This is a genomic window from Pseudoalteromonas sp. Angola-4 (assembly GCF_028599265.1).
GTDB classification, from domain to species: Bacteria; Pseudomonadota; Gammaproteobacteria; order Enterobacterales; family Alteromonadaceae; genus Pseudoalteromonas; species Pseudoalteromonas atlantica.
The window spans coordinates 57,672-173,014 of sequence record NZ_JAQREK010000007.1; the positions used below are offsets into that span (position 1 = coordinate 57,672).

Genomic DNA, 115,343 nt, shown 5'->3' on the forward strand with positions numbered 1-115,343 from the left:
TCGGTGGTACCGCGGTTAATAACCACTTGATGACTATAAGGGTTTGAATGTACAGAAAGTACTTGGGCTATTTTTTTACGATTAGATTGCTTAGCCGATGAGCCAAGTAAAGCGCGTAGCTTTTGGTTTTCGCGGGCTAAAAATTGGTATTGCTGCAATTGCTCGCTTTGTAGCATTTGCTTTTTTTTCAGCGCTTCGTTTTCACTCAGTAACTGATCGCGGGTATGCAGGCTTTTAGCACCTAAGCTAAATATTTCGTAAGGTAGGTTGGCAACGTAAATTAATGGGCTGACAAGTGTATTAAGGCTCGTACGTACAACCGTGCCGCCTTGTGTAAACTTATCGCCCGCAATGAGCACTATGCTCAAAAGCACTGCGACAAAAAGTCGCAGTTGCAAAGAGATGGTTTGTCCAAACAGTAATTTCATTAATCGTAACTAAAAACGTCACCACCATGAACATCAATCATTTCAAGTGCTTTACCGCCGCCACGTGCTACACACGTAAGTGGATCATCGGCAACAACCACAGGAATGCCTGTTTCTTCCATTAATAAACGATCTAAATCTTTTAATAGTGCACCACCGCCAGTCAGAACCATACCGTGAGCTGAAATATCTGATGCAAGCTCAGGTGGAGACTGTTCAAGTGCAACCATTACGGCACTTACAATGCCCATTAGCGGCTCTTGGAGTGCTTCTAAAATTTCGTGCGAGTTAAGTGTAAATGAGCGAGGAACACCTTCGGCTAAGTTACGACCGCGTACTTCAATTTCAATTGGTTCGTCAGTTTTAAAAGCAGAGCCAATTTGATGTTTAATATTTTCAGCCGTTGCTTCACCAATTAGGCTACCAAAGTTACGGCGTACATAATTAATAATGGCTTCATCAAATTTATCGCCACCGATACGCACAGACGATGAGTAAACAACACCGTTTAGTGAAATAATAGCAACTTCGGTAGTACCACCCCCAATATCAACAACCATAGAACCAGTTGCTTCTGATACTGGTAGCCCAGCACCAATTGCTGCGGCCATTGGCTCTTCAATTAGGTACACTTCGCGCGCGCCGGCACCCATTGCTGATTCGCGGATAGCACGCTTTTCTACTTGGGTTGCACCACACGGTACACAAATAAGTACACGCGGGCTTGGGCGCATAAAGTTATTGTTGTGCACTTGTTTTATAAAGTGTTGTAACATTTTTTCGGTTACATAAAAGTCGGCTATTACGCCATCTTTCATTGGGCGAATCGCTTTAATATTACCCGGTGTACGCCCTAGCATTTGTTTTGCTTCTGTACCCACAGAAGCAACACTTTTAGGTCCACCAGCGCGTTCTTGACGAATAGCTACAACTGAAGGTTCGTTAAGTACAATACCTTCTTCTTTTACATAGATAAGGGTATTGGCTGTACCCAAGTCGATCGATAGATCGTTTGAAAAAATACCACGGAGTTTTTTAAACATGAGGCTGGATGACCTTTGAAATACGTTCTTATGTTAGCTGCACTCACTTTAACATGCCTAATTAGATGAGCAATATAAAGCGCAACTACCTTTGTTAATTTGTGAAAAAAGGAAGCTAGGCTTCCTTGGTTAAATGCTATCGTTCGCGGACTAAGCGAAAGCCAATGTAGTTAGATCTAAAATCTGGCGCTAAAATTAATCGTGTTGAAGCACGTGCAAGGCTTGGTGCAAAGTTCCACGCCCCGCCTCTTACTGCAACATCAGATTCGCCCGACTCTTTAGCTGTCCATTCCCACACATTGCCTACGGTGTCGTATAATCCAAATGCGTTAGGAGAAAAAGAACCCACCGGTGCTGCACGTTTGTTTGACCATTCGCTACCACACCAACCACAGTTAGCTAAATTTTTACCTATTTCGTTACCCCAAGGGTATTCTGTTTCTGTACCTGCGCGAGCGGCGTATTCCCATTCAACTTCATTAGGTAAACGGTACTGCTGGCCGGTTTCGCCAGAGAGCCATTCGGCATACGCTTTCGCGTCGTTAAATGTTAAACACACAGCAGGAAAATCGCTGCTTTGCTCAAAACCTGGGTTACGCCAGTTTAAATTAGCTTCCCATACGGGTTCGCCATTTAAATAATAAGCACACCCTTTGCTTTGCTCTGCTTGTGTTTTATACCCAGTACTTGCTACAAACGCTTCATAGGCACCTACGGTAACCTCTTTGGTTTGCATAGCAAATGAGCTGGCTATCACTTTTTCAATAACCGGGCGTTCATTTGCTAAACCATTGCCGTTAATATCGCCCATCTTAAATTTACCGGCGGGCACAACTACAACATTATTTTGTACATCAGCAGAGCGATTAGTGCTTGCTGTACGACTTACAGGTTTTGGTTGCTCGCGAGTGTAAGCCGGTGCAGCAATCGACTCAGACTTTTTTACTAAGTTAGCATGAATAGTCTGTGCTTTAGTTAAATCAACTCTTACTTTGTAAGGCTTATAACCTAATTTACGTATTTCTACGTTATGCACACCACGCGGTAAACGCGTAACTAAACGCGTAGAGCCAAAGCTCACCCCATCAATAAACACTTCATCATCGTAAACATTTGAACGTAAAGTCAGCTCAACTTGCTGATTTTTCTCTTTATTTATAATTGATGGATAGTTTTTTTTTGTAGGTGCAGCTTTCACTGAATAATCGCGCACTGGCTGATTGTTCATTCGCGATACAGACACAGTGTCGGTATTATCCGCGGCGTTGCTGAATGTTAACTGACTATCAGAGTAGGTTGTACCGTAACCAGGCTGATACGCTGTCGCGAGTGGCGAGCCATATTCAGAACAATAACGGTTATCTACGTTTAATAAGTTACATAGGCGGCTGCTGTTTACTTCGCCGCGCATGGTTACGCTTAAGTTAACGTTGTAATTGCCTTGTCCGCTAAATGCACTGTTAACTACATGGCTACTTAAAATTTGTACTTGTGCGCCTGCCATGTTGCGTTTTGGTTCAACAATTCGCTCTTCTGTTAAATTAGCAAATATTTGATCAACAAAGCGCTTAGTGGCTTTTTGTAAACCCATTTGCTGGCCGCGTTGCTCACAAGCTGCGAGCGTTTCGGTACGCTTACAGTTAATTGTGTGGTTTACTTCAAGTGTACCTTCGCGGGTAAACTCATTACGTAAACGCTCTACTCGGGCTGTAGTTAATTGCTCTTTTAAGCTTTCTAAGGTGTTTAAAAGCGTATGTTTTGCAACACGAATTTGCTCTATATCTTTACGATGAGATGCAATTGCCGCCAACTGCATTGAGATGTCGTCTTTATTTTGCTTATGATCAACCACGGCTTTTTGATAGCGCGATTGGGCAGCACTAATATCAAGCGTAGGATCGTCAATTAAGCGGCGATACATTTCGTTCATCGCATCAAGTGCTTGGTTTTTCTCTTTATCAAGCTCTGTAGAGCGAGAACGAAGTAGTTCAAGTTGGTTTTGTAACTGACTTTCTTCTTTTAAGTGTTTTTCAAGTATTTGTGTCGAGTTATCGTATTCTGTTTGTTTAATACTAATCTCTGATTCAATTCCGGTTACTGTTGCTGTGTCTTGTGCAAATGCACTACTAGCTAACAAACTAGCGGAAATTAACAGAGATAAAGGAGCAATTCGCATATATTCCAGTCCCAAAAAGCGGCAATTATTTGGTCGTTATTATTGTTTATTAGAGTGTACTCACTTTTGAAAGCTGAACATTTTTCAACCATCAAAAATCAATACACCCAATGCCTTATGCTATGTACTTGAAGCACAAAACACAAGCTTTGTTCAATTATTATCTTAGTTTACAACTATTCTCTTGTTTCACGCCAGTAAATAACCCGATCATTTCCTCTAAAGCGACCAAATTGCAAAATAGCATGGGGATCTTGCTGTGAATTATCACCAAGCCAATCCCACTTTAACCAATTTTCTGTTTCGTATTCTAATGTAAATGTACCACTGCCATTTGGTATTGCATAAATAGCATTGTTTGTAGGGTAGCTGCCTGCCTCTAATGAACCCGCTGCACCTGCACCATACTCATAGCTTAATATTGGCGTTGAAGGCGATATTTGGGATAACTGCGGATACTCAAATACACTGCAGTTATCTTCGGTATTTAATACAAAGCCTGTTCCATTAAAGTACTGAGCCTGCATTGGCACACGTAATGAGTCTAAATCTGAGCCGGCATTGTTGCCTAGCACTAAGCGTCCAAAGCGAAAGTCTATTGGCACATCATTTAAACGCACGCTATTGCAATCAGTGCTGCAGCTTACTTGCGTACTCGGCTCATCGTTAGCATCAATTAACATAGCGCCTTCTGTGTTAGTGACGGTGGCCATAAGGTTAACCATAGTAAATGGGCCGTCGGGGTTATTTATAGCCAAGCGCGTTAACATGGCTGTGCTGTCACTCATTTGCCACTGTCCATCGGCTAGAGTGTTCCAACTGTTGCTGCTTATATTGGCTAACCTGCTGGTTAGCGTTGTTGCTGGTACATAATTACCAGCTTGATTGTTTTCGGCATTTATTTGTACTTGGGCTTTTTCAAAGCCTTGTTTGTAATTAGCCATTAGCTGATTGTTATGATTAAGTGCTTGTACCGTAAAACCAAGCTCAAAGGGCTGATCTAAATAGGTTAAATTACTGCCTAACTGTGTACATTGCGCAGCAGCTTGAACACCTAATACTTGATAGTGCGATGGAGCAAACCGCCCTACGTTGTTTAGCTGCCCTTTTACATCGCCCACACCAAAATAATCGCCATCTTGTAAACCCGCAAATACGTTTATAATACCCACTTGGTCATAAGCGTACTGCGATATGGATTCACTTAAGCTTCCCGTATCTGTAAAGGCAAGGGTATTTAGCGCTTCAATTTGCCCCTCATTACCAGAGCTGGGTAATACTAAGCTATGTGTTACTAAAGGAGACTCGCTAATGAAGTGTTTGGCAATGGGATTACTATGAATAGCGCTATAGTTATCAGGTATCCCATCGTTGTTATTGTCTTGCCCTGCGCGCCACTGTACTGCATTCATTTTTAAATCAAATGACTCACCCGTTAATCTAAATAAACTATCGCTTGCTGTTTGGGCATAGCCGTCACTTGCAACTTGCATCGCTAATCCAAAGGGCTTAACTACATATTCGTTAGAGCTGCCGGTTAAGCTTACTGATAAATTAGTTACTGGGTCTAATACAATTGTTGCCCGTGCATTTAAACTTAATTTAGCGGCATTAGGGTAGTTAATAGCAATAGGGGCTTTTGAGTCTTGATCAAAGGTGAGCGAAAAAGTTTGATATGCTTGCTGCACGCTATACGTATTCGCATTATTACTAAGTTGTATTGGATCTGAACACGTAGCGCCGGCACTGCAGGTATAAGCTAAATCTAAATCAACTTGACCACCTGCAGGGAATGCGGCTTCGCATACGCCTGTTGTAGTATTTGTTTTAACCGCTTGAATGGATAGCTTGGCGGCATTAAAACCCTCGCTAGAGGGTTTACCAGATAATTGAGTGGGGATACTCGCTGTATTGGCTGTGTCGTTATTAAAAATAAACCCTGCATCAGAAAAAACCACTTTGCACCCGCCCAGCCCTACGTTACTACCATTAATATAACAACGCAGCGGTGCAGATGGGTCGGCGGTATTATAGCCAAGCGTGACGGTCCCTGTGGTACGCTTTGCAAGCGCTACTGTGGCAGAGCCTGTAAAGGTAATATTTTCACCGCTTACCCAGCTTTGCTGGCCACTGTTATCTGGAGACAGATCAAGTGCGGAAGGCTCATCGTACAGTAAATCACATGCATCGTTTGCACAGGCGGTTAATGTCATTTCTTTTGCTTGGCAGGTTAAACCTTGGTTATCACTTAATGATATGCGGTAGTGATCAAGCAAAACCGGCGTAAAAATACCGCAAAACCCAGGAATACTCTCTGGCACTGTTAACGCATCAAACGTAGAGCTGCCCTCGGTTATTACTTGTGTTGCAGCGGTTATAGAGCCCTGGTATGTGACATTTTGGGCAATTCTTACCTCCCCCGTTGCGACAATGTATGCAGCAATATTTGCATCAGCCGCAATGGCTACATCGCCATCGACATATATAGCTAAATACGCTCCTTCCTCAACCACAATATTCGTTTTGCCTATGTTCAAAAATGCGCTAGAAATTAGCGACGATGTATCTTTTAAAAAGATACGGGTGGGCGCTGTTACCTTGTACTCATCTTCCAATAAGTTAAGTGCTAGTTCGTCATAAAAATAATCGCCAGCTAACGATACAGGCACATCACCGGTAGAGCTTCCATCGTTTGTGACCGTGGGTACTTGCGCAGCTTGATTTGGCTCAAGGGAGTTATACCCAGTGGCTACACAGCCTTGGCCATTACACAAAGGTGGGTTGGTGAGTGCAGTTGATATTAAATTAGTGGTGGTGATAAATTGTGCATTGCTATCGGTTATTTCCACACCTTGAACAAGCTGCACTTGTCCATCATTGTAGGTAGAAATAGCGCCAGGAAATAAAGTATCGCAATCTAAAATATCACCATTAAATACAAACGTACTGGTCATGGCCAATATAGAGGCTTCTTCTTTTACGTGGTTACGCTCTCTGTCGCCATCACGGTCTTCATCAACCACCAGCCCTAACCGATCCGCTCTTAAATTACAGCTGCGCAGCCACCCACCGTCTTCTTCAAGTCGGGAATTTTTACTTGCCACCACCAGCGGTGCTTCACTAAAGTTATTGTTAAAATTAAAGTAGTTACATCCATCATTCCAACCATCAACTTCGAACCCTGTAAAAAAGGTCTCCCAGGACACTTCTACCCCATTGTCATCGGTAAAGGTGCGATTACTGCCAGGCTCTACAGCCATGTAGGCCACCGTTTCAGTTTGAATAACACCTAATGCGGTTTCTGAGGCCTCTAACGCTATATTTACCCCGCTTGTAGATAAAGAACCACTTTGCACTGCAATGGTTAAAAAAGGCACAAGCGCTTGAGACGGCGGGTTACTATCTAAACTATTTAGTGTTTGTAACGAATGAAAAAAGTTAGGCCTTACCGCAAACGGTTTATTAAAAGTCAGTGATTTGTAACCTTTAGGTGTGATAGGTGCAAACCCCGACTTATCACCGTATTGTAGCTCAAGGCGTAAGTCGGTGTTCCCCACTTCCATAATGGTCCCATCAGGAAATTCATGCACACCATATTCTACCGCTAAATAGTGCGCGCCCATGGTTATATGCTCGCCATCTTCTCCTGATGGCTCAAGTGGCAATGCTTCAAACCCTGTGGTTGTTACATTGCGTATTCTCACTATAGCGGGGTTACCGCCTTGATTAGTGGACAACATAAATACCGCAGGAGGGGTTATGTATTGCTGCTGAAAATTTATTTTTGTCCATATGGGTGAAGTGTACGTGTCTTGTAGCTCTATAAATCGCCCTTCAATTTTAGGCGGTACAGCCATAGCGCATCGGCTTAGTAGCAAACTTATTAAACATAAAATACAGAGGGTATATTTGCTCATGGTAATGTTTTAGCCTCCACACTTAGAGTACGTTGGGTTTGCCAATATTCCTTTTGACAGGCTGCACCGGCAGCACAATCATTGGCGGCGCACGTTGCAGAGCTTTGTAAGTAGTAAATATTAACAGTGCCAGAGCGGGTGCTGCTATCGGGTAAGGCTATGTATTCACTACAGCTCAGTTCAACCTCACAATTGGCTAGATAGAGGCTGCTAAAATTCCTACTGGTGGTTACTGCACTGCATGTTTGCGCAGTGCTATTTAGTGCAAAAATTTCGCTTAAGCCGGTTTCTAATCCGCTTTGGGCTGCCATGTAAGCGCGCGCGCCGTAATACTCAATGGTATTTTGCTGCGCCGCACCCGATAACACTTTAGAAAGCGCCAGCCCTAGTGCCAGCAAAGTGACAATGATCACCAACGTAATTATGAGCAAATTACCTTGCTGCTTTTTAGCAAACGTGATGTTTTTTATATTAGGGGACATTAGGCACATGCACCTCATGGCTAATACTTATTTGTTCAGTGTCGTTAAACCCCATTTGCGCAAACACATTAACAACCGCGCTGCGCTGTAGCGAAATCTCACTTAACGTAAAAAAGGCTCTGCTCGTTAAGTTATTGGCAATATAATTACTCATTAAATCGCGTTTAACGCCCGAGCTAACCTGTAAGCTGGCGGCGTTTAATTGGTTTGTAGTAAAGCCGTAGTTGCTATAGCGATACAGTGAATTACCTTCTACACAAAAGCTAACGGGCTGCTCTAATAAATAAAGACGCTTACTCGGTGACTCTTGAGCAAATGCTTTGCTAAATTGCCATGTATCTAGCTCACTTGTAACGGCGCTGTAGCCGCTAACTTGTAAACGCTTGTTTTGACTTTCATCGTATATATCGCTGCTATTTAATGGATAAATACTTGCCCAATCGTTTATTTGTGGCTCAGTTAAATTATTAAGCGCAAAATTCACGGCGGTAATCTCAAAAGGGGCACTAGTGGGTAAGTAATCGGTATAATGAGTGGCAGATAAAAACGGCGTAAATTCTAAACATTGCTGCGTGCTACACGCTCCATTGCTGGCGTTATCACAATTTAAGCGCAGTGAGTTAGGGGTTGCGTGGCGAAGCTCTTTACTTAATCGGTTTAAAACAAAGCGACTTTGCGCCACCGCTTCTTGGCGTTTCACACCTTGGCTGTAAATATTAAATCCAGCGCTAATAAACGAAAATGACGCTACGGCTAAAATGCCAATAATTACCATAACAAGTAATAGCTCAACTAAGGTAAAGCCACGCTTTTGCTTTGCTCTATTCATTAGTAATTACCTTTATATGCACTAAAGCCGTACACTTGCCCCAAGGGTGAGGTTACTTCAATGGTAATTCGTTTAAAGGCAACGCCATCGTTATTGGTTGCCTCGTTTAGGTCGCTGTCGTATTGCACGTTCACAACCAGTGAAAAGTCGCTGTATTGCGCTAATGTATTCCCTAAACTATCACTAATAGGCTGCCCTGTGAGCGCAATATAATCATCAACATCGTTAAAATCAGCCCGTGCTTCACTGCTATCAGCACCAAGCTCAGAATGAGTACTACAAGGCTGGGCCCCTAAGCTTGTTTCGGAACAGCGCCTAAATGGTGGCGTGCGCTCGCTATGTTCATCAAATGATTTAGCTAATATTTCGTTCATTAATGCTTGCCCAAGCTCTGAGGCCCTTAGTGCGACAATAGGCTTGGCACTTTGTTTTGCTTGAGGTGCTATAAGCGCTGTAATAATACTTAGCGCAATAGCAAACATTACAATGCCAATAATCAGCTCAATTAAGGTAAAACCTGATTGTATTTTAGGGGCAGGCATAAATAAGCCCTTCACCGCTAATGCACACCGCAGCTAGACCCAGGTCAATTTTACATTGTACTGTGCAATTTTGATCTGCTCGCCCAAGTGGGTCAAAGTTAATTTGCGTAAACACATTAGCATTGCTATCTAAGGCATTAAATCGTACGTCGCTGCGCTCGGTATTGATAGCAACAACTAAATACTCGCTATTATTGGTACTTGGGCCGCCAGTACAGGTTTCTGGCTCTGGCCCCGCAACCAAGGTAGGTGAAATATACAGTTTATGGCAGCTGCTTGTTGCAGTATTTTGCATCGCGCGTAATTGTACTGTGCGTAGGGCGTTTAATACCCTATCTCTGTATGAGTATGCTTGCTCTGTTGAACTTCCTAGCAACTTGGGCACTGCCGTTACCGACAGTATGCCCAAAATAACTAAAGTAATAATTAATTCAACCAGTGTGAAGCCACGCAATCGTTGATTACTACTGCTATTCATTTATGTAAATTAACACCCACTCGTAATAAGCGTAACAGTAGGAGGCGTAACAGAAACTGGCGCCGTACCGCCGTTTGCATCTGCTGCTTGTGTATACTCAATACGACAGTCATCAGTTTGCACATAACTATTAGGATAAATAACAGCGGTACCCGCTGTGGTGGTTGCATCTATATTAAAGTCTTTTGAGTCAACAGTGTCAGCAGTGCCATCAGCATCAGCGCTACCATCCGCAAAGTCGACATCTAAAAAAGCTTCAAAAGCTGCTTCTGTCGCTGCAGGGTAGCCATACACTGTAGCTACTGCATCGCCGGTATCAACAGTAACCGTTGCACTCGCTTTTTTGTGGTCACTTGCGATAATAGATTTGCCATTAACGATGTTCATACCACTGCGAATTGAGCCTTGTAAACCTTCGAGTGTAGAAGCGTTAGCATCACCTTGAAGGTTTAAAAAACGAGGGGCAGCGGTCACCGCTAAAATACCTAAAATTACAATTACAATTATTAGTTCAACAAGCGTAAAACCTGCTTGCTTATTCATTGGTTGTTTTAATGACTGCGTTTTCATAAGTAAGCCTCTTTATAATTACTTAGTTTTTAAAAATTTGCACTTTGCCTGTTGTTGGAAAGTACGAAAACCCTACTTTTTTAGCCATAACGGCGCCATCAGTAGGTAGGTTATTGGTGTTTAAATTATGAGTTAAATAATAAATACACTGGTTGTTTTTAGTGTTATAACGCACTAAATAACTCACCTTGGTTATTATAGAAACCTCAGTACTTAATGTGCTTGTTGGCGCATCTTGTAAAATTACACTTAATACTTTTTGGCATTGCAGTGCAGTCATTGCGCTGGCCCGCGTATCAGTATTAGTCGTTTTATCACCCGTTGGTGTGCCTCTCTCTCCATCAACACCAACAATCACACCTCCGTAATTAATATGTGTTGTATTATTGACGCCCTTTGGACGCCCCGATAATTCCCACTGACCTTTGACCATCAACACCGCAGAGGCAAATCCACCAGCCACCACATCCACACTCGCATTGTGTGCCTTATTTTTAATGCCTATGTATTGAGGTATAGCAAAAGCCATAATAACTGCCAGTAAAACAACTACTAAAACGAGCTCAAATAACGAAAAACCTGTTGCACGAACATGACAGTTAGTCACAATGGCTACCCTTTAATAGCCGACATCATGTTCCACATAGGCATAAAAATACCGAGAGCTAAAATAAGCACCATAATGGCAACAAACACCGTCAAAATGGGCTCTATTTTTGCGGTTAAACTGCGTAAATCGTAATCGACTTCTCGTTCGTAAAAATCAGCCGCTTCTTGTAATAACTCATCTACGCGACCAGTTTCTTCACCCACTGCCACCATTTGCAGTACCAACTGTGAAAATAGCTCGCTACTTCGTGAAGCCCGCAACAAACTGTCGCCTTTTTCGATATCTTGACGCATGGTGATAATGGCTTTTTCCATGTAGCTGTTATCAACTGCATGGGCCGTTAACGACAGCCCTGTCGTCATAGGGACGCCCGAGCGCAGCACCATGGCTAAACTTTGGCTATAACGGCCAAGTAAGGTGCGTTTTAAAATATCGCCTACAAATGGAATTTTGAGTTTGTGGTGATCCCACTTAAAGCGCCCAGCCGACGTATTTAAATACCGACGCCATGCAACGACTCCACCCACTAACATTAGCGCTAGCAGCCACCAATAATTGACAAAAAAGTTACTGGTGCCAATGAGGATCTGGGTCATTAAAGGCAGCTCTGCATCAAACTTTTCGAACATGCTGGCAAAGGTTGGGATCACAAAAATATTTAATATGATCATCGCAACTAAAAGCGCCAAAATAACAAAAGTGGGGTAACGCATAGCGGCTTTTATGCGCTTACGAGTCTCTTGCTCTTTTTCAAAATAAATAGCCAGTTGATAAAACGCATCTTCTAATCGTCCCGAGCCTTCTCCGACTTTAACCATAGAGATAGTTAAGCGGCTAAACACCTTGTTGTGTATAGCTAACGCACTAGATAGTTCACGGCCTTGTTCGAGCTGGCGTGTTACTTCAAGCAACACACTTTTAAACTCTTTATTTTGCGTGGTATCAGCAAGCCCTATCATTGCCCTAATAATGGGGATCCCGGCTTTAAGTAAAGAATACATTTGCCGTGAAAACATGATCATGTCATCAAGGGTTATTTTTTCGCTAAATAAGTTATCGAATAACTTTATATTGTTTTTTGTTTCAACTAACGAAATTGAAATAGGTATGTACTGGCGCTTTAATAAGCTATCGGCAACACCGGCCTCATTATTTGCCTCAACACGCCCTTTAACCAGCGCACCTTTTGCGTCTTTGGCTTTGTAACTATAAAGCTGCATCGTCATCACCTACCACTTCAGGTACATATTCAGCCACTTTAAATACCTCATCTAACGAGGTAATGCCTTGCTTTGCATACGTTAAAGCCATATAAGAAAGCGGTGCAAAATTAGCGCTATTTTTAGCCGCTTCGGCAAAGCGCTGTGTGTCGTTAATACGCAGGGCATCCATCATAGCGTCGTTCATTTCTAACAGCTCAAAAATCCCCACCCTGCCTTTGTAGCCGCTATGGCTACATGCTGTGCAGCCTTGGCCTCGCCAAAACTGTGTGCTGCTAATATCTTCGCCTAAATAGGTAAGCCAGCTTTGTTCTTGTTTATCTGGGTGATACGGTGTTTTACATTCATTGCAAATACGCCTAACTAAGCGCTGAGCAATAATAGCGCGTAGTGAGCTTGCAACTAGATAAGCGGGTGCTCCCATATCAATTAAGCGCATTGCGCTTGATATGGCATCGTTGGTATGTAACGTAGAAAGTACTAAATGGCCTGTTAATGCAGCCCTTAGGCCTATATCAACGGTTTCTTGGTCACGCATTTCGCCAACCATAATAATATCGGGATCTTGGCGTAACGTGGTTCTTAATACACTGGCAAAATTTAAGCCTATTTTGTTGTTTATTTGCACCTGATTTACCCGCCCAATGCGGTATTCAACCGGATCTTCTACGGTAATAATTTTACTTTCTTGTTGGTTAAGTTCACTTAAAGCGCCGTACAAGGTGGTCGTTTTTCCTGAGCCGGTAGGCCCTGTCACTAACACCATGCCATGAGGGCGTTTTATAATGCTGCGCAGGCGTTTTAAAATATGCACCGGCATGCCCGTTTCATCTAACGATAAAAGCCCTGCAGATTGGTCGAGCAACCGCATCACAACTGACTCGCCATATTGCACTGGCATTGTCGATAAACGTACATCAATGCTGTGCGCGTGCACTTTTATATTAAAACGGCCATCTTGCGGTAACCGCTTCTCCGATATATCTAACCCCGACATAAGCTTTAGCCTAAGTACTAAAGCAGAGGCTATTTTTACTTGGTTTAATGTGTGCTCTTGCAATACACCATCAACTCGTTGGCGAATGCGTAATAGCCTTTCATCGGGTTCTATGTGGATATCTGAGGCACGTACTTGTACTGCATCTTCAAATATAGATTGCAGTAGTTTTACTACGGTGGCGTCAGAGGTTTCATCTGCTAAGGAATTAAGATCAAACTCTTCTACGTCTTCGTATTCTTCGTGTAGCTTTTCAGCAAAGTTAGTAATATCTTCTGTTCGGCGGTACACATTATCAAACGCTGCCATAAGCTGGCTTTCTTGCACAACAGCAAGCTCAATTCGCTTAGGGGCTAGCATTGGCGCTAACTGATCCAATGCTCTCAAATCAGCGGGGTCACTCATTCCGACTAACACAGAATCACCGTTATCTTCTATTACTAATGCTCGGTAGCGCCTGGCATAAACTTCTGAAAGTAATTTAGATACATCTGAAGATATTTTGCGCTGCGAAATATCTAAAAACGGTATTTGTAATTGTTGAGCTAAAAAGCGCAATAATTGCGGCTCACTTATAAACTCAAGCGCAATTAATGTAGCCCCTAACTTTCGCCCTGACGCAGCTTGCACATTGAGTGCTTCGCTTAGCTGTGCTTCGGTGATCATTTGCTCATGAACGAGTAAGTCCCCTAAGCGCATTTTTAAACTGGGTCTCATACAGCCTCCTTCAATGCGACTAAGCGCTGTAGTGCATGTTGCGTCATTGCGGCATTTAAACCGCCTAAATCTAGGGCAACTTTATAAAGGTGCTTTGCATCAGCAAATTCCCCCAACGCATCTTTTGAAGTAGCTAACGCCAGCCACCACTTAGCCTGCTGAGGCTGAAGCTGTGTAAGCTGTGTAAAACTCGCAAGCGCTATTTGATGTTGCTGCGCATTTTGTGCTGCAGTACCTTTTAATACCCAAAACTCCAAGTTTGCTTGCGGCTCAAGTTCGGCTATAAGCAGTTTAAGCACGCCTTCGTACTCTTGTTGCATAATTAAAATTTTACTGAGCATTACACGCCACTGCACAACCTCAGGGTTTATTTTTATGCCAGCAACTAATAACTGCTGAGCCATAAGTACATCTTGTTGCTGAAAATACGTTGCCGCGAGTAAATTACGCGCTTCTATATGCTCAGGTTGTGTTTGTAAAATAGCGGTTAAATCGTTAATCGCATCATCATATAAAGCAAATTCCAACGCTTGTTTAGCACGCTTTAATTGCTGTGCTATGCGCTGGGCTTTGCTTTGTTTAACACCAGCAGTTTTTACTAATTTATTTTCAGTGGGCGGCTGATCAGCCTGTGTAATGCTTTGTACTGGTGCACTGCTTTTTGCTTCAACTGGGGCATTTATTTCTGTGCTAGTGGCTACTTTAGCGCTTGCTTCTGTGGGGCTTGCTTTTTTGCTCAGTAGCGCGGCTTTGTCTGTAGCTTGTTGCTGTATTACTTCGTCTTTTGCCTGATTAGGCAATGTGTTATTGCTTTGTACTTGCGCCAGCTCTTTTTGCGTATCTGCATTAATATGAGCTGCTTTAGCGCCAGTGTTTTCTTCGCTTAATTGTTTTAAGGGCTTAATTACGGGGGTAATTTTAGCTTGGGCAATTTCAATCGGCTGGCTGTTATTATTAACCGCATATGCTTTTTCAGCCGCGTCCTTACTCACTTGTGGTACCTGTGCAAAAGGTAAATAAAGGTAGGCTGTAAAAATTAGTACAATCGCTAATAAAACACTCAGCACTTTAAATAATACATCGTGGTAGTCGCGTACAGGGGGAATAGCGACCCCGCCACTTTGCTGATTACGCTGTGCAGTTTGGCGCTGGTCGATATTTTTTAGCATGTTATTAATAACACTCATAACCATTGCCTCCATACCCACATAATTGCAATAACAAAAACACTAATAGCTAATAAGCTGTAAGCCCAGTAATGGTTAGCATGGTGCTTTTTGCAATCTTCGGTGTCTGCAATGGCAAGATGTATATGGCGCGGCGTTACTCTTTTAAGGCCTTCACCGTATGCCTGCAGTAAAACTTTATGGCATAAAATATTGACCAAACGGGGAATTCCTCGACTCGCACGCGCTATTTTTAACCCTAAACGATTAGTAAATAGTGGTGACTGATTAAAGCCTGCCACCTGTAAACGGTGATTAATATAATAAATAACTTCACTGGCGGTCATTGCACGCAATGAATAGGAAAAACTGATCCGCTGGCGTAGTTGCCTCACTTTACTATTAGCAAGTTTTTCATCTAATTCAGGTTGGCCAAATAGCACCACCTGAATAAGCTTTTCGGTTTCGGTTTCTAGGTTTGTAAATAATCGAAGCGCTTCAAGTGTATCCCAACTCAGGCACTGCGCTTCATCTATCAGTAATACAACCCGTTCGTTATCTTCTTGCAGCTCTAATAAGTAATGGTTTATTTGCTGACTTAACGATTGCTGATCTAGGCTTTTATCTACCTCCATGCCAAGTTCTACAGCAATAGCCCAACGTAATTCTTCAGGGCTTAAATAAGAATTAGGTAAATAAGCCACAAAGTAGTCTTCTTCAATTTGATTTAAAAGTTTTCTGCATAGTAAGGTTTTGCCTGTCCCTACTTCTCCTGTTACTTTTATAAATCCCTCCCCCATTTCTAGCGCTGTGGTAAGTACTTGCATCGCTTCGTGGTGCGGCTCAAGTGCACAAAAGAACTCGGTGTTTGGGGTTAAGGTGAAAGGCATTTCACTTAAATTAAAAAAGCTCAAATACATAGTTAGTTCTCATACCATGTATTTAAAAGCGCGCGGCTGTGAGCTTGTTGCTTTTTCCACGTGTCGGGCATCACCACCGTTGGCTTGATTAAAATAACGAGCTCTTTTTTCTCTTGGCGCTTACTAATACTTTTAAACAAGTTACCTAATATTGGCACATCGCCCAAAATAGGTGTTTTCGACTCTTCATCTTCTGTGGTGGTTTGCATTAACCCACCAATTACGACTATTTCACCACTTTGAGCGCGGATCACCGTATCAGATTCGCGAATATTACTTTGTGCAAGCGGCAACTCAAAACGCTGATCATCTAATGTAATCACCTTGAGCTGCTCTTCTGTTTCGGTTACCGATGGGTGAACGTGCAAAATAACTGAGCCATATTTATCAATTTGTGGTGTCACATCTAAGGCAATTCCCGAAAAAAACGGAGTTAAATCTATTTCTGGTGACGTAGTCGTTGAAGTGCCCGTTACTGTTGTGCTCGAAACGTTAGTAACAAAGTACTCATCTTGCCCCACTTTAATCACGGCTTTTTGATTGTTTGTTGCAGTTACACGCGGGTTAGAAAGCATTTGCAGGTCGCCCTGCGTTTCAAGCAAGCTAATTACGCCGCTAAAGTCGCCTTTTTCAATCGTTAACGAGGAGACCCCTCCTAAAGTAGCTGAAATAGAATTACCTATGCTGCCTGCTGTTGTTGCAAACGACACCCCACCTTCTAACCCTCTAGAAATCCGCTCCCAGTTAACCCCTTGTTGGTATTCATCTTTTAAGGTTATTTCGACAATTTTAGCCTCAAGAATAACTTGTCGCTGAAGGTTTTCTTGGCTTTGACGTAAAAAGTCTTTTAACTGGTTTATTTCACTTGGTAATGCATTAACCGTAACCAAGCTTGCCTGTGGACTGGCAACCACATAACGACCATCGTTTGAACCAATAAGTGATTTAAGAGCAAGCTCAAGCTCCTTCCAAAAGTCGTTTTGGTTAATTGTTTGGATGCGAGAGCCATTTAGCTCGGTATTTTGATTATCGCTGCCAAACTGATTATTTTGGCTCGAATTATTACTACTGTTTGAGCTTGAATTTGAACTTGAGTTGTTTTGTGAAAACTGGCTCACTCCACCAGCAACAACACTTACCGTTGATTGCCCATGGCGCTGCATCATTAAATAATTAACCGGTATAGTTTCTGTGCGCATGACCGCTGGTAACACCTGCACAATACGACCTTCTTGGACAATATCTAACGGGTACATGCGTTTAATAACAGCTATAACTTCTTCAAACGTTACGTTTTTTAAATTTAAAGAAATAACTCCGCTCACTTGTGGGTGTACTGCCACGCTGTATGGAGTATCAGCAGTTAATCCATTAAAAAATGAGCTTATTTCTACCTCTTTTGCGGCTACATCAAAACGCTTTACAGCTAACTCATTTGTTAAACTTTGCTCGCTATTAAGTGACGAAAGTAAGCTTTGTGTAAGCGCGCTACTCACCTCTACCGGGGCAACACTTTTAGCATTGTTGCTTATAGGAGCAAGCTCTTGTGCTATGTGTGGCTGAATCTCTTTTCCGGGCTTAAAACTATGGCACGCCGTTAAAAAAGGCGGTATTAAAATAAGCGCAAGCCATGGCTTTGTTATATTATTTTTTAATTTCATAGTCGTATAATTCTAATTTTATTTGCTTATCATCATTCGCTAACAACACTGAATTGGCGTTTATTGTTAGCACCCGAAATTCACCTATTACATCTCCTGGCTTATACACCTGCTTAGAAATAATCGCTTTGTATTGCTTTTCGGTTTTAATAATTGACTGTAACGACAGCGCTGCATTGCTAACTGCAGCGCCTTTTAGTATTGGTGCATTGCTTGGCTGAGTAGGATCGCGCAGTATTTCAGCTGAACTGACAGAAAAAAAGCACACGCAACACACACTCAAACTATAAAGCGATAAATTTTTCATTGGCACTCACCGTTGCGATTTGTAATGTTAACTCTGCATTAGGGTATGTTTGCACCTGATAGTTAAACTGCTGTATTAACAACTTTTGTTGGCTAGCTTTAAGGCCTTCTAAATACTGCTGTAAGCTAAAATAACGCCCCTGCAAAGTAACCACCATTTGGTGTTCGAAAAACAAGGTTTGCGTATCGTGCTCACCAAGTTTTTCTACATCAATTGCTTTTGCTGGGTTTACTCTAAAGCCAACCACTTGCACATCGGGGGTATTTACTAATAAATCCTTTAATACAGCAGGTACTTTGTTTGCTGAAATAAAGCCTTGGCTAAACGTGCTTAACTTATTATTTATATCTTCTAGCTCGCGCTGGGTTTGCCCTACCTGATTTCTAAGTACTTTTGTGTAGTCATGCTCTAATGCCTGGGTAAGCATAGAGAGCTGTGCTTCATTTTGATTGAGTTTTTGCCACAATGTATTTTGTTCAACGCGTAAACTATTTACTGCATCTTGCTGTGGAAACACCACAAACCATAAACCTAAATAAACAATAAGAAATAAGCCAACAAACAGTACAGAATACTTTTCCCGCTGCTGTAATGCCGCAAATTGTGCTTGGTATTTAACAAATAATGGCCAGCCTTTATTTTCATTTTGCTCATTCATTGTGTTACCTCACTTGAACTAAGTTCTGTAGCCACATTAAACTCGCTCACGCCATCACTGCTCGACAGCTCCAGCACTGAAAACTCCTTCCCTTTGAAAAAGCTCGAATGCTTGAGATTAGCAAGCCAAATAGGTAAAAATTTGGCTTGCTGAGTACGCCCTTTGAGCATTACTTTTTGGCCTTCAAATTTTATCTGATCAAGCCAAATTTGCGGCTCGTGGTACGCTGCCAAATCGCGCATTACATCGGCATAATCCGTTTTCGTGTGCATGGATGTATTTTCTAAATAATCAAACACCTGCTGTTTATGCAAAATTTCTTGTTGCAGTACTTTTAGCTCATCTATCAAATGCGATTTATTTTGTTTATCAGCTAATCGCTGCTTTACCACGTTTAATTGCTGCTGCGTTTGCTTTAGATAAGCTTGGCTTTGCGTAAGTAATTGCTGGCTATTGTGCTCTTCGTATAAATAAAACAACCAAGTTAATGCAACCACTAACAATGTACCTAGCCACAGCAACAGCATTCCTTTAAAGGGCACGGGGTCGCGCCTAACCCTAATGGCTTTTTGGTAAAAATTAATCCGTGTTTTCATAGCACTGAATCCGGATCAGTTAATTGGTACGCTGCGCCTAATGCGTAATAAAAGCTGGGTTCGAGATCCTGTGCTAAATCTATATTAGGTTTAAAATCAACAACCTTTACTTGCAAAAATTCTGCAAGGCCCGCCCTTAACGTTAAAGACGATAAATCATCGCAATGCAGCTGAATGCTTCTGATAGGAGGCTGTTTTAGTTGGCTTTCAAAAAAATCCATTGATCGTTGGATCTCAAGCCCTAAGGCTTCAACCAAACCGTGTGTGCGCTCTTTATCTGAAATGCCTAAAAACCCGTTTAAACGCCTAGCTAATAAAAGCTGACCATCACGAATAATTAAAATACGCGGCTCATGCCCTGCATGTTGCACTATAAGCATGTGAGCGCTTTTATCTTCACCAAACAAGGTTACTAAGATCATTTCTTCTGAGGCCATTGCTCTGAGCACAGGCTTTATTTTTGAAAAGCTATCAATAAAAGGCATTAACTGTAGTTTATTAGTAATAAACACATTCATTTTACTGCTTTGCATAGGCAGAACGATTGGGTAATCGATAAAGTCGGCAACAATGTTCTCTGGTGGAATATCAACTAAGTCTTTTGTTGTCCAAGGTAAGGATTGAATGATCTCTTCGTCACTCAGCATGGGCTTATCCATTTGCACTATTTGATAAAAATAATGAGGAACCACTAAATTTACTGGGCACACCTCAGCGCAAACTTCATTTGTGCAAGTTGCAATAGCGACTGTATAATCCGTTTGGTCCTCTACATTCACACTGTGTGAGTTATGTACGTACCACTGCCCTTGATTTTTTTTTAAACACACCGCGTTTACTGTATCTGCATAAGTAGCAATACCAATCGCTGTGCTTGAGTCTAAACTGCGATTTAACCAAGATAACAACGAAAACAGCTTTTTTTTCATATAGCTACTATTGTTAATAAGAGATTAACTAAGTGTCGTACAAGTTTTTTAGTTTGCAAGTTTAAACACGAGAAATAATGCTTAATTTATTCAATATTGAAAAAGAAAGTCCAATACAACAAATAGATAGCGACTGTCTTAAAAAGAGAAACTTACGGTTAAGTATAAAAAGAGATGACTTACTTCACCCACTAATAAGTGGTAACAAATGGCGTAAGCTAAAATATAATTTACAGCAAATGCAAGCCCTTAATAAAACACAACTCCTCACCTTTGGGGGGGCTTTTTCTAATCATGTTCACGCCTGTGCTGGTGCGGGTAAACTATTTAATATAAAAACCCACGCCATAATTAGAGGGCCACACTTAGATTCTCAAAACCCCACCCTGCAATTTGCTAAACAGTGTGCAATGGATTTACATGCGGTTACTCGTATTGAATATAAGCAGCGCCATGACCCAGATTATTTAGCTCAGTTGCAAGAACGCTTTACACAAGCCTATATAATCCCAGAAGGTGGAAGTAATACATACGCCCTGCCTGGGTGTGCTGAGCTTGCTAAAAGCTTACCAAAACATGATTACTTAGTATGTCCCACAGGAAGTGGAGGAACTCTTGCAGGCTTAATTGAAGGTAGCTATGAGGCCACACAGCTGTTAGGAATTGCGGTATTAAAACAAGCCGAGTACTTGAATAATGAAATTACAGCACTCAGTAAAAAAGCAGGTCAGCAATCCAATTGGCAGCTACTTACTGAGTTTCATGATGGCGGTTATGGCAAATTTAGTAATGACTTATGGCAGTTTTGCCAACGCATGCAGCAGCAACATAACTTACCTCTTGAGCCTATATACAGCGGTAAAATGATGTATGCACTATGGCAACTTATCGAGCAAGATTACTTTGCTGCTGGTAGTCATATAATGGCGATTCATACAGGCGGTTTACAGGGGCTCAATGGGCTAAAATATCGTGGCCTGATCTAGGGCTATCAACCTCAGGGCATTAAAACATGCTTACTTAGGGCCAGTTTAACCACGGTACAGTGTTAACCTAGTGAGCTCTACAACCACTGCTAGAGTGGCCCTTTTGGCTGCGCTTAGCTTAAAAGGATTAACTGGCCTTAGTAAAACGTGGCATGTGTGTATTCTTGCAAGGGCTCAGAAAAGTAAAAACCTTGTGCGGCAACTACCCCTAGTTTAGCCAACATAAGTAGCTCTTTTTGGGTTTCTACACCCACCGCGTACACAGGTATATTGAGCAACTTGCTTTGCGCCACAATGTTTTTAACTTGTTTTTGCTGTTGTGTTTTTTCATCCACATTATGAACAAGCGGATACCCTAGTTTAATACCGCTAACTAATTTTTGAGAAGCAATTTGGTTAATGTGCTCCACATTCTGTACATTATCAATCACCAGCAAACTTTGTAGGGCTGTCAGTTTTTCAAAGGCGCCTGCTAGTTGCGCTTGGTACTTAATAAAGTCTGCTTCGCTAATTTCAAACTGTAACTTTCGCTTTGTCGTAAAATCTTTCATATTGGTGACAAACCAGCTCCAAAACTGCTCGTTAAACCAATTACTTATATGCAAATTAACGCTCACCGTTAGAGCACTAGGCTCAGCTAAAATAAGCTTTTTAACTTGAAGTAGCACCGCTTTATCTAACTCAAATGCTTGGTGATTGTTAAAGTCTTGATTAATAAAGTAACGCGCAGCTAATAAACCGTGCGGTTGCTGCCTAATTCTTATTAGCACTTCATGTTGTACAATATCGCCGCTGGTGATCATAAATAACGGTTGAAAGAATAAGATAAATTTATTCTTTTTAATATTTTCAATAACCTGCTTACTTGAAATTAAGTTCCCTTGCTCGTGCTGTAACGCGAGCCTATGCCAGTGCTGAATTAAGCTTTTTTCTGAAAATACTAAGGCCGACTTAGCGAGTTTAAAAATAACGGGTTGCTCAGTCGCATATCGATAATCGCACAGTCCAACCTTTATGTTTTTACGCGTTACTGTGCTTCGATAACGCTTACAAATTTGATAAACGCATTCGTGTAGGCTTTCACTGTATGTATCTAGCTTTGCTACGGGGATATTATTTAAAGTAATAGCAAGGTTGTTAGCATCAAATACATTAACTGATACTGCAGGAAGCTCTTTAAAATATTTTGCTATCAATACCTTAAAGCTTGCTTGGGTATCGGTATTTTCATCAAACACACAATCACATTTCACTATGGCAAATAAGCTATGACGCGCTGCACTAACACCGTACATAGACTTTACTTCGCAGTTTAATGTGGTGATTTGCGTAGAAAGTTTTTTTGCAGCTTTAGTTTTGCTGTAAGGCAATGGCGGGTTCGCTGCCGGTTTTGTTACTAATACTTTCCACCATCTAACCCACCAGCTAGTGGCACCTAATATAATGATATTTAACAGTAAAAATAAGTAAGCTTGCTCCACCCAGGCAGGCCAGTGGTATAAACTTATGCTGAGCGTTTTATAGCTAAATACATCGTGCTGTATATCAACTAAGTATTTGAAGTGTTCGGCATTTGAGTGTGCAGCCAGCATAAAGCCCTTACTTTGCACCAATGCCTGCACTATTTCTTTATCGGCATTGGCATTAATTTGCAGCTCAAAAATTTGCTGCGTTAACTGCTGACCATTTTTATGAATTTTTTTATGGAGCGTATCATTTAAAAGCACATTAAAAATAATTACCACCAGCGTGAAACTGGTTAAGTAAATTATTTTTTTTTGCTCAGCAATTTTTATTAAGGCTTTATGCATAGTGCTCTCTGTGGCAACGCGACTATTTAAAGTGTTGTTCAAAATAGTCATTAGCACAAGCAGGCAAAGCAAGTTTAAATGTTTATAATTTTGCTAAACAAAAAAACCCCGTGTAAACGGGGTTTTGGCAAATAGTTTATTACTTTTAGGGTTGCTCGCCCTGCGCGTTTAATATCATTTCGCCGTCTTCTTTGTATAGCTCGCCTTTAGGCCATTGCGCTAATAGCGTTAAAACTTGCTCACTAGGGCGACATAGCTTAACCCCTTTTTCGGTGCACACTATAGGTCTATTAACCAATATAGGGTGCTCAAGCATGGCCTCTAAAATAGCTTCATCTGTTACATTTTCATTTAACAAGCCTAGCTCTTCAGCAGGCGATTTACTCACTCTCAACGCTGTTTTTGGTGTTAAGTTTGCTGCGGCAAATAACGCTAACAATTGAGGTTTTGTCCAGCCCTCTTTAAGGTATTCAATAACCGTGGGGTTATAGCCAGCGGCTTTAATAATCTGCAATACATTGCGCGATGTACCACAATCAGGGTTATGATGAATAACGACCATGACACTCTCCTAGTTAAACCAATGACGCGTTTTATTAGCAAAATAAACTAAGCTAAGCATAACAGGTACTTCAACAAGAACGCCCACAACGGTGGCAAGCGCAGCACCAGAGTGTAAACCAAATAATGAAATGGCTACGGCAACAGCGAGTTCAAAAAAGTTAGAAGTTGCAATCATGCAAGCTGGAGCTGCAATATTATGAGCTAGGCCCATTTTTTTTGCGGCTATATAGGCTATTGCAAAAATACCGTACGTTTGAATAAGCAGCGGAATAGCAATCAATACAATGGCTTCTGGGTTATCTATTAATGTTTGAGACTGAAAACCAAATAAAAGTGCCACCGTTGCCAGTAAGCCAATTATAGAATACGGTTTCATTACCTTTAAAAAGTGATTTAACCGTGTGTGATCTTCACCCTTATCTAACTTTTTGCGGGTAATAGCGCCTGCTATTAATGGAATAAGTACATACAAAACCACCGAGAGTAATAACGTGTCCCACGGTACCGTTATGTCTGTTACCCCTAGTAATAAACCTGCGATGGGCGCAAAGGCAAAAATCATAATAATATCGTTGATAGATACCTGCACTAACGTGTAATTAGCATCGCCTTTTGTTAATTGACTCCACACAAACACCATTGCAGTACATGGTGCTACTCCTAATAAAATCATACCGGCTATGTATTCTGTTGCCGTTTGTGGGTCAACAAAGTCTGCAAAAATGCCTTTAAAAAATAACCACCCTAGTAAGGCCATGGTAAAGGGTTTTATGAGCCAGTTGATAACGACTGTCAGTACTAAGCCTTTAGGCTTTTTGCCTACATCTTTAATAGAGGAGAAGTCAATTTGCACCATCATTGGGTAAATCATAAACCAAATGAGTACAGCGATAACAATATTTACATGTGCATATTCTAAGCTTGCAACAACACTAAATACATCGGGTACGGTGTAACCGGCGACAATCCCTACCGCGATTGCCAGCGCAACCCACACCGATAAAAAGCGTTCAAATAACCCCACAGTAACCTCCTAAATGTCTTTTTGATTTACGCGTTTACTGAGCTGCTCTGCTGTTTCTACTCGCTCAGAGTATCTATCAACAAAGTAATCTTTTTGGTCGCGCATTAATAAGGTAAATTTTACGAGCTCTTCCATTACATCCACAATTCGATTGTAAAAAGCGGAAGGCTTCATTCGGCCATTCTCTTCAAATTCTAAAAACGCTTTAGGCACCGATGACTGATTAGGTATTGTTACCATGCGCATCCAGCGCCCTAATACGCGTAACTGATTAACCACATTAAATGACTGTGAACCACCACAAACCTGCAGCACAGCCAGCGTTTTACCTTGTGTAGGCCTTACCCCACCCAGGTTTAATGGAACCCAATCAATTTGGTTTTTAAATACACTCGTCATAGCACCGTGTCGCTCCGGCGAGCACCATACTTGCCCTTCAGACCAGAGCATTAAATCACGTAGCTCTTGCACCTTAGGGTGCGTCTCATCTTCACTATCTGTTATGGGTAAACCTTCAGGGTTAAATATTTTAACCTCAGCACCAAAGTGGGTTAGCAAGCGTGCACTTTCTTCTATAACTAACTTGCTATATGAGCGAGCTCTTAGCGATCCGTATAACAATAAAATTTTAGGTTTATGAGATGAAAACGTTAGCGTGAAATCCTTAACGGTAGGAGGAGTGCTTTGTGAAAGTTCTAAATTAGGTAGCTCGTGTTCAATTGATTTACTCATAATCCTTAACCTTGTAGTTCTATAGCGAACTAAATATATATGAAAAAACGAATATATGAAATTTCACATATTAAAAGGTGTGAGTCAAACCCTATTTATATAAAATTTTGCGTTTGGTTTTTTAACGTTGCAGGCGTTAAAGCCTGCTATTAAAGGTAGGTAATTGATAAGTTTATTTATTTAAGCAGCTAATTATTGTATCGCGTAATGTTTTAGCTTTTATTGGTTTAGCAACATGTGCATTCATACCAATAGATAGGTAGTGAGTAATATCATCTTTCATTACGTTTGCAGTTAACGCAATGATAGGCATAGAGGCAAGCGCAGTATTACTGTCACTGCGTATTACTTTAGTCGCTTCTACACCGTCCATAATGGGCATATGAATATCCATTAAAATAATATCAAACGTTTCTAATTTTACGGTTTGTATGCATTCTAAGCCATTTTCTACTACGTGCACTTGCGCCCCACTGGTGGCTAATATATCGGATACAATTAACCTGTTTATGGCGTTATCTTCCACAACGAGTATTTTTACCCCTTGCAGTGGCTTTTCGGTGGCAGGTTTATGGGTATTACTTGTAGAAGGGCTAACCACTTTGCTTTTCATCGCTTCAAATAACACGCTGGTAAGCACAGGCTTATGCAAAATAGTTTTAATGTTTATCTTTTTAGCTATGTCGTAAATTGCGTCGTTTTTGCTTGCTGTAAGTACAATAATATTGTTGCAAAGTTGTGGATTTACTTTGTAAATGCGGGTAAAAAACGTTTCACTGCTCATGGTCGGCATTTCACAATCAACAATAATAATTTTATAAGTGTTTATATTTTCTTTAATTATCTCTATTGCATCACTTGCCTGCGTGCAAGGCGTACAACGCAGTCCCATTGCACTAAGCTGACTTTTAATTAAGCTTAAATCATCTTCGTTATCATCTATTAGCAATACATCAAATGGTTCAGCAAATGATAACTGTGGGCTGTCTTCTATTAATGCCTGGGTGTTTACCTCAACGTTTATGGTAGCAATAAACTCACTGCCTTCACCCTGCGTACTGCTTACAGAAATATCGCCACCCATTGCTTGGCATAAACGTTTACTAATGGCTAAGCCTAACCCAGTTCCCCCGTATTTTCGGGTTGTAGAGCTGTCGGCCTGAGTAAATGACTCAAACAAGTTAGGTAAGCTTTTTTCATCAATACCAATGCCGGTGTCTTTAACACTAAAGCGTAAAACAGTACTTTTGGTGTCATGGGGGGCCTCTTCTGCGTCTATTTGTACCGAAACAGCTCCTTTAGAGGTAAACTTAATCGCGTTAGAGCACAAGTTAATTAATACTTGGTTTATACGCACCACATCGCCAACTAAGTTATGTTTCACGTTATCACTAATATTAATCTCAAACGCTATACCTTTACTCCGCGCCCTATTTTCAAATGTGGTCGTTATATAATCGACAACCGCGTTTAACGAAAATGCAAAGGCCTCGAGTTTGATATTTCCTGACTCGATTTTTGAAAAATCTAAAATGTCATTAATAACCACAAGCAATTGATCTGACGAGTACTTTATTTTTTCTAAATACTGTTTATCTTCTTCAGGTAAGTTTTTGCCCAATAAAATATTTGTCAGCCCTATAATGCCACTCATTGGGGTTCTGATCTCGTGACTCATATTGGCTAAAAATTCAGATTTTGACGAGGTAAGTTGCTCTGCTTCTTCTTTAGCTTGTAATAGCTCTTTGGTGCGTTGCTCTACACGCGATTCAAGTCGTAGCTTTTCTTCATCAAGCGCGTGTACAAGCTGAATGCGGCGGCGGTTTAATCGTAATACAAACACTAAAAAAGCGCTCAATACAAAAATAGTAATGGCGGCGCTGTAAATTAACACTTTATTTTGTTCAAAGTAACTCGGCTTGTAGTAAGCAATAATCGATTTTTCTGGCAGGCTTTGCGGGGCAACATTATATTTTTTTAGCTGTCGCCAATCGTATTTATGAACACTTAAATTTTCATCGCTTATAGTAGGTAACACGTTATTTTCACTGTAAGAAATAATAGCTTCACCCACGCGTTTACCTATTTTCTCACCTGATAAAACATAACCACCCACTACACCTGAGCCCAATAAAACTTCCCAGTAGCTAAAAATGGGGGCGTTACTATGCTGAGCGAGTAAGCTGACGAGCTGATACGGGCTAATCGACTTATTTTCGTAATTTCTAAATATAGGGGTAAACAAAATAATGGCGTCTGAAGGCACATTTTTTACTTTTTTCATCAGTTCAGCAGTCGGAAGATCAAACCATTGCTCAATCTCTAAATACGAAAAATCTTGGCTGATAATATTGAACAGCCCTGTATAAAAGTTTATACCTATTTCATTTTTAGTATCCAAGATGACAATGAGCTTTTTAGGTTTCATTAAATTAACCGCGCTGGCGGTTGCTTGCTTGTAGTCTAACTTAGCCTGCATTAATGCATTGTTAGTGTTTACCGGTAGCCTAAACTGCTCGCCAGGCTCAATATAAATTTTTGGCGTGCTAGTAAAAAAATCATTCAATTGTGATATTAACGTGGCTGCTGAGGGTGATAGCGTGACAACAATATCTATGTGCTTATTTTTATATTTTTGCTTAAGGTAGTCGCTCATTAATTGCTTTTGAGTGGCCTCATCAAAGCGCCCTACATCAATGTTTTCAACAAAAAGCTCATAGTCAAAAGTCCGTGTTGATAGCTCGCTACTCAAGCCCTCTTCAACACTTTTATGCCAAGGCATATATTGGTTGGTAGAATTGATAAATAAGACATTGGTAATTTTAGAACCCGGTTGAGCGCTTACCGGCAAACTGGCAAATTGAAAAACAAGAAATAAGAATAAAATAAGGGCTTTCATGTTTCTCATAGTTGCTTGAAGTAATTAGTACCTCTAGAGTAGGTGTTAACTATTTATAAATCAATTAAATGAGATGTAAATTACGAAGGCACTGTTGTGTGTTACGCATTTACGCCTCGCTAATTATTGCGGCGCATAAGTTAGCTAAAAGCGCTTTTATAAAGCCAACTCAATTACGCATGCTAAGCTGAATTTCTGCTTGGGCATTAAGTGCCATTTCTACAAACGCTTGCGTGGTAGCGCTGTTGTTAATTTGCTTGTATTGCAGCTGCAAATAAATTTGTGTGTCGACCTTTTCTAACTCTATAAAATGGCAACCCTCGCTATATAATTTACTTACACAATAAGGCGCTATAGCTAACCCTAAACCAGCGGCAACCTCTGTTACTAAGGTTTGCATATGCCTTGGTTGACTAATAATGTTAGGTGAAAAGCCAGCGCGCTTGCAACGAGTAATAATTTCATCAAACAACCCTAAGGCTTCGTCGCGATTAAAAAGAATAAATGGCTCATTTTTAAGGGTTTTCAAATTAATAGTTTGCGTTGATGCAAAGGGATGATTTTTGTTGACCACCGCTACGAGGCGGTCGACGTACATAGTTTCACTTATAAACTCATCGGCTATGGTGCTTGGTAACGGCCGAGAAAACGCAACATCTACCCGTTCGTTTTTAAGGGCCTCTATTTGCTCGGTCGCGGTCATTTCTAGCAAGGTAACGTGAACATTAGGAAACTGCGACTTATACGTTCGGATTAATTTGGCCAAAAATGTTAAACATGCAGAGCTTAAATACGCAATACTCAGCGAGCCTAACTGCCCGCTATCGACCAGTTTAACCTTATTTTTAGCCCGCTCTGTAAGCGCTAAAATTGCCGTGGCATCTTTAACTAACTGCTCTCCCGCTTGCGTGATCGACACCTCCCGAGAGTTACGGGTAAACAAGCTAACACCTAGCTGCTCTTCTAACGAAGAAATATGGCGACTTATAGCGGGTTGAACTGTATGTAGCTCTTGAGCCGCTTCTGAAAAGCTCAAGTGCTTAGCCACTGCAATAAAACTTTTTAATATTTTTATATCCATGTGCGACTCAAATTTGCTCTGTGTGAGAGGTATAGCAACAACTATACGTTATTTGTATAGATTCCATCAAATTTAAACATTTCTAATATCGATAATCTCTCTCTATCATTCGCCTACCTTTTAATGTTGGAGAGCAAAATGTCCCAGGTAACGCAGAGTGCCTCGTTAAGTCGCTTTATTTTATTGTTGATGACAACCGCCATTGCAGCAACCGCTGCAAACCTATATTACAGCCAGCCAATTTTACCCCTGATTGGTAACGAGTTTAATTTAACGGATTCACAACTTGGTAGCATTCCCGCATTTACTCAATTTGGTTACGCTTTTGCCCTATTGTTTATTTCGCCGCTGGGGGATTCTATTGCGCGTCGTCGCTTAATAAGCATTTTATCGGGCTTACTGGTTATTGCATGTAGCTTTGCCGTATTTACACCTAACTTACCGCTGTTATTAATGTCGGTATTTTTAATAGGGGTAAGTGCCAACATTACCCAGCAATTAATCCCTTTTGCGGCATCACTTGTATCTGCTGAAAATAAAGGGACTACATTGGGCACCTTAATGATGGGCCTAACCATTGGTATTTTACTTTCACGCACGTTAAGCGGCTTTGTAGGAGAGCACTTTGGTTGGCGTGGCGTATTTGTTATGTCCGCAATATTAGCTGCGCTATTTGGTGTACTACTTAGGCTCTTTTTACCCCTAAATAAACCACAAACTAGCTTACGTTACTGGCCGCTACTTAAAAGTACAGTGGCGTTATTTAAACAGCACAAACCACTACAAGTGTTTACTTTAACTGGCGCGCTTTGGTTTGCTGCTTTTAATGTACTTTGGGCTACTTTAGCTATTTATGTCAGTGATGCACCTTTTAACTACAGTGCCCAAGAGGCCGGATTATTTGGCATCATTGCATTAGCTGGCGTAATAGGGGCTAAGTCTTCGGGTAAGTGGGTCAATGCGCTGGGCTCTAAAAAATTAGTCATGATAGTACTCACACTTGCCGCAATTGGTTTTGCTATTACAGGCGTTTTTTTAGGAAACCTAATAGCCCTAATTATCGGTATTATTTTAATCGACTTCGCTATTTTTAGCGCACAAGTAGCCAATCAAGTCCGCGTATTTAGCATAGACCCAAGCGCACAAAGCCGTATTAATGGTGTTTACATGCTTGGCTACTACTTAGGCGGCGCCTTTGGCTCAATTATTGGTGTGAAAGCCTTTGCTTTGTACCAGTGGCCTGGCGTAGTCGTCCTTAGTGTAGTGTTAATTACCATCAGCGCTGCTTTTAACTCTCTCGCAAAAAAATAACCGCCATTAACTCCTTGCAACTAAGCGTAAGTCCCCCTTAGTTGCCTCATTTAAAAACAGAGAATACTTATGAATAAACTCAATAACGCAGGAAGCTTCACTTTGCTGTGTATAGCCTGCTTAACAATCATGGTGGGTGCATTGGTTGCACCTGGTTTAATCAGTATATCAACAGCCCTAAATGTTGCTGACAGTGCGGTATTTTTAGTGACCTTACCGGCTTTAGGGGCTGTTATATTTGCGCCTATTGCAGGTAAATTAATTGATAAATATGGCGCTTACCGTTCATTAATTATTGGCTTATTTTTATACGGCTTTTTAGGTGCAAGCGTGTATTGGTTGCAAGGGCCGTTGTTGGTTTTTGCTAACCGTATTTTGCTTGGCGGTGTTACCTCAATTGTTATGGCCGGTTGTACCGTTTTAATATCACAGTGGTACTTTGGTAAAGCGCGCCTAGGCATGCTTGCTAAGCAAGGTATGGCAATAGAGCTAGGTGGCGTTATATTTCTATTTATAGGTGGCTTACTTGCTGTGCAGCATTGGGCTTTACCATTATCGTTGTACCTTATTTCTTGGGTATTTTTAGCCATGTTGCTACTTTTTGTGCCGCGTAATCACCCTCAAGCACAAGAGGCACAAGCAACACAAGAGCACGTAATATCAAATAAAGGCTTATCTCTTAAGCATGTGTATTCGCTGGCTGTGCTTGCAATGGTCACGTTTTTTAGCGCAATTGTTTTACTACCCAGCACAATGCATGCGCAAAATTATAATGAAGAACAAGTAGGTTTTTTACTCTCTTTCATCTCGTTAGTGGCTGTTGTTGGGGCACATTTTATGCCTCAGTTAACTAAAAAAATGGGCGAGCAAAAAGTACTTGCGCTGGCATTTATAGGCTATGGGGCATCATTTGCTTTCTTTTTACAAACGGGTACAGCGTTATTGGTAATAGGCGCTGTGTTTAGCGGTATTGGCTTTGGTTTTAGCATCCCACTATTAAACCATATGACCGTAGAGCGTAGCGCAGCCTCTGTTCGCGGTCGTAACCTCTCTTATTTCACAATGGCTGTTTTTTCTGGGCAATTTCTAACATCGTTTGTTGAATATATCCCCGGAGGCACACGCAATATTTTTATTAGCTGTATCGGCTTATGTGCTCTCACTGCGCTGTACTTATTTGTTAAAAAAAATCATTCACAATCAGTATAAAAGAGGTTTTTATGTCAGAGTCATTTAAATTAATAGCCGGTAATTCATTTCCAACAGTTACCGCACACTTGCTCGATGGTACAACCGCAGATCTAAGTAAGCCGCACGGTGGCGCCGAGTGGCAAATGCTCGTGGTATACAGAGGCAAGCATTGCCCGCTTTGTATGCGTTACTTAAATTTACTAGAAGCGCAATTACCCGCATTAAAGGCACTTGGGGTGAGCGTTTGTGCCGTTTCTGCAGATACCCGCGCACAGCTAACACAAAGCATGGACACGCTCGCGATTAGCTTTCCTATTGCGTATGGTTTAACACAGCAGCAAATGAAACAACTTGGGCTGTATATTTCCTCACCTCGCTCTGAGCAAGAAACAGATCACAACTTTGCAGAGCCCGCTATATTTGTCGTAAATAAGCAAGGGATATTGCAAGCTGTAAATATTTCTAATGCCCCGTATTTACGCCCTGAATTAGACGTGGTTGTAAGAGGCTTAAAGTTTATTAAAGAGCAAAATAACTACCCTATTCGCGGCACTGTTGTGTAACCATTTAAATTGCAGCCGTGGCGTTTATTACCTGACGGCTGCTTTATTAAGGCATAAGCTTTCATGAAGAATTTATTTAGTAATCTTTTAAATTTAGCCAGCGCGCTTTTTATGTTTAAGTTTGCCCTGCCAAAATTATTAGCAGCGCAAGTAAGCGTTAATACCTTTAGCTACTTTGCACAGGTACTGCCCGTTAACGCTAAAATTTATATGTATAGCGTGGGTTTACTGGAGTTGGTAGTGGGTTTAATGATGCTTGCTCTTTTGTTTATTAAAAATGAAAAGCAAAAAGCACTGTTTATCTATGTTGCGTATGTTTTATTGGCGGGTACGTTAATTGGGGCGCTGTTACATGAATATTTTGTTCGCTCCGAGCCAGTTGCTCAGTTAGTGACTTACTCAGGCTGCTTTTTAGTTATATGTGCCATACAATTTTTAGCCTATAAAAAGGCGCTAATAGCACGTTTTGAGTGACTTTAAAGTGTTAAATGCTAGATAGAAACAGCACCTTTTGTACTAAAACGTGTAGTTACAAAAAAGCCGCTAAATAGCGGCTTTTAATATTATTTTTCAACATTTCTGCTTTTATCAAAAATTAGAACGGAATGTCGTCATCAAAATCTATTGTTGGTTCCATAGGATTTGATGCACCGCCCTGAGGGGCGTTTTGCGGCTTAGGTGCAAAACCACCTTGCTGCTGTGGCGCATTACTTTGCCCAGGAGCAAAGCCACTGTTGTTTGATTGTTGGTATTGGTTATTCTGCTGTGGAGCAGGTGCTGCAGCTGGGCGTTGTGCTGGTGCAGCTTGTTGCTGTGGCGCATAACCACTTTGCTGGCTGTTTTGAGCTTGGTTGTTTTGACCATAGCCGCCGCCTTGTTGATTATTTTGGTAACCGCCACCTTGTTGGCCGCCTTGATTACCTTGATAACCACCACCTTGCTGATCGCCACCGCGAGCGCCTAGCATTTGCATTTGACCCGTAAAGCCATCAACAACGATTTCTGTTGTGTATTTTTCTTGGCCTTGTTGGTCGGTCCATTTACGTGTTTGAAGTTTACCTTCAACGTAAATTTGCGAGCCTTTACGGCAGTACTCACCAACAATTTCAGCTAGCTTGCCAAAAAATACTACACGGTGCCATTCAGTTTTATCAACCATTTGGCCAGTGTTTTTGTCTTTATAGCTGTCTGACGTTGCTAAGGTAATATTTGCTACACCATTGCCATTAGGCATGTAACGAACTTCAGGATCTTGTCCTAAATTACCAACCAAAATTACTTTGTTCACACCGCGTGCCATGGAACCATCTCCTATAAACGTTAGATTAAACCAGCTACTTTACGTGCTTGGTCTAGGTCAAATTCTTTATCATTAATCTTTAAATAGCTGCGGCTTTCGTCGCGTACTACTGTTGCTTCTATTACGCCAGGTAAAGCAACTAGCTGAGAAGCAAGTGCTTGAGCTTGCTCTTCAGAACTTAAATTGGTCATTAAACTAATAACTTTACTTTTCGGTGGGACTTGCATTTTCCACGCAATAATAAGCCATATTAACCCAACAAGTGCTGCTGCCGCAAACACAGCTTGCGTACTTGTAGTTTGGGCAACATAACCCCCTAAAATACCACCTAAAAAAGCTCCCAAAAACTGGCTAGACGAATACCCTCCCATAGCAGAACCTTTTTGGCTAGCGGGCGCAATACGCGATACAAGCGCAGGCATAGTGGCTTCTAAAAAATTAAATGCTACAAAATAAAGCAACATACAAATGGCAATGCCAACCACGCTATTCACCCAAATAGACATAGCAAACATACTAATAGAAAGCAGTGCTACTGAGCCAATAAACGCTTGTTTTTCTTTTTCTTTTTTAATGGCAATAATCATAATAGGGACCATTAAAATAAACGCTAACAGCAATACCGGAATATATAAATACCAATGGTGGTTTGCCACTAAGCCATCTTTTATTAGTTGGCTGGGTAGCACCACAAAAATAGTGGTTAGCGTTAAATGTAGCAGTAATACGCCTGCATTTAAGCGCGATAATTGCGGATGCTTAATAAGCTTTTTAATATCACTAAAGCTTGCCAAGGTATCGCCTTTGGGCGCTTTGTTTACTGCGTTTGGCACTAGAAATAAAATAATACTAATACCGAACACGGCAAGTATTGCTGTTAACCAGAATACGCCTGCTACACCCCACGACGCGGCAACAATAGGCCCAAGTAACATAGCAAAAGCAAAGCTCATGCCTATGCTCATACCAATTACGGCCATTACTTTAGGGCGTTGTTCGTCGCGGCTTAGGTCGCTGGCAAAAGCAAGCAACGCACTGGCTATAGCGCCCATACCTTGCAATGCACGGCCCACTGTAACCATTTGAATAGATTCAGCAAGGGCTGCAATAACAGAGCCCAACGCAAACACAACTAAGCCACCAACAATGACTTTTTTACGGCCTATTTTATCTGACAAACGCCCCATAGGAATTTGCAGTACCGCTTGCGTTAAGCCATACGCGCCAATAGCAAATCCTATCCACATAGGCGAAAAACCATCAAGCGATTGGCCATAAATAGCCAATACAGGCATTAGCATAAACAAGCCGAGCATTCTAAATGCAAACACACTCGCCAGCGATACAGCGGCGCGCTTTTCTCGTGAATTAAGTGAAGATGCGGTCATTATCTGCGTATTCTTACGATATGAAAAATTTAGGCTGGGATTCTACCACAAGCTTGGCAATAATTAATCGCCTATAAGTAAGGATTTTTTCGTTGATCATTGATTAATAATGTTTCGTATTATGCGATACTGGACAAATAATTTTGGTAATAAACGAGATAGCATGGAAAACATTGAAGTCCGAGGCGCCCGTACGCACAATTTAAAAGACATCAGCCTAACCATCCCACGTGATAAATTAATTGTTATCACAGGCCTATCTGGTTCGGGAAAGTCATCACTGGCATTTGATACTTTATATGCAGAAGGACAGCGTCGTTATGTTGAGTCACTTTCTGCCTACGCAAGGCAATTTTTATCGTTAATGGAAAAGCCTGACGTTGATCATATTGAAGGCCTCTCTCCCGCCATTTCTATTGAGCAAAAATCTACATCGCATAATCCTCGCTCAACAGTGGGTACCATTACCGAAATATACGATTACTTGCGTTTAATGTTTGCCCGCGTGGGCGAACCACGATGCCCAACCCACGACTTACCGCTCGCAGCTCAAACAATTAGCCAAATGGTTGATACCGTTTTAGCACTGCCAGAGGGCACTAAGCTGATGCTTTTAGCGCCAGTGGTTAAAGATCGTAAAGGTGAGCACGTTAAATTACTTGAGCAACTTGCAAGCCAAGGCTACATTCGCGCTCGTATAGACGGCGAAGTATGCGACTTATCAGATCCACCAACGCTTGAGCTTCATAAAAAACACACTATTGAAGTGGTTGTTGACCGCTTTAAAGTAAAAGATGGCCAACAGCAGCGTTTAGCAGAGTCGTTCGAAACCGCACTAGAGATGTCAGGCGGTGTGGCAAATGTAGCCTACATGGACGACAGTACGATAGAAGAAATGCTGTTCTCGGCAAATTTTGCCTGCCCTACCTGTGGCTACGCAATGACCGAATTAGAGCCGCGTTTATTTTCGTTTAATAACCCTGCCGGCGCGTGTCAAAGCTGTGATGGTTTAGGCGTACGCCAATACTTTGATCCTAACCGTGTGGTACATAACCCAGAGCTCAGCCTTGCCGGTGGTGCTATTAAAGGATGGGATAAACGCAGCTTTTATTATTTTCAAATGCTACAGGCGGTCGCCGAGCACTATAACTTTGATTTAGATGTGCCATTTGAAAAGCTGGCTAAAGAATCGCAAAAAATTATTTTAGAGGGCTCAGGGCAAACAAAAATAGCCTTTAACTACCGTAACGATAGGGGCGATTTAATAACACGCAACCACGAGTTTGAAGGCGTGTTAAACAACATGAACCGTCGCTATCGCGAAACTGAGTCAAACTCGGTGCGTGAAGAGCTCGCTAAATATCAAACTAGCCAAGCGTGCCCTAGTTGTCATGGCTCGCGTTTGCGCCAAGAAGCACGCCACGTATTTATAGGTCAAACAAACCTACCTGCTATTACGACTATGAGTATTGGCGAAGCGATGGACTTTTTTGAAGGGTTATCGCTAACAGGTCAAAAAGCTCAAATAGCTGAAAAAATCCTGAAAGAAATTCGCGACCGCTTATCGTTTTTAATTAATGTTGGCCTTAATTACTTATCACTTGAGCGCAGTGCCGATACACTCTCCGGTGGTGAAGCGCAGCGTATTCGTTTAGCCAGCCAGATTGGTGCAGGCCTTGTAGGCGTAATGTACGTACTGGATGAACCATCAATTGGTTTACACCAGCGCGATAACGACCGTTTATTACAAACATTGGTGCATTTACGCGACTTAGGTAATACCGTTATTGTTGTTGAGCACGACGAAGACGCGATTCGCGCAGCCGATCACATTATTGATATTGGCCCAGGCGCGGGAGTGCACGGCGGACACATTATTGCACAAGGTACACGTGACGATATTTTAGCCACTAAAGACTCGGTAACGGGCCAGTTTTTATCAGGCGTACGCAAAATAGAAGTGCCACAAGAGCGTAACCCAACCAGCGACAAATGGCTTGAGCTATTTGGTGCCACAGGTAATAACCTAAAAAATGTAGACTTAAAAATTCCATTTGGCTTATTAACCTGTATTACAGGGGTATCGGGCTCAGGTAAATCAACGCTCATTAACGATACACTCTTTAAGCTTGCGCATACTGAGCTTAACGGCGCGTCCACAGCAGAAGCCGCGCCTTACAAGTCAATTAGTGGCCTTGATCACTTTGACAAAGTGATTGATATTGACCAAAGCCCAATTGGTCGTACACCGCGCTCAAACCCTGCAACCTACACAGGTATTTTTACCGGTATTCGTGAGTTATTTGCAGGGACACAAGAAGCCCGCTCTCGCGGCTATAAAGTAGGTCGCTTTAGCTTTAACGTGAAAGGCGGGCGCTGTGAAGCCTGCCAAGGGGATGGCGTAATTAAAGTAGAAATGCACTTTTTACCTGATGTATATGTACCGTGTGATGTATGTAAGGGCGCGCGCTATAACCGCGAAACCTTAGAAGTGCAATACAAAGGTAAAAACATTCACCAAGTGCTCGAAATGACCGTTGAAGACGCGCACGACTACTTTGATAAAATACCTGCAATAGCGCGTAAACTTAAAACGCTTATGGACGTTGGTTTATCGTATATTCGCCTAGGGCAAGCTGCTACCACGCTCTCTGGTGGTGAAGCACAACGTGTAAAACTGGCTCGTGAGCTTTCTAAACGCGATACAGGTAAAACACTGTATATACTTGATGAGCCAACAACCGGCCTTCACTTTGCCGATATTGAACAGCTACTTGTGGTATTACATCGCCTGCGCGATCATGGTAATACCATTGTGGTAATTGAGCATAACTTAGATGTGGTTAAAACCGCAGACTGGGTGGTTGATTTAGGCCCTGAAGGAGGCGCTGGCGGCGGTGAAATACTCATTGCAGGCACGCCTGAAGAAGTAGCCGAATGTGAGCGCTCGCATACTGGGCATTACCTAAAGCCATTGCTTTAAGATAGGTAATAAAAAGTATTCATTAAAAGTTACAAAAATGCCGCTAAATTTAGCGGCATTTTTATTTGCTTATACTAGGGCGTGTTGATCTTTGATGGTTGAATTTGCAGCAGTATGTTTGGTTTTTAGGCAAGGCAGAGCCTATGAAGTGTGGTTACTCCCCATAAATAGGCGATAACGCAGCATAAATGCCAAACATGCGCTGCCCTTCGGGTTCTGCCTAGGGGCGATAAACTCTTTGTTGCCTACATGGATGTAGGTAAGGGGCGTGAGCAGGACGCGGAAGCTTTGCTTGGTTTTTACTTAGCCCACTAGGTTACAAACCTCGCGCCGCAATTTAATCGCCCCTAGATTGAACAAATTTCAATCCGCAAAGATCAACACGCCCTAATAAAACAATTTATGTACGAGGAATAAACCCTAGTGCATCGTAAACCGATTTAAGAGTTTTTTCTGCACGTACACTGGCTTTTTCTGCGCCTGATTTCATGATGCTATCAAGTAGGTTTTGATCTTCTCTGATCTCTTTAAAACGTGCTTGGATTGGCTCAATCATGCTAACAACTGCATCGGCTGTGTCTTTTTTCAGGTGACCATACATTTTATCTTCATACTCTGGCACTAAGTCTTCAATTGAGCGCTTAGTGGCTACGCTTAATAAAGTAAGTAAATTAGAAACGCCTGGCTTTTCAGTACGGTCAAAGTAAATACGCGCTTGCTCGTCTGAATCGGTTACTGCTTTTTTAAGCTTTTTCTCAATCTTTTTAGGCTCATCTAATAGCATGATGTAGCCATTAGGGTTTTCATCAGACTTAGACATTTTTTTGAGCGGATCTTGAAGGCTCATTACGCGTGCGCCAAATTCGGGAATGTATGGCTCAGGTAACTTAAATACGTCACCGTATAAATTATTAAAGCGTGTCGCTATATCACGCGTTAACTCTAAGTGCTGCTTTTGGTCATCCCCTACCGGTACTTGGTCAGCTTGATATAATAAAATATCCGCAGCTTGCAATACTGGGTACGAGAATAAACCTACGTTTACATTGTTAGCATGCTTAGATGACTTGTCTTTAAACTGAGTCATGCGGTTAAGCTCGCCCATTTGTGCGTAACAATTTAGCACCCATGCTAACTGCGCGTGTTCTGGCACTTGCGACTGTACAAATAAGGCCGATTTTTCAGGGTCTATGCCACATGCCGCGTATAACGCTATACCATCTAATACACGAGAGCGAAGAAGTTCAGGCTCTTGGCGCACGGTAATCGCGTGTAAATCAACAAGCATAAAGAAACTTTCGTGGTCTTCCTGTAGCTTTAGCCACTGGTTAATAGCGCCAACATAGTTGCCTATTGTCATACCACCGGTTGGCTGAATGCCACTTAAAACTACTGGTTTACTCATGATTTTCCTTTAGTGTTTAGTTAATTAAAAATTTTAACGCTGTGTTAGTGTTGGTATTATATCTAAGAAGTTATCGCATAGGTACTGTGGATTATAATCCTCAAGATTTTCACCTTGGTTATAACCATAATCCACCGCTATTACATCAATTTTAGCGGCATGTGCTGCCAATATATCGCTTTTTGAATCGCCAATCATAATAGCCTTACTCGGCTCAACATTCAGCTTTTTACATGCATACAGTAAAGGCGCTGGTGAAGGCTTTTTAGCCATATCGTCTCCACACACTATCACTTCAAAGTGACTGGTAAGGGAAAGCTTATCAAGTAGTAGCTCGGTAAATAGACGCGCCTTATTAGTAACAAGTGCTTTTGGCATGCCCCGCAAAGCACTGAGCCCTGTTTCTACATGCTGATACAACACACTATACTTGCCCACTAGCTGCTCATAATGTTGGTAAAATAAGGCAATGGCTTTTGCACTAAGCGCTTCATCTAAATGTTCGCTAATTTGCATATCGCCGCTGAGTGCACGTTTGACTAGGGTTTCAATACCGTTGCCTATCCAGCTTTCAACCAAGCTTTGGCTAACAATAGGAAACGCTAAATCACTCAGTGTTAAGTTTACTGCTAGGTATAAATCGTAAACGCTATCAACAAGTGTGCCGTCAAGGTCGAACAAAGCTACATCATATTTCATTACTTTACGTTTCCTAACTGCTCACGCATTTGATCAATAACCACTTTGTAATCAGGCTCATTAAAAATAGCAGACCCTGCTACAAACATATCGGCACCTGCTTGCGCCGCTGCGGCTATGTTATCAACCTTAATACCACCATCTACTTCTAGGCGAATATCACGACCCGACGCAACTATACGCTGCTTAGCTTGAGCTAGTTTTTCAAGGGTGTGGGGAATAAAGCTTTGGCCGCCAAAGCCTGGGTTTACCGACATTAATAAAATAGTATCTAGCTTATCAATAACGTGATCGAGGTAGCTAAGGCTAGTGGCAGGGTTAAATACTAAGCCTGCTTTACAACCATGGTCTTTAATGAGCTGTATGGTGCGGTCTATATGCTCGCTGGCCTCAGGGTGAAAAGTAATTATTGATGCGCCGGCCTCTGCAAACAAAGGGATTATACTATCGACTGGTTTTACCATTAGGTGCACATCTATAGGCGCTGTTACACCGTGATCTCTAAGCGCTTTACACACCATAGGCCCAATAGTGAGATTAGGCACGTAGTGATTGTCCATGACATCAAAATGTACTACATCAGCGCCTGCAGCGAGTACTTTATCCACATCTTCGCCTAATTTTGCAAAATCGGCTGACAAAATAGAAGGCGCAATTAAGTATTTTTGTTCAGGGTTTAACATAGTAATCCGTCAATCAGTAAAATATGCCTTAATGTACCGTAAATGCTGAGGTTTCCCAAGTAATACACTGTAAATTAGGCATAACTAAAAATATCGATTTAAATATATAAGTATTTATTTATGAAAAGCTTTAGTGGTTGAGTTTTGGGCAGCATGTTTAATTTTTGGTAAGGCCGTGAGTAGACGCACAAGCTTTGCTTACATGATGTAAGCTATTAGATTAACGTAAGAGCAGTTATTGTGCCCACTCGATTACAAACTTCGGGGCGCGATTTAAAAACTCTTAGCTTGAGAACACACTTTAACTCGCAAGTTTCAACAGGCCTTAGCTATTACAGATAAATATTAGTTTGTTATTTATACAGCTTTTGTTATTATTAAAGGAGTAACTTAATTTTAGGCTAATATTATGCGTGCATTTAAAACAGGGATCTTAATTGCGTCGGCATTGTTATTTATTGGGGCATTTAGTTTTGCGCCAAGTTCTGAGCAAGATTTAAGCTTAGTTAGCAATTGTCAGCATCAGGCAAGTAGTAAAAGCGCTTCAAACACCTTAACGTGTGCGAAAGTAGAAGAAGGTTCATCGTGGTTTTCGTGGCTAACAGGCGATAGTCGCAGTGCGCAGTTCCATTATTTAGATTTATTAGAGCTATTAACTAGCTCAGAAGACGCTAAGAATACGCCTTCAATAAAACCTCTATTTTAAATAATGCTGCACTTTATTAGCGCGTTGCAAAGTGTGCTAGCAGCATTTTTTGGTGTGCAATCAGAGCACAAACGCCAAGCCGACTTCCAGCAACACTCCCCTCTTTTTATTATTGCTTTAGCTGTGCTGTTTTTTGTTATTTTTGTAGTGACAATTTACGCAGTGGTTGCTTGGGTGCTAAATACATAGCCATTAACTCGTCGACCTTGTTGCGTGATCCACCTTTAGGGCTGATAGTACGTTTTACCTGAATTTTACCAAGTGTAGCTTGGCTATAAATTTTTCGCGTCCACACGGTATCGTGGTTAGATATAAGCACTGGGGTATTGTTTTCGAACGCGGCTTGCTCGGCTAAGTTTGCCAAGTTTGCTTGATCGTCTAAATTAAACCCGCCTTTAGCATAAGAGGTAAACGACGCTGTTTTACTTAGCGGCACATAAGGAGGATCGCAATAAATAACCGCATTGTTTGGCACAAGCTTAAACACATCATCATAGCTTAGGCAGGTAAATGTGGCTTTTTGTGCTTTTTCGGCAAAAAAGTACATTTCTTTTTCTGGAAAATAAGGCTTTTTATATTTACCAAATGGCACGTTAAAAATGCCTTTGAGATTATACCTACACAGCCCATTGTAACCATGGCGATTCATGTATAAAAAGAGCATTGCGCGCTCATATACATCATTGCTTTTATTAAACTGTACACGGTATTCGTAGTAAGCGTCTGGGTGGTTATTTAAATCAACAAATAGTTTTTTAGAGTCACTTATAAACTCATCAGGCGAGCGCTTGAGCTCTTTGTATAAGTTAATTAAATCAGCATTGATGTCGTTGAGTAAATAGTGTTTAAAATTACTATTTAAAAATACCGAGCCTGCACCTACAAAAGGTTCTACCAAGGTTTCAGCGTGTTTGCTGGCTTGAGATAAACGTGCATTAATATCTTCAACTAGGCTGTATTTACCGCCAGCCCATTTAAGGAAGGCTCTACTCTTTTGTTGCATTGGTTCTTAACTTCAATCTGCTGTAGCGCGATTTTACACTAAAGTGAGTCAGTTTACTGATCAAGTCGTGCAATTTCTTGTTTTATTTTGCTGATTTTTTTATAAAAAGGCTTGTTCTTTCTAAGCGCACTCGACAAGGCAGACAACGCACTTTTAGCATCAGCGAGTGATGCATAACTGCCAATAGTAACCACCCACCACACTTTATTATTTCGCTTAGTTTGATATACCTTAGCGCGCTGGCTTAAATTATGTTGAATAATAAACTCACGGGTGATTTTTTCCTGTGTAACGGCTAGCAGCTGCACAGTTGTATTATTATCTGGCTGTGCTAAATACCAAGCGTTATTTGAGGTTTTAGGCTGTGGGCTTTCTTTATCGTCACTTTCGATTGGCTCAATAGTCTCAGGAGTGTTTAAGCTTTGTGGTAACGCCTCACTTTGTTCACTTTGTTCACTTTGCTCACTTTGAGCGCTTTGTTGAGCTTGGTGCGTTAGGCTTTGCATTATCGCCGGCACATCGTTTTTATGGGGCGCTACATTAGCTTGTGATTTATCGCTGACCGGCTCTAAAAGCGAATCCGCTTTTGATATATCAGAATTGTCATTACTGACTTCTTTATCCGCGCTTGGGATAGCGGTAATTTTAGAAGCAGGAATAGCGGTATCTATGTCCTGGCTTTGTTGATTTTGATAGTACGTTTGCCACCACTGGGTCATGTCATTTTTATACAGCAACCCAATGATAAGTAGCATAATTATAATTAACAATGAGATTAAGTGTACTCGCCACGACACTTTATCTTTTTTTACAATATCAGCCACATGCTCCGTTGGTTGCCATGCTAATAATAAGCTGGGGTTGCCATTCGCTTCTTTTAAAAATGCGCTAAATACGGGGTCTTCATCGTACGGTAAATTAGGAAAATACCAGCTCATTAGCTGTTTAGATTCATGTGCAGATAAAGGCTCTAAGTAAATTTCAACGGCATTATTAATAGCTAGCTTTGATTGCGAAGCTAGCATGATATAAAGCGTTACAGGGCTGTTTTTGGCAAGTAACTCTAACTCTTGTAATAGCTCTTCAGATAGGTGCCTGGCATTATCGAGCACCCACAAACAGGCCTCACACGGTTGCTGCTGCAACAGGTGGTAAAAGTTTTCACTTAACGATAAATCGTGGTCAATCAGCGGAGAGTTAAAGCTTTGCTCTAATATATCACTCATCAGTGATACATCATTTACACTGGCACTTACTTGTACAAATGCTTTATTAAAACTGTTGTATTTGTCGGTGATGAAGGTTTCGAGCATATAACTTTTGCCTAGGCCAGAGGTGCCTAGTAATACAATTAAGTTTTGCCCGTATTCAAATTGCAGAGCGATTCTATCCACCAACGCCGCACGGCTTGGTAAAATTTGCGCCTGCATTATTGCTCGATTAACGCTCTAACTTGGTCGTCTGATACGTCATCTACCAATGCGCATTGACCAAATTGAGTAGGTAAAATAAAGCGGATAGTGCCTTTTTTATTTTTTTTGTCTTTACGCATATGCATTAAAAACTGCTCTGCAGTCATTTCACTTGGGATCTCAGTCGGTAAATTATAAAGCTTGAGTAGCGTTACAATTCTATCTACCTCAGTTTGCGATAAATCACCGCGTGTATGCGCTAATTTAGCAGCAAGTACCATTCCGGTAGCAACAGCCTCGCCATGTAGCCATACACCGTATCCCATTTGCGCTTCAATTGCATGCGCAAAGGTATGCCCTAAGTTGAGTAATGCACGAAGGCCATTTTCTTTTTCATCTTGCGCCACGATAAGCGCTTTAATTTCACAACATCTATAAATAATATGCTGCAAACTTGCTTCATCTAGTTGCTGTAGCTTTTCTACATTTTGCTCAATAAAAGCAAATAGCTCGGTATCGTAAATTAAACCATACTTAATAACTTCGGCCATACCCGCAGCAAATTCGCGCGCCGGTAAAGTGTGAAGTGAATTAGTATCAATAAAAACCGCTTGCGGCTGATAAAACGCCCCAATCATGTTTTTACCCAGTGGGTGATTAACCGCTGTTTTGCCCCCTACAGAGGAGTCAACTTGTGATAGTACCGTGGTCGGAATTTGAATAAACGGTACACCGCGCTGATAACATGCAGCAACAAAACCTGTTAAATCGCCAATAACGCCGCCACCTAGTGCAATTAAGCATGTGTCTCGGCCGCAATTATTTTGCAATAAAAAAGCAGATATTTTCTCAAACCATTCAAGCGACTTGTATTGCTCACCATCTGGAATGACAAAAGAAAGAGGGTCTAGATCAGCTAACGAATCAAGCAGTCCTTGTAAATATAAAGGCGCAACTGTGTCGTTAGTGATAATGATAGGCCGACAATCACCAATGTGGTGAACAAGGCGGCCATTATCTTGAAGTGCAGATTGACCAATAAAAATAGGATAACTTCGCTCGTCCAAATTAACAGTTAATTCAAGCATGCTTTGTTATTTCCTTTATTATTGGTTTTTAAAAATCTAATTTCTCGATGATTTGGTTAGCAACAACTTTAGCGCTTTGCTCATCGGTGCGTACAACAAAATCGGCAACTTCTTTGTATAGTGGCTCGCGTTCTTCTGCTAAGCGCTCTAGTACATTACGAGGTGCTTCTTCAGTTTGCAGTAATGGGCGACGCTTGTCGCGTTGCGTGCGTGCAACTTGCTTTTCTATAGGTGTCTCTAGGTATACAACGATACCACGAGCCGAAAGCTTGTTTCGAACTTCTTTACTCATTACTGAACCACCACCGGTTGCAAGTACAATACCTTGCATTTCGGTTAAGTCGCCAATAACAGATTCTTCACGAAGTCTAAAGCCTTCTTCACCCTCAAGATCAAACACCCAGGCAATATCTGCACCGGTACGGCGTTCGATTTCTTGATCAGAATCGACAAATTCAAGGTGTAATTGGTCAGCGATGTGACGACCAATCGTGCTTTTGCCAGCCCCCATGGGGCCAACTAGAAATATATTACGTTTCTCAGCCATATCTTTTAGTACAAACGAACTCTAAAATTTGAAATAAAACCCCGCCTAACGACCTGGCCCCAAAATTAAGGAGGGGATTATCTCAGTAATTGGCCGGGTATTTCAAGTCTATTACAATAAAAAGCCATATAACGAGCAATTATTATCAATAAACACTCGTTGACGAACATAAAACCACTAAATTTTAGTCTATTTGTATTTTCGGTGTCACGAAAATAAGTAATTCACGTTTCTCATTAAACTCGCTGGTGCTCTTAAATAAGCGTCCAACATATGGAATATCACCAAGTACAGGTACTTTATTTGTGGTATTAATTATTTGCTGCTGAAAAATACCACCCAGCACAACGGTTTGGCCGTTATCAACCAGCACTTGTGTTTCAATTTGTTGAGTGTCTATCGAAACCGCTTCACCTGTTCCGGTTTGAACCGTTTCGCCACGAGTATCTTGTGTAATAACTAAGTCTAAAATAACTTTGTTATCAGGCGTTATATGCGGTGTAACCTCAAGGCTCAATACCGCTTTTTTAAAGCTTACAGTAGTAGCACCACTTGAGGCTGATTCGGTATAGGGGATTTCAGTACCTTGCTCAATACGTGCTTTTTGCTGATTAGCTGCAGTAATGCGCGGGCTCGCAATAATCTCACCTTTATTTTCTTCTTCTAAAGCACTTAGCTCTAAATCAATTAAAGTGCCATTAGCCAACTTAGCTATGTGTAAACCAATACTTGCCGCAGGGTTAGTAATAGGTAGGTTTACATTAAGACGGTCTGATAAATCAGGAATAGTGCCATTTGAGATAGACTCAGCTCCTTCAAGCGAGCCAGAGATACCATCGCTATCTTGTTGATCACTAAATCCCCAACGCACGCCTAAATCTTCTGTGACGTTATCGCGCACTGTTACCATACGTGATTCAATAACAACCTGTTGCACTGGAATATCCAGTGTTTCAATCATACGGCGAATACTCTCAATGCTCTTAGCTGTATCTTTAATAAGTAATGTATTGGTACGCTGGTCAACCGATACACTGCCTCGGGCAGAAATGATGCTGTTAGTATCGGTTTTCAGTAAATCCGCAAAATCTTCAGCCTTAGCGTAGTTTAAACGAATATACTCACTGTAAAGCGGCTCTAAATCCTCGACCTTTTGTTTTGCTAATAAATCTTTAGCTTCACGTGCAGCGAGTTCTTCAGCTGGCGCAACCATCAATATAGAGCCATCCATACGCTTATCAAGGCCTTTAATACGTAGTACAACGTCTAAAGCCTGATCCCATGGAACGCCATCTAAACGAAGCGTAATATTGCCGGTTACGGAGTCACTCGTTACTAAGTTAAACTCGTTATAACCCGCTATGATTTGCAGTACAGCTCTAACCGAAATATCTTGGAAGTTTAAGGTCATTGGACGACCTTGATATTCCTTGCCGCCATCTAAATAGGCATTTTGCGTTTCATCTTTTTCAATGGTTAACGTTAAAATGTTATCTATTTGCTGGTAGGTAAAGGTAAAAGCAGCATTAGGCTCAATAACTACACGGCTTAAGCTATCTTCTTTAAAGGTCTCAATGGTACTTACTACAGTACCAAAATCTAGCACATCTAATTCATACAGTAAGTCGTCTAAAATATCTGTGTGATGAAACTCTGCAATTATTTTTCCACCACTTTCATGTACTTCTATTGCAGCTTGCGTGTCTTGTAAAAATACTAAAACTTTTGCTTCGCCTTTTTCACCACGGCGAAAATCAATAGATTGAATCCGATTAATATAAGCGCTTGAGGCATCATAACCATTGCTGCTTTCATCAGAAGCTTGTTCAGTAAGCGGGTTATCAGATACGCGCAACGACACTAAGTTATTATTAACTTGTGTTTCGTATATTTTTAAACGCTCTAAATTTACCGTAACTTTTAAGCCTTGCTCTGTCAGTACGCTGCTTACACTGTTTATACCTGCGTGATCGACCGGCACATTTTCAAGGCCCTGTTCTAGTTCTGCACCATCAAATAGCATTTCTATGCGCGCTGGTGTGTTGTGTACTTGAATTTTAGGTTGTTGTGTTAGCTCTTCGTCAAATACAAGTTGTAACTCTGTCTCGCCTTTTAGCAAGGGGTTATAACGTACATCATAAAGTAGCGGCGCTGCACTGGCTGTTTTTGCAACAAAAAGAGCCAATATGACAAATAACACCGTTTGAAAACGATGATGCCAAAGTACATCCTTATGCATGTGTGTTTTACCTTTTTTATTATTAATTTGCGCCATTATTTGCCGCCTCTAACATTTCCAATTTAGTCAGCCGCTCTTTCCAACAACCCGACCCATCAGGGATTAATTCAACTAGTTCTACATAATCACTACTTACAGACTTAACTTTACCGTCATACGTCCCTAAGTAATTATTTACCGTTACCCTATGCAGCGTTTCATCCGCTGCGGTGATCAGTGCCCACATTTGCCCGTTAGAGCCTAATGTACCTTTCATTGATAGGTTATCGAGCGGGTACTTTTCTAGTGGCTCTCTCACTCTATCAGGGTCAGGGTGTAAACAATTTTTAATTTGCGTTAGCTTATTTTGAATAATTTCAGGCTGTGGAGCCACAAAAGGACTACGTAACTGCGATGCATTATATTCAAAATGTTCAAACTGCGTTAATTCAGGTATTTCCTCAACTTTAGGCGTGGTGCTGGCCTTAACTTGGTCAATAAATTCTTTTTGCTCCGACGTATCGTCGTTACAACCTGCCAACAATAAAACTGACAATGATAATAAAGGGACTAATCTCACTTTTTAACCCCTTCTTCATAACGATATGTTTTTGCTACCACACTGAATGTTAGTTGCTTTTCGCCAGATGATACAATCGAAAAGTCATGTAAACTTACAATTCGTGGTAATTGGGCTACTTTTCCTACAAATTCACCAAATTCATGGTAAGTGCCTATTACTTCAATTTTAATTGGCAGCTCAGTATAAAACTCTTTTTCGACTTCAGGTAACCAGCCAATTTTCAAAAATGTTAAACCGCTAGTAGTACCTACATAAGATAAATCGTCTAACAGGCCTGGGGTTTCATTTGAGGTAGGTAATCGCTTTAGTAGTTGTGAAAACTTATCTTCCATTTCAACCATTTGCTGGCGGTATATATCAAGCTTACTGGCTACGGCATACTTTGTTCTGTAGGTACTGCGCAGCTCTACTTCTTTAGCTACCGCGCTGTGATAGCTGTCTATTTCATCAGATACCAATAGGCTGTAACTAAAAAACAACACTAAACCGGCTATAAATAAGCAACAAATTGCTTTTACTGCAACGGGCCACTCGCCAATGTTGTCGAGCTCAATTTCATTCCAATCTATTTCATTTAAGGCTTTTAAATCAAGGTTCATCACTTACCTCACCAATTTCATCAAATGGTTTTACGTAAAACTCCATATTAAAATCACTGAGTAACCGTGATGTTTGATCGCCTGCCACAATGCCTTGCATGGTAGGTCTTTCTAATAAATATGAGCCTTGCACCTGACGCAGCATAGTAGATAAACGATTGTTTGATTCACTGCGCCCTAGCACATGTATTTGACTACCGCGGCGCTCAAGCTTAGTTAAATACACGCCTTGAGGTACAATTTTAGCTACTTCATCCATAATTTGAGTACCTAAATTACGGCTGCTTTGTAGCTCTTCAATTAATCGCATACGTTGTTGTAAATTTTCTTTTCGCTTATCAAGATTTCTAATTTCACTGATTTTTTTATCAAGCATGCTTATTTCTGAGCTTAAATAATTATTTTTTAAATTTTGGCCATCTTTTAAACCCGCGTAAAAAGAGCTAAGTAAGTACATACTTGCAAAACAGCCAATAACAACCGCAACTAAAATTGTTATAAATTTCTTTTTTGATTCTTCACGCTGTAGCTCTCGCCACGGCAATAGATTTATATGTGGCATGATGAAAAGCTCCTTAATGCCAAACCAGTAGCAATTGCAAACTGCGTTCTATTTCGCTGCATTACATTTCTGTCTACTTTTGGCGAAACTTCCATATTTGCAAATGGTTCAGCAACCACAGCATGAATACCTAGCTCTTCAATTAACAACCTATCTAAACCGTCAATCATCGATGTACCGCCGGTTAGCACAATATAATCTACTTGATCTTTACCTGTAGTTGTTAAAAACATTTGTACTGCACGGCGCACTTGTTGCAATAATGATGTTTGAAACGGTGCCAGCACTTCAAAAGTATAATTAGGGGGTAAGTCACCCGTTGTTTTGCCTATTTCAGCCTCATCAAAGCCTTTATTATAGTAAGACACAATGCTGTTAGTGTATTGGTCGCCGCCAAACACTTGGTCACGGGTATAAATTGTTTCTCCCGCTTGAACAACACTCACCAACATTAAAACAGCGCCAATATCTACCACAGCAACACACTTATTAAAGGCGTCACTTGGTAATTGCTGATAATACACATCCATTGCTCTACTTAACGCATAGCTTTCAACATCAACCACTTTAGCGGTTAAGTTTGCCGCCTCAAGTGCGCCCACACGGGCTTCAACACTTTCTGTACGCGCAGCAGATAACAACACATTCATTTTACTCGGGTCGGCTTCGTTGGTAGAGAGCTTTTCAAAATCTAAACTCACTTCATCAAGGGGGTAAGGAATTAAGCTGTCAGCTTCTATTTCAATTTGCGACTCTAATTCAGCGTCACTTAATGAAACATCCATAAAAATAACTTTAGTGATAACGGTTTGCCCTGATACAGCCACTGCCGCTGATTTTAAAGATTTTGGTAGTTTTCTTTTTAATTTTGTAATTATGTTACCAATTGCTTCAATATCCTGAATAGAGCGCTCGCTCATTGCGCCTTTTGGCATAGGTTCAATTGCAAGTGCTTCTAGTCGAAATCCCGTTTCAATTTCACTTAAAAGCACTGCTTTGATAGAGTGCGATCCGATATCAATTCCGACCATCGCAGTGGATGGCTTTTGAAATAGTTGACTTAGCATGTTTGCAACTTGACCTTTGTTTTAATAATAAACAAGTTATAATTTTTTTAGTAAAAAATATTATTCATTTTTTAATCAATATATACTAGCAGTCTAAACTCGCAATTGGGAGTCCATTTAGGGAAATATAAGTGATTTTATTAAAACGAACATTACAATTTTTTATCATTTGCACGTTATTTGGTCTGTTCACTTTAATCAGCCTTTATTATTACGTTAAACCTGATATCCCCAGTGTGCAAGTTTTAAAAGACGTGCAATTACAAACCCCTATGCAAGTCTTTACAAAAGATGGACTCTTAATTAATCAATTTGGTGAAAAACGCCGCATCCCCGTCACTATAGACGAAATCCCCCAGCCTTTAATTGATGCTTTTTTAGCAACAGAAGACAACCGTTTTTATGACCATATTGGTATAGACCCTATTGGTATTGTCCGCTCTGCTATTGTGTTAATTTCAACAGGTGAGAAAAAACAGGGCGCGAGTACCATTACTATGCAGCTTGCTCGTAACTTCTTTTTAACACGAGAAAAAGCGTATATTCGTAAAGTTAAAGAGATTTTTATAGCTCTACATATTGAAAGTGTATTAACAAAAGACGAAATTCTTGAGCTGTATCTTAATAAAATAGAACTAGGTAATCGTGCATTTGGTATTGGGGCTGCTGCTCAAGTTTACTATGGTAAAGAGCTAAAAGACCTCACTCTTGCACAAATGGCAATGATTGCCGGTTTACCTAAAGCCCCTTCGGCGCTTAACCCGATTCGTAACCCAATTAGAGCTAAAGCACGTCGTAATGTAGTGCTTGGTCGCTTACTTACTGAAAACTATATTACGCAACAGCAATACAACGATGCGGCTAACCAGCCTATCACAGCTTATTTTCACGGTGCTGAGATAGACCTTTACGCCCCTTATATCTCTGAGATGGTTCGTGCTGAGATGGTTGAGCGCTACGGTGTAGAAAAAGCATATAACTCTGGCTTTAAAATATTTACCTCTGTGGAGTCTAAAGTTCAAAAGGCTGCGCAAACAGCTTTAGTTAATAATTTACATAACTACGATATGCGTCATGGCTTTCGTGGGCCTGTAGACGTGTTGTGGGATCCAGAAACACAGCCTGCCTTAAGTGAGCAGCAAATTATAGAAAAGCTAAAACCTGTTAAAGAAATAGCTGATTTGCATGCTGGCGTGGTGTTAAATGTGGCAGAGAAAACCGCTGACGTTATTTTAAAAAATGGCCAGCGCACCACACTTGATTGGGATAATTTAAAATGGGCGCGCAAATACATTACTCGCTACCGCCAAAGTTTTGCCCCTAAAGCCGCTACTGACATTCTTACCCCTGGCATGCAAATATGGCTGCGTAAAAATAACGACAACAGTTACCTACTAAGCCAAATACCAGAAGCTGCCAGTGCACTTGTTTCACTCGACCCACAAGATGGTCGTATTAAAGCTATAGTAGGTGGTTACAGTTTTGAGCAAAGCCAATACAACCGAGCGGTACAAGCTAAACGCCAAGTTGGCTCTAATATTAAACCCTTTATATATTCTGCTGCGCTCGAAAATGGCTATACATTGGCCTCTATTTTAAACGACGCGCCAATAAACCAGTGGGATAAAAGTTTAGGTGTAGCGTGGCGACCAAAAAACAGCCCAGCCGTTTATAATGGCCCTATACGTATTCGCCGTGCACTTGCACAATCTAAAAACGTTATTTCTGTGCGCTTACTTCGCGGTGTAGGGTTACAACGCACCGCCGATCACTTGCTTAAGTTTGGTTTTAAAGATGCTGATATTAACCGCAGTGAATCGTTAGCATTAGGCAGTGCATCAATCACGCCATTAGAGCTTGCTCGCGGCATGAGCGCATTTGCTAATGGCGGTCACTTAATTGAACCTTACTTTATATCTGAAATTCAAGATGCCTATGGCAATGTACTATTTAAAGCAAACCCGGCTCTTGCTTGCGATGAAGACGAGCTATTACCCGTCTCTAAAGCAGTGGATAGCTTTGCCAACAATAACCTAGATACCGACATAACAGATGATACAGCCACGCAACCACGTTGTGCACCACGTGTTATTTCAAAGCAAAATGCTTTTTTAATTGCTGAAGCAATGCACAGCGCAGTATGGGGTGGCGGTAGCTGGACCCATAAAACAGGCTGGAGCGGGACAGGTTGGCGTGCGCAAGCATTAGATAGACGCGATCTATCGGGTAAAACAGGCACAACCAATGACTCTGTTGATACTTGGTTTAGCGGCTTTAACCGCAATGTAGTAACGTCTGTATGGGTTGGTTTTGACAACCCAGGTAACTCGTTAGGACGCTCAACCTATAATAACAACCTAGATAGCAGTCAAATCTCTGGTGCTGAATCGGGCGCCAAAACGGCACAGCCTGCTTGGGTTGATTTTATGAAAGTGGCGCTTGAGGGCACACCAGAGGCGCCAATAGAGCCTCCTGAAGGACTAGTTTCAATTCGTATCGATTTAAAAACAGGTTTGTTAAGTCATAAAAACGACTACACCAGTCGCTTTGAGTATTTTGAAAAAGGCACTGCGCCTACAAAATATGTGCTGTCTCAGCCAACTGATATTTTTGAAGAAGATACAAAAACAGAAGAAGAGTTATTCTAAAAACAAAAACGGCAGCTTACACAAGCTGCCGTTTTACTATTAATATTTGCCTGCGCTATTTTAGGTTTTTAACTAACCAATATAAATCAGAGTGCACGCCCGCGGCGGTCACTTCTTTGCCTGCCCCAGGGCCTTGTATTACTAAGGCGTTTTCGTTGTACCACTGGCTATTAATAACAAAGATATTATCGCCTGGTGTTAAGTTAGCTAAGGCGTCCCCTTTAGGCGCGTAAGTTATACCTACCTTCGCCGATACTTTACCCTGCTCTAATGCCAATAAACCGGTATACCTAAGTACAGCATCTTGCGCATTTGCCGCATCGGCATGGTGTTTAATAAACGCATTTAGCTTATCTTTATTCACTAAAAAGTCATCCCATGAACCTTGGGCTAACTCATCAGGCATTAATGCTTGTAAGCTTATATCATTTAAATCTAATTCAATGCCAAGCTCGCGTGCAAGTATCAGCAATTTACGTTGCATATCGCGGCCCGATAAATCCTCGCGAGGATCAGGCTCTGTAAAGCCCATTTTTTGCGCTTCTAGAACAAGATCAGAAAATGCCACACTGCCATCGTACTTACTGCATAGCCACGAGAGTGTGCCCGAGAAAACACCTTCAATACGCGTAATTTTATCGCCACTATTTTGTAAATCGGCCAACGCAAAGTTAATCGGCAACCCTGCCCCAACACTGGTGTTGTAGCGCCAATGCAAGTTACGCTCGCTAATACTTTGGCGCAGCGCGTTATACCAATTAGATGCAGCAGTGCCTGCGTACTTGTTAGCACTTATTAAATGGCAGTCTCGCTCAACAAAGTCAGTGTATAATTGGCTAAATTGCTCGCTTGCCGTTATATCAACAACAACTTTGTGCTCGTAATCAAGTTCGTTTAATGCACTTAATAAATCCGCCTGCTCATAAGCAACGGCATTATGCTGCCATTGTTTTTTCCACTGTCCGAGTGTAATACCCGAGGCATTAAATAGCATATGTTGCGAGCGAATTAAGCCAACTAGCTTAATACTATAATCGCCCGACAATCGTTTAAATTGAGCATCTAGCTGGCTTAAAAATTCATCGCCTACATTACCTAAGCCAGCCACAACCAAGGCAACTTCTTGGCCTTTATTAATTAATTTTTCGTGCAATAAACTAAGTACATCGCTTTCTATTAACTGATCCGTTAACAGCAATGTATAGCCTGTATCTTGATGAATAAAACGAGGGTGAATACTTTGCTGATTTAAAACCTCAGCCGCTAATGTACTTAGTGTGTAAACATCTTGCGTAGGTGCAACCACCGCGCAGCCATTTAAATTAGACTCGCTGATATTTGCTCGCCCAGCAAAATAACTCACTACTTGATGCGTTGCACCCGCGGGCACAACTAAGTATGTATCGCCGTTATGTATAAAGTGATGAAGGCTGTGTTGAATAAGTTGGCTAACATGCGCCACTTCACCCGCGTTAAGGCCTTCAACGAGCAGTAAATCAACATTTTGTAATGTAGTAATAAACCGTTTTTGCTTAGCTTTACCTTGTTTTACAATATCCGTAGGGGCAGTTTGCACATCAAAACTACTACGTACAGCCAGTTTAATATTACTGTTTTTTAAAGGCGAAAGCGTTTTAGCATGTAACACAGGGTTACCCAATCGAGCTAATAAGTTAGCTTGTTCACGGCACACCTTGTTGTACTTAATCGCCTTTTCAACTTTACGTGGGTCAGCACTAAATACCCCTGGCGTATCAGTCCAAATACATACATTTTGTGCGTCGCAATAATTGGCCAATAAGGTGGCGCTGTAATCACTGCCATTGCGCCCAAGCGTAACTGTTTTACCATCAGCACTTGCTGCGATAAACCCTGTTACTACGTTAATTTTATTTGCATCAATAACTTGGCTACATTGCTGCTTGTTTTGCGCATGCAAAAGCTCCCCGCTTGTTACACTAAACAGCGCTCTAGCATCATGAGCACACGCTTGAATGTTTAATTGCGTTAAATAGGCTGCTAATAATCGCGCAGACCACAGCTCACCATGCGCCAGTAAGGCCGCCTCTTGCAACTGCTGCTTGCTGGCTTGCTCCGCTACATCACTTAGCTCTTGCGCTAACACAGCTAAAGCCGTGTGTTTAGTATCAGCTTTTAATAACTCTTCAATTAATGCTGTTTGGTGATTACTCAATTGCAGCAAAATATCAGCCACAGCTTGCTTATCTTGTTGTTGATAACTTTGCCACAGCGAAACCAATGTATCGGTGGTTTTACCCGCAGCAGATACAACCACGCAATCGCCAGGCTGTGTGTGGCCAATAATTATTTTTGCCACACTTTGATAGCGCTCGCCCGAGCTTAAGCTCGAGCCGCCAAATTTATGTACACTGTTTACCATACTCAATCACCACAAAGCTGGATGAGCAGCCTGCTGCTTTACATCACCATTGGCATTGCCTGCAGCTTTACCAACACGCCCTACATTTTTATTTTGACCAGGTTTAACTAAGTTAAATACACGTTCAAAATCAGCCAGTAGGTCTTCTACATCTTCAATACCGACCGAAATACGAATTAGCGTATCGCCCACACCCGCCTCTAAACGTGCTTGAGCTTCCATACCTGCGTGAGTCATGGTCGCAGGATGACAAATTAAACTCTCAACCCCACCTAACGATTCTGCTAAGCTAAATTCTTTAAGGCTTGTTAAAAACGCCGCAGCATCATTCACATCGCCTTTAATATCAAAACTAACCATACCACCAAACCCAAGCTGTTGGGCTTTAGCAAGCGCATGTTGAGGATGCGATTCAAGGCCTGGGTAGTAAACTTGGCTAACATACTCAGAGCTTTCTAGGTATTTAGCAATTGCCAGGGCATTTTCTTGGTGCTGTTTTAAACGCACATTTAAAGTACGTAAACCACGTAACGTTAAATAGCTATCAAATGGTGCGCCGGTAATACCAATGTTATTGGCCCACCAAGCAAGCTCATCACCAAGCTCTTGTGTTGCAGCAACAACTGCACCGCCTACAACATCAGAATGGCCGTTTATATATTTAGTGGTTGAGTGCACAACAATATCTACGCCAAACTTAATTGGGTTTTGTAATGCCGGTGATAAAAAGGTGTTATCGGCGGCCACTAATGCACCGCACTGTTTTGCTATATCCGTCACGGCTTTAATATCCGTTAGGCGCAGCACAGGGTTACTTGGTGTTTCTATCCAAATTAATTTAGGTTTAATGGTTAAAATTTGTTCTAGGCTTTCTGGTTTAGTTAAATCAAGCACTTTAAGTTTAAGCAAGCCGCGCTTTTCTAACGACGTAAATAAACGGTAGCTGCCGCCATAACAATCGTGAGGAATAACCAATGTATCATCGTTATTTAATAACTGTGTGGCTAAGTGCACTGCTGCCATGCCCGTAGCAGTAATAATTCCGCGTGCGCCACCTTCAAGTTCTGCTAGAGTGTCAGCTAAAATATCGCGATTAGGATTACCACTGCGTCCATAGTCGTATGCGCGCTTAGTATCAAAATCGGCAAACGAATAAGTCGTCGATAAATAAATTGGCGGTACAACGGCGCCATGATGTTTATCGGCATCAACCCCATTTCGAACAGCAATGGTTGCTTTGTTTTTTTCGCTCATATTCGTCACCTGATTAATTTGGATGTTTAGACGTCTAAAAGAGTAAGTTATCCATTATAATAAGTCAAAGCTTTTAAAGCTCTAGATGGCTAAAAATAACAGACGCGTAAAACTTCAAGAAAGCTGTATTTACTATTACAGCCAGCTTATTAAGATAGATTGCTATCTATTATTTGACTATCTTTTTTAAAACGATAGAATTTCACGCATATTTACACGCTTTTTACGCCGTGTGAGAAATTAATAATCTGAGGCATCGATACATCTTATGGCTAAATGGAATGGTGAGTATATTCACCCATACGCAGAACACGGGAAAAAATCAGAGCAAGTTAAAAAGATCACCGTTTCGATCCCGCTAAATGTATTAAAAGTATTAACTGATGAGCGTACACGTCGTCAAATAAACAACCTGCGTCATGCAACAAATAGCGAGTTACTATGCGAAGCGTTTTTGCATGCCTTTACAGGCCAGCCATTACCTAATGATGATGACCTACGTAAAGATAACGCAGAAAAAGTACCTGAAGAAGTTAAAAAAATAATGCAAGAAATGGGTTTAGAAGTGCCTATTTTAGACGAAGAATAAAACGTCTTTTTAAACAAAAAAACCTCAGCATGCTGAGGTTTTTTTGTTTAAGCGCTATATATTACGCCATATAATTTTCCGGTAAGTCAATTTGTGCTACGCCCGATTCAACAGCAGCAATAGCAACCGCCTTGGCTATACGTGGTAATAAACGCGGGTCCATCGGTTTAGGAATAATGTAATCTGCACCAAATTCGAGCTTTTCTACACCCGCTGCTTTTAATACTTGCTCAGGCACTGGCTCTTTAGCAATACTACGAATAGCTTCAACAGCGGCTATTTTCATTTCATCGTTAATTGCGCTTGCACGTACATCAAGTGCACCACGGAAAATAAACGGGAAACATAAAACATTATTAACTTGGTTAGGGAAATCAGAACGCCCCGTTGCCATAATTAAGTCTTTACGAGCACTGTGCGCAAGCTCAGGTGCAATTTCAGGATCTGGGTTTGAACATGCAAACACCACTGGCTTATCGGCCATTAGTTTTAGATCTTCAGGTGCAAGTAAGTTAGGACCCGATACACCTACAAACACATCAGCATCAGCAATTACATCTTGTAGAGTACGTTTATCTGTATTGTTAGCAAAAAGCTGTTTGTATTCGTTTAAGTCATCGCGGCGAGTATGAATAACCCCTTTGCGGTCTAGCATATAAATATGTTCGCGCAGTGCACCACACTTAATTAACAGCTCCATACAAGCAACCGCTGCAGCGCCAGCACCTAAACATACAATAATGGCATCTTCTATTGATTTGCCCTGCACTTCTAAGGCGTTAAGCATACCTGCTGCAGTTACAATAGCGGTACCGTGTTGGTCATCATGAAAAACCGGAATACTGCAACGCTCAATAAGTGCTTTTTCAATTTCAAAACACTCTGGCGCTTTAATATCTTCTAAGTTAATGCCACCAAACGTATCGGCAATATTAGCCACTGTATTTATAAAGTCTTCGGTGGTGCGATGCTTAACTTCAATATCAATAGAATCTAGGCCAGCAAAACGTTTAAATAAAAGCGCTTTACCTTCCATAACAGGTTTAGAGGCTAATGGCCCTAAATTACCCAAACCTAAAATTGCCGTACCATTACTGATCACCGCAACCATATTACCTTTACCGGTATATTTATATGCATTGGCTGGGTCTGCTGCAATTTCGCGCACAGGCTCTGCAACACCAGGGCTGTATGCTAATGCTAAATCTTGCACCGTTTCGGCTGGTTTTGTTAGCTCAATGCTGATTTTGCCTGGAACGGGGTGAGAGTGGTAGTGTAATGCTTGTTCACGAAAATCTGACATAACGCGATGGTATCCTGCAATTTAAGTTAAGTGAGAGGGAGTATGGGGCTAAGATACTCTTATTATTTTTAAATTCCAAGCAATATCAGGTCTATCCTGTTATATGCTATATCCGTTAATTTTAAGTGATTTATCAGCAACTTCGCTAAAAGTTATCAATATTAAACAAATAAAAATTCATTCAAAAAGTGCTTTTTGAGGTTCATTTTGCCCTGCCAGTATTTTTGTAAAATAGCAGAATATTAAAATAGTAAAATGCACCAATATGGCGCGTTTATCACCGTTAAAAACAAATATCGCCACGATAAGCACTTTTAGCAGCTTGGTTAAAAATTAACGTATAAAAAATATAGAGAAGAATTGTGAGTTTGTCTGCAAAGGTTTATGCATATTCAGAATAAGAACAGGAAATAGTTATGCACACGTAGTACGGCAACAATCGGTAATTTTTTAGTAAAAATGATGAATTTTAGGCACAAAAAAAGCACCCGAAGGTGCTTTTTTTACTAAACAGCAATAATTACTTCTTGCTGCTAAGTGCACCGAAGCGCTTGTTGAAGCGATCAACACGGCCGCCAGTGTCTAAAATCTTTTGCTTACCAGTGTAAAACGGGTGACACGCAGAACATACGTCTAGGTGAATGTCTTTACAAAGAGTAGAACGAGTTTCGAATTTGTTTCCGCATGAACATGTTGCAGAAATTGCTTCGTACTTAGGGTGAATACCTTCTTTCATAGGAACCTCTAGTTAAGGCCGCATCGCTCTCCAAACCCGAAGTCTGGCACCATACGTCGTTAAAACAAATTTATAGGCCGCGGATTTTATCCAACTAGCTTGCCCCGCACAAGCTTTAATTACGCTTTTTGCCAAAAAAGTAACCAACCAGCGCTACCGCATCCATTTGTATGTAGGTTTTTAGCCTTATTTTTAGTACATTAAGCTATTACCCTTTATCACATGAGTTGTTATGCGTTTTGTTGAAGTTGCTATTAAAGTTCCGTTACCACGCACCTTTGATTATAAAATAGATGAACAACTCATCTCGCCCTCGGCGCCTATTATGCCTGGGATGCGTGTTTTAGTGCCTTTTAGCAATCAAAAGAAAGTAGCGGTTGTTCTTGCACTTAAAACGCATACCGACGTGCCAGAGAACAAAATTAAAGCGGTTACTGAGGTTATTGACCAAACCCCTATTTTATCATCACAGCATTTAGAACTGCTTAGCTTTACTGCACGCTATTATTGCTACCCGCTCGGCGAAACCATACACATTGCACTGCCCGGTGCGCTTCGCCAAGGTGAAAACCCAGATAAAACCAGTATTAACATGATTAGCCTTACCGAAAAAGGCGCAAAGGTTCCGTCGTTAAAAGCGAAAACTCAGTTAAATTTATTAAAGCAACTCGCACAATCGGGTAAGTCGTCGGTAACCGAGCTAAAAGCGCTCGGCTTTAGTAAAAAAACAATAGATGCCTTAATAGATAAAGAGCTTATAACCCAAAGCATTGAGCATGATAATCAATGGCAAAGCGTTGCGCCCACAGTCGGCACAAAGCCAGTACTAAATAAAGAGCAAGCCGTAGCATGCACTACAATAAATCAAAGTGTTGGCTTTAAGAGCTTTTTATTAGAAGGTGTAACAGGCAGTGGTAAAACCGAAGTGTATTTACAATGCCTAGAAGAAGTCCTTAAACGTGGCGAGCAAGCCTTGGTTTTGGTGCCTGAAATAGGCTTAACACCACAAACTGTTAACCGATTTCGTCGTCGCTTTCCCGATACGCCAATTATGCTATGGCACTCTGCCCTAACCGATAACGAACGCTTGCAAACATGGCGTTTTTGCGAAAAAGGCAGCTGCGCAATTGTAATAGGTACCCGTTCGAGTATTTTTCTACCTTTTTTAAAGTTAGGAATGATAGTGGTTGATGAAGAGCATGACTCTTCATTTAAACAGCAGGATACCTTACGCTACCACGCACGCGATTTAGCAGCTTATCGGGCATTTCAGCACAAAATACCGCTTATTTTAGGCAGTGCCACCCCTGCGCTCGAAACACTGCACAAAGCTATAAACAACAAATACCAACTTTTAAGCCTTACAGAGCGCGCACAAACTGCGACCGATAATCAGTTTATGTTGCTCGATATGAAAGGCCAGCCCGACCAAGCGGGTATTGCACACGCAAGTCTTGCCACTATGCGCCAACATTTAAACCGTGGTAAGCAAGTTATGGTGTTTTTAAATCGTCGTGGCTTTTCTCCTACGCTAATTTGTCACGAATGCGGTTGGCTGAGTGAGTGTAATCGCTGCAGCACTAGCGCAACCTTTCATAAAGCCATTGGCCAAATGATTTGCCACCACTGTGGTGAGCAACACCCAGTACCTCACCAATGCCCTGATTGCGGTAGCACACAAATTTTTCCTAACGGTAAAGGCACCGAACAAATTGAAGAATTTTTATCGAGTGAATTCCCCGATACACCCGTAACCCGCATCGACCGCGATTCAACCCGCCGTAAAGGGAGCTTAGAAAAAGCCTTAGAGGAGATAAACCAAGGCGGGGCGCGTATTTTAGTGGGCACACAAATGTTGGCTAAAGGTCATCATTTTGCCGATGTTAGCTTAGTGCTTATATTAGATGTAGATAGCGGCTTGTACTCGTGCGATTTTAGAGCCACAGAGCATTTAGCCCAGCTGGTAACTCAAGTTGCTGGGCGCGCGGGTCGCTCTGGTGAGCCAGGCCAAGTATTACTGCAAACCCACTTTCCTGAACACCCTTTATTGCAGGACTTAGTAAATAATGGCTACCAAGATTTTGCCCGTTTTGCTTTAAGTGAGCGTGATGATGCCGACCTTCCACCCATTACCAATATGGCTATAGTTAGAGCACAAGGGCACAGTATTAAGCTCGTTGTCGATTTTTTGACGGATTTGGTTCCTGTTAACGGTGTATCTGGTATACAATTGCTCGGTCCAATTCCTGCCCCACTAGAAAGAGTGGCGGGTATGTACCGGTTTCAATTGCATATTCAAGCGCAAGACCGCAAAGTATTGCATCAGTATCTTGCGCAAATGGTCGACTATTTAAGCACCAGTAAACTTGCACAAAAAGTGCGCTGGAGCCTTGATGTTGACCCTATAGACATGATTTAGGTTAAAGCCAAATGGCACAGCACGATTATATTAATAAAAAACCAGCGGGTAGAAAAAACACCAAGCAAGCCCCTGCTAAAAAACCATTTCCTATACTTTTAGTTGTTATTACTGTTTTGCTTGTAGGCGGCTTTGCTTACGGCTTATGGTTTATTAAAAATAACGCCGACCCTGAGCTTGTTGAGCAGCAGGCGCACCCTAAAACAGCTGAAAAAGTAGAAATAGCTAAACCTCGCGCTCCTAAGTTCATTGAAGAAATTAAAGAGCACGAGATCCAAGTTGAAGTAAGAGAAATTGAGCAAAAAGGCCCCTATGTTATGCAGTGTGGGTCGTTTAGAACACACGCACAAGCCGAAACCCTCAAAGCTAAAATTGCCTTTGCGGGCTTAATTTCTGAAATTAAAAAGACCACAGGTACTAATGGTGTTTGGTATAAAGTGCGTTTAGGTCCTTATAAAACAAAGCGCCAAGCCGAAAGCGACAAAAACAAACTCAAACGAGTGCATGTTGTTAGCTGCGGAATTTGGGGCTGGACTTGAAATTAGTCCATTCACCCATATAACCTCATCATAATCGTTTTTTACAAGCTGCCCCCGCAGCTTGATGATGAGGAATAACATGACCACTATCGTAAGTGTACGCCGCGACAATAAAGTAGTAATTGGTGGCGACGGCCAAGTTTCACTTGGTAATACCGTAATGAAGGGCAACGCCCGTAAAGTTCGACGCCTTTATAATGGCAAAGTAATTGCTGGTTTTGCCGGCGGTACTGCTGATGCCTTTACCCTTTTCGAACGCTTTGAAAGCAAACTAGAAATGCACCAAGGTAACCTCACTAAAGCCGCTGTAGAAATGGCCAAAGACTGGCGTAGCGACAGAGCCTTACGCAAGCTTGAGGCACTCCTTGCGGTTGCAGATGAAACTGCTTCACTAATTATCACCGGCAATGGTGATGTAGTGCAGCCAGAAAACGATTTAATAGCCATTGGTAGCGGTGGTAACTTTGCTCAATCAGCAGCCACTGCCCTATTAGAAAACACCGATTTAAGCGCTCGCGATATCGTAGAAAAAAGCCTGACCATTGCTGGCAACATCTGTGTATTTACCAACAACTTCCAAACAATCGAAGAATTATAATAGGACCCATTATGTCTGCTATGACCCCAAGAGAAATTGTACACGAGTTAGATCAGCACATTATTGGTCAAGCTAATGCTAAAAAAGCCGTGGCTATTGCCCTGCGTAATCGCTGGCGCCGTATGCAACTAAACGATGACTTACGCAGCGAAGTAACCCCTAAAAACATTTTAATGATTGGCCCAACCGGTGTCGGTAAAACTGAAATTGCCCGCCGTTTAGCTAAGCTCGCTAATGCGCCTTTTATTAAAGTAGAGGCGACTAAATTTACTGAAGTGGGTTATGTTGGTAAAGAAGTAGAGACTATCATTCGCGATTTAGTTGATGTATCAATTAAAATGACCCGCGAGCAACAAACTAAAAAGTTTAAGCACCGCGCAGAAGAAGCAGCAGAAGAGCGTATTTTAGATGCACTTTTACCACCAGCTAAAGATCAATACGGTGAAACGCAGCGCGATGACAACTCATCTACTCGTCAAACATTCCGTAAAAAATTACGCGAAGGTCAGCTTGATGATAAAGAAATAGAAATAGATTTAGCACAAGCACAGCCAAATGTAGAGATTATGGCGCCTCCTGGTATGGAAGATATGACCAACCAGTTGCAAAGCATGTTCCAAAACATGGGTGGCGACAAACGTACTAAGCGTAAGTTAAAAATTAAAGAAGCCTTTAAGTTATTAACCGAAGAAGAAGCCGCTAAATTAGTTAACCCTGAAGAGCTAAAAGAGCAGGCTATTTTTGCAGTAGAGCAAAACGGCATTGTGTTTATTGATGAAATAGACAAAATTTGTAAGCGTGGCGATTCGTCAGGCCCAGATGTTAGCCGTGAAGGTGTACAACGCGACCTACTTCCACTAATTGAAGGCTCAACCGTTAATACTAAACACGGTATGGTGAAAACAGATCACATGCTATTTATTGCATCGGGTGCGTTCCAAATGGCTAAACCATCAGACATGATCCCTGAGCTACAAGGTCGTTTACCTATTCGTGTAGAGCTTGAAGCACTAAGTGCTAATGACTTTAAACGAATTCTTACCGAGCCACATGCCTCACTTACTGAGCAGCAACGTGAATTGCTTAAAACTGAGCAAGTAAATGTTGAGTTTAACGATGATGCAATAGAGCGCATTGCTAAAGCCGCTTGGCAGGTTAACGAGAAAACCGAAAACATTGGTGCTCGTCGCTTACATACGGTAATGGAAAAGCTAATGGAAGAAATTTCATACGATGCATCTGAACAAGCTGGCTCTACCCTTACTATTGACGCCGCTTATGTAGAAAAACATTTAGGCGCATTAGTTGAAGATGAAGATTTAAGCCGCTTTATTTTATAAGGTAGGCAAAAATACTATACTAAAAGCCTCCATATTGGGGGCTTTTTAATGGGACATATAAAATGAAACACGTAACAAAAGTGCATTATCATAGCGTGAGTAAAAACCTAGATGTTTACTTTGATGATGACAGCATGGCTGTATTTAGCTGCGAGTTTTTACGCGTTCACTCTCCCTCGGCCGAAGTGCAAGGGCATGGTGCAGAGCCAATGAAGTTGGTACTTAATAAACAACATGTTGGTATAAAAAAGATTGTACCGGTGGGGCATTACGCACTTAGATTAGACTTTGATGATGGTCATAACAGCGGGCTATTTAGCTGGAGCTACTTTGAAACACTACAAGCGCAGCACGAAACCTTGTGGGATAAATACCAAGCGCGTCTTGCCGAGCACGAACGAAACAAAGATAGCGTACCAATAAAGTTTGTTCCCTAAACCTTATTGGCTTTTTAAACGCTACACTGTATTACACTTTAAATTTATCAATAGCCGCAAATAATACGCGCGCTTGTTCAGAGACTTCTTCACTGGTTTGCGCATTATTAACTGCATGCTCAGAGGCATCTTGGGCAATGTCTCTAATGCGTACTACATTTTTGTTCACCTCTGATGCCACCTGACTTTGCTCATCAATAGCAACGGCAATTTGAGTACTCATTTCCATTATGGTTTGCACATCTTCGGTAATAGCACCGAGTAAATCACCCGCTTTAATAGCTTGTGAAGCACTTTCATCACCTTGCGAGCGACATTGATGCATAATACTTACTACCTCTTGCGTGCGCTGCTGAAGCGTATTAATAATGCCTTCAATTTCACTGGTAGACTCTTGTGTACGTTGCGCAAGCGAGCGTACTTCATCCGCCACAACAGCGAACCCTCGCCCTTGCTCACCAGCACGAGCGGCTTCTATCGCGGCATTCAATGCAAGTAAATTGGTTTGCTCTGCAATGCCTCTGATTACATCGAGCACTGAGCCTATGGTTTCACCGTCTTTTTCAAGTTGCGATACCACACTTGATGCGTTACCTAACGACGAAGATAAATCGCGTATCTGCTTAACCGTAGAGTCTACTTCATTACGCCCTTGCTGCGCGCTTAGATTGGTTGACTCTGCTTTTTTAGCAGCAGCTTCGGTATTATGAGAAATATCTTGAATCGTTGCCTGCATTTGCGTAGCCGCAGTGGCAACCATATCCGCTTCGTGTAACTGCTCTTGCATGCCTGAACTTGTTGCAGAGGTACTTTCAGATAAGTGCTCTGTTGCCACATTTAACGTATTAAGCGCGGTATTCACTTCGTTTATGAGGTTTTTAAAATCGCCTATTAAACTATTAAAGTCCGACGTCATAATGGTAACTTCATCATTACCTGTTTGCTCTATCATTACGCTTAAGTCGTTATTACGGCGTATGTCGTTTATGGTGTGATATACCCGCTCAATAGGCACAATAATTGAATGGCTAGTAAAGTACACCAGCGCCAACACTATAATCCCCGAAATAACAAATACAACGATGGCAATAAACTGCGCTTGGTCAACGCTTTTCTCAACTTCCAGCTTGGTTGACTCAACAATTTGACCAACAACCTGATCGCTTTTTTCTACGTTAATACGCATAACGCCTAGTGCACCAGAGTCTAAATCTAGCCCTAACTGCGTTTGTGCCTTTACAAGATTTTGAAAAGCACTTTGATACGTATCTATTAAAGGGCTTATTTGCGACTTATAACTACTTTGCAAATCAGCTTGGGTAATTTTTTGTTTAAACGTACTAATAAGTTCGTTAAAGCGAGTTAAGTACTTTGCATCAAAGCGCAGCATAAAATCTTTCTCAGCGCGTCGCAGCTGTAGCATTGCCGATAAAAGCTCAAAGTTATCTTGCTCTTTTAATAGCACCTCAACTTCGTGCACTGCAGTTCTGAGCTTGCCATACAACCCATCTTTAGGGTTTAAACCTATCTGTTGCTGTAACCTAACAACCTCTGAAAAATTGTTGTTGTAGTTAGTAATAAGCGTATGAAAATGCTCAATTTGCGCTGTGGTAATGCCCTGCTGTTGCATTACCTCCTGCAGCTTTTTGATTTTAGTGCTTAGCTGTTTAAAATCCTTATCAAATGATGTAAGTGCTTCCTGCTGCTTGTAAAAAAGAAAGTTTTTTTCATGCTTTCTAAGCTCTAGTGCATGTACGTTGAGCTCTTCTGCAAGCTGAATTGTTTTATTCAGATTGAGTGTTACGCGCGACTCATAAATTATCACACACAACAAAATGACCATTGCCAGACCGACTACCACTGCATTAAGTTGCAAACGCCTTTTAATGGTTAAGTTTTGTAAAAAATTCATTGAAAACACCTATATTTAATATGCACTAATAGTGTAGTACGTTCTGGCGCTTTATATTGAACTTTTTATTAACTTTTTATACATATAACTCATGCTTTTAGATTAACACTCCCCCATAAATCTTTATGCAATGAGTGAGTGTCATGCCACTGTTTATTAAGTAGCCATTTAACCAAAGGGGCAGGATCACTGGGAAAATTAATTTGTTTGTTTTGCGGGGCACTATTCCAATCATCCAGCGCTTGCGGGTTTAAATAATTCATTACATGGGCCATTTTCATCGCCCGCAATGTTTGTGCATTTGCATCTTGTTCAAACTGACCATCAAGAGGTTTAAGTAATAATTTTTTCCCAAGTTTTAAGGCCTCACTTGCCAGCTCAAAGCCTGCATTACCAATTACGCCACTGGTATTTGCTAAGTCGTTTAAAAACCCCGCTCGTGAAGGAGTGCGCAAATGAATATGCCCAAGGGATTTATCCTGCGCATGCGGGTGGTAACAGTAAAACTCTTTTTCTGGGAAGTCCTTTAAATAATCAATAATGTTGTCGAGGTTCTCAAAGGGTAAATACACCAGCACTTTATTCATAACGGCGACAGGATTGCCATGGTCATGGTTTGCAATAAAGGGCGGTATAATATTATCTGCAAAGGGCTGCCAATGTACGCCTAAATAGGTGCTTGCTGGCGCGTAGTGCTTAATGAGAGATTTTCTAAATAAACCGCGGCCAAACATAGGCACGCTATTAGATAAAAAGGCCGCCTGGTGACTAATACCAACTACAGGCACGCCTGCACGCTTTGCAGCCCAAGCTGAAATAGGCTCAAAGTCATTTAAGACAAAATCGTATTTTTTTACATTAAATGATTTTATATCGTTAACTAACTTACACACACGGGCATTTTTTAATGTTTGATAGCTTTTTACTTGGCCATTTTTAGTGCTAAACGATAACCCTCGAAACGTTTTGTAATCAGCAAATTCCTGCATATCAAAGTAGTCTTTTTCAGGGCGCCCTGAAAAAACGTAATCTACATCTATACCTAACTCTTTAAAACAACTTGCCATAACACGGGCGCGCGTAATGTGGCCATTACCTGTGCCTTGTATGCCGTATAATATCTTCATACAGGCACCACCAAAGCCAGCGCAAATAAACCACATGAACTGCCAATAACAGCGCCAATTATTATATCTGCCGGAAAATGTACGCCTAATACTACGCGAGAAACCGCCACCCCCGATGCCCAACTAAACCAAAGCCACGCATACTCTGCAAAAAAGTGACTCAATATTACCGCAACTAAAAATGCTGCTGCACTGTGTCCCGAAGGCAAACTAAATTTGTCACTAGGCACAATATACGCATTACTGACTAAGCAATCACAGGGGCGGATTCGGCCAAAGCTACGTTTTGCTAAAAAATAAATAGGCCTTTCAATTGCAAACCCCAGTAACACCGATATTGGCAATAACTGATGCTGCTCATTGGTACTTAGCCACCAAACAGCGCCACACATAAGTAAATATAAACCACCATTACCACTTTTAGATAAACCAAGCGCAGCCGTCTTCAGCCATTTGGGTGAATTATAATTAAACAGAGTTAAAAAGAGTTGTTCATCCATTTGAGCCATTTTTTTAAGCACGTTATTGTCGTTCATTATTTACCCTTAGCTGCACAATATCTAACCATAGTTAAAGCTTAGTGGCAGAAAATAACAATTGAGTGACGCTTTTAAGACACTATTGTTGCCATTTCTAATTTCGGCATTTTTTGAATAAATTTACTGCTATTAAGTCGTTGTTATTGCATATAAGGAGGGTATACTGAGGGTAACTTATGTACCCTTTGAGGATAAAATAATGGATTACAGCACTTCTGACTTATGTGACTTTTTTGCCGATGTGGTTGACGTGCTTGAACCGATGTTCATCAACTTTGGTGGTCGACACACGTTTGGCGGCCGAATTAAAACGGTTAAATGTTTTGAAAATAATGAACTGATCCGTGAAATACTCTCACAAGACGGTACTGATCAAGTACTACTTATCGATGGTGGTGGCTCAACACGACGCGCCCTTATCGACATTGAACTTGCAGAGCTTGCGCTTGATAACAACTGGAACGGCATTATTGTATTTGGTGCTGTGCGTCATGTAGATGAGTTAGAAGAAATTGATTTAGGTATTCAAGCGATTGCATCAATTCCTGTGGCCGCCGACAGCGAAGGCGCTGGTGAAGATGGCATTGGCGTTAACTTTGCTGGTGTGTCGTTTTTTGATGACGATTTTATCTATGCAGATAGTACTGGCATTGTATTATCAGCAGAAGAACTTGAACTAGAAGTTATCGAAGAATAAAGTAACAAGCAGTGCTCAACAGAGCACTGCTTACGCCACCACGAATAATTTTTGCTGCTCAATACGGATTCAACACAGTGCACCCTACCTTAAAAGTGTATGATGAAAACGCCGTTAAACCCTACTGCTCCACACGCGTTAACGAAACAAAAACCTGGCAGTCTGTTGCTCTATTAGACACCCATGTAAATGTACAACAAGCCCTTAACGATGCAGCGCAATTTGGTATTCGCTACGTATTACTTGGTATATGTGAAGATATAGGCCCTCGCGCTAATTTAGGCAATGGCGGCTCACATCAAGCTTGGCCCGCTTTTTTACAATACTTTTTGAACCAACCAGTTAACCAGTTTAACGCGACCCAGCAGGTATTGCTGTTAGGCGAAATTGACGTTGATGATGTCATGGCGCAAGCGCAAGGCTTAAATAACCAGCATGCTGAAGAGCTGGCTCAACTACGTAAACTATGCGCAACAATAGATGAGCGAGTAGAGGCGGTATTAACGCTTATATTTAATGCGGGCCTTGAGCCTATTATTATCGGCGGTGGGCACAATAATAGCTTTGGCATACTCAGTGCTTTAAGCAAACATAGTGGGGCTTCAGTTAACGCTATAAATTTTGATCCCCATGCAGATTTACGGCCTTGCGAAGGTCGCCACAGCGGCAATGGCTTTAGCTATGCCTTGAAGAAAAATGCATTGCAGCAATATCATATTATTGGCCTGCATGAGCAAAAAAATAACCAAGCCATTTTTGACTTAATCGCGCAAAATCAATGTAGTTTTCACAGCTATCAAGCTATTAATGTACGCCGAGAAATATCACTAACCGATGCCGTACAGCGCGCCTTAGCAGCGTTTAATAATGCGCCACTTGGTATTGAACTCGACTTAGACAGTATTTCGTTTTTACCGGCCAGCGCGTATACATGCTGCGGCTTTAGCGTTAGTGATGCTGAGCATTATGTGTATTTAACAGCAAAACACAGCACTGCCCGCTACCTACATTTGTGTGAAGCTGCACCGTTAAATCACCCAGCTGGGTTAACAGCAGGTATGCAAAGCTGTGGGCAAATTATTAGTGCATTAGTAAATGCCTACTTACATGCAAAAACACGTTAATTGTAATTAGCTTAATTAACCGCTGCATTTTTTAAGGCCGCCAAATTGCCTTACTGGCTTAGCTAAAAATGGTGAGTTAATTGAGCTTACTATTGGCAGGTGTATAACTCACTTTTGCACGCTATACGCTCATAAGTGAGTAATTCTATCGCAGCGAATTGCTGAATTTTCCTTACAAAATAATTATTGCAGCTTGGCATAACTTATTGTGTTTGGTGAGCCTGCCACTGCTTTAGCCAACTCATTAAGCCAATGCTGCTTAACGGGTGGCCAAAATAATAACCTTGTGCTGCGTGCGCTTTTAAACTTTTTACAAACTTTAATTGGTCTAAGGTTTCAACGCCCTCAAAAATAACCTTGGTATTTTGTTGGTTATGCATTTCAACCATACCGCCTACTAGGCTGCGTATATTATTTTGATTGCTAAAATCTGCAGTAAGCGATGGCGCTACCTTAATGTATTCAACAGCTAGATTTGGCAGCTTAGAAAGAACAATGGGGTTATCGCCTAACCCATCAACGCATATTTTTAAGCCTATATTATTTAATCGGGCAATCATCGCACGGCCCTTATTATCTAAATCTGTGAATATATGCAGCGGGCATTCAACAATTAAATCTCCGTGCTGTAAGTTGTGCTCACTCACCACACTATCTACAAACTCAACAAACTCTTCGTTAAGCATTTCGGGGCCAAATAAGTTAATGCTCAGCGGTATAGCAATCCCCTCTATGCGAAGTGCCATGGCAAGCTCTGCGGCCCGCTCTATAACAAATTTAGCCAGTGGGTAAGCTAAACCCGCAATATGAATATCATCAATAAACCGGTGGGCTGATAAAATACCTTGTTGAGGGTGCTGCCAACGCAACAGAAGTTCTAAAAACTCAATTTGGCCGTCGTCATTGCGAATAATAGGCTGAAAATAAAGTTCAAGCTCGCTTACAAAATCAATATTAGCCAGCTCTTTTAAACGGGCTTGCTGCTCAAGTTGCTCAACCATCATTTGTTGGTGGTACACAACCACTGCTTTTTTAGGCTGACTATCAAGGGCTAAGTATGCACACGATACTAAGTTATCAAAGTTAGCGTCTTGCTCATCGCAATTAACGTAACTCGCCCTTGCTTTTACCTCTACGGTACAATTAGCAACGTTAAACGGTTTAAGTGTTGCGCCAATAATTTGCTCAATGATGTGTTCATGGCTATGTTTGTGCACAGCTAAGCTGCAAATAAAGGCAAAGTTAAGACCGCCTAAATGCGCCAATTTTTCTTGGCCACCTAAATCAATCACATTATCGTTATTTAGTAAGTCTTTTATTCTGTTGGCCGATTGAGCCAAAAGCAAATCACCAAAATCTCTGCCTATGTGCTGATTAACTTGCTCAAACCCTTCTAGACGAACAATCACCAGTGCTGCTTCTAGCTGTTTTTCTTTACACCAGCTGTAATAGCCTTGGCGTAACTGCTGTTTATCTGCAAATGCAGCAAGAGGAGAGTCATCTTGGTACGGTTCAGGCTCATTAATGTTATGCGAATCTTCAACTTTGGGCTCTTCTTCCTCGCTCATTAGCCCTACAACCGCTAGCAGAATAATAGCCACCACCACCCAAAATAGGGGCACGTCCATTAGTAAATGCGCTGAAAACAACACCACAAATAGCAACCCTGAAACGGCGCTTGTGATAATCATGCTCCAACTATTACGCTCAAACGCTTGCCATAAATGAAAGCAAAAACCAAAAGCGAGCAATATTGCTAACCAAGCAGCCCCGCTACTTAAAATGGCTAAACCGACAGCGCCTGTACATAAGTAACTAAATTTAATACTGGTATTTTTAACCGCAAATAACGTAGCGACCATCGCCATTAACAGCGCGCCGCTAAAAAATATTGGAAAGTTACTGTCAGTCAAAATACTCAAGCTTACGCCACTCCATTAGCTATAAAATTTAATAAAAGCATGTTAAATATGGACAAAAATAATACAAACTAATTAATTCTACCCAAAATCCATAGATTTAACAGTTTATTTACGCCAAATTGGTAACTTAATTGTGCAGGGTGACCTATTTGCCAGTGCGCAATATCAGCCCTTGCCCCAACCTTTAATACGCCTCTGTCTTTTAAACCTAGTGCCTGCGCTGCATTGCGGGTTACTCCTGCAAGGGCCTGCTCAGGGGTGAGCCTAAATAAAGTACATGCCATGTTCATCATTAATTGCACAGAACATAAAGGCGAGGTCCCTGGGTTAAAGTCACTGGCAATAGCAATAGGCACATTGTATTTTTGCAGCAAATCGATGGGAGGAAGCTGTGTTTCTCGTAAAAAATAAAAAGCCCCAGGTAATAAAACAGCCACAGTGCCAACCTCTGCCATGGCTTTTACGCCGTTTTCATCAAGGTACTCAATATGATCAGCTGAAAGGCCTTTATACTCAGCCACCAGCTGTGCGCCCTGCTGATTAGAAAGCTGCTCAGCATGACATTTTACCGGCAAGTTATGCTTTGTAGCTGCATCAAACACTTGTTTTGTTTGTGCAAGACTAAAGCCTACATTTTCACAAAATACATCTACAGCATCGGCAAGGTTATTAGCCACTACCTGCTCAAGCATCTGCGTACATACTAAATCTATGTATTCATCTGCACGGCCTTTGTATTCAGGGGGTAGCGCATGTGCACCTAAAAACGTGGTTTTAATATCAATAGGATGATGCTCATTAAGCAAACGCGCCACTTCTAAAATTTTTATTTCGTTTTCAACATCAAGCCCGTATCCCGACTTTATCTCAGCAGTCGTTACGCCCTCGGCAAGTAAAGTGTTTAAGCGATCTTTTGCATCAACAAATAACTGCTCATGATCTGCCGCGCGAGTGGCCTTAACGGTACTGGCTATACCGCCACCTTGCGCAGCTATTTGTTCATAGCTTACACCTTGTAAGCGCTGCTCAAACTCCTCAGCTCGGGAGCCTGCAAATATTAAATGTGTATGGCAATCAATAAGTCCAGGTGTTAACCATTGCCCTTTAATACTTAATGTAGGGGTAGCAAAGGCATCAAAACTGGGTAAGTTTGATTGCTCACCTAACCATACAATTTCGCCGTTTTTAATCGCCAGTGCCGCATTTTCTATAGCCCCATAAGGTGCATCAATTGTACTATCCATGGTTGCTATGTTGGCATCAGTCAATAATAAGTCGAGATCTTCCAAGGCGTAACCCGTTGTTTTATTTTGCATACTTAGCTCCCTAACGTGCTTAAAATACAGTCTAACAATACACCTTGTATATACAAGATAATTATGCCATCTTTATTAAATAGTTTATTTTAAGTACAGCTAATAATAGTAATGACCACACCTAAATTTGCACAAATAAAACAATTTATTGTCGATAAAATAAAAAATGGCGCATGGCAAGAAAACCAACGTGTCCCTTCAGAAAACGAGCTTAGCAGCCAATTTTCTGTAAGCCGTATGACCGCACGACGTGCACTTAGCGAATTAACAGATGCCGGTATTTTAACGCGCAGCCAAGGGTTAGGTACGTTTGTAGCAAGTTTTAAATCGCAGTCGTCACTACTTGAAATTAAAAACATAGCCGATGAAGTAAAAGAACGTAACGGGCAATACAGCTGTAGTGTGCAAGTGCTTGAATCAATCAATGCGGTAGCACCCATAGCCATTGCGCTTGGCGTTGAAGTAGATAGCCTGGTGTATCGCAGTGTGCTTGTACACAATGAGAACGACAAACCACTGCAAGTAGAAGAGCGATTTGTAAACCCAGCTTTAGCCGCGGGTTATTTACAACAAGACTTTAGCGCCCTCACCCCGCATGAATACTTATCGAGCGTAGCGCCGCTCACACAAGCGCGCCACACAGTGGAAGCGGTTATGCCTAACTCGCAAATGTGCCAATGGCTTAACCTGTATAACGAAGAGCCCTGCTTGCAGGTTATTCGTCGTACTTGGTCTACAAAAGGCATAGTAAGCTTTGCTCGCTTAGTATCACCGGGCAGTAAATACCGTTTGGGCGGGCACTTAACATTTAAAAAATAATAACAACGTAACGCTCAAGGGCGTTTTTTTGTAGCTGACCATCTTGTATATACAACAGGAGAAATTCATGAACAACCGGCTCGACACACACCGAGAAATCCGCGCGCCTCATGGCGATAAAATTAGCGCTAAAAGTTGGCAAACAGAAGCCGCTAAACGCATGTTAATGAACAATTTAGACCCTGATGTGGCAGAGCACCCTCACGCGTTAGTGGTATATGGCGGTATTGGCCGTGCGGCAAGAGACTGGCCAAGCTTTGATAAAATAATTGAAACCCTTGATAGGCTCGAAAACGACGAAACCCTGCTTGTGCAATCGGGTAAGCCCGTGGGCGTATTTAAAACACACGAAAACGCGCCGCGCGTTCTCATTGCTAATTCTAACCTGGTGCCACATTGGGCAAATTGGGAGCACTTCAATGAGCTCGATAAAAAAGGCTTAATGATGTATGGGCAAATGACCGCGGGCTCTTGGATTTATATTGGCTCACAAGGCATAGTGCAAGGCACTTACGAAACCTTTGTAGCAATGGCAAAGCAACACTTTGGCGGTAATGCAAAAGGTAAATGGGTTTTAACAGCAGGCCTTGGCGGTATGGGAGGCGCACAACCACTCGCCGCGACGATGGCAGGTTTTAGCGCATTAGTTGTGGAATGCGACGAAACCCGTATCGATTTTCGAATTAAAACCGGCTACGTTGATGTAAAAGCCACGACACTTGAGCACGCGCTTGAGCTAGTTACCGATGCTTGCATTAAAGGCAAGGCATTATCGGTAGGCTTATTAGGTAATGCTGCCGATATTTTTACTGCACTGGCAAACAGTAATATTACCCCTGATATAGTGACCGACCAAACCTCAGCGCACGACCCACTCAACGGCTACCTACCGCAAGGTTGGAGCATGCAACACGCAGCAAAAATGCGTGAACAAAACCCACAGGCAGTGGTTAAAGCCGCTAAACAATCTATGGCGGTGCAAGTAAACGCCATGCTAGCACTTCAAAAAGCCGGTGCTGCCACTACCGACTATGGCAATAACATTCGCCAAATGGCATTTGAAGAAGGCGTTACCAACGCATTTGATTTTCCGGGCTTTGTGCCTGCTTATATCCGTCCGCTATTTTGTGAAGGAATTGGCCCATTTAGATGGGTTGCGCTTTCAGGCGACCCCGAAGACATTTATAAAACCGATGCAAAAGTGAAAGAGCTTATCGCAGAAGATACTCACTTACATAACTGGCTTGATATGGCGCGTGAGCGCATTCAATTTCAGGGTTTGCCAGCGCGTATATGCTGGGTTGGTTTAAAAAACCGAGCCCGCCTTGCACTGGCCTTTAACGACATGGTTAAAAATGGCGAGCTTAAAGCGCCGGTTGTAATTGGTCGCGATCATCTCGACTCTGGCTCTGTAGCAAGCCCCAACCGTGAAACCGAAAGTATGCAAGATGGTTCAGACGCCGTTTCTGATTGGCCGTTACTTAATGCTTTGCTTAATACTGCGGGTGGCGCAACGTGGGTGTCGCTGCACCATGGCGGCGGAGTGGGCATGGGCTTTAGCCAGCACGCAGGCGTGGTTATTGTTGCAGATGGTAGTGAACAAGCCTCGCAACGCATAGCTCGTGTGCTTTGGAACGACCCTGCTACCGGCGTTATGCGCCATGCTGATGCAGGCTACGATATTGCAAAAAATTGCGCGCAAGAGCACCACCTAGATCTCCCTATGCTAAACAAGGAATAGTCATGATTTCACACACTCTCACACCAGGGCAGTTAGACTTAAGCACCCTAAGAAAAATTAATGACTCAGCTGTCACACTTAACTTAGTCGATGGCGCCAGTACACAAATAGCGGCCAGCGCACAAACTGTTCAAAACGTAATAAACAAACGCCAAACGGTGTACGGTATTAACACCGGCTTTGGCTTATTAGCCAATACAAAAATAGCAGATGACGAGCTTGAGCTACTGCAGCGCAGTATTGTGCTTTCGCATGCTGCCGGTATTGGGGAGTTCATGGACGACAGCACTGTAAGACTAATGATGACCTTAAAAGTAAACTCTTTGTCTCGGGGCTACTCAGGGATACGCCTAGAGGTGATCGCATTTTTTATGCAACTACTGTGCAGTGAAGTGTACCCGTGCGTACCACAAAAAGGGTCTGTGGGTGCTTCGGGCGATTTAGCGCCTCTTGCTCATATGTGCCTTCCACTATTAGGTGAAGGCAAAATGCGCCACAAAGGTGAAATTATAAGTGCAGAGCAAGGGCTGAAAATTGCCAATCTTTCACCTATTACATTAGGCGCAAAAGAAGGACTGGCACTGTTAAATGGTACACAAGCCTCTACCGCGTTTGCGTTACAAGGGCTTTTCAAAGCAGAGGATTTATATGCACAAAGCTGTGTTATAGGCTCTATTAGCATAGAAGCTGCAATGGGCAGCCGCGCGCCCTTTGATGCACGCATTCACGAAATACGGGGGCAACGCGGCCAAATTGATACGGCCAGTGTATTTAGAGAGCTACTTAGTACTGAATCACAAATTAGCCAATCTCACGTAAACTGCGAAAAAGTACAAGACCCTTACTGCCTTCGCTGCCAACCTCAGGTACTCGGCGCGTGTTTAACACAAATTCGCCACGCCGCAGATGTGTTGTTATGTGAATCAAACGGCGTTACCGACAACCCACTAGTATTTGCCGATGTGGGCGATATTATATCCGGTGGTAACTTTCATGCAGAGCCCGTTGCTATGGCCGCCGATAACTTAGCCATTGCGATTGCCGAAATAGGCGCGCTGGCAGAGCGAAGAATCGCGCTACTTATTGATTCAAACCTCTCTACACTGCCACCTTTTTTAGTTGAAAACGGCGGAGTTAACTCAGGTTTTATGATTGCCCAAGTAACCGCGGCTGCGCTTGCCTCCGAGAACAAATCGCTTGCGCACCCCGCCTCGGTAGACAGCCTGCCAACATCAGCAAATCAAGAAGATCATGTCTCTATGGCCACGTTTGCAGCAAGGCGCTTAAAGGAAATGGCCAATAACACCCGCGGGGTATTAGCAGTTGAATGGCTTGGAGCTGCTCAAGGGCTTGAGTTTAGAGCCCCACTTAAACCTTCACCGCAAGTAGAAAAAGCAAAAGCTCTGCTGCGCGAGCATGTAAGTTACTACGATAAAGACCGCTACTTTGCCCCCGATATAGACGCAACCAATACGCTTTTAGCACAAGGGGCATTGTGCGACTTTATTCACCACAACCCACTACCATCGCATTTTAAATTCCATGCTGATAGCTAAAACCTAACGCTTCAATTGCTGAGCCAAGTACTTTGCGCTCAGCACTTTCATTACTGGTAAAGGTTGGCATTTCGCCGCCATGCTCTGCACACTTTTGTGCATAATAATTCGCTTTAGTTGGGTGCGATGGATTTACCACGTTATAAATATTTTGCCCCGAATTATAGTTTTCTATTACCGCAAAAATGGCGTTTATCACATCTTGTTGATGGACCATATTAACCACCTGCTGGCTCGATGAATTTAATTCTTTCCCAGCAACAAAGCGCCCTGGCTCGCGGTTAGGCCCTAGTAATCCTGCTAAACGCAGTACTTTACCATCTTGCTCAAGCACCTTTTCTTCGCCATCGTATAGTTTTATTTGTCGCTCATTGGTACAACTTATTTCACTGCTTTCAGTGTAAACACCTGGCTCTTGGTCGTACACACCGGTAGATGAGCACAAAATAAAGCCCTTTGCATTTAATTGTTTAGAAAGTGAAAGTGCAGCGCTTAGTGTTTCTGGGTAGTTACTTTCACTGTGTCTGCTTCGTGGTGGGATTGCACACACCCAATAAGCATCGTGTAAATCTATTTGGTGTATTAGTTGCCCATCAATCAGTACAAATTGACGCTGAAAATCGTCTGTGTGCTCATCACTTCTATGCGTACCTTGTACCTGCCAACCCACCTGTTTAGCTTGTAGGCACAAAGTATGACCCAACCAGCCTGCGCCTAATACTACTAATTTATTAGCTTTTGTTTCCATTTTTGCATAACCCTTCATTTTAAACGCATAATTAGTGCTTTTTATCTAACTTCATAGAGATTTAAAGTAAGATATGATTAGATATAACCTACTAAAAACAATAATACGTGCACTTATGCTAAATAATTTATCATTACGGAAGAAAATATTATTATTGATTGGTGGCACCATCACCATTTTGCTAATTATTGCTTCAACATTTTTTGTAAATCACATCGCTAACCTTTCCAGAGTAAACATTGAGCGCGAAGCTCAAAGCTACCTACAAAGCGAACAACTTTCAATGCAAAGCTACTTTGCAAAGTATGGCAAGCTGGTTTCTACGTTTGTTAATAACCCGCATTTAGTTAATTTTTTTGAAAATTGGGATACTCGCGACCAGCCGATTATAAATGCCCCCGGCTACAACGAAGTTAATCAAGACTTTGTACGCATTAGCTCAAATGACGAAAATGTACTGTCGGCGTTTTTCGCATCAGCAACCACCGGTGAATACTTTAAAGAAAACGAGCGTACCAGCCATTACAATGGCCAACCTTACTACGCCTATAAACGTGGTTGGTGGCAAGAAGCCCTGCAAATTAATAAACTTTACGTAGGCCCTATATCGGTCGATTTAACCACTGGGGTTGCCTCAGCAGTTGTACAACAGCCGGTATACAACGCACAGCGTAAACTTATTGGTATGGGCGGCGTTGATTTACAGCTTAATAAAATCAACGATATGGTTGAAGGTATTCGCTTTAACGGCCAAGGTTATGGCTTTTTACTCGATGGCAATCAAAAGGTTGTGCACTTTTCAAATGCTACCGGCCATAAGCTGTCTAACACCGACGAAGGCCCTAAAGGTAAAGAAGGGCTAGATGGCCTTGAAAGCCAGTTTAATAATACTTCAGGCTTTACAGAGCTTAACGCACAAATGCGTAATAACCTCGAAGGCAGCCAATTGGTGACCTTAAAAGGAGAAGAGTATTATGTGGTGTACCATCGCTTACAACTAGAGCAACCTTATCTAGATTGGTATGTAGGTATACTGATCCCAACCAGCATGATTGAAGCCCCCGTTAATGAGGCAGTTACCACCACAACCACCGCAGTGGTGGTTATTTTAGTGATCATTTTAGCAATGATATTATGGGCAACCCACATGATCTCGCAACCTATTACCACCTTAACTAATATAATGCGTGATATTGCATCGGGCGAAGGCGATTTAACTCAAAAGATTAATATTACCAGCCAGGATGAGGTCGGCCAGCTTGCCAATCATATGAATACATTCATTGATAAGCTGCGCGCCATGATGTTAGAAACAGCCGCACAAGCTGAGCAGTTGACTAATGCCGCAGCGCAACTTAAAAACGTGTCTGCTCAAACCAACACCGAAATACAGCAAGAAAAACAACAAGTAGACAGCGTAAGTGCCGCCGTGACCGAAATGGCCAACACTGTACTTGAAATATCGCGTAACGCGCAGCATACCAACAGCGCCGCCGAAGAAGTACAAGCTATTACTGCCGAAGGGGCTGACCGCTCAACTCAAGCACAACGTGTGATGACCGAACTTGCGCTACACATAGGTGAAGCGTCTAAAGTGGTAGCAGGGCTTGAGCAAGAAAGTAATAACATTGGTGCATTAGTGGATGTAATTAACTCCATTGCCGATCAAACCAACTTACTTGCTCTAAATGCCGCCATTGAAGCTGCGCGTGCAGGTGAGCATGGCCGTGGTTTTGCGGTAGTTGCTGATGAAGTACGTTCACTGGCAAGCCGTACGCAAGAATCAACAGACGATATTCGTAATATGATTTCTCGCTTACAGCAAATTGCCCAACAAGCGTCGGTAATGATGCTACAAGGGCAAGAGCAAACTGAAGGCTCAGTATCGCAAACAAAAGAAGTGCTAAGTTCATTACAAAACATTGCTCAGTCGGTAACTAAAGTGCAAGACCAAAGCCACCAAATTGCCACTTCAACCGAGCAACAAACCGTTGTCGCAGAGGACATTAATACCAGCCTTGCAGCAATTAATGGCTTAGTAAACAGCACCGCAGATCACGCACATATTTTAGCAGATGAAGCGCGCGATTTAAGCGACCTTGCTGTTGCCTTAAACAAAACGGTTAATCAGTTTAAGCTTTAAATACACAGCGTAATAAGGTGGGTAACTAAGTATAAAATTAACCCACCTAGGGCGTGTTGAGCTTTGTGGATTGAATGAATTTCAATCACCCAAGGCCTGCATGCCCTAGCACTCTTGTTTTTAAATTTTTTAACACCATATCTTCACAACTTGCTGCTATTTTTTAGCGTAATTAAATCAGTTAAAGTGGTTTTTACGCATCAGATCAAATTTTTCTGTTTTTAATACACATCTTTTAGTTGAGATAGTTTGTTGTTTGGCAGAGTCTGGTATAGTAGCACACGTATTAAACAGTGCTTTGAGGCTCTTTAATACAAAATTGCTAATTAATATGTTCTGCAGGTTATGTAAAAGTACATATTAATTACCAATTGTAAAAAATGGGTTAGCCGACACTCGGTTAACAAAGAATACATTGTAACGGTTTTATCATGATATCTAATTTATTTACCAAGATTTTTGGTAGTCGCAATGACCGCACTATTAAAAACCTAAGAAAGACGGTCGCGCTAATTAATGCGCTAGAAACGCAATTAGAAGCGCTTTCTGATGAAGATTTAAGAGCTAAGACAGCTGAGTTTAGAGAACGTTACGATAACGGACAAAGCCTTGACGACATTCTACCTGAAGCATTTGCTGTGGTACGCGAAGCGTCAAAGCGTGTAAATGGCATGCGTCACTTTGACGTACAGCTATTAGGCGGCATGGTTTTACATCAAGGTCGTATTGCAGAAATGCGTACCGGTGAAGGTAAAACCCTAACAGCCACACTTCCAGCCTACTTAAATGGCTTAACAGGCAAAGGCGTGCACGTAATTACCGTGAACGACTACCTTGCTAAACGTGATGCTGAAACAAACCGCGAGTTATTTGAGTTCTTAGGCCTTACTGTGGGCTGTAACGTACCAGGCATGATGCCACAACAGAAAAAACAAGCTTACAGTGCCGATATTACTTACGGTACTAATAACGAGTTTGGTTTTGACTACCTACGTGACAACATGGCATTTAGCATTGATGAGCGCGTACAACGCCCACTGTTTTATGCAGTAGTGGATGAAGTGGATTCAATCTTAATTGATGAAGCGCGTACACCACTTATTATCTCAGGCCCAGCTGAAGATAGCTCTGAGCTATACATCGAGATCAATAAAATTGTGCCGCTTTTAGAGCTTCAAGAAAAAGAAGACGAAGAAGGCATTGAAGGCGATGGCGATTACACAATCGACGAAAAGTCTAAGCAAGTTCATTTAACTGAGCGCGGTCAAATTAAAGTAGAAGACCTACTTACTGAACGTGGCTTGATTGAAGAAGGCGACTCGCTTTACTCAGCCGGTAGCATTACCTTACTGAGCCATGTGTATGCCGCACTTCGTGCCCACAAGCTTTATCAAAAAGATGTTGATTACGTTGTTAAAGAAAACGAAGTTATCATTATCGATGAGCATACAGGGCGCTCAATGGAAGGTCGCCGTTGGTCTGAAGGTTTACACCAAGCTGTTGAAGCTAAAGAAGGTGTAAAAATTCAAAACGAAAACCAAACACTGGCTTCAATCACGTTCCAAAACTACTTCCGTTTATACGAAACTTTAGCCGGTATGACAGGTACAGCCGATACTGAGGCATTTGAGTTTCAATCTATTTACGGCCTAGACACGGTTGTTATGCCAACTAATAAGCCGATGATCCGTGATGATCGCGCCGATTTAGTTTACCTAACACAAGAAGAAAAATACGAAGCTATTTTAGCCGATATTAAAGATTGCCAAGAGCGCGGACAGCCTGTGCTTGTAGGTACTATTTCGATTGAAAGCTCTGAGTATTTATCGCAGTTTTTACGCAAAGAAAAAATTAAGCACAACGTACTTAACGCTAAATTCCACGCGCAAGAAGCTGACATCGTATCGGATGCTGGTTTACCAGGTACTGTAACAATTGCAACCAACATGGCCGGTCGTGGTACCGATATTGTGCTTGGTGGTAACTGGAACAGCGAAGTTGAAAAACTAGAAAACCCAACAGATGAGCAAATTGCTGAAATTAAAGCGGCGTGGAAAATTCGTCACGATGCAGTAATTGACGCTGGCGGTTTACACATTATTGGTACTGAGCGTCATGAATCGCGCCGTATAGATAACCAATTACGTGGCCGTGCTGGTCGCCAGGGTGATGCCGGCTCTAGCCGTTTTTACTTATCGATGGATGATGCGCTAATGCGTATATTTGCCGGCGAGCGCATGACTAACATGATGCGTAAACTAGGTATGCAACGCGGCGAAGCCATTGAGCACCCTTGGGTTAACCGTGCAATTGAAAACGCTCAGCGTAAAGTAGAAGCACGTAACTTTGATGTACGTAAGCAATTACTTGAGTACGATGATGTAGCAAACGATCAACGTCGTGTTGTTTACTCTCAACGTAACGAGCTGCTTGAAGAAGGCGATATTTCAGAAACCATTACAGCAATCCGTGGTGATGTACTTGCAGGTGTTATTGATCAATACATTGCACCACAAAGCCTTGCTGAAATGTGGGATATCCCAGGCCTTGAAGAGCGCTTAAAACAAGACTTCCTGATTGAGCTGCCTATCACGCAGTGGTTAGCTGATGACAATAAACTATACGAAGAAAAACTTCGTGAGCGTATTGAGCAAGCGGTTGAGCAAGCTTACAAGCAAAAAGAAGAGCAAGTTGGCGACTCTGTACTACGTCAGTTTGAAAAAGCAATTATGCTTCAAAGTCTTGATCAGCACTGGAAAGATCACCTTGCTGCAATGGATCATTTACGCCAAGGTATTCACTTACGTGGCTATGCACAAAAGAATCCTAAGCAAGAATATAAGCGCGAGTCGTTTGAGCTATTCACCGAAATGCTTGAAAACTTAAAAGTTGATGTAGTGGGCATTTTAAGTAAAGTACAAGTTCGTGCCGAAGAAGATGTTGAAAAAGTAGAAGAGCAACACCGTAAAAGTGAAAATGCCCCTCGCGAGTACCAACACGAAGAAGCTGAACATGTAGGCGGTGAAGCACCTCAAAGCGCAACTGTAATGGCAAGAACAGCGCCTAAAGTTGGCCGTAACGATCCGTGTCCGTGTGGCTCAGGACAAAAGTTTAAGCAATGTTGTGGTAAATTAAAGTAACGACGCATTGTATGTAATTAAAAAGCGACGCTAGCGTCGCTTTTTTTATGGAGAAAAAACATGACAACAAAAATTGTAAATGTAGCGGTAGGCGTAATAAAAAAAAATAACGCCATCTTTATCTGCAAGCGCGCTGATGAGCAACATCAAGGTGGCTTATGGGAATTTCCAGGCGGGAAAGTAGAAGCTGGCGAGAGCGTATTTGCTGCACTTAAGCGTGAGCTAAGTGAAGAAGTTGGCATTACCATTCATAGCTCTAGCCAACTTATGGTGATTGAACATGATTATGGCGATAAATGTGTAAAACTTGATATTCACGTTGTGAGTAACTTTAGCGGTGAAGCACATGGCGCCGAAGGGCAACCAAGTGAATGGGTCGCTATTAATGAGCTTAGTAACTATGAGTTCCCTGCTGCTAACGCTGAGATTATCGAAAAAATACAAGCGCGATACGCCTAAAGCACATGAATACAGCAATACAAAATAAATTAAGTGAGCTATTAGCGCTAAACCCTGAGCTTACTCAGGTGAGCTCTTTAGGCAGCGGACATATAAACACCACGTGGCTGTTAACTAATGCTGCGCAGCAATTTGTTGTTCAAAAGCTCAATACCCATGTATTTAAAAACCCAGCACAACTGGTCAATAACGCCCAGTTAATTGAGCAGCACCTAAGCGCAAAACAACAAGCAAATACTTACCCGCTCGACATTGTTAAGCATATAAGTACTTGCCAAGGTGAATACCTTATTACAATTAACAACGCGTACTACCGCGTGCTTAATTTTATTAGCCAAAGTGCTTGTGAAGATGTGGTTACAGAGCCCCATCACGCACAGCAAGCCGCATTTGCATTTGGCACCTTTACACGTGCCTTGCTCGATTTTAACGCATCAAGCCTCTACCCTGTTATTACTGACTTCCATAACTTAGCTATGCGCTTTGAGCAGCTTAATACAGCTATTAGCACCGCCACTAAAGAGCGGCTCCAGCAGTGTAAAAACGACATTGACTACTGCATTGCACAACAGCATTTAGTAAAAGAACTCGCTGACGTAACAGCCGATTTGCCCACCCGGGTGTGCCACAACGACACTAAAATAAATAATATGCTGTATTGCAGCAATACATATAAAGCTAAAGCAGTTATCGATTTAGATACATGTATGGCAGGCTTTTTATTGTATGACTTTGGAGACATGGTGCGCACATTTTGCTGCGCTGAGGCAGAAGATTCCATTAATCTTGAGAAAGTGGTTATTCGCAAAGAGGTATTTACTGCGCTTGTTAAAGGCTACCTTGCCCCCCTTAAATCGGCTATTAGCAACAAAGAGCAAGCAAGTTTGCTGCTTGGCGCTAAAGTTATGCCGCTAATGCTCAGTGTGCGGTTTTTAACTGATTACTTAAATAACGACGTGTACTTTAAAACCACCCATGCAGAACATAATTTAGAACGTGCGCAAAACCAGCTGGCTTTGTATAAAAATATTTTAAGCAATCAAAGCTGGATGCATAAAACACTCATGCAGTAGCCCTAAATTAAGTATTATTGCGCATTGGTATTAGTACTCAGTATTTAAATATAAAAAAGCCAGTAAGCTAAACACTTACTGGCTTTTATTTACTAACCTAAATGTTGGGTAAATTATCTCTTAACCAGATTCAAGTTAACTAACAGGCTATCAATTACCAAATTTTTACGCGGTCTTCTGGTTTGATATACATTTTGTCGCCTTCTTTTACGTCAAACGCTTGGTAAAACTCAGGCATGTTCGACAAGATACCGATAACACGGTAGTGACTTGGTGAATGCGGGTCTGTCATTAAGCGGTTACGTAGCTCTTCATCGCGGTACTTACGACGCCAAATTTGTGACCAACCCATAAAGAAACGTTGATCGCCGGTGTAGCCATCAATAACAGGCGCTTTGTTCTCACCTAACGATAATTGATACGCCTTATAAGCCACCGTTAAACCACCTAGGTCGCCAATGTTTTCGCCAAGGGTAAGCTCGCCGTTAACACCCGCATCTTCAAACGGTTTATATTCGTTGTATTGCGCTACTAACGCGCCGGTACGCTCTTCAAACTGTTTAAGGTCAGACTCACTCCACCAGTTACGTAAGTTACCGTCACCATCGTATTTAGCTCCTTGGTCGTCAAAACCGTGGCCTAGCTCATGTCCAATTACTGCGCCAATTGCACCGTAGTTTACAGCGTCATCGGCTTCTAAATTAAAGAACGGTGGCTGTAAAATAGCAGCTGGGAATACAATTTCGTTATTTACTGGATTGTAGTAAGCATTAACTGTTTGTGGCGTCATATGCCACTCAGAGCGGTCCACTGGCTTGCCTAATTTAGCAATCATGTCGCTATAAGCCCACTGGCTGTAACGTATGTAGTTACCCACTAATTCATCAGAGTTAATGCTCAGCTGTGAGTAGTCTTTCCACTTATCTGGGTAGCCAATTTTTGGGGTAAATTTGTTTAGCTTTTCTTGGGCTGCAAGCTTGGTTTCAGGGCTCATCCACTCCAGGTTTTCAATAGCAACGCCGTAACCTTTAATAACGTTATCTACCAGCTCTTCCATACGTGCTTTTGCTTCAGGCGGGAAGTTATCTTTTACGTATACTTTACCTAAAATTTCGCCAAGTACGCTGTTAGATGCATCAACCGCTTTTTTCCAAAGTGGCGCTTGCTCTTTTACGCCGCGTAATGTGGTGCTGTAAAAATCAAATTTAAGATCAACTAAGTCAGTGCTCAGTAACTGCGCGTAACCACTTACAAAATGAAACTTTAAGTAGTTTTTCCACGTTGCTAAATCTGTTTCTTTGTACACATCAGCAAACCCTTCTAAGTAGCTTGGCTGACGTACAATAATGTCTGAGGTATCTACCCCTGCACTTTTGAAAAATGCAGCTAAATCAAAGTCGCCTGTTAGCTTATTTGCCTCAGCTACGGTCATTTTATTGTATGACTTAGTTGCATCACGGCTTTGTACTCTACTCCATTGCGCCTCAGCTAAAGCGCTTTCAAATGCGATAACGCTTTTCGCGGCATCAGCGGCATTTTCAACGCCTGATTTAGCTAAAATATCGGTTATGTATTGCTCGTAAGATGCGCGAATTTTAGTAAATTTTTCATCATCTTTTAAGTAATAGTCACGATCAGGTAAGCCAAGTCCAGATTGCGATAAGTACAGCGCGTATTCACTTGAATTTTTAGCATCGTTATTTACAAACCAGCCAAATGGTAAGCTCGCACCTTGCTGCTGAATTTTAGCCATTAAAGGAGCAAGGTCAGCTTTTGAATCTAGGCTATCAATGGTATTAAGTGAAGGTTGTAAAGGTGTAATACCTAACTCATCACGTGTGTCTTTATCCATGTAGCTTTTGTAAAAAGCACCAATTTTGTACTCATCGCTGCCTTTTTTAGCACTGCTATTATTAGCGGCACTTTCAAGCGCTGTTTTCATCGCTTTTTGCGACTCGTCGTATAACTGTGTAAACGAACCGTAGTTCGACTTATCGCCAGGGATCTCTGTTTTAGCAAGCCACTGTCCATTTACATGGTAATAAAAGTCATCTTGTGCACGAACCGACTCATCCATATTGGCAAGGTTTACACCTAGCTCAAGCGTTTTTTCTGCAGGTGCTGTAACGGCAGCGGTGTCGCCCACTTGCGTTTCTTGTTGTTTTTCACCGCAACCTACTAGGCCCAGTGCAAGTGCGATACTTGCAGCGGTAATAGTTACTTTTTTCATAATTATTCCGTTTGTTAGTAAAGAATAAAATATCTATTTCATTAAACTATTGCATGCCAGAGAAAAAATAAAAGCGCCCTGCGATGCTTTCACTTAATGAAATTAATATTTAGGCGGTTAAAACAACACGCCGAATTTGTATGATAAACCCCATTAAAGAAACAATAAAATAGAATATGTAACAAAGTATTTTCTATGAGACGAGGTAACAAAATAGCCCTACCAACAACCATAATCGCGCTTTTGCGAGTTATTTTTTACCATGGCGAGCAAGGCGCTCTAGCTTTTCTTTCAGCGAAGGTGGGGCTGATGCGGCAATGGCATTAAGGTAATCTGAAGTTTGCTGGCTCATTTTTCTTGAATTGCCAGGTGCTTTACCTGCGGGGCCGGGTTTATCTGTTGTTGGGCTTAAGCGCGCTGTTGCTTGAGGGTTTGCAACAATTTTAATTTGTCCGAGCTCTGCCATGCCTGCCGCTCTAAAATGCGACTGCATATCCATTTTTAAATAATTAAGTTTAAGGGCAATTGCCGCCGATACAGCTTCAATCATCAACGTGCCATCGCGGTAATTACTCACACGGCATTTTTCAGCAAGCTTTGGGCCTAAAAACTCTTTAAGCAACACCTGTTGCTTATCAAGCGCTTGGCTTTTACCTGCATAGGCCGATAAGCGATTATTAAGGCCTGCCATAATGTCAGTCAGGGGTTTTGGTGCGTACCTATCTTTAGCCATTCAACACCTCAAAAATTTAAATAAAGCACGTTTAAGCCAAGCGTTTAAATGCTCGGCTTTAATATGTGCTTTTATATTATACCAATTCGCTTAATTACGTATTACTGCAAATTGCTATTATGCGCCTGCTACTTGCATTTGCTCTATAAGTACTGAGCCGGTTTGAATGCCGCCTCTGCGCTCAATATCGCCCCCTATGGCCGAAATACCTTTAAACATGTCTTTTAAATTTCCGGCAATGGTAATTTCACTAACAGGGTACTGAATTTCACCGTTTTCTACCCAAAAACCAGCCGCTCCACGCGAGTAGTCACCCGTAACGGTGTTTACGCCTTGCCCCATCAGCTCGGTAACTAATAAGCCTGTTCCCATGGTTTTTAATAAAGCCGATAAATCGTTGTGCGTTTGCTCAACTAACCAGTTATGAATACCGCCTGCATGGCCTGTTGGCGTCATATTCATTTTACGTGCAGCGTAACTTGCTAATAAATAGGTTTGTAACTCGCCACCTTGGATTATTTCACGGTCAATCGTTTTTACCCCTTCGCTATCAAAAGGCGACGACGCTAATCCTTTTAATATATGAGGACGCTCAGCAATATTAACGCTCTTACTAAATACTTGAGTGCCTAGGCTGTCGAGTAAAAAGCTCGATTTACGATAAAGCGCCCCGCCGCCAATTGCCGACACTAAATGGCCAAACAATGAGTTGGCAATATCGGCTCTAAAAATAACAGGGACTTTCATAGTACCCAGCTTTTGGCTATTTAGTTTAGCCAGAGTTTCGGTGGCGGCTTCTAGGCCTACCGCAGCAGCGTCGTTAAGTCCGCCCTGATCGCGAGCAACAGTATAAGCAGAGTCGCGCTGCATGTGCTCGCCTTCTTTGCCTATTACCATCGTGCTAATGCTGTGGCGCGTACGTGGAAAACCAGCAATTAAACCATGGCTATTACCATACACACGTAAGCCTTGATGCGATGAAAAACTTGCACCATCTGAATTAACAATACGCTCATCAGCATTTAAAGCGGCTTGCTCTGCAGCGTGACATAGCTCAATACCTTGCTCAGGGCTTACATCCCACGGATGATATAAATCAAGGTCCTTAGGGGCAAACTCGAGTAATTCTTTATCGGCAATACCATTAAAAGGGTCGTCTGAGGTAAATTTGGCAATATCAATGGCTTTTTCTACTACCGTGCGCAGTGTTTTTGGGTTTAGATCAGCAGTAGACGCTGAGCCTTTATTATTCCCTACATAAACACTGATACCTAAACCACCATCTTGGTTAAACTCTATGGTTTCTACTTCACCCATGCGTGTGCTTACCGATAAACCCGATGTACTAGACATAGCAGCTTCTGCGGCAGTGGCACCCAATTTTTTAGCATGCTCGAGCACTTCAGCTACGGCATCTTTTACTTGAGAGATTTGAGAATAAATTGGATCGTGTTGTTGGCTTTTCATAAATTAAGTCCTGAGCCTTAAGGCAATATTGCACGCATTTCTTATCTTTAAATGCTAACACACTCACTGCACCACATCAGCTAATATTAATCACTAAAAGAATCGCGTATAATGGCAAAAGTTATTTTTACTTAAGAGCACCCCATGGCGAAGAAAAAAGGCAAGCCTGCTGAAATTGAAGAAGAAATTATTTACGTATCAAAAAGTGAACTAAAGCGCGACGCGCAAGAGTTTCATCAGTTAGGTTCTGAAATTGCTAAAATGGGGAAAAAGCAACGCGAACGCTTACCACTCAATGACGATTTGAAAGCAGCCATGGTAGTTGCTGATAAAATCAGTAATAAAAGCGATGCGTACCGCCGCCACTTAAATTACATTGCTAAAACGCTACGCACAGTAGAAAACGTTGAAGAAATTAAAGCCATTATTGACGTAATGCTTAATAAAAATAACCAAGCTGAGGTTTTAATTAAAAAAATTGAGCAATTACGTACCGACTTAATTGAGCAAGGCGATGATTTAATTAACGAAACTATTGAGCAATACCCGACCCTTGAGCGCCAAAAAATGCGCCAATTGGTACGCAACGCCGCTAAAGAAGTTAAAGCTGAAAAGCCAGGCAAGGGCTATAAAGAATTGTTTCAATACTTAAAAGATGCCCACAACATGACGTATTAACAAAAAATACTATTTTAAAAAGGTGCTTAGGCACCTTTTTTTGTTGTAGATCAAAACCCCTCCCTTAAAAGCTTTTTATACTCAACACCTCATTAATACATAAGGTGCGCGTGATGATAAAGCTTCCAAAATGGGATCAAACTCTTATAAATAAGTATAACGTGTCAGGGCCGCGCTATACCTCCTACCCCACCGCTTTATCTTTAAGCGAGGGGTATCAGCAACAAGACCTTGTTAGCGCTATAAAATCATCCTCTAGTCGCTCACTTTCTTTGTATATTCACATCCCATTTTGCAGTGAGCTTTGCTATTACTGCGGATGTAACAAGGTGATCACACGCCATCAGTCTAAAGCCGATGTATATTTAGATTATTTAACAAAAGAAATAGCAGCGCATGCCCCTTTATTTAAACACTACACAGTGGAGCAATTGCATTTAGGGGGTGGTACGCCAACCTTTTTAACTGTAAAGCAAATGACGCGCTTAATTAACTTATTAGAGCAGCACTTTCACTTTACCCGCAACACTGAGCGAGGCATTGAAATAGACCCACGCTCCCTTGCTAAAGATATGCTTATACACTTACGGGTTTTAGGCTTTAACCGCGTATCCTTTGGTATTCAAGATTTTAATGATGAAGTACAACAAGCGGTTAACCGCACACAGCAAGTAGATACCGTTAAAGCACTGATAACCCAAGCCCGCGAGCTTGGCTTTAAGTCTATAAATGCAGATATGATCTATGGCCTGCCTAAACAAACACCCCAAAGCTTTGAAAAAACAATAGCGCAATTAATTGCCTTAAGCCCAGACAGAGTCTCTGTATTTAATTACGCACATTTACCAGAGCGCTTTGCAGCGCAACGTAAAATAAAAGAGGCTGACTTACCCAGTGCCCACGACAAGCTAACCATGTTTAAAAACACCTTGGCGCAAATGACCTTTGCAGGCTATCAGTTTATTGGTATGGATCATTTTGCAAAAGCCGACAACGAACTTGCAGTCGCGCAAAATAAAGGGCAGTTACATCGCAACTTTCAGGGCTATACCACCCACGGTAATTGCGACTTATTAGGTTTAGGGGTCTCGTCTATTTCGCAAATTGGCACCGCCATTTTACAAAACCAAAAAGTGCTTAAGCATTATTATCACGCAATTGAAACGCAAGCCGGCAGTGCTATACATAAAGGAATGCATTTAACGCACGATGATGTAATACGCGCAGAGGCTATTAAATCACTTATTTGCCAGTTTGAATTAGACACACACGCATTTGCGAAAAAGCATTCTATACATTTTAATGAGTATTTTGCGGATGCGCTGTTGGCGCTAAAGCCTTTAATAGACGATGACATGGTGCATATAAACGATAAGGTAATACGCGTCACGCCTCGCGGAAATCTATTTATTCGTATTATATGTATGTGCTTTGATGCTCACTTACAAAAGCAAATAAGTAAAACCCGTTTCTCACGAGTGATTTAATTAGTGCTATAGCAATTCGCTTATCACGTTTGAGGTGGTAAAAACGTGCTGATAAGCAGGCATAAAAAAAGCAGACCTGAGTCTGCTTTTTGTATTTTCTAGAGGGTTTAATTAAACACGATGTTTTCGCTGCCCGGCGCAGCTTTAAACTCAACAATGATTTTGTCGCAATCGGCTTTAATCTCATCACTAAAGTTTTCTTCAGCTCGCCAACGTGCTGTATCTTGCTTAAAAATCTCTTTTTTAGAGTATTTTTTGCGTGCATCGTGGGTCGGCATTTCTTTCACAACGTTATACATTTTATAAATGCCTGGGTAAGCTAGCGTTAAATCTCGCTCATCTTCAAAAGCGTACTGAGACATTAAAACCCAAATCCGTAAACAGCCTTCAGAGTACTCACATTGCTCTTCAGCCATTGCACGAGCAATAAGATGGATGCTATCTGCAAGTTTAGCGTTACGCTTTAAGCGCGACTGCTTAAGCTTTTGCCGTTGCTCAGCTTGCTTTTGCGCAATTAACTTTTTTTGCGCGTTAAGCTTATAGAGCAACTGACCTGCATAAAATGCTAAGCCAGCAATAATAACAGCACCTACAAACAAGGCTACAATCACTGCGGTACTCATTAAGCGCCCTTACTATTTGTCGTCATCATCATCTAGCCACTCATTGGCTAAATCATCTGAAAGGTACTTATCGAAATCTGAGTTACCATCGCTTTCGAAGTTATCTTCAAAATCATCTTCAAACTCGTCTTCGTCTTCATCTTCGATACCTAGTAACTTACAAAGTACTTGGTGGCGAGCAATACGGCTATTAAAGTACTTCGCATCTTTACCCGTCAGCATTTCACCTTGCTCATGGCGCTCAACGAGCTTAAGTAAACGCTCATCGTTTTCAAGCGCTTCTAGCTCTTGCTCCGGCGTAAGCTCTGGCTCTGTAACCTTTTTAAGTTCAACTGTTGGCTTTAAGTTACGCTTCATTTCTACTTGCGGCTGTGGTGCACTAGCCACTAAAGGCACGGCTTTTTTACTGCCGACGCGCTTATCTTTTGGCGCTGAGTTTGCTTTTTTAGTATCGCTATCTAATAGCTCAGGTGCATTACGAGAACCAGGCTTAGCACCCTTTGGTTTTTTAACTCGTTGCTCTTTTAACGCACGCATTTCTTTAAGCTTATCTTGGCTTAAACGAACAGGGCCGTTTGAAGGAATTTTGCGTGATTTTTTCTTTCTACTCATATCTTGATCATCTCACTTAAGAGGTTTTGAGCGAGGCACATAACATGAGCATCGCAGTGCTGGCCTAGCCAGAAGAATTCGATTTGCGCATTAAAGCTTGGGTTGCTCGTTGAATTAGCGCATTAGCTTATTGCTAAACGGTGGGTATTGTAACAGGACAAATAAAAAGGCGGTAGAGAAAACATCTCTACCGCCTACTAATCTGAGCGCCATTATCTGGACACTTCTCCCTTCGACTTTTTTTAGTCTTTATTATTTTTATTATTATCAGTCCGTATTGTTATTATTTTAACCTTCCTTGTTACATTCCATTTTGTTTTTATTATTAAACTTCCTTGAGATTTTATTATTTACGGTCATCCTGACGCTTTCTTGTTATTTCCTTTTGTAGCACCTTCAATGTGCTATTCAGTCGTGTCGCGCCATTTTCCTTTAGCATAATCCATGTTGTTATTGTTGTTTTGCGACAGTGGTTAATTTACCCGTTAATATTTTTGTTACAACTGGTTTATATAATTTTTCTTACATAGAGCACATATAAAAAACAAAAAAAATATAATAAACATAAACTTAACTGCAAAAATATTTTTAAAATAAGTTATTTCTTACAAAAGAGTATAGCAAATGTCTCACAAACTAAAGGGTGATATCGTTAAAATGTGGACACAAAAAAAGCAGCGCAAGCTGCTTTTTAATCATATTACATAGTATTACACTAGCTAATACTAGATAAATACGACTTTAGTGTAAGCCACCTAAGTATTGAGATAGTACTTCAATATCTTTATCAGTTAGCTTTTTCGCTATATCTTGCATCATACCGTTATGGTCGTTTTTACGGGTTCCATCACGAAACTTCTCTAGCTGAGCTTTAATGTACTCTGGGTGCTGAAAAGAAATTTTAGGAAACTTAGCAAGAGACGAACCATTGCCTCGCGGACCATGACACGCCGCACAAGCCGGAATACCACGTTCAGCATCGCCTGCTTTGTAAAGCATTTGACCAACTTCAACCACGTCTTTAGGGGTGGCGCCTTCAGTCATGTTCAATGAAGAAAAATAAGCAGATAGGTCTTTCATGTCTTGTTCGCTAAGTGGCATAGCCATCGCGCTCATTACAGGATCCATACGGCCTTCTTTACCGCCTGAAGTCATACCTAATTTTAAATCCTTAAGTTGTTTAAGGATGTAATCTGGGTGCTGGCCTGCAAGTTTAGGGTAAATATTAACCGGTGCATTACCGTCTGGGCCGTGACAAGCCGCACACGTTGCTGATTTTTCTTTACCTGCGTTTACATCGCCATCAAATGCTGTTGCGTTGCTTGCTGACAACGCACCAAGCAATATTGTTAAAGATAGTGCTATTTTTTTCATGGTGAATTCTCTGTTTCCGACCCTGTATCATCTACAATATGGATGTTGTAATTCATGTATTCTACACGATAAAAAATTCTCTGGCACGTTTTCTACTCATATTAAGCTTATAATTTATAGGGTTTTGACCTAGATTAACCTTTAAGCAGCTTTAATAGTGCCATTTATAGAGTTTTTAGGTGTTTAAATACGCTTTTTAATACATCCTTTATAGTATAAAATACGCGCCCTGAGTGAATTTAGCTCAATAAGATTAACTTTTACGTTTTTAGGAGAGCCTGTGCTCAAATCTCGTATCAAATATAATACTGCGTCTTTTGTAACAAGCGCGCCAGACATCACTAAATTACCTGCTGATACGGGAATTGAAGTCGCGTTTGCAGGTCGCTCTAATGCAGGTAAGTCAAGTGCGCTTAATGCACTGACAGATCAAAAACTTGCTCGTACCAGTAAAACGCCAGGTCGTACGCAGTTAATCAACACCTTTGAATTAGGTGAAGTAGACGATATGCGCTTAATCGACTTACCCGGTTATGGTTTTGCTAAAGTACCTATTGAAATGAAAAAGAAGTGGCAAAAGTCACTGGGTGAGTACCTACAAAAACGTCAAAGTTTAAAAGGTATTGTTATATTAATGGATATTCGCCACCCATTAAAAGATTTAGACAAAGATCTAATTAACTGGGCTATTGGCAGCGAAATCCCAGTATTGGCGCTTTTAACTAAAGCCGATAAGCTCAAGCAAGGTGCGCGTAAAGCACAAGTACTGCAAGTACGCCGCGAATTAAGTGAACTAGACGGTGACATCACTGTACACGCTTTTTCATCACTTAAGGGAACAGGTTTACCAGAAGTCGCTAAAAAGCTAGATGAGTGGTATTTAGGGCCAATTGTGGCTGTTGCACCGCAAAGTGATGAAGACAGCTCAGACGCTTAAAAATAAGCACCTACGAAAGATAAAATTTTCCCCCTGCTGATTTTATAAAATAGCCGCGCTCATCAGCGTCGGCTATTTCAGCCCACTGATAAAACACACTCCGTGATACCCGCGCGCTACACCCATAAGGTAATTGCAAATAAGGCACCGCTGCATTTTTATAGTTTTTTATATAAAGAGGCTGCTCAGCACTGATTAACCATTGCCGTGCTAAATTATCTACACAACACATAACCTGCCCTTGCGCTGTGCTCTCAATATGCCAGCTTACGATAACGAAAGGCGCATCTTGCACCTCTATCGCTATTTTTTCGATGGGTGTTTTTAAATAAAACTGCTCACCTTCTTTGCATAAAACACTGGCAAACAGTTTTACCAACGCGGGGCGAGTAATTTCTCTGCCATCGTAAAACCACTGCCCATGCTCGTTAATCATAATCGGCAGCTCACCACACTCGGTAGGCTGCCAACTATCAAACGGTTTGCTAGGCTCGCTTAATTGCTTACTAAGCGCCGTTAACGAGATCACTGTTTTTTAAGTGTTAGCGCAAAAGTAACTGGTACGGCTGTAGCAACGGCAGATAAACCAGCTAATTGCTGTAGCTTTTTAACGCCTTCGGTCACACCAAAGTCTTGGCTATTTACAATCACAGGCGTAAACGACGACACGCTTAAATCGCCATTTTCGGCACTGCTAACAAGTACATTTATTTTTAATGGCTTTTTATTACCATGAAAATCAAGCTGCGCATCAACCTCTTTTAATACATGCTGGCCCGGTTTTTTAATATTACTTAATTGCTTTTTTAAATCCGCGGTTAAAACTGCATGAGGAAACTTAGCCGCTTCAAATACAAATTGAGTTAAACGTTCATTGCGAATAGGGATCAGTGTTTCTGCAGAGGTTAAGTCTATATTTACACTAAAAGCACCACTGTCTGAAAGTGTTCCTTCTAGGTTAGTAAAATGATGTGCCTCAGCAATCGAGTCTTTTTTGATAGAAACAAAACTTAATTGGCTCTTGTCATTGACTAGCTGCCAATCTGCATGAGCGGCATTAGATAAAGCAACACTTGATAACGATAAACCGATAATGGCTAACGTTTTAAACATAACGCACTCCTAAAATAAAATGAGAATAATAGCGCTTTCGATACTATCACCTGAAATAGGGGCAAACCACCTCAAATTAAAGACGGCGCTAAATTACTTAGCCCGTACTCTTATTAAAAAATTAATAACGATATAGCAGCCTATAATTGATGCTTTTTAGGGGCATACCGCAACATCCACGCTAATAATTGCGTGAGATAGCTTTACTTGCCTACGTTTGCATTATAACTGCTTTATACATATACCCGTTTGAAGGCGCGCAAGGTATGGCACAAAAAATAATAAACATAAATGAGCATAAAGTGTGAATAGTAAAAAAGCGCTTAGAGGAGCCATTTAGCTTTAAAGGACAATCTAATGAGGAAGAAAAAGCAGCCTGCTTAAAACAAGCAGGCCGATATAGCAAACTGGGGAGAAGCTATCAATTTGTTGCACCTTTTCAGATGCATCATCAACAGGATGTCCTACAGGATGAGGACGCGCGCACTTTAGCAAAAGCGCGCATAAAAATACAATGATATTCCGCCAAAATAGTTCGAATTGACGAACATATAACTATTTAATACAAATAGTTGCTTAAATTAACCTACTTTTAACTAAACTTTGTTTACGCGTAGAATTACTTAAATCGATTCGCTTAATTGAGTGGGCTATTTAGAGGCAATAAAAAAGCGCCTTGCGGCGCTTTTAAAATGTAAGCATGTTTTAGGTTAGTGGGCTTGCTCCCAGTTTTCACCTTCGTCAGCTTCTACAATTAAAGGGACATCTAAGCTAGCCGCTTGCGACATTAGCTCACAAATTTGCTTTGTGTATGCTTGCGCACAATCGGTTTTAATTTCAAACACCAATTCATCGTGCACTTGCATAAGTAACTTAATGGTATTGGGAGCTTGTTGATTAACCCAGCTATGCACGCTCAACATTGCTTTTTTAATAATATCAGCGGCTGTGCCTTGCATTGGCGCATTGATTGCTGCACGTTCGGCGCCTTTACGGCGAGCTCCATTACGTGCATTAATTTCTGGTAAGTGTAAACGACGCCCAAAAATAGTTTCTACATACCCGTTCTCGGCCGCTTTTTCGCGGGTTGTTTCCATGTACTCAAGTACCCCAGGGAAACGCTCAAAGTATTTATCTATGTAGTGCTGCGCTTCGTGGCGTGGCACATCAAGCTGACGCGCTAAACCAAAGGCTGACATGCCGTAAATTAATCCAAAGTTTACTGCTTTAGCTTTACGACGCATATCTGTGGTTACATCCTCTAGCTCAACCCCAAATACCTCAGCAGCGGTTGCACTGTGTACATCCAACCCATTAGCAAAGGCATTTAGTAGCCCTTTGTCTTGCGATAAATGCGCCATAATACGCAGCTCAATTTGACTGTAATCGGCAGCCACAATTTTATAGCCTTGTGCCGCTACAAATGCCTCACGTATACGACGTCCTTCTTCAGAACGAATAGGGATATTTTGTAAGTTAGGATCGGTAGAACTCAAACGCCCTGTGGCCGTAACAGCTTGATGATAAGAAGTATGCACGCGCTGTGTTTTCTCATTAACCATCAATGGTAATTTATCAGTGTAGGTTGATTTAAGCTTAGATAAACCACGGTGCTCAATAATCACCTTAGGTAATGGGTAGTCATGGGCAAGTTCTTGTAGCACTTCTTCAGCCGTTGAAGGTGCACCTTTAGGTGTTTTTTTAATGACTGGCAGCTCAAGTTTTTCAAATAAAAGTACTTGCAGCTGCTTTGGCGAGCTTAGGTTAAATGGTTCGCCAGCTATCTCAAACGCTTCTTTTTCAAGTTCAAGTAAACGCTCGCCTAAACGCTGGCTGTGCGCCGCCAGCATGTTGCTATCAATTGCTACGCCGGTGCGTTCAATATCAGAAATAACATTCACTAATGGCATTTCTATTGTTTCAAATATTGACTTTAACTTCTCATCAGCTTCTAATTTTGGCCAAAGTACTTGGTGTAAACGCAGTGTAATATCGGCATCTTCTGCTGCATAAGGCGCAGCTTGCTCAAGCTCAATTTGATTAAAGGTAAGCTGCTTTTTCCCTTTGCCGGCTATATCTTCAAAGCTAATGTTTTTATGGCCTAAGTATTTAAGCGCTAATGAATCCATGTCATGGCGAGTGCCCACGCTATTAAATACGTACGACTCAAGCATAGTATCAAACTTAATGCCATTGAGCTCATAGCCTGCATTAGCCAGTACGCTCTTGTCGTATTTTAGGTTTTGCCCTACTTTAGCTTTGTTAGCATCGGCGAGGATTGGCCCAAGCTTTTGCATTACATATTCAAGGCTTAATTGCTCTGGTGCACCCGGGTAGTCGTGTGCAATTGGTAAGTAAGCAGCTTCGCCTGCTTTTACAGCAAAGCTCATACCTACTAACTGCGCTTGCATGTAATCAAGGCTGGTTGTTTCGGTATCAAAGGCAAATAGCTCAGCGCTATTTAGCTGCTCAATAAGCGTATCAAATTGTGATTCGGTTAAGATAGTTTCGTAATGTGCATCTTCTACTTTTGGCAGTTCATTTGCCTCAGCAGGGAGTGCTTTTTCTGCATCTTTTGGGTTATCAAGCAGCTCAGCTAACCAGCGGCGGAACTCACACTCACCATACAGTGCAATAAGCTCATCTTTATTTGGCTCTTGTACTTTAAAGGTATCTAGGTCTGACTCTACCTCAACATCACATTTAATGGTGGCAAGTTCATAACTAAGTGGTAAATGATCAAGGGCATTTGCAAGCTTCTCACCAATCTTGCCTTTAATATCGCCAGCATTATCAATTACACCTTGAAGCGATCCATATTTTTGAAGCCATTTAACAGCTGTTTTAGGTCCACAGCCTTCAACACCTGGGATGTTGTCAACCTTATCACCCATTAGCGCTAAATAGTCGATGATTAGCTCAGGGCCCACACCAAATTTTTCAACAACGGTTTGAGGATCTGAAATGCTGTCGGTCATGGTATTGATTAGCGTAACATGCTCGTTAACTAGCTGAGCCATGTCTTTATCGCCAGTAGAAACCAATACATGGCGCTTTTGCTCAGTCGCTATTCGTGAAAACGTACCAATAACATCATCTGCTTCAACCCCTTCAATACTAATTAGCGGAAAGCCCATCGCTTTAATAATACTGTGCAGTGGCGCTATTTGCGTTCGCAAATCGTCAGGCATAGGTGGACGGTTAGCTTTATACTCGCTATACATATCGTTTCTGAACGTTTTGCCTTTGGCATCAAACACCACCACCATGTGGCTCGGATCATATTGTTTGATCAAACTTTTAAGCATGTTTACCACGCCATAAATAGCGCCAGTTGCTTCACCTTTAGAGTTAGTTAAATGCGGTGGAGAATGATAAGCACGAAATAAATATGAAGAGCCATCAACTAAAATTAGCGGGTTTTCGGGGATCTGAGCCATGGTGAATTTGGATCCTAAATACAAAAAAGTAATATTATTACAAGCATGCCATAAGGTTGTGAATAAAACGACAGTGAATTACGCTTAGTAGCCATAATTATTGCGGAGCAACCTGTGGATAACTTTGTAGATAACAGCCACGAGCTATTCCTCCAATGCATAATAAAATGCTTAGAAAAATAAATAACTGCTTGTTTTGTTTAAAAAAGATAATACGAGGTTCTTTTTTTATTATTTTAAAACCAATGTGGAAAAAGGTTTTCTAACTGATACATCCCCTGTTAGTCACTTTAGTTATTTGTATCCATTTAAATAACCGGAGGAGTATTCTAGCATAATGGATCAAAGATCATAGCGATCCTTTATAATTTTTTTTACAAGCTCACTGGCAAAAATGGCATAAACCGCAATACAACTTGCACTGCGAATACTTTTTAAACTAAAAAATTATTTTAGTGTGTGTTTTGGCCCGTGTTAAACTTCACCCAAACGACTTATTTAAAATACTTAAGGAGCACAAAAGCATGAAAAAGATAGCTGTAATATTAGCCGGCTGTGGTGTGTACGATGGCAGTGAAATAAACGAAGCAGTATTAACACTGCTGCACATAGCTAAAAACGGTGCTGCATATCAATGTTTTGCTCCTGATATAGAACAACTTCACACTATTAATCACCTCACCGGTGAAGAAATGCCAAGCAACCGTAATGTACTCACTGAGGCAGCACGCATTGCCCGTGGTGATATAAAATCATTAAGCAAATTAAAGGCATCTGAATTTGATGCGTTAATAGTACCAGGGGGATTTGGCGCCGCTAAAAACTTATGTGATTTTGCCGTTAAAGGCGCTGATGCGCAGATAAGCGACCTAGTCTTAGAGGCCTGTAAACAATTTGCTAATGCACAAAAAGCGGCTGGATACATGTGTATTGCGCCGGCTTTAATTCCGTTTATATATCCCAATGCTACTTTAACCATAGGTAATGATGAACAGACCGCAAGCGCTTTAACCCAGCTAGGCTCTACACACGCAGCCTGTGCGGTTGATGATATTGTGATTGATGAGGACAATAAACTCGTTACCACCCCTGCTTATATGCTGGCGCAGTCTATTTTAGATGCCGATGCGGGGATCGAAAAACTGGTTAAAAACGTACTAGCATTAGCTTAAATAGTGATTTACTAAGCCACCGATTATAAATGTTTGTTAACTGAAACATGCAATTTTATTGCGTTAACGCAAAAATTAGCCAGTTTTATCGATAAAAACACCAGTGGGCGTTTTATAAATTGTTACACAAAGGTATAATCGGTTTAATTTCCGTCATCTATAATCGTGATTGATCACGTTCAAATCGAAGTGAGCAAGGCAAAATGAAAAAACTATCAGCTGCAGCATTATTAGTGCTAGCAACCACCGCATACGCACAGCCATATGATAACTCTATGACTGAAGATGCGATTAAAAAACGTTTAGCACCAGTTGGCGCTGTTTATCTTGAAGGCGAGAAAGCTGCTGCAGCCGCAGCTCCTACTGGCCCTCGCTCTGGTGAGCAAGTGTACCAGGGCGCATGTTTTGCCTGTCACGGTACTGGCGCACTAGGTGCACCTAAATCAGCTGATGACTGGGCACCGCGTATCGCTAAAGGTAAAGATGTACTGCTTGATCACGCTATCAACGGTTTTAATGCGATGCCGCCAAAAGGAACATGTATGGATTGTTCTGATGATGAGATTAGCGCAGCTATTGATTTCATGACATCTAAATAATTTAATTAAACCCCTGATAACTAGGGTGATTAATTTAAAAAGGCCTATTTTTATAATAGGCCTTTTTTTATTTCTAAAATAATCTTTTTAGTTGCTATTTTAGGGCATTAGTTACTTGACGATCGCAACTAAAAGTGAAATTATACGTTTAATAAACATACAATAATAAAACAATATGATTCATGTCATCGGAAGATAAACCCGCGGCACCGAGTAAACTAGCGCACCAAAATAAACGTCTTAAAGCGCTATTAGAAAAGTATAAGCAATCTCACCACTTACAAAATGCCCTGATTCAGCTATCAGAGCAAGCAAGCTCTGTTGCCGAATTAACCTTACTTTACCCCGCTATCCATGACATTTTACAAGCATACCTACCTAGTAAAAGCTTTTACGTGGTGCTTGCTAATCAATATACTCATGCCTTGGAACTTTCTTATTTTTGTGATGAAAAAGATGGTATATCAGTCGCCCTCAATCAAGATAATAGTTTTGAAGAAGGCGCTACAGGCTACGTTTATAAGCTTGGCAAAACCACCTGCTTTACCAAACAAGAGATGCAAAGCGCTGCACAAAACGGCTTATTTAAAGCACTAGGCTCACCTGCTGAGTACTGGGTTGGTGTTCCTATTTATCAAGAGCAAAACATTATTGGCGTACTTGCTGCGCAAAGTTACGATAAACACCAAGATTACAGCAGCCAGCAAGTGCATTTACTCGAGGTAATGTCTTTATACTTAGCCACAGCCATAGAGCGAGTTAAAAAAAGAGAGCTGCTCGAATCTGAAGTAAAAATTCGCACCCGCGCGCTCACGCAAAGTAATGATGCGCTAAACCTAGAAATTGAACAACGAAAACGCGCACTACAACGCCAACAAATTTTGTTTAAAATATCGGAGTTGGCAACGCAAGCGCAAAACTTAGATGATGCCTATGTAAAAATTCATCAAATAATAAAAACCATTACATACGCAGAAAACTTATACATTGCACTTTATAACAAAGAGACTGGTTGGATTAGCTTCCCGTACTGTGTGGATGAATTTAAAGACAACACCGAGCCAAGGCCGTTTGCAAAAGGTTATAGCGAACTGGTTATTAGCAGCGAGCAGACCCAACTTATACACCCTAGTAGAGCCAAAGAGCTATTAGAAAGTGGTGATGTACAACGAAATAAGCCAGTACCAGAGGAGCAAATGGCCACCAGCTGGCTAGGTGCTCCGCTTAAAACATCGCAAGGGGTTATCGGCTTAATTGCATGCCAAGCGTATAATAATAATCATATTTTTAGCAAAGACGACTGCGAGCTTATTACATTTGTATCACACCAAATTGCCACGGTTTTACAAACAAAATTAGCCACTCAAGCACTTAAATCTAGCCACCAAGAGTTAGAGTATCGAGTTAACGAAAAAACAAAGGCGCTGCAACAAGCTAACCTACATTTACAAATGCAAATTGATGAGCGTAAAAAAGTAGAGCAGCAGCTTTATCATGATGCGCATCACGACTCATTAACGGGCCTGCCTAACCGCAGCTTGTTTTTAACCCAGCTAGAAAAAACACTGCAGCATTACCATCGTTTTCCTGATCATCACTTTGCTGTGTTATTTATTGATTTAGATAAGTTTAAAGATATAAACGATCAACTAGGTCACCATGCCGGCGATCAATTTTTAATAAGTGTGGCTGATTTATTTTCGCATTGTATTCGCGAACACGATTTACTCGCTCGCCTTGGTGGTGATGAATTTGTAATTTTGCTTACCCACTTAACAGAGCTACAACAAGCAGAAGATGTAGCTGATCGCATTATTAATATAATGAAAAAGCCATTTTGCAGTAAAGGTACCTGCATTCAAAGTGGTGCAAGTATTGGTATAACGTACTCAAATTCAAGTTATCAGCATACCGATGAAATTATTCGCGATGCCGATGCTGCTATGTATTATGCTAAAAATGCAGGGCGCGACCGCTATGAGCTGTTCCACCCGTTATTAACGCAAACACTAACAAGTGCAGAATCTCCAGCACAGCACCATCTTGATTCACTTCCGATGAGTTTTAGAAGTGCAGATATTATAAACCTTGATGAACAACAGCAATCAGAGTCACTGTTTGAAGCCTTTGGTGAACACCCTGTATTAGGCTATACCAGTTTTGAAGTGCTGAAAAAGTTTGCAACCGATAAAGAGCAGCACCTCCAAGTTGAATTAGAACTCTTGCAGCACGCCTATTCCCATGCCTTAGCGGCAAATGTAGCCATGGTATTATTGCCATGCTCAGGGCTACTTTTAGAAGCGCTTGAATTCAATTTATTTACTGAGGTATTAAGTAAGCTGCAAGGGCAAAGCCAACTGTGTTTATTGTTTGACGACCAAGAAATACGTTACGCCTGTGCAACTCAACTAGAAAACCTTAAAAAGCTCTCGCAGCTTGGCTACAGCATTGGCTTAAATAACTTTGCAAAAGACCGCTGTGAGCTAAATGCACTGACCGACATTACCTTCGATTATGTACTACTTAGCTCAACCTTTAGTAAACGCGTACTGCAACAAGAAAGCTTTAACTTGCAATTACAAGGTGTACTGGCAATCACTCAGCTAAAAGGCATAAAAGTCATTGCCAAAGGCCCTTCTATACTCAACTTTAGAGCCTTGCTAGATAAATACGGACTAAACTTATTTGTTGCTAAGCAGCAAGGCTTATCGGAGTCAGTAGCGGCTAATAACAACGCCGCGCAGTCTATTAACTAGGTTTTTTCAGCATCGCCCTTAAGTTAGCGACCCGTGCTTGGCCTTTTTCCATGCGCTCAGCTTGCGAGCTTGGGGCTTTTTTGTTTTCAAACGCTAGGTCATCTTGCGGTAACTCTTGCACAAAGCGGCTTAGCTCTGTTTGTGAGGTTTCGCCAAACTGACGACGTATTTTTGCATACGTTAGTGTCAGCTCTTGCTGGGCCCGTGTGATCCCTACGTATGCTAAACGGCGCTCTTCATCTACGTTTTCTTCGTCAATACTTACTTGGTGTGGCAATAACCCCTCCTCCATACCAACCATAAATACGTACGGGTATTCTAAGCCTTTAGATGCGTGCAAAGTAAGTAACTGTACCGCATCAGACTCATCTTCTTCCTCGTTACGCTCTAGCATATCGCGAAGCGTTAATTTGCTGACCACTTCAGGTAAGGTCATCGGTTCGTTATCGGCATCTCCGGTGAGCATATCGGTGATCCAACGATACAGCTCAGAGACGTTTTTCATGCGCATTTCTGCCGCTTTGGCACTTGGCGATGACTCATATAAATACGCTTCGTAGTTAATATTACGTACCAAGTCTTTTACCGCTTCGAGTGTATCGCTACGCACTGCATTATCTGAAAGCTCAACAACCCAACGTGCAAACCCCGAAAGCGCATTTAAGCCACGCCCTTTAAGGCGGTAGCCTAGGTCGTTATCAAAACAGGTGGCAAATAAGCTTTGGTGTTTTTCGTTTGCAAGTGTGCCTAGCTTTTCAAGTGTAACGGTGCCTATTTCACGGCGCGGCGTATTAACAATGCGTAAAAAGGCGTTATCGTCGTCTTGGTTAACCAACAAGCGTAAATACGCCATAATATCTTTAATTTCTGAGCGCGAAAAAAACGACATTCCGCCACTAATTTTATAGGGAATGCGGTTACTCATTAATGATTTTTCAAAACCGCGCGCCTGGTGATTACCGCGATACAAAATAGCGTAATCTTTATAGCTGGTGCGCTTCATAAATTTATGAGAAATTATTTCAGCAACAACTCGCTCGCACTCATGCTCTTCATCCCTACAGCCAATCACTTTAATCGGCTCACCGTAACCAAGCTCACTAAATAGCTTTTTTTCGATATCGTGCGGGTTATTGGCAATTAAAATATTTGCTGCTTTTAGAATGCGCTGGGCACTACGGTAGTTTTGCTCAAGCTTTATGAGCCTAAGGCCGGGGTAATCTTTACTTAACAGTACCAAGTTTTGGGGGCGGGCTCCGCGCCATGAATAAATAGATTGGTCATCATCCCCTACCACAGTAAAACGCGCTCGCTCGCCTACTAATAACTTAACAAGCTGGTACTGGCTGGTATTGGTATCTTGATATTCATCCACCAGCAAATACCTAAATCGTTGCTGCCAACGCTCTCGTGAGGTGGCATTACTACTCAGTAATAAGGTGGGGATCATTATTAAATCGTCAAAATCCAGTGCGTTATATGCTCGCAGCTGATTTTGATAACGCGCGTAAAGCTGCGCAAATAACGCCTTTTGCGCATCACGTGCTTCGCGTATAGCTTGCTCTGGTAAAATTAATTCGTTTTTCCAGCTGCCTATTTGCATTTTTAAAAGATTAAGTAGGTCTTTGTCTTTTTTAAGTTCGTCTTCGGTTAAATCACCTAACAGCTGGTTAGTATCTTGGTCATCAAACAGTGAAAAACCTTCTTTAAAGCCAAGTGTTTTGAGTTCTTTTTTAATTATTTCAAGCCCTAGGGTATGAAAGGTTGATACCCACAGCCCTTTCGCCTCTTGCTTATTAAGCGTTTGTAATACACGCTCGCGCATCTCTTTGGCCGCTTTATTCGTAAACGTTACCGCAGCAATATTACGTGCTTTGTACTCGCACTTTTGCACCAAATAAGCAATTTTGTTAGTGATTACGCGCGTTTTACCTGAGCCTGCACCCGCGAGTACTAAACACGGACCACTAATATATTTTACTGCTTCATCTTGTTTTGGATTGAGTTTCATAACGACCATGGAGTTTTAAAAGGCAGCTAATTTTACCGTAACCACAGATACAGGCATAGCCATTAGATTAATTAATTCCATTGTGGTGATCATGTATTAAATACCTTAGGTATAAGGTAATATGAGTCATTATCATTTTAGGGCAACAGCAAGGGACGATTATGATCAATCCAGCAAAACTTGAAGAAATTGCTAAGCAAATCACCAACAACATGCCGCAAGGTGTAAAAAACCTAGCAGATACACTGGAAGGTAAAACCAAACAAGTTTTACAAAATAAGCTGGCTGAAATGGACTTTGTTAGCCGCGAAGAATTTGATGTGCAAAGCCAAGTACTTATTCGTACTCGTGAAAAACTCACAGAGCTTGAAGCAAAAGTTGTGTTACTAGAGCAACAACTAAATGCTAAAAATAACGCCGAGTAGCACGTACTACATCTGTATACTCAGCCACAAAAAAAGCAGCTAAGGCTGCTTTTTTTGCTTTTAGTTTTAACTAAAAGCCCACTATGTATCAAAAAGTGCCTCTAATACATAGTATTGCAGTGATTGTTGCTGCGCTAAACTTACAGCGCACATTTTTAGCGCCACTTGCTTACCCGTAATGGGTTTATAACGTTTTAAAAAAGGAAGTTGAGTAATAACAGGTAACACAAATGCGCCTATTTGCTCAGCTATTCGTGTATCGTTTCGCTCACCCGTTAATAAAGACGGCTGGAATATACTTACTTTTGCAAAGCCCAGCGTTTTTATGTGCTGCTCAAGCTCGCCTTTCATTTTTAAGTAAGGGCTGATGCTGTGCGCATTGGCGCCGCTTGATGACACTAAGCAATAATGGCTCACTGCATTGTTTGCCGCCATTTGCGCCGCAATAAACTGATAATCAAAATCAACTTTACGCTGCGCCGCGGTTGAGCCAGCCTGCTTTTTAGTAGTGCCCAAACACGAAAAAAACACATCCCCTTTAAATAACGCGCAGTAGTTAGTTAAACAATCAAAATCAATAACCTGATTAGTGAGCTTAGTATGTTCAACGTCCAGCTTACGGCGAGTTATAGCAATCACATGGCCAAACGCAGGGCTTTGCAGTAAAAGCGTTAATAGCTCACTCCCCACAACCCCTGTTGCCCCTATGATTATTGCCGTTTTAGTCATTGCTTAAATTACTCGCAACCGGCTTTAGCAAATACATGTGCAACGGCTTTTTTATACACATCGCCTTCTTCATCGGCGCAGGTTACAACCGAGGATAAGTCGTGCAAGTGGCCGTTCTCTAATCCATATACCCAACCATGAATTGTGAGTTCTTGACCTTTATCCCATGCATCTTGAACTATGTTTGTTCTACACACGTTGCGTACTTGCTCAATAACATTTAGCTCAATTAAGCGACTTAAACGCTGTTGCTCATCCATTGCATTAAGCTGCTCTAAGTGTTTTTCTTTTACATCGCCAACATGGCGTAACCAGTTATCGATAAAACCAAATTTAGCGTTATTTAATACCGCTTGTACGCCGCCACAGCCGTAGTGGCCAACCACCATAATATGTTTTACTTTAAGCACCTCTACCGCGTATTGCATTACCGATAAACAGTTATGGTCAGTATGTACCACCACATTAGCTACATTACGGTGTACAAATAATTCACCCGGCAGTAAATCTACAATTTGGTTGGCAGGAACACGGGAGTCTGAACAGCCAATCCACAAGTACTCTGGGTTTTGTTGCATTGATAATATTTTAAAAAACTCAGGGTTGGCTTCGGTTGTACGTGCAGCCCAACGTTTGTTGTTTTCGAATAAATTTTTTAGCTTTCTCATTGCATCTCTTATTTAGGACGGGATAGAAATTACACCCCAGAAAAGACAAATAATGAGCGCCTTTTTAGTTGGTGTTTGCAAGAATTAAAATATTGCGAGGAGTTAATTGTTTCTCACAAAAGGTGGTAACTGAAACGTGATAACCTTGCTGTTGCAAATATAAAGCACGATCGAGCACAAGCCAAACTTCTATTGCTCTTCTAAACACATGTCGAACCAGTTCGATTCGCTCTGTTACTTTTTTACGCGCCTTACCAATTAATAAAAACTTATCGTAATCAGTATCTTGAGGGATAATTATAGACTTTTTATCCCCCGCCCAAGCGCAAAACTGTGCAAACGTATCAGAAAACACGGCTTTGTTAACGGAAGGCACACTCACGTAATATTGTTCATGAGTGAGTGACTTTCGAAGTGCGTCAAACCCTAAGCGCCATTCCACCTCAGTTTTTCGTATTTTAGCTACACGTGAAGGAGCTGTAACTGTTTCTTGCAGCGCCAGTTTTAGATCGCGGTGCGTTAAATTAAGCTTACTAGCAAGGGCAAGCTCACTCATTGCCTGATAACGACTATCGGTAAATAAGTGATAACAGCACGGCGAAAAACTAATACGTTTTACCCTAGCGGCGCTGGCGTGTTGCATAAATTTTTGGTGCAGTGCGCCACATGCATGCAGTGCAACCGCATGTGTGTCGGTATTAAAAAAATGGCGCGTTTCATCTTCAAGTACATTAGCTTGGCTAAATTTCATCGCTAAACCTTGCTTGCGTGCACTGTGCTCTCCTTGCTCGCAAAGATGCCCTTGTAGCTCAACACTGTGCACGCTTTGCGCGCCGTTATAAGCAAGCATTCGGCCTAAATGCCCTTTACCAGCGCACCATTCGAGTACAGGCTGTGTGTTACTCGTTAATGCTGAAACAAAGTCTTGCAGTTGCTCAAACTTACGCCCTTTAATACCGTTACTTATCCAAAACGGGTATTCACCGCGTTGCTGCTGGCTTTTTGGTAAATTGCACAGCTCAGGTAGCTGCTCTACCCCGGCAATAAACGGGCTAAAAAATTGATAAAGCTGTTGCTGATCGTTATCAAGCCTTGCGACATCTTCATCTGATAAGTTATTTAACGCCGCTTGTAGCTCAGGCCACGGTAATTCATCAAAATCAAATGCTGTACATTGCCAATATTCGCGGGTATTCATTAGCACTGTATCGAGTGCTGCAAACTGCTCAGCTAGGTTCATAACAACTTAAAATAGTAAAAAGACGGTTAATTATACCAGTTGCGCAGAGCAGCATTAAGCGGTTATTTTTTTCCAAGTATTAAACGCAAATAAAGGGGGATCGAAATAATACTCACAATAAAGGCGGCTATTAGCATCCACGACAGTTGTAATCGCTCTGGCTCTTGGTATTTATAAACAAACCCAGCTTTGTGCTCGTCAAATTGCGTTTGCTTAATGCCATAATAATCTGCAATTAAGCGCCACTTAGCCATCGACATATTCCCTAAATGGGTCGTAGGCGGCATTATGTAGTCTTTCAATACTTCGGCTTCATAAGCTAGCTGATGAAAACTTTTGTTTGGCGCATACACTTGCTGAGTAATTGCAATGGCTTCATCCATATTCATCATCGCATAGCGCCAACCCTTTAAGCTCGCCTGGTAAAACTTTTCGACCGTTTGCGGGTGCTTTTTAAGCATTGATTCGCTGGTAAATAACACATCACCATACACATCCATACCATAGCGCTGTGGGCATATAAGGCGGTGCGATACCCCTTGCTGAGTCATGAAGTAGGGCTGAGTGGTGACATACACTTGCATTGCATCAAGTTTGTTTTCTTGCCACGCTTGTAGCGCAGGCTCATCGCCTTCGTATACCTCTAAGGTGGCAATATCAATACCGCTGCGTTTAAGCATAACCAGCAGCTCGGTACTGTCTTTTTTACTCACTTCGGTAATACGTTTAGCGGTAAAATCGCGAGGGTGAAAAATATCAGAGCTGTCTTTTACCATCCAACAGTACGGAGAAAACTGTAAAATAGCCGCCATTGCTACAAACGGTTGGCCGTTTACTCTTTGTTGTAAAATACCCGAATGCGCTACGCCAAACTGGGCTTCTCCACTTGCTACAGGCGTGAAAGTGTCAGGCATTTTAGGATTGGCTTCGCGTATGGTTACATCAAGTCCGGCGTCTTTGTAGTAGCCTTTTTGCTGAGCCATATAATAGCCGGCGAACTGAAACTGGTGGGTCCATTTTAGTTGTAAGGTGACTGATTCTTGAGCCATTAGTTGGCTGCAAAAAAGCAAAATTACAAATATTAATCCTTTAATAAGCAACTGGGTGTTCCAAATAGTAGTCATTAGCTGTAACTATATTTAAAACACACGATAAAGCAAGCATGCAAACGTGCATACTTGCTTATAAAAACCCTAAGCTGAGGCTAGATTGTCAACGTTTGGGCTTTGTGGCTGAGAGGTTAAAAACTGCGTAAAACACGGGTTATGTGTTTCATCTTGTACACTGTAACCTAAGCGATTTAAGTGCTCGTTAAACATATCGAATTGGCTTGGCTCAATAGCAAAGCCCGCCAGTACATTTCCGATAGACCCCCCATGATTGCGATAATGAAATAAAGTAATATTCCAATTGCTACCTAAGGTATCTAAAAAGCGCGCAAGGGCTCCTGGGTATTCAGGAAATTCAAACCGTAATAACCTTTCGTGTAACTGCTCCGGTGCTTTACCCCCTACCATATAACGTACGTGTAATTTAGCGAGTTCGTTATCTGATAAATCGCAAAATTGGTAGTCGTTGTTAGTCAGGTCTTGTTTTAGTTCGTTGAGTTCTTGCTCACCCTGGCGCAGGGCAATACCTACAAATATTTGCGCTTCACCTGGGCCTGCATAACGGTAGTTAAACTCAGTAATAGCCCGACCACCTAAAGAGGTGCAAAACTGCTTAAAGCTGCCTTTTTCTTCTTTAATGGTCACCGCAAGTAGCGCTTCGTTTTTTTCACCTAGCGCAGTACGCTCAGCCACATAACGTAAGCGATCAAAGTTTAAGTTAGCACCCGAAAGCACCGCTGCTAAATGCAGCCCTTTTAAGCCCGATTGCTGGCTCCACTTTTTAAGCCCTGCGGTTGCAAGGGCACCTGAGGGCTCTGAAATCGCGCGAGTAGAGACAAAAATATCTTGCATGGCGGCACAAATTTCATCGCCACTGACAGTTACAACTTCATCGCAAAATTTTTGCGCTAAGCGAAATGTTTCACTGCCAATAATTTTAACCGCTACGCCATCGGCAAAACTGCCAACACGGTCAAGTTCAACAGGCTCACCCGCTTTAAGCGCAGCTTGTAAACATGCACTTTCGTCAGCTTCTACGCCAATGACTTTTATATCTGGGCGTAATGATTTGATATAAACCGCCATACCAGCAAGTAAACCACCACCGCCAACAGGGATAAATACCGCATCAAGCTCGTTGAGTTGCTGCATAAGCTCGCGAGCCACTGTGCCTTGCCCCACAATTACGTCAGGATCATCAAAAGGCGGTACAAATACGCCATTGCGTTGCTCTGTTAGTTCAAGTGCATGTGCTTTTGCAGCATCAAAATGATGGCCATGTAAAACCACTTCACCGCCCAGCGCACGTACCGCACTTACTTTTATTTCAGGCGTGGTAACTGGCATAACGATAGTGGCTTTATGGCCAAGGTGTGAAGCACTAAGCGCCACACCTTGTGCATGGTTACCCGCAGATGCCGTAATAACAACTGACCCTTTTGGTAACTTGTTTAATTTATTATAAGCACCGCGTAACTTAAACGAATACACGGGCTGTTGATCTTCACGCTTTAACCAAACATGGTTGCCTAATTTATCACTGAGGTCGCGCATTTCGCTGACCTCAGTTACTTTAGCTAGCGGTTCCATATTGGCCTGAATAATAGCGCGAAAATAATCGAGCTCTTGAGAAACCATAATTAGCTAAGCTCCTCCAGTTTGGCTAAATCACGTACTGCGCCTTTATCGGCACTGGTTGCAAGTAATGCATACGCTTTTAATGCCGACGATACATAGCGGTCACGATCAAGCGGCTTATACGCTTGCTTACCACGCGCTAATTGCTTTTGTTTACGTGCTTCTAGCTCTTCATCACTTAATGCAAGGGTGATTTCACGTGTTGCGATATCAATGATAATTTTGTCGCCATTTTCAACATACGCAATGGCACCGCCACTGGCCGCCTCTGGCGATACGTGACCGATTGATAAACCAGAGGTGCCGCCCGAGAAACGACCATCGGTGATCAAAGCACATTTTTCAGCAAGGCCTTTTGATTTTAAGTAGCTCGTTGGGTAAAGCATTTCTTGCATACCCGGGCCGCCTTTAGGGCCTTCGTAGCGAATAACCACAACATCACCGGCTTTTACTTCGTCGTTTAAAATACCTTCTACTGAATCATCTTGTGATTCGTACACCACGGCGGTGCCTTCAAAATGCAGCATTTCGTCAACTACGCCTGCACTTTTAACAATACAGCCATCAACCGCTAAGTTACCTGAAAGCACAGCTAAGCCACCATCTTGTCTAAAGGCATGCTCAACACTACGGATACAACCATGCTCTCGGTCGTTATCGCCTTCATCCCAACGGCACTCTTGGCTCATTGCTTTTGTAGTACGAATACCCGCAGGGCCTGCGCGGTAAAACTTTTGTGCTGCTTCGTTTGTAGGGTCAGTCGCATCCCACTTTTTAACAAGCTCACCCATCGTCATACCCGCTACGTGGTTTACCGATAAATCAACTAAACCTGCTTTACCTAGCTCACGTACAATTGCCATCATGCCACCAGCGCGATGCACATCTTCTATATGGTACTCAGGTGTAGCTGGAGCTACTTTACATAAAAATGGGGTTTTACGAGAAAGCTCGTCAATGTGCGACATATCAAAATCTACACCGGCTTCTTGTGCTGCTGCTAATAAATGCAATACGGTATTAGATGAACCACCCATGGCAATATCAACCACCATAGAGTTCATAAAGGCTGTTTTATTTGCAATTGCACGCGGTAACACGTCGTGGTTGTCTTTTTGGTAGTACTCGCGGCACAAGTCAACAATGCGAGCGCCGGCTTCTACATACAGTTGCTTACGATCTTTATGAGTTGCAAGTGTTGTTCCGTTACCCGGTAGTGCAAGGCCAATAGCCTCTAATAAACAGTTCATTGAGTTGGCAGTAAACATACCCGAACACGAGCCACAGGTAGGACACGCAGAGCGCTCTACTTGCTCTGAATCAGCATCACTTACTGTTTCATCAGCGCCTTTTACCATGGCATCAACTAAATCTAGTTTAATATCGATGTTAGCAAGTTTGGTTTTACCCGCTTCCATTGGCCCGCCCGATACAAAAATAACCGGTATATTTAAACGTAGCGCTGCAAGCATCATCCCTGGGGTGATTTTGTCACAGTTAGAAATACAGATCATCGCATCAGCGCAGTGGCCGTTAACCATATACTCAACAGAGTCTGCAATTAAGTCGCGAGAAGGGAGTGAGTAAAGCATACCACCGTGGCCCATTGCGATGCCGTCATCAATTGCGATGGTGTTGAATTCTTTTGGAACGCCGCCCGCTTGCGTGATTGTTTCAGCCATTAGCTCACTAAGCTGATTAAGGTGTACATGCCCTGGTACAAATTGCGTAAACGAGTTAACTACAGCAATAATAGGTTTACCAAAGTCGGTGTCGGTCATGCCTGTTGCGCGCCATAATGCACGTGCGCCTGCGCGTTTACGTCCTTCAGTTGTTGTTGCACTTCTTAATTTAGCCATAGTTACCTCTGTTTTGCCGCTGTGTAAGCGGGCATTCCTCATTCTAAAAATTGTTGAGTTACTGATGGTTATATTCAGTAACGCGTAAATGTGTTTCGTTAGCAGTTACACTGCTTGTTGCTGTAAATTTTCTAAGCTGATTTCTTTAACGTCTACCAACTTATTTAGCTGGCTGGTTAATAGATGAATAGGCTTATCGCTATCGACCGTCATTGCTATCGTATATTGAGCTTCATCGGTATTAAGCTGAAAATGCGTAAGGTCAAAACCACGGTGACGCACAACACGTAAAAAGCGCTCCACCGCAATACTTTGGTTTTTCAATGCAATAGTTAAGCTGTGTTTCATTGTGCTTTCTCCGTAATCATTTCGTCATTTGCAGCCCCTGGTGGTACAAGCGGCCATACGTTTTCTTTATCATCTATACAGGCATGTAAAATATACGGCCCTTCGCTGTTTACCAGTGCAGTGATTGCATCGTCTACTTCGCTGGCTTTAGTAATAGTTTGCCCAGGAATACCAAATACTGCCGCTAACTGAACAAAATCAGGGTTATCTGAAAGATTGGTTTCAGAGTAACGCCCTTCAAAAAACAGTTCCTGCCATTGACGAACCATACCTAAGCGTTGGTTATCTAATATTAGTATTTTTACTGGTAAATTGTTACGACGTATAGTGGCAAGCTCTTGAATGTTCATCATGATTGAGCCATCACCCGACACCGTTATTACAAAATCGTCTGGGCGTGCTACTTGTGCGCCAATAGCCGCCGGTAAACCAAAGCCCATAGTGCCTGCGCCACCACTACTTAAGTGATTACTTGGGTGGTTAAATTTCATATGTTGCGCCACCCACATTTGGTGCTGGCCTACATCGCAGCACACTACGCCTGTTTTTGGCATACGCTGGCTTAACTGGTTCAATAAATACGGAGCAAATACTTTTTCGCCTGGGTAGTCATAACGCCACGCGTGTTTTTCGCTCATGAGCTTATTTGTATCGCACCATGCTTTAGGTGTTACAACACACTCAAGTGCGGGTAATGAGGTTTTTAGATCAGCAATTAAGGACGCTTTAGCAGGTTTGCGTTTACCTACTTCGGCCGCGTCAATATCTAAGTGAATTACTTTTGCTTTGGCTGCAAATTTAGCTAAGTTGCCCGTTACGCGGTCATCAAAGCGCGCGCCTATACATACAAGTACATCACACTCT

General features: G+C 41.8%; 98 protein-coding genes (2 of these 98 cut by a window edge). 31 read left to right on the forward strand and 67 right to left on the reverse strand.

The window, feature by feature from the left end; translation table 11 throughout:
* The 19 genes from mreC to PSH48_RS10400 form a co-directional block, all read right to left on the reverse strand.
* Positions 1-428 carry the 5' portion of a rod shape-determining protein MreC gene (gene mreC / locus PSH48_RS10310; RefSeq protein WP_024032490.1) on the reverse strand. It extends 415 nt beyond the left edge of the window, so only the first 428 of its 843 coding nucleotides appear in the window; the start codon lies at positions 426-428; the stop codon falls past the left edge of the window.
* Entirely contained in the window at positions 428-1,471 is a 1,044-nt protein-coding gene (locus tag PSH48_RS10315) for a rod shape-determining protein (RefSeq protein WP_002958401.1), read from the reverse strand. The genes mreC and PSH48_RS10315 overlap by 1 nt, the downstream gene beginning before the upstream one ends.
* 136 nt (positions 1,472-1,607) lie before the next feature.
* Positions 1,608-3,647 (reverse strand): SUMF1/EgtB/PvdO family nonheme iron enzyme, encoded by a 2,040-nt coding sequence (locus tag PSH48_RS10320; protein ID WP_004585755.1) that lies wholly within the window; start codon positions 3,645-3,647, stop codon positions 1,608-1,610.
* A gap of 176 nt (positions 3,648-3,823) precedes the next feature.
* The gene (locus tag PSH48_RS10325) at positions 3,824-7,504 is read right to left on the reverse strand and encodes an H-type lectin domain-containing protein (protein ID WP_273611510.1); all 3,681 of its coding nucleotides are present in this window, start codon (positions 7,502-7,504) and stop codon (positions 3,824-3,826) included.
* A 56-nt stretch (positions 7,505-7,560) separates the two neighbouring features.
* On the reverse strand, positions 7,561-8,046 hold the full coding sequence (locus PSH48_RS10330; RefSeq protein WP_273611511.1) for an agglutinin biogenesis protein MshP: 486 nt from the start codon (positions 8,044-8,046) through the stop codon (positions 7,561-7,563).
* A complete protein-coding gene (locus tag PSH48_RS10335; protein WP_273611512.1) occupies positions 8,036-8,875 on the reverse strand; it encodes a PulJ/GspJ family protein in 840 nt (279 codons plus the stop codon). Before PSH48_RS10335 ends, PSH48_RS10330 begins: the two co-directional genes overlap by 11 nt.
* The gene (locus tag PSH48_RS10340) at positions 8,875-9,417 is read right to left on the reverse strand and encodes a type IV pilus modification PilV family protein (RefSeq protein WP_273611513.1); all 543 of its coding nucleotides are present in this window, start codon (positions 9,415-9,417) and stop codon (positions 8,875-8,877) included. The genes PSH48_RS10335 and PSH48_RS10340 overlap by 1 nt, the downstream gene beginning before the upstream one ends.
* Positions 9,404-9,895: a type IV pilin protein gene (locus PSH48_RS10345; protein WP_121636902.1), complete on the reverse strand. Its 492-nt coding sequence runs from the start codon at positions 9,893-9,895 to the stop codon at positions 9,404-9,406. Before PSH48_RS10345 ends, PSH48_RS10340 begins: the two co-directional genes overlap by 14 nt.
* Positions 9,896-9,904: 9 nt before the next feature.
* Positions 9,905-10,465 (reverse strand): prepilin-type N-terminal cleavage/methylation domain-containing protein, encoded by a 561-nt coding sequence (locus PSH48_RS10350; protein ID WP_273611514.1) that lies wholly within the window; start codon positions 10,463-10,465, stop codon positions 9,905-9,907.
* 22 nt (positions 10,466-10,487) lie between these two features.
* Positions 10,488-11,072, reverse strand: a complete 585-nt coding sequence (locus PSH48_RS10355) for an agglutinin biogenesis protein MshB (RefSeq protein WP_273611515.1) — start codon at positions 11,070-11,072, stop codon at positions 10,488-10,490.
* 5 nt (positions 11,073-11,077) lie between these two features.
* Positions 11,078-12,295, reverse strand: coding sequence for a type II secretion system F family protein (locus PSH48_RS10360; protein WP_096041080.1), 1,218 nt, complete (start codon positions 12,293-12,295; stop codon positions 11,078-11,080).
* Positions 12,282-14,009, reverse strand: a complete 1,728-nt coding sequence (locus PSH48_RS10365) for a GspE/PulE family protein (protein ID WP_273611516.1) — start codon at positions 14,007-14,009, stop codon at positions 12,282-12,284. The genes PSH48_RS10360 and PSH48_RS10365 overlap by 14 nt, the downstream gene beginning before the upstream one ends.
* Positions 14,006-15,196 carry a tetratricopeptide repeat protein gene (locus PSH48_RS10370; protein WP_273611517.1) on the reverse strand — a complete coding sequence of 397 codons (1,191 nt, stop codon included), beginning with the start codon at positions 15,194-15,196 and terminating at the stop codon, positions 14,006-14,008. The genes PSH48_RS10365 and PSH48_RS10370 overlap by 4 nt, the downstream gene beginning before the upstream one ends.
* On the reverse strand, positions 15,193-16,095 hold the full coding sequence (locus tag PSH48_RS10375) for an ExeA family protein (protein WP_273611518.1): 903 nt from the start codon (positions 16,093-16,095) through the stop codon (positions 15,193-15,195). The genes PSH48_RS10370 and PSH48_RS10375 overlap by 4 nt, the downstream gene beginning before the upstream one ends.
* 2 nt (positions 16,096-16,097) lie before the next feature.
* A complete protein-coding gene (mshL, locus tag PSH48_RS10380; protein WP_273605490.1) occupies positions 16,098-17,756 on the reverse strand; it encodes a pilus (MSHA type) biogenesis protein MshL in 1,659 nt (552 codons plus the stop codon).
* Complete coding sequence (locus PSH48_RS10385; RefSeq protein WP_138576997.1) at positions 17,740-18,063, reverse strand: agglutinin biogenesis protein MshK; 324 nt, start codon at positions 18,061-18,063, stop codon at positions 17,740-17,742. The genes mshL and PSH48_RS10385 overlap by 17 nt, the downstream gene beginning before the upstream one ends.
* Positions 18,041-18,721 (reverse strand): hypothetical protein, encoded by a 681-nt coding sequence (locus tag PSH48_RS10390; protein ID WP_024032505.1) that lies wholly within the window; start codon positions 18,719-18,721, stop codon positions 18,041-18,043. The genes PSH48_RS10385 and PSH48_RS10390 overlap by 23 nt, the downstream gene beginning before the upstream one ends.
* Positions 18,718-19,317, reverse strand: a complete 600-nt coding sequence (locus tag PSH48_RS10395; protein ID WP_064386229.1) for a PilN domain-containing protein — start codon at positions 19,315-19,317, stop codon at positions 18,718-18,720. Before PSH48_RS10395 ends, PSH48_RS10390 begins: the two co-directional genes overlap by 4 nt.
* Positions 19,314-20,246 carry an MSHA biogenesis protein MshI gene (locus PSH48_RS10400; protein ID WP_273611519.1) on the reverse strand — a complete coding sequence of 311 codons (933 nt, stop codon included), beginning with the start codon at positions 20,244-20,246 and terminating at the stop codon, positions 19,314-19,316. The genes PSH48_RS10395 and PSH48_RS10400 overlap by 4 nt, the downstream gene beginning before the upstream one ends.
* A 77-nt stretch (positions 20,247-20,323) precedes the next feature.
* Between PSH48_RS10400 and PSH48_RS10405 the strand changes: the two genes are divergently transcribed.
* Positions 20,324-21,232, forward strand: coding sequence for a 1-aminocyclopropane-1-carboxylate deaminase/D-cysteine desulfhydrase (locus PSH48_RS10405; RefSeq protein WP_273611520.1), 909 nt, complete (start codon positions 20,324-20,326; stop codon positions 21,230-21,232).
* A gap of 137 nt (positions 21,233-21,369) precedes the next feature.
* On the opposite strand, the gene PSH48_RS10410 is transcribed toward PSH48_RS10405, so the two are convergent.
* The 6 genes from PSH48_RS10410 to PSH48_RS10435 form a co-directional block, all read right to left on the reverse strand.
* The gene (locus tag PSH48_RS10410; RefSeq protein ID WP_273611521.1) at positions 21,370-23,043 is read right to left on the reverse strand and encodes an EAL domain-containing protein; all 1,674 of its coding nucleotides are present in this window, start codon (positions 23,041-23,043) and stop codon (positions 21,370-21,372) included.
* Positions 23,044-23,188: 145 nt separating this feature from the next.
* On the reverse strand, positions 23,189-23,605 hold the full coding sequence (gene arsC, locus PSH48_RS10415; protein WP_054982914.1) for an arsenate reductase (glutaredoxin): 417 nt from the start codon (positions 23,603-23,605) through the stop codon (positions 23,189-23,191).
* 9 nt (positions 23,606-23,614) lie between these two features.
* The gene (gene arsB / locus PSH48_RS10420; RefSeq protein ID WP_029773089.1) at positions 23,615-24,631 is read right to left on the reverse strand and encodes an ACR3 family arsenite efflux transporter; all 1,017 of its coding nucleotides are present in this window, start codon (positions 24,629-24,631) and stop codon (positions 23,615-23,617) included.
* Positions 24,632-24,640: 9 nt separating this feature from the next.
* A complete protein-coding gene (gene arsH, locus PSH48_RS10425; protein ID WP_024032512.1) occupies positions 24,641-25,363 on the reverse strand; it encodes an arsenical resistance protein ArsH in 723 nt (240 codons plus the stop codon).
* A 172-nt stretch (positions 25,364-25,535) separates the two neighbouring features.
* Complete coding sequence (locus PSH48_RS10430; protein ID WP_273611522.1) at positions 25,536-28,262, reverse strand: response regulator; 2,727 nt, start codon at positions 28,260-28,262, stop codon at positions 25,536-25,538.
* Positions 28,263-28,431: 169 nt separating this feature from the next.
* Positions 28,432-29,343, reverse strand: coding sequence for a LysR family transcriptional regulator (locus PSH48_RS10435; protein ID WP_273611523.1), 912 nt, complete (start codon positions 29,341-29,343; stop codon positions 28,432-28,434).
* 138 nt (positions 29,344-29,481) lie between these two features.
* On the opposite strand from PSH48_RS10435, the gene PSH48_RS10440 reads away from it, so the two are divergent.
* The 4 genes from PSH48_RS10440 (at position 29,482) to PSH48_RS10455 (ending at position 32,882) form a co-directional block, all read left to right on the forward strand.
* The gene (locus tag PSH48_RS10440) at positions 29,482-30,654 is read left to right on the forward strand and encodes an MFS transporter (RefSeq protein ID WP_273611524.1); all 1,173 of its coding nucleotides are present in this window, start codon (positions 29,482-29,484) and stop codon (positions 30,652-30,654) included.
* A gap of 69 nt (positions 30,655-30,723) precedes the next feature.
* A complete protein-coding gene (locus PSH48_RS10445) occupies positions 30,724-31,863 on the forward strand; it encodes an MFS transporter (protein ID WP_273611525.1) in 1,140 nt (379 codons plus the stop codon).
* Positions 31,864-31,874: 11 nt separating this feature from the next.
* Entirely contained in the window at positions 31,875-32,408 is a 534-nt protein-coding gene (locus PSH48_RS10450; protein ID WP_273611526.1) for a redoxin domain-containing protein, read from the forward strand.
* A 63-nt stretch (positions 32,409-32,471) separates the two neighbouring features.
* Complete coding sequence (locus PSH48_RS10455; RefSeq protein ID WP_273611527.1) at positions 32,472-32,882, forward strand: hypothetical protein; 411 nt, start codon at positions 32,472-32,474, stop codon at positions 32,880-32,882.
* Between the two features lie 121 nt (positions 32,883-33,003).
* Here PSH48_RS10455 and ssb read toward each other — a convergent pair whose 3' ends face one another.
* Positions 33,004-33,708, reverse strand: a complete 705-nt coding sequence (gene ssb, locus PSH48_RS10460; protein ID WP_248451657.1) for a single-stranded DNA-binding protein — start codon at positions 33,706-33,708, stop codon at positions 33,004-33,006.
* Between the two features lie 20 nt (positions 33,709-33,728).
* Positions 33,729-35,096, reverse strand: a complete 1,368-nt coding sequence (locus PSH48_RS10465; RefSeq protein WP_273611528.1) for an MFS transporter — start codon at positions 35,094-35,096, stop codon at positions 33,729-33,731.
* A 163-nt stretch (positions 35,097-35,259) separates the two neighbouring features.
* Between PSH48_RS10465 and uvrA the strand changes: the two genes are divergently transcribed.
* Entirely contained in the window at positions 35,260-38,079 is a 2,820-nt protein-coding gene (uvrA, locus tag PSH48_RS10470) for an excinuclease ABC subunit UvrA (RefSeq protein ID WP_273611553.1), read from the forward strand.
* Positions 38,080-38,479: 400 nt separating this feature from the next.
* Here uvrA and trpS read toward each other — a convergent pair whose 3' ends face one another.
* Genes trpS through rpe form a run of 3 tightly spaced genes read right to left on the reverse strand, consistent with a single transcriptional unit; the run spans position 38,480 to position 40,866 of the window.
* Complete coding sequence (gene trpS, locus PSH48_RS10475) at positions 38,480-39,484, reverse strand: tryptophan--tRNA ligase (RefSeq protein WP_029771853.1); 1,005 nt, start codon at positions 39,482-39,484, stop codon at positions 38,480-38,482.
* A gap of 33 nt (positions 39,485-39,517) precedes the next feature.
* Complete coding sequence (locus tag PSH48_RS10480; protein ID WP_004589357.1) at positions 39,518-40,183, reverse strand: phosphoglycolate phosphatase; 666 nt, start codon at positions 40,181-40,183, stop codon at positions 39,518-39,520.
* On the reverse strand, positions 40,183-40,866 hold the full coding sequence (rpe, locus tag PSH48_RS10485; RefSeq protein WP_248531349.1) for a ribulose-phosphate 3-epimerase: 684 nt from the start codon (positions 40,864-40,866) through the stop codon (positions 40,183-40,185). The genes PSH48_RS10480 and rpe overlap by 1 nt, the downstream gene beginning before the upstream one ends.
* A 409-nt stretch (positions 40,867-41,275) precedes the next feature.
* On the opposite strand from rpe, the gene PSH48_RS10490 reads away from it, so the two are divergent.
* Positions 41,276-41,572: a hypothetical protein gene (locus PSH48_RS10490; protein WP_273611529.1), complete on the forward strand. Its 297-nt coding sequence runs from the start codon at positions 41,276-41,278 to the stop codon at positions 41,570-41,572.
* A 3-nt stretch (positions 41,573-41,575) separates the two neighbouring features.
* On the forward strand, positions 41,576-41,761 hold the full coding sequence (locus PSH48_RS10495; protein WP_024032525.1) for a DUF2970 domain-containing protein: 186 nt from the start codon (positions 41,576-41,578) through the stop codon (positions 41,759-41,761).
* Here PSH48_RS10495 and PSH48_RS10500 read toward each other — a convergent pair.
* The 9 genes from PSH48_RS10500 to PSH48_RS10540 form a co-directional block, all read right to left on the reverse strand.
* Positions 41,709-42,575 carry a Dam family site-specific DNA-(adenine-N6)-methyltransferase gene (locus PSH48_RS10500; protein WP_004589353.1) on the reverse strand — a complete coding sequence of 289 codons (867 nt, stop codon included), beginning with the start codon at positions 42,573-42,575 and terminating at the stop codon, positions 41,709-41,711. The two genes, PSH48_RS10495 and PSH48_RS10500, sit on opposite strands and share 53 nt — an antisense overlap.
* Positions 42,576-42,628: 53 nt before the next feature.
* A complete protein-coding gene (locus PSH48_RS10505) occupies positions 42,629-44,005 on the reverse strand; it encodes an AAA family ATPase (protein ID WP_273611530.1) in 1,377 nt (458 codons plus the stop codon).
* Positions 44,005-45,075, reverse strand: coding sequence for a 3-dehydroquinate synthase (gene aroB / locus PSH48_RS10510; RefSeq protein WP_024032528.1), 1,071 nt, complete (start codon positions 45,073-45,075; stop codon positions 44,005-44,007). The genes PSH48_RS10505 and aroB overlap by 1 nt, the downstream gene beginning before the upstream one ends.
* Positions 45,076-45,103: 28 nt before the next feature.
* A complete protein-coding gene (gene aroK / locus PSH48_RS10515; protein WP_004589350.1) occupies positions 45,104-45,622 on the reverse strand; it encodes a shikimate kinase AroK in 519 nt (172 codons plus the stop codon).
* 184 nt (positions 45,623-45,806) lie between these two features.
* Positions 45,807-47,897, reverse strand: a complete 2,091-nt coding sequence (locus PSH48_RS10520) for a type IV pilus secretin PilQ (RefSeq protein ID WP_273589809.1) — start codon at positions 47,895-47,897, stop codon at positions 45,807-45,809.
* The gene (locus PSH48_RS10525; protein ID WP_024032530.1) at positions 47,884-48,420 is read right to left on the reverse strand and encodes a pilus assembly protein PilP; all 537 of its coding nucleotides are present in this window, start codon (positions 48,418-48,420) and stop codon (positions 47,884-47,886) included. Before PSH48_RS10525 ends, PSH48_RS10520 begins: the two co-directional genes overlap by 14 nt.
* On the reverse strand, positions 48,417-49,022 hold the full coding sequence (locus PSH48_RS10530; RefSeq protein ID WP_004589347.1) for a type 4a pilus biogenesis protein PilO: 606 nt from the start codon (positions 49,020-49,022) through the stop codon (positions 48,417-48,419). Before PSH48_RS10530 ends, PSH48_RS10525 begins: the two co-directional genes overlap by 4 nt.
* On the reverse strand, positions 49,012-49,584 hold the full coding sequence (locus PSH48_RS10535; RefSeq protein ID WP_024032531.1) for a PilN domain-containing protein: 573 nt from the start codon (positions 49,582-49,584) through the stop codon (positions 49,012-49,014). Before PSH48_RS10535 ends, PSH48_RS10530 begins: the two co-directional genes overlap by 11 nt.
* On the reverse strand, positions 49,572-50,651 hold the full coding sequence (locus PSH48_RS10540; protein WP_004589345.1) for a pilus assembly protein PilM: 1,080 nt from the start codon (positions 50,649-50,651) through the stop codon (positions 49,572-49,574). The genes PSH48_RS10535 and PSH48_RS10540 overlap by 13 nt, the downstream gene beginning before the upstream one ends.
* A 131-nt stretch (positions 50,652-50,782) precedes the next feature.
* Between PSH48_RS10540 and PSH48_RS10545 the strand changes: the two genes are divergently transcribed.
* Positions 50,783-53,299, forward strand: coding sequence for a penicillin-binding protein 1A (locus tag PSH48_RS10545; RefSeq protein WP_273611531.1), 2,517 nt, complete (start codon positions 50,783-50,785; stop codon positions 53,297-53,299).
* Between the two features lie 55 nt (positions 53,300-53,354).
* On the opposite strand, the gene metL is transcribed toward PSH48_RS10545, so the two are convergent.
* Both metL and metB read right to left on the reverse strand, forming a co-directional pair.
* On the reverse strand, positions 53,355-55,700 hold the full coding sequence (metL, locus tag PSH48_RS10550) for a bifunctional aspartate kinase/homoserine dehydrogenase II (protein WP_273611532.1): 2,346 nt from the start codon (positions 55,698-55,700) through the stop codon (positions 53,355-53,357).
* A gap of 6 nt (positions 55,701-55,706) precedes the next feature.
* Positions 55,707-56,954 (reverse strand): cystathionine gamma-synthase, encoded by a 1,248-nt coding sequence (gene metB, locus PSH48_RS10555; protein WP_024032534.1) that lies wholly within the window; start codon positions 56,952-56,954, stop codon positions 55,707-55,709.
* Between the two features lie 268 nt (positions 56,955-57,222).
* Between metB and metJ the strand changes: the two genes are divergently transcribed.
* Positions 57,223-57,543, forward strand: coding sequence for a met regulon transcriptional regulator MetJ (gene metJ / locus PSH48_RS10560; RefSeq protein WP_004589341.1), 321 nt, complete (start codon positions 57,223-57,225; stop codon positions 57,541-57,543).
* Positions 57,544-57,604: 61 nt separating this feature from the next.
* On the opposite strand, the gene PSH48_RS10565 is transcribed toward metJ, so the two are convergent.
* Complete coding sequence (locus PSH48_RS10565) at positions 57,605-58,846, reverse strand: malic enzyme-like NAD(P)-binding protein (protein ID WP_029771819.1); 1,242 nt, start codon at positions 58,844-58,846, stop codon at positions 57,605-57,607.
* A 520-nt stretch (positions 58,847-59,366) separates the two neighbouring features.
* On the reverse strand, positions 59,367-59,582 hold the full coding sequence (gene rpmE / locus PSH48_RS10570) for a 50S ribosomal protein L31 (RefSeq protein WP_004589339.1): 216 nt from the start codon (positions 59,580-59,582) through the stop codon (positions 59,367-59,369).
* Positions 59,583-59,814: 232 nt separating this feature from the next.
* On the opposite strand from rpmE, the gene priA reads away from it, so the two are divergent.
* From priA to PSH48_RS10595, 5 genes are all read left to right on the forward strand, one after another.
* Positions 59,815-62,001, forward strand: coding sequence for a primosomal protein N' (gene priA, locus PSH48_RS10575; protein WP_273611533.1), 2,187 nt, complete (start codon positions 59,815-59,817; stop codon positions 61,999-62,001).
* An 11-nt stretch (positions 62,002-62,012) separates the two neighbouring features.
* Positions 62,013-62,540, forward strand: a complete 528-nt coding sequence (locus tag PSH48_RS10580) for an SPOR domain-containing protein (protein WP_004589337.1) — start codon at positions 62,013-62,015, stop codon at positions 62,538-62,540.
* 79 nt (positions 62,541-62,619) lie between these two features.
* Entirely contained in the window at positions 62,620-63,138 is a 519-nt protein-coding gene (gene hslV / locus PSH48_RS10585; RefSeq protein WP_004589336.1) for an ATP-dependent protease subunit HslV, read from the forward strand.
* Between the two features lie 11 nt (positions 63,139-63,149).
* Positions 63,150-64,478 carry an HslU--HslV peptidase ATPase subunit gene (gene hslU, locus PSH48_RS10590; protein ID WP_004589335.1) on the forward strand — a complete coding sequence of 443 codons (1,329 nt, stop codon included), beginning with the start codon at positions 63,150-63,152 and terminating at the stop codon, positions 64,476-64,478.
* A 62-nt stretch (positions 64,479-64,540) separates the two neighbouring features.
* Entirely contained in the window at positions 64,541-64,915 is a 375-nt protein-coding gene (locus PSH48_RS10595) for a gamma-butyrobetaine hydroxylase-like domain-containing protein (RefSeq protein ID WP_064386263.1), read from the forward strand.
* A gap of 31 nt (positions 64,916-64,946) precedes the next feature.
* Here PSH48_RS10595 and PSH48_RS10600 read toward each other — a convergent pair whose 3' ends face one another.
* From PSH48_RS10600 to PSH48_RS10610, 3 genes are all read right to left on the reverse strand, one after another.
* Positions 64,947-66,827 (reverse strand): methyl-accepting chemotaxis protein, encoded by a 1,881-nt coding sequence (locus tag PSH48_RS10600; RefSeq protein ID WP_273611534.1) that lies wholly within the window; start codon positions 66,825-66,827, stop codon positions 64,947-64,949.
* Positions 66,828-66,916: 89 nt separating this feature from the next.
* On the reverse strand, positions 66,917-67,954 hold the full coding sequence (locus PSH48_RS10605; protein WP_121636880.1) for an MJ1255/VC2487 family glycosyltransferase: 1,038 nt from the start codon (positions 67,952-67,954) through the stop codon (positions 66,917-66,919).
* Positions 67,951-68,490: a phosphatase PAP2 family protein gene (locus PSH48_RS10610; protein ID WP_029771744.1), complete on the reverse strand. Its 540-nt coding sequence runs from the start codon at positions 68,488-68,490 to the stop codon at positions 67,951-67,953. The genes PSH48_RS10605 and PSH48_RS10610 overlap by 4 nt, the downstream gene beginning before the upstream one ends.
* Before the next feature lie 202 nt (positions 68,491-68,692).
* Here PSH48_RS10610 and rraA point away from each other — a divergent pair, with 202 nt between their 5' ends.
* Positions 68,693-69,190 (forward strand): ribonuclease E activity regulator RraA, encoded by a 498-nt coding sequence (gene rraA, locus PSH48_RS10615; RefSeq protein ID WP_004589330.1) that lies wholly within the window; start codon positions 68,693-68,695, stop codon positions 69,188-69,190.
* A gap of 77 nt (positions 69,191-69,267) precedes the next feature.
* Positions 69,268-70,314 (forward strand): formimidoylglutamase, encoded by a 1,047-nt coding sequence (locus PSH48_RS10620; protein ID WP_273611554.1) that lies wholly within the window; start codon positions 69,268-69,270, stop codon positions 70,312-70,314.
* 203 nt (positions 70,315-70,517) lie between these two features.
* Here the strand turns inward: PSH48_RS10620 and PSH48_RS10625 are convergent, their stop codons facing one another.
* The gene (locus PSH48_RS10625; protein ID WP_029771746.1) at positions 70,518-72,182 is read right to left on the reverse strand and encodes a GGDEF domain-containing phosphodiesterase; all 1,665 of its coding nucleotides are present in this window, start codon (positions 72,180-72,182) and stop codon (positions 70,518-70,520) included.
* A 122-nt stretch (positions 72,183-72,304) separates the two neighbouring features.
* On the reverse strand, positions 72,305-73,552 hold the full coding sequence (gene hutI, locus PSH48_RS10630) for an imidazolonepropionase (protein WP_096738975.1): 1,248 nt from the start codon (positions 73,550-73,552) through the stop codon (positions 72,305-72,307).
* A gap of 111 nt (positions 73,553-73,663) precedes the next feature.
* Here hutI and hutC point away from each other — a divergent pair, with 111 nt between their 5' ends.
* The 3 genes from hutC to hutH all read left to right on the forward strand — a co-directional run bounded on the left by hutC (position 73,664) and on the right by hutH (position 77,668).
* Positions 73,664-74,371, forward strand: a complete 708-nt coding sequence (gene hutC, locus PSH48_RS10635) for a histidine utilization repressor (RefSeq protein WP_054982938.1) — start codon at positions 73,664-73,666, stop codon at positions 74,369-74,371.
* A 67-nt stretch (positions 74,372-74,438) separates the two neighbouring features.
* Complete coding sequence (hutU, locus tag PSH48_RS10640; RefSeq protein ID WP_273611535.1) at positions 74,439-76,112, forward strand: urocanate hydratase; 1,674 nt, start codon at positions 74,439-74,441, stop codon at positions 76,110-76,112.
* A 2-nt stretch (positions 76,113-76,114) separates the two neighbouring features.
* On the forward strand, positions 76,115-77,668 hold the full coding sequence (hutH, locus tag PSH48_RS10645; RefSeq protein ID WP_273611536.1) for a histidine ammonia-lyase: 1,554 nt from the start codon (positions 76,115-76,117) through the stop codon (positions 77,666-77,668).
* Here hutH and PSH48_RS10650 read toward each other — a convergent pair.
* The gene (locus PSH48_RS10650; RefSeq protein ID WP_273611537.1) at positions 77,646-78,416 is read right to left on the reverse strand and encodes an NADP-binding protein; all 771 of its coding nucleotides are present in this window, start codon (positions 78,414-78,416) and stop codon (positions 77,646-77,648) included. The two genes, hutH and PSH48_RS10650, sit on opposite strands and share 23 nt — an antisense overlap.
* A gap of 115 nt (positions 78,417-78,531) precedes the next feature.
* Between PSH48_RS10650 and PSH48_RS10655 the strand changes: the two genes are divergently transcribed.
* The 4 genes from PSH48_RS10655 (at position 78,532) to PSH48_RS10670 (ending at position 85,231) form a co-directional block, all read left to right on the forward strand.
* Positions 78,532-80,559, forward strand: coding sequence for a methyl-accepting chemotaxis protein (locus tag PSH48_RS10655; RefSeq protein ID WP_273611555.1), 2,028 nt, complete (start codon positions 78,532-78,534; stop codon positions 80,557-80,559).
* A gap of 431 nt (positions 80,560-80,990) precedes the next feature.
* Positions 80,991-83,699, forward strand: coding sequence for a preprotein translocase subunit SecA (gene secA / locus PSH48_RS10660; protein WP_064386276.1), 2,709 nt, complete (start codon positions 80,991-80,993; stop codon positions 83,697-83,699).
* Positions 83,700-83,759: 60 nt separating this feature from the next.
* Complete coding sequence (gene mutT, locus PSH48_RS10665) at positions 83,760-84,158, forward strand: 8-oxo-dGTP diphosphatase MutT (RefSeq protein WP_004589320.1); 399 nt, start codon at positions 83,760-83,762, stop codon at positions 84,156-84,158.
* 5 nt (positions 84,159-84,163) lie between these two features.
* Positions 84,164-85,231, forward strand: coding sequence for a phosphotransferase enzyme family protein (locus tag PSH48_RS10670; protein WP_273611538.1), 1,068 nt, complete (start codon positions 84,164-84,166; stop codon positions 85,229-85,231).
* 154 nt (positions 85,232-85,385) lie between these two features.
* Here PSH48_RS10670 and PSH48_RS10675 read toward each other — a convergent pair whose 3' ends face one another.
* The 3 genes from PSH48_RS10675 to pmbA all read right to left on the reverse strand — a co-directional run bounded on the left by PSH48_RS10675 (position 85,386) and on the right by pmbA (position 89,661).
* Positions 85,386-87,461, reverse strand: a complete 2,076-nt coding sequence (locus PSH48_RS10675; protein ID WP_273611539.1) for a M13 family metallopeptidase — start codon at positions 87,459-87,461, stop codon at positions 85,386-85,388.
* A gap of 250 nt (positions 87,462-87,711) precedes the next feature.
* Positions 87,712-88,194, reverse strand: coding sequence for a DUF721 domain-containing protein (locus tag PSH48_RS10680; protein ID WP_121636872.1), 483 nt, complete (start codon positions 88,192-88,194; stop codon positions 87,712-87,714).
* A 117-nt stretch (positions 88,195-88,311) separates the two neighbouring features.
* Entirely contained in the window at positions 88,312-89,661 is a 1,350-nt protein-coding gene (pmbA, locus tag PSH48_RS10685; RefSeq protein ID WP_273611540.1) for a metalloprotease PmbA, read from the reverse strand.
* 144 nt (positions 89,662-89,805) lie between these two features.
* Between pmbA and yjgA the strand changes: the two genes are divergently transcribed.
* Entirely contained in the window at positions 89,806-90,339 is a 534-nt protein-coding gene (yjgA, locus tag PSH48_RS10690) for a ribosome biogenesis factor YjgA (RefSeq protein ID WP_154944601.1), read from the forward strand.
* 113 nt (positions 90,340-90,452) lie between these two features.
* Positions 90,453-91,826, forward strand: coding sequence for an oxygen-independent coproporphyrinogen III oxidase (gene hemN, locus PSH48_RS10695; protein ID WP_248452220.1), 1,374 nt, complete (start codon positions 90,453-90,455; stop codon positions 91,824-91,826).
* Positions 91,827-91,933: 107 nt separating this feature from the next.
* Here the strand turns inward: hemN and PSH48_RS10700 are convergent, their stop codons facing one another.
* The 3 genes from PSH48_RS10700 to PSH48_RS10710 all read right to left on the reverse strand — a co-directional run bounded on the left by PSH48_RS10700 (position 91,934) and on the right by PSH48_RS10710 (position 94,435).
* Complete coding sequence (locus tag PSH48_RS10700) at positions 91,934-92,449, reverse strand: DUF2489 domain-containing protein (protein WP_273611541.1); 516 nt, start codon at positions 92,447-92,449, stop codon at positions 91,934-91,936.
* Between the two features lie 12 nt (positions 92,450-92,461).
* Positions 92,462-93,061, reverse strand: a complete 600-nt coding sequence (yihI, locus tag PSH48_RS10705) for a Der GTPase-activating protein YihI (RefSeq protein ID WP_004589312.1) — start codon at positions 93,059-93,061, stop codon at positions 92,462-92,464.
* A 741-nt stretch (positions 93,062-93,802) separates the two neighbouring features.
* Entirely contained in the window at positions 93,803-94,435 is a 633-nt protein-coding gene (locus tag PSH48_RS10710) for a c-type cytochrome (protein WP_004589311.1), read from the reverse strand.
* A 280-nt stretch (positions 94,436-94,715) separates the two neighbouring features.
* Here PSH48_RS10710 and yihA point away from each other — a divergent pair, with 280 nt between their 5' ends.
* Positions 94,716-95,372, forward strand: coding sequence for a ribosome biogenesis GTP-binding protein YihA/YsxC (yihA, locus tag PSH48_RS10715; protein ID WP_054982948.1), 657 nt, complete (start codon positions 94,716-94,718; stop codon positions 95,370-95,372).
* A gap of 10 nt (positions 95,373-95,382) precedes the next feature.
* Here the strand turns inward: yihA and PSH48_RS10720 are convergent, their stop codons facing one another.
* From PSH48_RS10720 to polA, 3 genes are all read right to left on the reverse strand, one after another.
* Positions 95,383-95,901, reverse strand: coding sequence for a DUF1285 domain-containing protein (locus PSH48_RS10720; protein WP_273611542.1), 519 nt, complete (start codon positions 95,899-95,901; stop codon positions 95,383-95,385).
* Complete coding sequence (locus PSH48_RS10725) at positions 95,898-96,485, reverse strand: YceI family protein (protein ID WP_273611543.1); 588 nt, start codon at positions 96,483-96,485, stop codon at positions 95,898-95,900. Before PSH48_RS10725 ends, PSH48_RS10720 begins: the two co-directional genes overlap by 4 nt.
* Positions 96,486-97,195: 710 nt before the next feature.
* Positions 97,196-99,925 carry a DNA polymerase I gene (gene polA, locus PSH48_RS10730; protein ID WP_273611544.1) on the reverse strand — a complete coding sequence of 910 codons (2,730 nt, stop codon included), beginning with the start codon at positions 99,923-99,925 and terminating at the stop codon, positions 97,196-97,198.
* Between the two features lie 524 nt (positions 99,926-100,449).
* On the opposite strand from polA, the gene elbB reads away from it, so the two are divergent.
* The 3 genes from elbB (at position 100,450) to PSH48_RS10745 (ending at position 104,452) form a co-directional block, all read left to right on the forward strand.
* On the forward strand, positions 100,450-101,097 hold the full coding sequence (gene elbB / locus PSH48_RS10735) for an isoprenoid biosynthesis glyoxalase ElbB (RefSeq protein ID WP_273611545.1): 648 nt from the start codon (positions 100,450-100,452) through the stop codon (positions 101,095-101,097).
* Positions 101,098-101,300: 203 nt separating this feature from the next.
* Entirely contained in the window at positions 101,301-101,696 is a 396-nt protein-coding gene (locus PSH48_RS10740; RefSeq protein ID WP_004589305.1) for a c-type cytochrome, read from the forward strand.
* A gap of 182 nt (positions 101,697-101,878) precedes the next feature.
* Positions 101,879-104,452 carry a sensor domain-containing diguanylate cyclase gene (locus PSH48_RS10745; RefSeq protein ID WP_096738961.1) on the forward strand — a complete coding sequence of 858 codons (2,574 nt, stop codon included), beginning with the start codon at positions 101,879-101,881 and terminating at the stop codon, positions 104,450-104,452.
* On the opposite strand, the gene rep is transcribed toward PSH48_RS10745, so the two are convergent.
* Positions 104,445-106,463 (reverse strand): DNA helicase Rep, encoded by a 2,019-nt coding sequence (gene rep, locus PSH48_RS10750; RefSeq protein ID WP_004589303.1) that lies wholly within the window; start codon positions 106,461-106,463, stop codon positions 104,445-104,447. The two genes, PSH48_RS10745 and rep, sit on opposite strands and share 8 nt — an antisense overlap.
* 161 nt (positions 106,464-106,624) lie before the next feature.
* Between rep and ubiK the strand changes: the two genes are divergently transcribed.
* Positions 106,625-106,888, forward strand: coding sequence for a ubiquinone biosynthesis accessory factor UbiK (gene ubiK, locus PSH48_RS10755; protein WP_004589302.1), 264 nt, complete (start codon positions 106,625-106,627; stop codon positions 106,886-106,888).
* A gap of 81 nt (positions 106,889-106,969) precedes the next feature.
* Here ubiK and PSH48_RS10760 read toward each other — a convergent pair whose 3' ends face one another.
* The 8 genes from PSH48_RS10760 to ilvG all read right to left on the reverse strand — a co-directional run.
* The gene (locus tag PSH48_RS10760; protein WP_273611546.1) at positions 106,970-107,617 is read right to left on the reverse strand and encodes an NAD(P)H-binding protein; all 648 of its coding nucleotides are present in this window, start codon (positions 107,615-107,617) and stop codon (positions 106,970-106,972) included.
* An 8-nt stretch (positions 107,618-107,625) separates the two neighbouring features.
* On the reverse strand, positions 107,626-108,285 hold the full coding sequence (can, locus tag PSH48_RS10765) for a carbonate dehydratase (RefSeq protein ID WP_064386295.1): 660 nt from the start codon (positions 108,283-108,285) through the stop codon (positions 107,626-107,628).
* A gap of 64 nt (positions 108,286-108,349) precedes the next feature.
* The gene (locus PSH48_RS10770) at positions 108,350-109,525 is read right to left on the reverse strand and encodes a methyltransferase (RefSeq protein WP_273611547.1); all 1,176 of its coding nucleotides are present in this window, start codon (positions 109,523-109,525) and stop codon (positions 108,350-108,352) included.
* A gap of 62 nt (positions 109,526-109,587) precedes the next feature.
* A complete protein-coding gene (locus PSH48_RS10775) occupies positions 109,588-110,574 on the reverse strand; it encodes an ABC transporter substrate-binding protein (protein WP_039972499.1) in 987 nt (328 codons plus the stop codon).
* A gap of 144 nt (positions 110,575-110,718) precedes the next feature.
* Positions 110,719-112,272 (reverse strand): threonine ammonia-lyase, biosynthetic, encoded by a 1,554-nt coding sequence (ilvA, locus tag PSH48_RS10780; protein WP_004589297.1) that lies wholly within the window; start codon positions 112,270-112,272, stop codon positions 110,719-110,721.
* A gap of 2 nt (positions 112,273-112,274) precedes the next feature.
* The gene (ilvD, locus tag PSH48_RS10785) at positions 112,275-114,131 is read right to left on the reverse strand and encodes a dihydroxy-acid dehydratase (RefSeq protein ID WP_024032149.1); all 1,857 of its coding nucleotides are present in this window, start codon (positions 114,129-114,131) and stop codon (positions 112,275-112,277) included.
* A 105-nt stretch (positions 114,132-114,236) separates the two neighbouring features.
* Positions 114,237-114,479 carry an acetolactate synthase 2 small subunit gene (ilvM, locus tag PSH48_RS10790; protein ID WP_004589295.1) on the reverse strand — a complete coding sequence of 81 codons (243 nt, stop codon included), beginning with the start codon at positions 114,477-114,479 and terminating at the stop codon, positions 114,237-114,239.
* Positions 114,476-115,343 carry the 3' portion of an acetolactate synthase 2 catalytic subunit gene (gene ilvG / locus PSH48_RS10795; RefSeq protein WP_064386301.1) on the reverse strand. It continues 782 nt past the right edge of the window, so only the last 868 of its 1,650 coding nucleotides appear in the window; its start codon lies off the right edge, out of view — the gene reads right to left on this strand; it ends in the stop codon at positions 114,476-114,478. Before ilvG ends, ilvM begins: the two co-directional genes overlap by 4 nt.

Bases quoted from the DNA above. Each gene is read 5' to 3' on its own strand.
- PSH48_RS10770 (WP_273611547.1), bottom strand. From the start codon at position 109,525: ATGAACCTAGCTGAGCAGTTTGCAGCACTCGATACAGTGCTAATGAAT.
- PSH48_RS10565 (WP_029771819.1), bottom strand. From the start codon at position 58,846: ATGTCAGATTTTCGTGAACAAGCATTACACTACCACTCTCACCCCGTT.
- trpS (WP_029771853.1), bottom strand. From the start codon at position 39,484: ATGAGTAAACCAGTAGTTTTAAGTGGCATTCAGCCAACCGGTGGTATG.
- PSH48_RS10700 (WP_273611541.1), bottom strand. From the start codon at position 92,449: ATGAGTACCGCAGTGATTGTAGCCTTGTTTGTAGGTGCTGTTATTATT.
- PSH48_RS10505 (WP_273611530.1), bottom strand. From the start codon at position 44,005: ATGCAGGCGCAAATTTTACCAAGCCGTGCGGCGTTGGTGGATAGAATC.
- PSH48_RS10370 (WP_273611517.1), bottom strand. From the start codon at position 15,196: ATGAGTGTTATTAATAACATGCTAAAAAATATCGACCAGCGCCAAACT.
- PSH48_RS10320 (WP_004585755.1), bottom strand. From the start codon at position 3,647: ATGCGAATTGCTCCTTTATCTCTGTTAATTTCCGCTAGTTTGTTAGCT.
- uvrA (WP_273611553.1), top strand. From the start codon at position 35,260: ATGGAAAACATTGAAGTCCGAGGCGCCCGTACGCACAATTTAAAAGAC.
- PSH48_RS10365 (WP_273611516.1), bottom strand. From the start codon at position 14,009: ATGAGACCCAGTTTAAAAATGCGCTTAGGGGACTTACTCGTTCATGAG.
- elbB (WP_273611545.1), top strand. From the start codon at position 100,450: ATGAAAAAGATAGCTGTAATATTAGCCGGCTGTGGTGTGTACGATGGC.
- PSH48_RS10680 (WP_121636872.1), bottom strand. From the start codon at position 88,194: ATGGCTAAAGATAGGTACGCACCAAAACCCCTGACTGACATTATGGCA.
- pmbA (WP_273611540.1), bottom strand. From the start codon at position 89,661: ATGAAAAGCCAACAACACGATCCAATTTATTCTCAAATCTCTCAAGTA.
- PSH48_RS10495 (WP_024032525.1), top strand. From the start codon at position 41,576: ATGCTGCACTTTATTAGCGCGTTGCAAAGTGTGCTAGCAGCATTTTTT.
- metB (WP_024032534.1), bottom strand. From the start codon at position 56,954: ATGAGCGAAAAAAACAAAGCAACCATTGCTGTTCGAAATGGGGTTGAT.
- rpmE (WP_004589339.1), bottom strand. From the start codon at position 59,582: ATGAAAGAAGGTATTCACCCTAAGTACGAAGCAATTTCTGCAACATGT.
- ssb (WP_248451657.1), bottom strand. From the start codon at position 33,708: ATGGCACGCGGTGTGAACAAAGTAATTTTGGTTGGTAATTTAGGACAA.
- arsH (WP_024032512.1), bottom strand. From the start codon at position 25,363: ATGAGTAAATCAATTGAACACGAGCTACCTAATTTAGAACTTTCACAA.
- rpe (WP_248531349.1), bottom strand. From the start codon at position 40,866: ATGTTAAACCCTGAACAAAAATACTTAATTGCGCCTTCTATTTTGTCA.
- ilvD (WP_024032149.1), bottom strand. From the start codon at position 114,131: ATGGCTAAATTAAGAAGTGCAACAACAACTGAAGGACGTAAACGCGCA.
- PSH48_RS10490 (WP_273611529.1), top strand. From the start codon at position 41,276: ATGCGTGCATTTAAAACAGGGATCTTAATTGCGTCGGCATTGTTATTT.
- hutI (WP_096738975.1), bottom strand. From the start codon at position 73,552: ATGCAAAATAAAACAACGGGTTACGCCTTGGAAGATCTCGACTTATTA.
- PSH48_RS10385 (WP_138576997.1), bottom strand. From the start codon at position 18,063: ATGAAAAATTTATCGCTTTATAGTTTGAGTGTGTGTTGCGTGTGCTTT.
- PSH48_RS10315 (WP_002958401.1), bottom strand. From the start codon at position 1,471: ATGTTTAAAAAACTCCGTGGTATTTTTTCAAACGATCTATCGATCGAC.
- PSH48_RS10440 (WP_273611524.1), top strand. From the start codon at position 29,482: ATGTCCCAGGTAACGCAGAGTGCCTCGTTAAGTCGCTTTATTTTATTG.
- metJ (WP_004589341.1), top strand. From the start codon at position 57,223: ATGGCTAAATGGAATGGTGAGTATATTCACCCATACGCAGAACACGGG.
- rep (WP_004589303.1), bottom strand. From the start codon at position 106,463: ATGAAACTCAATCCAAAACAAGATGAAGCAGTAAAATATATTAGTGGT.
- yjgA (WP_154944601.1), top strand. From the start codon at position 89,806: ATGGCGAAGAAAAAAGGCAAGCCTGCTGAAATTGAAGAAGAAATTATT.
- arsC (WP_054982914.1), bottom strand. From the start codon at position 23,605: ATGGTCGTTATTCATCATAACCCTGATTGTGGTACATCGCGCAATGTA.
- PSH48_RS10445 (WP_273611525.1), top strand. From the start codon at position 30,724: ATGAATAAACTCAATAACGCAGGAAGCTTCACTTTGCTGTGTATAGCC.
- PSH48_RS10610 (WP_029771744.1), bottom strand. From the start codon at position 68,490: ATGAACGACAATAACGTGCTTAAAAAAATGGCTCAAATGGATGAACAA.
- hutC (WP_054982938.1), top strand. From the start codon at position 73,664: ATGACCACACCTAAATTTGCACAAATAAAACAATTTATTGTCGATAAA.
- yihI (WP_004589312.1), bottom strand. From the start codon at position 93,061: ATGAGTAGAAAGAAAAAATCACGCAAAATTCCTTCAAACGGCCCTGTT.
- PSH48_RS10435 (WP_273611523.1), bottom strand. From the start codon at position 29,343: ATGGATATAAAAATATTAAAAAGTTTTATTGCAGTGGCTAAGCACTTG.
- PSH48_RS10335 (WP_273611512.1), bottom strand. From the start codon at position 8,875: ATGAATAGAGCAAAGCAAAAGCGTGGCTTTACCTTAGTTGAGCTATTA.
- PSH48_RS10390 (WP_024032505.1), bottom strand. From the start codon at position 18,721: ATGAATGAGCAAAATGAAAATAAAGGCTGGCCATTATTTGTTAAATAC.
- PSH48_RS10530 (WP_004589347.1), bottom strand. From the start codon at position 49,022: ATGAACCTTGATTTAAAAGCCTTAAATGAAATAGATTGGAATGAAATT.
- secA (WP_064386276.1), top strand. From the start codon at position 80,991: ATGATATCTAATTTATTTACCAAGATTTTTGGTAGTCGCAATGACCGC.
- PSH48_RS10400 (WP_273611519.1), bottom strand. From the start codon at position 20,246: ATGAAAAAAAAGCTGTTTTCGTTGTTATCTTGGTTAAATCGCAGTTTA.
- PSH48_RS10670 (WP_273611538.1), top strand. From the start codon at position 84,164: ATGAATACAGCAATACAAAATAAATTAAGTGAGCTATTAGCGCTAAAC.
- rraA (WP_004589330.1), top strand. From the start codon at position 68,693: ATGGATTACAGCACTTCTGACTTATGTGACTTTTTTGCCGATGTGGTT.
- hutH (WP_273611536.1), top strand. From the start codon at position 76,115: ATGATTTCACACACTCTCACACCAGGGCAGTTAGACTTAAGCACCCTA.
- PSH48_RS10760 (WP_273611546.1), bottom strand. From the start codon at position 107,617: ATGACTAAAACGGCAATAATCATAGGGGCAACAGGGGTTGTGGGGAGT.
- PSH48_RS10540 (WP_004589345.1), bottom strand. From the start codon at position 50,651: ATGCTAAGTCAACTATTTCAAAAGCCATCCACTGCGATGGTCGGAATT.
- hslV (WP_004589336.1), top strand. From the start codon at position 62,620: ATGACCACTATCGTAAGTGTACGCCGCGACAATAAAGTAGTAATTGGT.
- mutT (WP_004589320.1), top strand. From the start codon at position 83,760: ATGACAACAAAAATTGTAAATGTAGCGGTAGGCGTAATAAAAAAAAAT.
- aroB (WP_024032528.1), bottom strand. From the start codon at position 45,075: ATGCTTGAATTAACTGTTAATTTGGACGAGCGAAGTTATCCTATTTTT.
- PSH48_RS10740 (WP_004589305.1), top strand. From the start codon at position 101,301: ATGAAAAAACTATCAGCTGCAGCATTATTAGTGCTAGCAACCACCGCA.
- PSH48_RS10520 (WP_273589809.1), bottom strand. From the start codon at position 47,897: ATGGCGCAAATTAATAATAAAAAAGGTAAAACACACATGCATAAGGAT.
- ubiK (WP_004589302.1), top strand. From the start codon at position 106,625: ATGATCAATCCAGCAAAACTTGAAGAAATTGCTAAGCAAATCACCAAC.
- polA (WP_273611544.1), bottom strand. From the start codon at position 99,925: ATGGCTCAGATCCCCGAAAACCCGCTAATTTTAGTTGATGGCTCTTCA.
- PSH48_RS10480 (WP_004589357.1), bottom strand. From the start codon at position 40,183: ATGAAATATGATGTAGCTTTGTTCGACCTTGACGGCACACTTGTTGAT.
- PSH48_RS10500 (WP_004589353.1), bottom strand. From the start codon at position 42,575: ATGCAACAAAAGAGTAGAGCCTTCCTTAAATGGGCTGGCGGTAAATAC.
- PSH48_RS10455 (WP_273611527.1), top strand. From the start codon at position 32,472: ATGAAGAATTTATTTAGTAATCTTTTAAATTTAGCCAGCGCGCTTTTT.
- PSH48_RS10405 (WP_273611520.1), top strand. From the start codon at position 20,324: ATGCTTAATTTATTCAATATTGAAAAAGAAAGTCCAATACAACAAATA.
- PSH48_RS10330 (WP_273611511.1), bottom strand. From the start codon at position 8,046: ATGTCCCCTAATATAAAAAACATCACGTTTGCTAAAAAGCAGCAAGGT.
- PSH48_RS10345 (WP_121636902.1), bottom strand. From the start codon at position 9,895: ATGAATAGCAGTAGTAATCAACGATTGCGTGGCTTCACACTGGTTGAA.
- PSH48_RS10340 (WP_273611513.1), bottom strand. From the start codon at position 9,417: ATGCCTGCCCCTAAAATACAATCAGGTTTTACCTTAATTGAGCTGATT.
- ilvM (WP_004589295.1), bottom strand. From the start codon at position 114,479: ATGAAACACAGCTTAACTATTGCATTGAAAAACCAAAGTATTGCGGTG.
- hslU (WP_004589335.1), top strand. From the start codon at position 63,150: ATGTCTGCTATGACCCCAAGAGAAATTGTACACGAGTTAGATCAGCAC.
- can (WP_064386295.1), bottom strand. From the start codon at position 108,285: ATGAGAAAGCTAAAAAATTTATTCGAAAACAACAAACGTTGGGCTGCA.
- PSH48_RS10600 (WP_273611534.1), bottom strand. From the start codon at position 66,827: ATGAATTTTTTACAAAACTTAACCATTAAAAGGCGTTTGCAACTTAAT.
- PSH48_RS10710 (WP_004589311.1), bottom strand. From the start codon at position 94,435: ATGAAAAAAATAGCACTATCTTTAACAATATTGCTTGGTGCGTTGTCA.
- PSH48_RS10580 (WP_004589337.1), top strand. From the start codon at position 62,013: ATGGCACAGCACGATTATATTAATAAAAAACCAGCGGGTAGAAAAAAC.
- PSH48_RS10465 (WP_273611528.1), bottom strand. From the start codon at position 35,096: ATGACCGCATCTTCACTTAATTCACGAGAAAAGCGCGCCGCTGTATCG.
- mshL (WP_273605490.1), bottom strand. From the start codon at position 17,756: ATGAAATTAAAAAATAATATAACAAAGCCATGGCTTGCGCTTATTTTA.
- hutU (WP_273611535.1), top strand. From the start codon at position 74,439: ATGAACAACCGGCTCGACACACACCGAGAAATCCGCGCGCCTCATGGC.
- PSH48_RS10360 (WP_096041080.1), bottom strand. From the start codon at position 12,295: ATGCAGCTTTATAGTTACAAAGCCAAAGACGCAAAAGGTGCGCTGGTT.
- PSH48_RS10655 (WP_273611555.1), top strand. From the start codon at position 78,532: ATGCTAAATAATTTATCATTACGGAAGAAAATATTATTATTGATTGGT.
- PSH48_RS10410 (WP_273611521.1), bottom strand. From the start codon at position 23,043: ATGCATAAAGCCTTAATAAAAATTGCTGAGCAAAAAAAAATAATTTAC.
- priA (WP_273611533.1), top strand. From the start codon at position 59,815: ATGCGTTTTGTTGAAGTTGCTATTAAAGTTCCGTTACCACGCACCTTT.
- PSH48_RS10325 (WP_273611510.1), bottom strand. From the start codon at position 7,504: ATGGCTGTACCGCCTAAAATTGAAGGGCGATTTATAGAGCTACAAGAC.
- PSH48_RS10535 (WP_024032531.1), bottom strand. From the start codon at position 49,584: ATGCCACATATAAATCTATTGCCGTGGCGAGAGCTACAGCGTGAAGAA.
- PSH48_RS10775 (WP_039972499.1), bottom strand. From the start codon at position 110,574: ATGGCTCAAGAATCAGTCACCTTACAACTAAAATGGACCCACCAGTTT.
- aroK (WP_004589350.1), bottom strand. From the start codon at position 45,622: ATGGCTGAGAAACGTAATATATTTCTAGTTGGCCCCATGGGGGCTGGC.
- PSH48_RS10605 (WP_121636880.1), bottom strand. From the start codon at position 67,954: ATGAAGATATTATACGGCATACAAGGCACAGGTAATGGCCACATTACG.
- metL (WP_273611532.1), bottom strand. From the start codon at position 55,700: ATGGTAAACAGTGTACATAAATTTGGCGGCTCGAGCTTAAGCTCGGGC.
- PSH48_RS10430 (WP_273611522.1), bottom strand. From the start codon at position 28,262: ATGAAAGCCCTTATTTTATTCTTATTTCTTGTTTTTCAATTTGCCAGT.
- PSH48_RS10725 (WP_273611543.1), bottom strand. From the start codon at position 96,485: ATGTTTAAAACGTTAGCCATTATCGGTTTATCGTTATCAAGTGTTGCT.
- PSH48_RS10375 (WP_273611518.1), bottom strand. From the start codon at position 16,095: ATGTATTTGAGCTTTTTTAATTTAAGTGAAATGCCTTTCACCTTAACC.
- PSH48_RS10675 (WP_273611539.1), bottom strand. From the start codon at position 87,461: ATGAAAAAAGTAACTATTACCGCTGCAAGTATCGCACTTGCACTGGGC.
- PSH48_RS10595 (WP_064386263.1), top strand. From the start codon at position 64,541: ATGAAACACGTAACAAAAGTGCATTATCATAGCGTGAGTAAAAACCTA.
- ilvA (WP_004589297.1), bottom strand. From the start codon at position 112,272: ATGGTTTCTCAAGAGCTCGATTATTTTCGCGCTATTATTCAGGCCAAT.
- PSH48_RS10745 (WP_096738961.1), top strand. From the start codon at position 101,879: ATGTCATCGGAAGATAAACCCGCGGCACCGAGTAAACTAGCGCACCAA.
- PSH48_RS10650 (WP_273611537.1), bottom strand. From the start codon at position 78,416: ATGGAAACAAAAGCTAATAAATTAGTAGTATTAGGCGCAGGCTGGTTG.
- PSH48_RS10450 (WP_273611526.1), top strand. From the start codon at position 31,875: ATGTCAGAGTCATTTAAATTAATAGCCGGTAATTCATTTCCAACAGTT.
- hemN (WP_248452220.1), top strand. From the start codon at position 90,453: ATGATAAAGCTTCCAAAATGGGATCAAACTCTTATAAATAAGTATAAC.
- PSH48_RS10350 (WP_273611514.1), bottom strand. From the start codon at position 10,465: ATGAAAACGCAGTCATTAAAACAACCAATGAATAAGCAAGCAGGTTTT.
- PSH48_RS10395 (WP_064386229.1), bottom strand. From the start codon at position 19,317: ATGAAAACACGGATTAATTTTTACCAAAAAGCCATTAGGGTTAGGCGC.
- PSH48_RS10625 (WP_029771746.1), bottom strand. From the start codon at position 72,182: ATGGCGATGGTCGCTACGTTATTTGCGGTTAAAAATACCAGTATTAAA.